The sequence below is a fragment of the Cupriavidus sp. OV096 genome, from assembly GCF_900115455.1.
In the GTDB taxonomy this organism is placed as follows: Bacteria; Pseudomonadota; Gammaproteobacteria; order Burkholderiales; family Burkholderiaceae; genus Cupriavidus.
This window is the reverse complement of record NZ_FOWM01000002.1, coordinates 114,929-230,271: the sequence shown is the minus strand read 5'-3', so window position 1 is coordinate 230,271 and position 115,343 is coordinate 114,929. Positions and strand designations below refer to the sequence as shown.

The 115,343-nt window shown below is 65.3% G+C and carries 99 protein-coding genes and 1 pseudogene (2 of these 100 running past the window's edge); 36 read left to right on the top strand and 64 right to left on the bottom strand.

What is annotated here, in order from left to right; translation table 11 throughout:
• The 4 genes in view from BM115_RS04985 to BM115_RS04970 are tightly spaced (at most 50 nt apart) and all read left to right on the top strand, a layout consistent with a single transcriptional unit that may run on beyond the window.
• On the top strand, positions 1 to 765 hold the 3' portion of the coding sequence (locus BM115_RS04985) for an ABC transporter ATP-binding protein (protein ID WP_092291271.1). It extends 78 nt beyond the left edge of the window; 765 of the gene's 843 nt are visible here — the last part of the coding sequence; its start codon lies beyond the left edge, outside the window; the stop codon is at positions 763 to 765.
• Positions 765 to 1,706, top strand: a complete 942-nt coding sequence (locus BM115_RS04980; protein ID WP_177219855.1) for an MlaD family protein — start codon at positions 765 to 767, stop codon at positions 1,704 to 1,706. Before BM115_RS04985 ends, BM115_RS04980 begins: the two co-directional genes overlap by 1 nt.
• A 50-nt stretch (positions 1,707 to 1,756) precedes the next feature.
• Complete coding sequence (locus BM115_RS04975; protein WP_092292083.1) at positions 1,757 to 2,458, top strand: ABC-type transport auxiliary lipoprotein family protein; 702 nt, start codon at positions 1,757 to 1,759, stop codon at positions 2,456 to 2,458.
• A gap of 21 nt (positions 2,459 to 2,479) precedes the next feature.
• The gene (locus tag BM115_RS04970; RefSeq protein ID WP_092291267.1) at positions 2,480 to 3,790 is read left to right on the top strand and encodes a VanZ family protein; all 1,311 of its coding nucleotides are present in this window, start codon (positions 2,480 to 2,482) and stop codon (positions 3,788 to 3,790) included.
• A gap of 16 nt (positions 3,791 to 3,806) precedes the next feature.
• Here the strand turns inward: BM115_RS04970 and pcp are convergent, their stop codons facing one another.
• The 9 genes from pcp to BM115_RS04925 form a co-directional block, all read right to left on the bottom strand.
• Positions 3,807 to 4,469, bottom strand: a complete 663-nt coding sequence (gene pcp / locus BM115_RS04965; RefSeq protein WP_092291265.1) for a pyroglutamyl-peptidase I — start codon at positions 4,467 to 4,469, stop codon at positions 3,807 to 3,809.
• An 18-nt stretch (positions 4,470 to 4,487) separates the two neighbouring features.
• Positions 4,488 to 5,438, bottom strand: a complete 951-nt coding sequence (locus BM115_RS04960) for a DUF979 domain-containing protein (protein WP_092291263.1) — start codon at positions 5,436 to 5,438, stop codon at positions 4,488 to 4,490.
• A gap of 3 nt (positions 5,439 to 5,441) precedes the next feature.
• Entirely contained in the window at positions 5,442 to 6,182 is a 741-nt protein-coding gene (locus BM115_RS04955) for a DUF969 domain-containing protein (protein WP_092291261.1), read from the bottom strand.
• Between the two features lie 66 nt (positions 6,183 to 6,248).
• Positions 6,249 to 6,989 carry a 5-oxoprolinase subunit PxpA gene (gene pxpA, locus BM115_RS04950; protein ID WP_092291258.1) on the bottom strand — a complete coding sequence of 247 codons (741 nt, stop codon included), beginning with the start codon at positions 6,987 to 6,989 and terminating at the stop codon, positions 6,249 to 6,251.
• Positions 6,990 to 7,023: 34 nt separating this feature from the next.
• On the bottom strand, positions 7,024 to 8,043 hold the full coding sequence (locus BM115_RS04945; protein ID WP_092291256.1) for a 5-oxoprolinase subunit C family protein: 1,020 nt from the start codon (positions 8,041 to 8,043) through the stop codon (positions 7,024 to 7,026).
• Positions 8,040 to 8,690 (bottom strand): 5-oxoprolinase subunit PxpB, encoded by a 651-nt coding sequence (gene pxpB, locus BM115_RS04940; protein ID WP_092291254.1) that lies wholly within the window; start codon positions 8,688 to 8,690, stop codon positions 8,040 to 8,042. The genes BM115_RS04945 and pxpB overlap by 4 nt, the downstream gene beginning before the upstream one ends.
• 337 nt (positions 8,691 to 9,027) lie before the next feature.
• On the bottom strand, positions 9,028 to 10,020 hold the full coding sequence (gene lipA / locus BM115_RS04935) for a lipoyl synthase (RefSeq protein WP_092291252.1): 993 nt from the start codon (positions 10,018 to 10,020) through the stop codon (positions 9,028 to 9,030).
• An 82-nt stretch (positions 10,021 to 10,102) separates the two neighbouring features.
• Positions 10,103 to 10,861 carry a lipoyl(octanoyl) transferase LipB gene (gene lipB, locus BM115_RS04930; protein ID WP_092291250.1) on the bottom strand — a complete coding sequence of 253 codons (759 nt, stop codon included), beginning with the start codon at positions 10,859 to 10,861 and terminating at the stop codon, positions 10,103 to 10,105.
• 118 nt (positions 10,862 to 10,979) lie between these two features.
• The gene (locus tag BM115_RS04925; protein ID WP_092291248.1) at positions 10,980 to 11,348 is read right to left on the bottom strand and encodes a DUF2917 domain-containing protein; all 369 of its coding nucleotides are present in this window, start codon (positions 11,346 to 11,348) and stop codon (positions 10,980 to 10,982) included.
• A 195-nt stretch (positions 11,349 to 11,543) separates the two neighbouring features.
• On the opposite strand from BM115_RS04925, the gene BM115_RS04920 reads away from it, so the two are divergent.
• On the top strand, positions 11,544 to 12,503 hold the full coding sequence (locus BM115_RS04920; RefSeq protein WP_092291246.1) for a transcriptional regulator GcvA: 960 nt from the start codon (positions 11,544 to 11,546) through the stop codon (positions 12,501 to 12,503).
• Positions 12,504 to 12,512: 9 nt separating this feature from the next.
• Here the strand turns inward: BM115_RS04920 and BM115_RS04915 are convergent, their stop codons facing one another.
• From BM115_RS04915 to BM115_RS04885, 7 genes are all read right to left on the bottom strand, one after another.
• Positions 12,513 to 13,556 carry a tyrosine recombinase XerC gene (locus tag BM115_RS04915; protein WP_092291244.1) on the bottom strand — a complete coding sequence of 348 codons (1,044 nt, stop codon included), beginning with the start codon at positions 13,554 to 13,556 and terminating at the stop codon, positions 12,513 to 12,515.
• Between the two features lies 1 nt (position 13,557).
• Positions 13,558 to 14,229: a DUF484 family protein gene (locus tag BM115_RS04910; RefSeq protein ID WP_092291242.1), complete on the bottom strand. Its 672-nt coding sequence runs from the start codon at positions 14,227 to 14,229 to the stop codon at positions 13,558 to 13,560.
• 49 nt (positions 14,230 to 14,278) lie between these two features.
• Positions 14,279 to 15,421, bottom strand: coding sequence for a rod shape-determining protein RodA (gene rodA, locus BM115_RS04905; protein WP_092291240.1), 1,143 nt, complete (start codon positions 15,419 to 15,421; stop codon positions 14,279 to 14,281).
• A 14-nt stretch (positions 15,422 to 15,435) separates the two neighbouring features.
• Positions 15,436 to 17,811, bottom strand: coding sequence for a penicillin-binding protein 2 (mrdA, locus tag BM115_RS04900; protein WP_092291238.1), 2,376 nt, complete (start codon positions 17,809 to 17,811; stop codon positions 15,436 to 15,438).
• Positions 17,812 to 17,896: 85 nt separating this feature from the next.
• Positions 17,897 to 18,409, bottom strand: coding sequence for a rod shape-determining protein MreD (gene mreD, locus BM115_RS04895; RefSeq protein ID WP_092291236.1), 513 nt, complete (start codon positions 18,407 to 18,409; stop codon positions 17,897 to 17,899).
• Entirely contained in the window at positions 18,406 to 19,377 is a 972-nt protein-coding gene (mreC, locus tag BM115_RS04890) for a rod shape-determining protein MreC (RefSeq protein WP_092291234.1), read from the bottom strand. Before mreC ends, mreD begins: the two co-directional genes overlap by 4 nt.
• Positions 19,378 to 19,504: 127 nt before the next feature.
• Positions 19,505 to 20,548, bottom strand: a complete 1,044-nt coding sequence (locus tag BM115_RS04885; protein WP_011296266.1) for a rod shape-determining protein — start codon at positions 20,546 to 20,548, stop codon at positions 19,505 to 19,507.
• A gap of 767 nt (positions 20,549 to 21,315) precedes the next feature.
• Between BM115_RS04885 and gatC the strand changes: the two genes are divergently transcribed.
• The 5 genes from gatC to gatB all read left to right on the top strand — a co-directional run bounded on the left by gatC (position 21,316) and on the right by gatB (position 26,253).
• The gene (gene gatC, locus BM115_RS04880; RefSeq protein ID WP_092291232.1) at positions 21,316 to 21,615 is read left to right on the top strand and encodes an Asp-tRNA(Asn)/Glu-tRNA(Gln) amidotransferase subunit GatC; all 300 of its coding nucleotides are present in this window, start codon (positions 21,316 to 21,318) and stop codon (positions 21,613 to 21,615) included.
• A 66-nt stretch (positions 21,616 to 21,681) separates the two neighbouring features.
• Positions 21,682 to 23,181 carry an Asp-tRNA(Asn)/Glu-tRNA(Gln) amidotransferase subunit GatA gene (gatA, locus tag BM115_RS04875; RefSeq protein WP_092291230.1) on the top strand — a complete coding sequence of 500 codons (1,500 nt, stop codon included), beginning with the start codon at positions 21,682 to 21,684 and terminating at the stop codon, positions 23,179 to 23,181.
• Positions 23,181 to 23,645: a hypothetical protein gene (locus tag BM115_RS04870; RefSeq protein WP_092291228.1), complete on the top strand. Its 465-nt coding sequence runs from the start codon at positions 23,181 to 23,183 to the stop codon at positions 23,643 to 23,645. Before gatA ends, BM115_RS04870 begins: the two co-directional genes overlap by 1 nt.
• A gap of 64 nt (positions 23,646 to 23,709) precedes the next feature.
• On the top strand, positions 23,710 to 24,738 hold the full coding sequence (locus BM115_RS04865) for a dienelactone hydrolase family protein (RefSeq protein ID WP_177219854.1): 1,029 nt from the start codon (positions 23,710 to 23,712) through the stop codon (positions 24,736 to 24,738).
• 60 nt (positions 24,739 to 24,798) lie between these two features.
• Positions 24,799 to 26,253 (top strand): Asp-tRNA(Asn)/Glu-tRNA(Gln) amidotransferase subunit GatB, encoded by a 1,455-nt coding sequence (gene gatB, locus BM115_RS04860; protein ID WP_092291224.1) that lies wholly within the window; start codon positions 24,799 to 24,801, stop codon positions 26,251 to 26,253.
• 98 nt (positions 26,254 to 26,351) lie between these two features.
• Here gatB and BM115_RS04855 read toward each other — a convergent pair whose 3' ends face one another.
• From BM115_RS04855 to BM115_RS04785, 16 genes are all read right to left on the bottom strand, one after another.
• A complete protein-coding gene (locus tag BM115_RS04855) occupies positions 26,352 to 27,473 on the bottom strand; it encodes a hypothetical protein (RefSeq protein ID WP_092291222.1) in 1,122 nt (373 codons plus the stop codon).
• Between the two features lie 123 nt (positions 27,474 to 27,596).
• Positions 27,597 to 28,490, bottom strand: coding sequence for a hypothetical protein (locus BM115_RS04850; RefSeq protein WP_092291220.1), 894 nt, complete (start codon positions 28,488 to 28,490; stop codon positions 27,597 to 27,599).
• 145 nt (positions 28,491 to 28,635) lie between these two features.
• Positions 28,636 to 29,511, bottom strand: a complete 876-nt coding sequence (locus BM115_RS27255) for a hypothetical protein (RefSeq protein WP_092291218.1) — start codon at positions 29,509 to 29,511, stop codon at positions 28,636 to 28,638.
• A gap of 103 nt (positions 29,512 to 29,614) precedes the next feature.
• Positions 29,615 to 30,481: a hypothetical protein gene (locus tag BM115_RS04840; RefSeq protein ID WP_092291216.1), complete on the bottom strand. Its 867-nt coding sequence runs from the start codon at positions 30,479 to 30,481 to the stop codon at positions 29,615 to 29,617.
• 134 nt (positions 30,482 to 30,615) lie between these two features.
• Positions 30,616 to 31,566: a transglutaminase family protein gene (locus tag BM115_RS04835; RefSeq protein ID WP_092291214.1), complete on the bottom strand. Its 951-nt coding sequence runs from the start codon at positions 31,564 to 31,566 to the stop codon at positions 30,616 to 30,618.
• Positions 31,563 to 34,199 (bottom strand): circularly permuted type 2 ATP-grasp protein, encoded by a 2,637-nt coding sequence (locus tag BM115_RS04830; RefSeq protein WP_092291212.1) that lies wholly within the window; start codon positions 34,197 to 34,199, stop codon positions 31,563 to 31,565. The genes BM115_RS04835 and BM115_RS04830 overlap by 4 nt, the downstream gene beginning before the upstream one ends.
• 30 nt (positions 34,200 to 34,229) lie before the next feature.
• Complete coding sequence (locus BM115_RS04825) at positions 34,230 to 37,769, bottom strand: transglutaminase family protein (RefSeq protein WP_092291210.1); 3,540 nt, start codon at positions 37,767 to 37,769, stop codon at positions 34,230 to 34,232.
• Between the two features lie 152 nt (positions 37,770 to 37,921).
• Positions 37,922 to 38,611, bottom strand: a complete 690-nt coding sequence (locus BM115_RS04820; RefSeq protein ID WP_369823465.1) for a tetratricopeptide repeat protein — start codon at positions 38,609 to 38,611, stop codon at positions 37,922 to 37,924.
• Positions 38,612 to 38,791: 180 nt separating this feature from the next.
• Entirely contained in the window at positions 38,792 to 39,487 is a 696-nt protein-coding gene (kdpE, locus tag BM115_RS04815) for a two-component system response regulator KdpE (protein WP_092291206.1), read from the bottom strand.
• A 5-nt stretch (positions 39,488 to 39,492) separates the two neighbouring features.
• A complete protein-coding gene (locus tag BM115_RS04810; protein WP_092291204.1) occupies positions 39,493 to 42,378 on the bottom strand; it encodes a sensor histidine kinase in 2,886 nt (961 codons plus the stop codon).
• A gap of 67 nt (positions 42,379 to 42,445) precedes the next feature.
• The gene (gene kdpC, locus BM115_RS04805; protein ID WP_255370703.1) at positions 42,446 to 43,081 is read right to left on the bottom strand and encodes a potassium-transporting ATPase subunit KdpC; all 636 of its coding nucleotides are present in this window, start codon (positions 43,079 to 43,081) and stop codon (positions 42,446 to 42,448) included.
• A gap of 25 nt (positions 43,082 to 43,106) precedes the next feature.
• Positions 43,107 to 45,287, bottom strand: a complete 2,181-nt coding sequence (gene kdpB, locus BM115_RS04800) for a potassium-transporting ATPase subunit KdpB (RefSeq protein ID WP_092291202.1) — start codon at positions 45,285 to 45,287, stop codon at positions 43,107 to 43,109.
• A 14-nt stretch (positions 45,288 to 45,301) separates the two neighbouring features.
• Entirely contained in the window at positions 45,302 to 47,128 is a 1,827-nt protein-coding gene (kdpA, locus tag BM115_RS04795) for a potassium-transporting ATPase subunit KdpA (protein WP_177219862.1), read from the bottom strand.
• Positions 47,129 to 47,139: 11 nt separating this feature from the next.
• Positions 47,140 to 47,229 carry a K(+)-transporting ATPase subunit F gene (gene kdpF / locus BM115_RS04790; RefSeq protein WP_092291198.1) on the bottom strand — a complete coding sequence of 30 codons (90 nt, stop codon included), beginning with the start codon at positions 47,227 to 47,229 and terminating at the stop codon, positions 47,140 to 47,142.
• Entirely contained in the window at positions 47,229 to 47,357 is a 129-nt protein-coding gene (locus BM115_RS27440; RefSeq protein ID WP_255370702.1) for a hypothetical protein, read from the bottom strand. The genes kdpF and BM115_RS27440 overlap by 1 nt, the downstream gene beginning before the upstream one ends.
• 178 nt (positions 47,358 to 47,535) lie before the next feature.
• Positions 47,536 to 48,507 (bottom strand): magnesium and cobalt transport protein CorA, encoded by a 972-nt coding sequence (locus BM115_RS04785; protein WP_092291196.1) that lies wholly within the window; start codon positions 48,505 to 48,507, stop codon positions 47,536 to 47,538.
• Positions 48,508 to 48,704: 197 nt separating this feature from the next.
• On the opposite strand from BM115_RS04785, the gene minC reads away from it, so the two are divergent.
• From minC to BM115_RS04765, 4 genes are all read left to right on the top strand, one after another.
• Positions 48,705 to 49,523: a septum site-determining protein MinC gene (gene minC / locus BM115_RS04780; protein WP_092291194.1), complete on the top strand. Its 819-nt coding sequence runs from the start codon at positions 48,705 to 48,707 to the stop codon at positions 49,521 to 49,523.
• A gap of 72 nt (positions 49,524 to 49,595) precedes the next feature.
• Positions 49,596 to 50,411 carry a septum site-determining protein MinD gene (minD, locus tag BM115_RS04775; RefSeq protein ID WP_092291192.1) on the top strand — a complete coding sequence of 272 codons (816 nt, stop codon included), beginning with the start codon at positions 49,596 to 49,598 and terminating at the stop codon, positions 50,409 to 50,411.
• A gap of 15 nt (positions 50,412 to 50,426) precedes the next feature.
• A complete protein-coding gene (minE, locus tag BM115_RS04770; protein ID WP_011296252.1) occupies positions 50,427 to 50,681 on the top strand; it encodes a cell division topological specificity factor MinE in 255 nt (84 codons plus the stop codon).
• Positions 50,682 to 51,130: 449 nt separating this feature from the next.
• The gene (locus tag BM115_RS04765; RefSeq protein WP_092291190.1) at positions 51,131 to 52,234 is read left to right on the top strand and encodes a porin; all 1,104 of its coding nucleotides are present in this window, start codon (positions 51,131 to 51,133) and stop codon (positions 52,232 to 52,234) included.
• Between the two features lie 80 nt (positions 52,235 to 52,314).
• Here the strand turns inward: BM115_RS04765 and BM115_RS04760 are convergent, their stop codons facing one another.
• Positions 52,315 to 53,118, bottom strand: coding sequence for a response regulator transcription factor (locus BM115_RS04760; RefSeq protein ID WP_092291188.1), 804 nt, complete (start codon positions 53,116 to 53,118; stop codon positions 52,315 to 52,317).
• Positions 53,119 to 53,294: 176 nt separating this feature from the next.
• On the opposite strand from BM115_RS04760, the gene BM115_RS04755 reads away from it, so the two are divergent.
• Complete coding sequence (locus BM115_RS04755; RefSeq protein ID WP_092291186.1) at positions 53,295 to 54,026, top strand: response regulator transcription factor; 732 nt, start codon at positions 53,295 to 53,297, stop codon at positions 54,024 to 54,026.
• Between the two features lie 21 nt (positions 54,027 to 54,047).
• On the opposite strand, the gene BM115_RS04750 is transcribed toward BM115_RS04755, so the two are convergent.
• Positions 54,048 to 55,040 (bottom strand): Bug family tripartite tricarboxylate transporter substrate binding protein, encoded by a 993-nt coding sequence (locus BM115_RS04750; protein WP_092291184.1) that lies wholly within the window; start codon positions 55,038 to 55,040, stop codon positions 54,048 to 54,050.
• A 117-nt stretch (positions 55,041 to 55,157) separates the two neighbouring features.
• Positions 55,158 to 55,421 (bottom strand): hypothetical protein, encoded by a 264-nt coding sequence (locus BM115_RS04745; RefSeq protein ID WP_177219853.1) that lies wholly within the window; start codon positions 55,419 to 55,421, stop codon positions 55,158 to 55,160.
• A 262-nt stretch (positions 55,422 to 55,683) separates the two neighbouring features.
• Between BM115_RS04745 and BM115_RS04740 the strand changes: the two genes are divergently transcribed.
• Positions 55,684 to 56,991 (top strand): M20/M25/M40 family metallo-hydrolase, encoded by a 1,308-nt coding sequence (locus tag BM115_RS04740; RefSeq protein WP_092291180.1) that lies wholly within the window; start codon positions 55,684 to 55,686, stop codon positions 56,989 to 56,991.
• Between the two features lie 94 nt (positions 56,992 to 57,085).
• Here BM115_RS04740 and BM115_RS04735 read toward each other — a convergent pair whose 3' ends face one another.
• Entirely contained in the window at positions 57,086 to 58,315 is a 1,230-nt protein-coding gene (locus tag BM115_RS04735) for an MFS transporter (RefSeq protein ID WP_092291178.1), read from the bottom strand.
• Between the two features lie 189 nt (positions 58,316 to 58,504).
• Between BM115_RS04735 and BM115_RS04730 the strand changes: the two genes are divergently transcribed.
• Positions 58,505 to 59,323, top strand: a complete 819-nt coding sequence (locus BM115_RS04730; protein ID WP_092292079.1) for an AraC family transcriptional regulator — start codon at positions 58,505 to 58,507, stop codon at positions 59,321 to 59,323.
• A 46-nt stretch (positions 59,324 to 59,369) separates the two neighbouring features.
• Here BM115_RS04730 and BM115_RS04725 read toward each other — a convergent pair whose 3' ends face one another.
• The 8 genes from BM115_RS04725 to BM115_RS04690 form a co-directional block, all read right to left on the bottom strand.
• A complete protein-coding gene (locus tag BM115_RS04725) occupies positions 59,370 to 60,629 on the bottom strand; it encodes a M20 aminoacylase family protein (RefSeq protein WP_092291176.1) in 1,260 nt (419 codons plus the stop codon).
• 227 nt (positions 60,630 to 60,856) lie between these two features.
• Positions 60,857 to 61,705, bottom strand: coding sequence for a fumarylacetoacetate hydrolase family protein (locus tag BM115_RS04720; protein WP_092291174.1), 849 nt, complete (start codon positions 61,703 to 61,705; stop codon positions 60,857 to 60,859).
• 147 nt (positions 61,706 to 61,852) lie between these two features.
• Positions 61,853 to 62,632 carry an oxygen-binding di-iron domain-containing protein gene (locus tag BM115_RS04715; protein ID WP_092291172.1) on the bottom strand — a complete coding sequence of 260 codons (780 nt, stop codon included), beginning with the start codon at positions 62,630 to 62,632 and terminating at the stop codon, positions 61,853 to 61,855.
• 97 nt (positions 62,633 to 62,729) lie between these two features.
• Complete coding sequence (locus tag BM115_RS04710; protein WP_369823464.1) at positions 62,730 to 63,395, bottom strand: glutathione peroxidase; 666 nt, start codon at positions 63,393 to 63,395, stop codon at positions 62,730 to 62,732.
• Between the two features lie 131 nt (positions 63,396 to 63,526).
• Positions 63,527 to 65,017, bottom strand: a complete 1,491-nt coding sequence (locus BM115_RS04705) for an MDR family MFS transporter (protein ID WP_255370724.1) — start codon at positions 65,015 to 65,017, stop codon at positions 63,527 to 63,529.
• 251 nt (positions 65,018 to 65,268) lie between these two features.
• Positions 65,269 to 65,709 (bottom strand): CBS domain-containing protein, encoded by a 441-nt coding sequence (locus BM115_RS04700; protein WP_092291168.1) that lies wholly within the window; start codon positions 65,707 to 65,709, stop codon positions 65,269 to 65,271.
• Positions 65,710 to 65,911: 202 nt separating this feature from the next.
• On the bottom strand, positions 65,912 to 67,342 hold the full coding sequence (dbpA, locus tag BM115_RS04695; protein ID WP_092291166.1) for an ATP-dependent RNA helicase DbpA: 1,431 nt from the start codon (positions 67,340 to 67,342) through the stop codon (positions 65,912 to 65,914).
• A 53-nt stretch (positions 67,343 to 67,395) separates the two neighbouring features.
• Entirely contained in the window at positions 67,396 to 68,271 is an 876-nt protein-coding gene (locus BM115_RS04690) for a DUF72 domain-containing protein (RefSeq protein WP_092291164.1), read from the bottom strand.
• Between the two features lie 182 nt (positions 68,272 to 68,453).
• Here BM115_RS04690 and BM115_RS04685 point away from each other — a divergent pair, with 182 nt between their 5' ends.
• The 3 genes from BM115_RS04685 to BM115_RS04675 are packed head-to-tail and all read left to right on the top strand — an operon-like array spanning position 68,454 to position 71,147.
• On the top strand, positions 68,454 to 68,894 hold the full coding sequence (locus BM115_RS04685) for a DUF3375 family protein (protein WP_092291162.1): 441 nt from the start codon (positions 68,454 to 68,456) through the stop codon (positions 68,892 to 68,894).
• Entirely contained in the window at positions 68,891 to 69,505 is a 615-nt protein-coding gene (locus BM115_RS04680) for a DUF4194 domain-containing protein (protein ID WP_092291160.1), read from the top strand. The genes BM115_RS04685 and BM115_RS04680 overlap by 4 nt, the downstream gene beginning before the upstream one ends.
• A 10-nt stretch (positions 69,506 to 69,515) precedes the next feature.
• Positions 69,516 to 71,147, top strand: a complete 1,632-nt coding sequence (locus tag BM115_RS04675; RefSeq protein WP_092291158.1) for an ATP-binding protein — start codon at positions 69,516 to 69,518, stop codon at positions 71,145 to 71,147.
• A 14-nt stretch (positions 71,148 to 71,161) separates the two neighbouring features.
• Here the strand turns inward: BM115_RS04675 and BM115_RS04670 are convergent, their stop codons facing one another.
• From BM115_RS04670 to BM115_RS04650, 6 genes are all read right to left on the bottom strand, one after another.
• The gene (locus tag BM115_RS04670; protein WP_092291156.1) at positions 71,162 to 71,494 is read right to left on the bottom strand and encodes a nucleotide pyrophosphohydrolase; all 333 of its coding nucleotides are present in this window, start codon (positions 71,492 to 71,494) and stop codon (positions 71,162 to 71,164) included.
• A gap of 337 nt (positions 71,495 to 71,831) precedes the next feature.
• Complete coding sequence (locus tag BM115_RS04665) at positions 71,832 to 72,302, bottom strand: DUF2924 domain-containing protein (protein WP_092291154.1); 471 nt, start codon at positions 72,300 to 72,302, stop codon at positions 71,832 to 71,834.
• Positions 72,303 to 72,482: 180 nt separating this feature from the next.
• Complete coding sequence (locus tag BM115_RS27035; RefSeq protein ID WP_143093856.1) at positions 72,483 to 73,517, bottom strand: hypothetical protein; 1,035 nt, start codon at positions 73,515 to 73,517, stop codon at positions 72,483 to 72,485.
• Between the two features lie 638 nt (positions 73,518 to 74,155).
• On the bottom strand, positions 74,156 to 76,855 hold the full coding sequence (locus tag BM115_RS04660; protein WP_255370701.1) for a DEAD/DEAH box helicase family protein: 2,700 nt from the start codon (positions 76,853 to 76,855) through the stop codon (positions 74,156 to 74,158).
• 97 nt (positions 76,856 to 76,952) lie between these two features.
• Positions 76,953 to 78,851, bottom strand: coding sequence for a phospholipase D-like domain-containing protein (locus BM115_RS04655; RefSeq protein WP_092291150.1), 1,899 nt, complete (start codon positions 78,849 to 78,851; stop codon positions 76,953 to 76,955).
• Between the two features lie 35 nt (positions 78,852 to 78,886).
• Positions 78,887 to 80,272 (bottom strand): hypothetical protein, encoded by a 1,386-nt coding sequence (locus BM115_RS04650; protein ID WP_092291148.1) that lies wholly within the window; start codon positions 80,270 to 80,272, stop codon positions 78,887 to 78,889.
• A 1,202-nt stretch (positions 80,273 to 81,474) separates the two neighbouring features.
• Here BM115_RS04650 and BM115_RS04640 point away from each other — a divergent pair.
• Positions 81,475 to 82,602 carry a hypothetical protein gene (locus BM115_RS04640; RefSeq protein ID WP_092291146.1) on the top strand — a complete coding sequence of 376 codons (1,128 nt, stop codon included), beginning with the start codon at positions 81,475 to 81,477 and terminating at the stop codon, positions 82,600 to 82,602.
• Between the two features lie 80 nt (positions 82,603 to 82,682).
• Here the strand turns inward: BM115_RS04640 and BM115_RS04635 are convergent, their stop codons facing one another.
• Positions 82,683 to 83,156, bottom strand: a complete 474-nt coding sequence (locus BM115_RS04635) for a hypothetical protein (RefSeq protein WP_255370700.1) — start codon at positions 83,154 to 83,156, stop codon at positions 82,683 to 82,685.
• Positions 83,157 to 83,558: 402 nt separating this feature from the next.
• Between BM115_RS04635 and BM115_RS04630 the strand changes: the two genes are divergently transcribed.
• Positions 83,559 to 84,236, top strand: coding sequence for a DUF4145 domain-containing protein (locus BM115_RS04630; protein ID WP_092291144.1), 678 nt, complete (start codon positions 83,559 to 83,561; stop codon positions 84,234 to 84,236).
• A 151-nt stretch (positions 84,237 to 84,387) separates the two neighbouring features.
• Complete coding sequence (locus BM115_RS04625; RefSeq protein WP_092291143.1) at positions 84,388 to 85,359, top strand: restriction endonuclease; 972 nt, start codon at positions 84,388 to 84,390, stop codon at positions 85,357 to 85,359.
• Between the two features lie 237 nt (positions 85,360 to 85,596).
• Here the strand turns inward: BM115_RS04625 and BM115_RS04620 are convergent, their stop codons facing one another.
• From BM115_RS04620 to BM115_RS04595, 7 genes and pseudogenes are all read right to left on the bottom strand, one after another.
• Positions 85,597 to 86,538 carry a hypothetical protein gene (locus BM115_RS04620; protein WP_143093855.1) on the bottom strand — a complete coding sequence of 314 codons (942 nt, stop codon included), beginning with the start codon at positions 86,536 to 86,538 and terminating at the stop codon, positions 85,597 to 85,599.
• A 412-nt stretch (positions 86,539 to 86,950) separates the two neighbouring features.
• Positions 86,951 to 87,973, bottom strand: coding sequence for a helix-turn-helix domain-containing protein (locus BM115_RS04615; RefSeq protein WP_255370699.1), 1,023 nt, complete (start codon positions 87,971 to 87,973; stop codon positions 86,951 to 86,953).
• Positions 87,974 to 88,069: 96 nt separating this feature from the next.
• Positions 88,070 to 88,375: pseudogene (locus tag BM115_RS27580) on the bottom strand (TniQ family protein); the annotation flags it as partial.
• Positions 88,376 to 88,428: 53 nt separating this feature from the next.
• Positions 88,429 to 89,427 carry a TniQ family protein gene (locus BM115_RS27575; protein WP_092291137.1) on the bottom strand — a complete coding sequence of 333 codons (999 nt, stop codon included), beginning with the start codon at positions 89,425 to 89,427 and terminating at the stop codon, positions 88,429 to 88,431.
• A 67-nt stretch (positions 89,428 to 89,494) separates the two neighbouring features.
• The gene (locus BM115_RS04605; RefSeq protein WP_092291135.1) at positions 89,495 to 90,427 is read right to left on the bottom strand and encodes a TniB family NTP-binding protein; all 933 of its coding nucleotides are present in this window, start codon (positions 90,425 to 90,427) and stop codon (positions 89,495 to 89,497) included.
• Positions 90,424 to 92,388 carry a DDE-type integrase/transposase/recombinase gene (locus BM115_RS04600; RefSeq protein ID WP_255370698.1) on the bottom strand — a complete coding sequence of 655 codons (1,965 nt, stop codon included), beginning with the start codon at positions 92,386 to 92,388 and terminating at the stop codon, positions 90,424 to 90,426. The genes BM115_RS04605 and BM115_RS04600 overlap by 4 nt, the downstream gene beginning before the upstream one ends.
• The gene (locus BM115_RS04595; protein ID WP_255370697.1) at positions 92,369 to 92,857 is read right to left on the bottom strand and encodes a transposase; all 489 of its coding nucleotides are present in this window, start codon (positions 92,855 to 92,857) and stop codon (positions 92,369 to 92,371) included. The genes BM115_RS04600 and BM115_RS04595 overlap by 20 nt, the downstream gene beginning before the upstream one ends.
• Between BM115_RS04595 and BM115_RS04590 the strand changes: the two genes are divergently transcribed.
• From BM115_RS04590 to BM115_RS04580, 3 genes are read left to right on the top strand one after another with little or no spacing between them, the layout of a single operon-like run.
• Positions 92,771 to 93,079, top strand: a complete 309-nt coding sequence (locus tag BM115_RS04590; protein WP_143093854.1) for a restriction endonuclease subunit S — start codon at positions 92,771 to 92,773, stop codon at positions 93,077 to 93,079. The two genes, BM115_RS04595 and BM115_RS04590, sit on opposite strands and share 87 nt — an antisense overlap.
• Positions 93,076 to 94,176 carry an AAA family ATPase gene (locus BM115_RS04585; protein ID WP_092291129.1) on the top strand — a complete coding sequence of 367 codons (1,101 nt, stop codon included), beginning with the start codon at positions 93,076 to 93,078 and terminating at the stop codon, positions 94,174 to 94,176. Before BM115_RS04590 ends, BM115_RS04585 begins: the two co-directional genes overlap by 4 nt.
• The gene (locus tag BM115_RS04580) at positions 94,173 to 95,786 is read left to right on the top strand and encodes a type I restriction-modification system subunit M (protein ID WP_092291128.1); all 1,614 of its coding nucleotides are present in this window, start codon (positions 94,173 to 94,175) and stop codon (positions 95,784 to 95,786) included. Before BM115_RS04585 ends, BM115_RS04580 begins: the two co-directional genes overlap by 4 nt.
• Before the next feature lie 529 nt (positions 95,787 to 96,315).
• Here the strand turns inward: BM115_RS04580 and gyrB are convergent.
• The 3 genes from gyrB to dnaA form a co-directional block, all read right to left on the bottom strand.
• On the bottom strand, positions 96,316 to 98,841 hold the full coding sequence (gyrB, locus tag BM115_RS04575) for a DNA topoisomerase (ATP-hydrolyzing) subunit B (RefSeq protein WP_092291126.1): 2,526 nt from the start codon (positions 98,839 to 98,841) through the stop codon (positions 96,316 to 96,318).
• A gap of 211 nt (positions 98,842 to 99,052) precedes the next feature.
• A complete protein-coding gene (dnaN, locus tag BM115_RS04570) occupies positions 99,053 to 100,168 on the bottom strand; it encodes a DNA polymerase III subunit beta (RefSeq protein ID WP_092291124.1) in 1,116 nt (371 codons plus the stop codon).
• 367 nt (positions 100,169 to 100,535) lie between these two features.
• A complete protein-coding gene (gene dnaA, locus BM115_RS04565; RefSeq protein WP_092291122.1) occupies positions 100,536 to 102,296 on the bottom strand; it encodes a chromosomal replication initiator protein DnaA in 1,761 nt (586 codons plus the stop codon).
• A gap of 815 nt (positions 102,297 to 103,111) precedes the next feature.
• Between dnaA and rpmH the strand changes: the two genes are divergently transcribed.
• The 10 genes from rpmH (at position 103,112) to BM115_RS04515 (ending at position 111,182) form a co-directional block, all read left to right on the top strand.
• A complete protein-coding gene (gene rpmH, locus BM115_RS04560; RefSeq protein ID WP_008650850.1) occupies positions 103,112 to 103,246 on the top strand; it encodes a 50S ribosomal protein L34 in 135 nt (44 codons plus the stop codon).
• Positions 103,247 to 103,389: 143 nt separating this feature from the next.
• Positions 103,390 to 103,827, top strand: coding sequence for a ribonuclease P protein component (gene rnpA / locus BM115_RS04555; RefSeq protein WP_092292073.1), 438 nt, complete (start codon positions 103,390 to 103,392; stop codon positions 103,825 to 103,827).
• Between the two features lie 8 nt (positions 103,828 to 103,835).
• Positions 103,836 to 104,135, top strand: coding sequence for a membrane protein insertion efficiency factor YidD (gene yidD / locus BM115_RS04550; protein ID WP_092291108.1), 300 nt, complete (start codon positions 103,836 to 103,838; stop codon positions 104,133 to 104,135).
• Positions 104,136 to 104,157: 22 nt separating this feature from the next.
• Positions 104,158 to 105,840, top strand: coding sequence for a membrane protein insertase YidC (gene yidC, locus BM115_RS04545; RefSeq protein WP_092291106.1), 1,683 nt, complete (start codon positions 104,158 to 104,160; stop codon positions 105,838 to 105,840).
• 122 nt (positions 105,841 to 105,962) lie between these two features.
• On the top strand, positions 105,963 to 106,733 hold the full coding sequence (tam, locus tag BM115_RS04540; RefSeq protein WP_092291104.1) for a trans-aconitate 2-methyltransferase: 771 nt from the start codon (positions 105,963 to 105,965) through the stop codon (positions 106,731 to 106,733).
• Positions 106,734 to 106,849: 116 nt separating this feature from the next.
• Positions 106,850 to 107,647, top strand: coding sequence for a CHAD domain-containing protein (locus tag BM115_RS04535; protein ID WP_092291102.1), 798 nt, complete (start codon positions 106,850 to 106,852; stop codon positions 107,645 to 107,647).
• 46 nt (positions 107,648 to 107,693) lie between these two features.
• Positions 107,694 to 109,121: a tRNA uridine-5-carboxymethylaminomethyl(34) synthesis GTPase MnmE gene (gene mnmE, locus BM115_RS04530; protein WP_092291100.1), complete on the top strand. Its 1,428-nt coding sequence runs from the start codon at positions 107,694 to 107,696 to the stop codon at positions 109,119 to 109,121.
• A gap of 39 nt (positions 109,122 to 109,160) precedes the next feature.
• The gene (locus BM115_RS04525) at positions 109,161 to 109,784 is read left to right on the top strand and encodes a TetR/AcrR family transcriptional regulator (protein WP_092291098.1); all 624 of its coding nucleotides are present in this window, start codon (positions 109,161 to 109,163) and stop codon (positions 109,782 to 109,784) included.
• Positions 109,785 to 109,817: 33 nt separating this feature from the next.
• The gene (locus tag BM115_RS04520) at positions 109,818 to 110,384 is read left to right on the top strand and encodes an OB-fold putative lipoprotein (protein WP_092291096.1); all 567 of its coding nucleotides are present in this window, start codon (positions 109,818 to 109,820) and stop codon (positions 110,382 to 110,384) included.
• Between the two features lie 198 nt (positions 110,385 to 110,582).
• Positions 110,583 to 111,182, top strand: coding sequence for an Sbal_3080 family lipoprotein (locus BM115_RS04515; protein ID WP_092291094.1), 600 nt, complete (start codon positions 110,583 to 110,585; stop codon positions 111,180 to 111,182).
• Between the two features lie 58 nt (positions 111,183 to 111,240).
• On the opposite strand, the gene BM115_RS04510 is transcribed toward BM115_RS04515, so the two are convergent.
• From BM115_RS04510 to BM115_RS04500, 3 genes are all read right to left on the bottom strand, one after another.
• Positions 111,241 to 113,253 (bottom strand): methyl-accepting chemotaxis protein, encoded by a 2,013-nt coding sequence (locus BM115_RS04510; RefSeq protein ID WP_092291092.1) that lies wholly within the window; start codon positions 113,251 to 113,253, stop codon positions 111,241 to 111,243.
• 185 nt (positions 113,254 to 113,438) lie between these two features.
• Positions 113,439 to 114,413, bottom strand: coding sequence for a M14 family metallopeptidase (locus BM115_RS04505; RefSeq protein WP_092291090.1), 975 nt, complete (start codon positions 114,411 to 114,413; stop codon positions 113,439 to 113,441).
• A 14-nt stretch (positions 114,414 to 114,427) separates the two neighbouring features.
• Positions 114,428 to 115,343, bottom strand: partial view of a Bug family tripartite tricarboxylate transporter substrate binding protein gene (locus BM115_RS04500; protein ID WP_092291088.1) — the 3' portion only. Its footprint extends 65 nt past the window's final position; only the last 916 of its 981 coding nucleotides appear in the window; the start codon falls outside the window, past its right edge; its stop codon occupies positions 114,428 to 114,430.

Sequence of the window (115,343 nt, the reverse complement as noted above, 5' to 3'; positions counted from 1 at the left end):
GACAACGTCGTGCATGACCATCTCAACCTTGATGTCTATCGCGGCGAGGTGCTGTCCATCGTGGGCGGCTCCGGCACGGGCAAGACCGTGCTGCTGCGCCAGATCGTGGGGCTGGAGCGGCCCACGTCGGGGACCATCAAGGTCTTCGGCGAAAGCCCCGCCAAGCTCAAGCCGGCGCAGCTGCAGGCGCTGCGCAACCGCTGGGGGCTCCAGTTCCAGCGCGGGGCGCTGTTCTCGGCGTTGTCGGTCATCGACAACATCGCGCTGCCCATGCGCGAGCTGCGCGCGCTGCCGGACAACCTGATCTGCCAGGCCTCGCTGCTCAAGCTGCAACTGGTGGGGCTGTCCGCCAAGGACGCCGACAAGATGCCGGCCGACCTCTCCGGCGGCATGGTCAAGCGCGTGGCGCTGGCCCGCGCGCTGGCGCTGGAGCCGGAACTGGTGTTCCTCGATGAGCCCACGGCCGGCCTGGACCCGATGGCGTCCGACGACTACGTGGACCTGATCCGCGAACTGCGGCGCGAGCTGGGCCTGACCGTGGTGATGATCACCCACGACCTCGACACCCTCGTGGCACTGTCCGACCGCGTGGCCGTGCTGGCCGACCGCAAGGTGCTGGCCGCCGCCCCGATCCCCGAACTGGTGAAGGTGGACCACCCCTTCATTCGCGAATACTTCCTGGGCGACCGCGCCCAGCGCGCGTTGCAGGCCCTGCCGGCCCCGACCCGGCCCGACGCGCCGCGCCCCCCTTCCGGAGACACCTGATGGAAAACAAGTCAAACGCCTTCCTTGCCGGCGTTTTCACCATCGGACTGGCCGTGCTGGTGCTGTTCTCGCTGTTCTGGTTCAGTTCCGACCACGCGGTGCGCGTGCCGTACGACCTCATCACCCGCTCCACGGTGAACGGCCTCGGGCCGCAGGCCGATGTGAAGTATCGGGGGCTCGACGTGGGCAAGGTGGTGTCGATCAAGTTCGATCCGCAGGTGCCGGGGCAGATCATCGTGCGCATCAGCGTGAACCAGGACACGCCGATCACCCGCACGACGTACGCCACGCTGGGCTTCCAGGGCGTGACCGGGATCGCCTACGTGCAGCTCGATGACACCGCGCGCGAGGCCGGCAACGACAAGGCGTCGCCGCCGCTGCCCACCTCGGCGCGGGCGCCGGCGCGCATCGCCATGCGGCCGGGCTTCTTCGAGGAACTGGAGAAGCGTGGCGACTCGCTGCTGACGCAGACCGAGACGCTGATGTCCTCGCTCAACGAGATGTTCCAGACCACCAACCGCGACGAGCTGATGGCCGCCATCCGCTCCGTGCACAAGACGGCCGAGGATTACTCGAAGCTGTCCGCCTCGCTCCAGCCGGCCGCCGCCAAGCTGCCGCAGGCGGTGGATAACCTCAACGCCACGCTGGTCTCCACGCGGCGCCTGGCGGACGAGCTGGCCAGCCCCAACGGCACGGTCTTGCGCACGGTCAACGGCGTGGGCACCAACCTCCAGGGCGCGGCGGACTCGGTGCAGTCGGCCGCCGGCATCCTGAGCGAGGAAACCCTGCCGCAACTGAACGGTCTGGCGCGCGACGCCCGCCAGACCGCGCGCACCATCGACCGCGCCGCCGGCACCTTCAACGACCGGCCCAGCAGCGTGCTGTTCGGCGGCCCCTCGCCCACGCCGGGCCCGGGCGAAGCGGGGTTCAGCGCGCCATGATCATCGACCATCGCCCTGCCCTTCGCCCCAACTTCCACCGGGACTCCGCCATGACGCCTGTAGGACTCGTACGAATCGCCGCCCTTGCCGCACTGCTCGCACTGGGCGGATGCAGCGCGCTGTCGCCGGGGCCGTCCGCGCTGACCTATGACCTCGGGCCGATGGCCGGCACGCCGTCGCAGTCGCCCGCACCGCTGCCCAAGCTGCGCGTGGCCCAGACCGACGGCCCGGTATGGATGGACAACCAGTCGCTCTACTACCGCCTGCAATACTCGCAGGCGCAGCGGCTGCAGGCCTATGCCACGCAGCGCTGGGTCGATTCGCCACCCCGCCTGTTCGATGCGCGCCTGCGCGACGCGGTGTCCGGGCGCGGCGCGCTGACGTGGTTCGGCGATGGCTCGGTGCCGGCGCTCAAGGTGGACCTGCTCGCCTTCGAGCAGGTGTTCGACAGCGCCACCGCCAGCCGGGGCGTGGTGCGGGCGCGCGCCACCGTCTATCACAAGGGCCTGATCGGCCAGAAGACCTTCGTGGCCGAGCAGCCCGCCCCCAGCGCCGATGGCGCCGGCGGCGTCAAGGCGCTCTCCACCAGCAGCGACGCGGTGATCGCCGCCATCCTCGACTGGGCTGCCACGCTGCCGCTGGCCGCCGCCACGGCATCCGGCCCGGCCGCGCTGCCCGCCGCCAACCCGCCCGGCGCCAATGCGGTGCCGCTGCCGACGGCGCCGCCGTCACCGAATCCGCCCCGGCCGTAACGGCGGCCTGTATTCGCACGCATGACTCTGGTCGCGCCCCCGACATCTCCCCCGCCCCCGCCGCCGCAGCCACCGCAGCAGCCGCGCCAGCCGGAGCTGGACGGCTGGCTGCCGCGCCACTCGCCGCTGGCGCGCGTCGGCCTGATCTGCTTCACGCTGCTGGTGGCCTACGCCAGCCTCTATCCGTTCACGGGATGGGTCAATAACGGCATCTCGCCGCTGGCCTTCCTGACCGCGCCCAAGCCGCGCTACATCACCGAGTTCGACCTGATTACCAACGTGCTCGGCTATTGCCCGTTCGGGGCGCTGGTCGTGCTGGCGCTGCACCCGCGCATCTCGGGCGCGCGCGCCACGCTGATCGCGCTGGTGGCCGGCGCGCTGCTGTCGGCGGTCATGGAGGCGTTGCAGACCTGGCTGCCGAGCCGGATCTCGTCGAATATCGACCTGATCACCAACGCGCTCGGCGCGCTGCTGGGCGCGGCCATGGTGGCGCCGTTCACCAGCGCGCTGGTGGATCGCGGCACGCTCACGCGCCTGCGCATGGCGTGGTTCGAGCCCCATGCGAGCTTTGCGATCCTGCTGGTGCTGCTGTGGCCGTTCGCGCAGATCTTTCCGCAGGAGCACCTGTTCGGCATGGGCGGCATCGTGCGGGAATGGCTGACCGACCCCGATTCCTGGCCGATGGAGATCCTGCAGGGCTACTTCCCCGCCCTGCTCGATTGGCAGAACAACGTGGGACTGCGGCCCGACGACATGCAGGCCCAGCTGATGCTGGAAACCATGGTGACCGCGTGCAGCTGGATCGGCACGGGGCTGTTCGCCTCGCTGGCGATGCGGCGCACCGCGCCGATGCTGCGCATCCTGGCCGGGCTGCTCGCCTTCGCGTTGCTGCTCAAGGCCACCGTGGCCGAGTTGCAGTTCGCGGACGACAACACCTTCAACTGGCTGTCCGAGGGGGGCCGCTTCGCGCTGACCACGAGTTCGCTGGTGCTGGTGCTGCTGCTGCGCCTGCCACGCTGGCTGCGCGCGCTGCTGGCCATCGTGGCGCTGGCGGGGCTGGTAGTGCTGACCAACGTGCTGCCGGCGAATCCCTATGCGTGGATTTCGGAGCAAGGCTGGCGCATGGGACGTTTCGTGCACTTCAACAGCCTGGCCCAGTGGCTTGGCTGGCTGTGGCCGTTCGCGGCGTTCTTCTATGTGCTGTGGCGCGTGGAGCAGATGAGCATGCGCCGGCGGCTGCAGCGGCTAGCCCGGCGCCGTGCCACGGCGCGCGCCGTGGCGGCGGCGACGGACCGGCAGGTGGATGCCGGCCCGGGTCCGGGCCAGCCCTGATCCCAATCGAATCGATTTAGTGGAGCTGGCCGCCCTGCTCGCGGATATCCGCGTCGGTGGTCAGCGTGGTCTGCACCGCCACCCGCAGGCCGGCGATCAGCGTGTCCAGCGCCAGGCTCGGCGCGCCGGGATGCCGCGCCGCCTGTTCCGGCAGATAGGGAATGTGGATGAAGCCGCCGCGCGTGCCGGTCAGGCCGTGCCGTGCGATGCCATCCATCAGCCCGTAGAACACGTGGTTGCAGACAAAGGTGCCGGCAGTCTGCGACACCATCGCCGGCACGCCCGCCGCGCGCAGGTCGCGCACGATGGCCTTGATCGGCAGCGTGGCGAAGTAGGCGGCCGGGCCATCGGCGGCAATGGTCAGGTCGATCGGCTGCGCGCCGGCGTTGTCGGCGATGCGCGCATCGTCGACATTGATCGCCACGCGTTCGATCGACAATTCCGTGCGGCCACCAGCCTGGCCGACCGCAATCGCCACATCCGGCTTCACCGACGCCAGCAGCGCCGACATCGCCTCGATGGCCGCGCCGAACACGCACGGCAGCTGGCGGGCGACGATGATCGCATCGCCCACCTGCTGGCCGTCCAGCGCCCGCACCGCCTCCCATGACGGGTTGACCGGTTCCTTGTCGAACGGCTCGAAGCCGGTAAGTAATACGGTTCGCTGGGCGGTACGCATAGTGCGTGTCTCCATCAGTTACATCAGGAAGTACAGCAGGACGATATTGGCCGCCAGGATGGCCAGCGCCGACGGCACCTGCGCGCGGATGACCGCGTTCTTGTCGTCCAGCTCCAGCAGCGCCGCCGGGACGATGTTGAAGTTGGCCGCCATCGGCGTCATCAGCGTCCCGCAGTAGCCCGAGAACATGCCGATGGCCGCCATCACGGCCGGATTGGCGCCGAACATGCCCACCAGGATGGGCACGCCCACGCCGCCGGTCATCACCGGGAACGCGGCAAACCCGTTGCCCATGATCACCGTGAACAGCGCCATGCCCACGCAGTACACCGCCACGGCCACCAGCTTGTAGTCCATGTTGATGTAGGCGGTGGCCAGGTGCGCCACGGCCTTGCCCACGCCGGCGTCCGCGAAGACCAGGCCCAGCATCGCCAGCATCTGCGGCAGCACCAGCGCCCAGCCCAGCGACTCGATCAGCCGGCGCGACTCGCGCATGCCTTGCGTCACGGTGTCACGCGTCAGCCAGCACACCACGGCCAGCGAAACCAGGCAGCCAATGCCGAGCGACACGAACGTCACGTTCTTCGGATCGAGCAGCGGCACGCCGGCCAGCTTCACGTCCTTGAACAGCACCGTGCCGATCACGGTCACCAGCGGAATCAGCAGCGCCGGGATGAACAGCTTGTTGCCCAGGCGCTTGGCGCTGGCGCGGCGCTCCGACTCGGGCAGCGTGCCGTGCTTGCCGTGGCCCACGCCGCCGAAGCCGGCGATCAGCGCCATCAGCACGGCGGCGATGCCGACGATGGCCGGCGGGATCTTGTCGCCAATCAGGAAGATGGCCGCGTACAGCGCCCAGAACAGGCCGGTGGACAGGCGACGCGGGTGCGTCTTGTCCGTGAACGTCATCAGGGCGGTAATCGCCAGCACGAAGCCGGCCAGCCAGTAGAGATAGTCGATGGATACGATCATGGCTTACTCCCCAACCTTGCCGGATGCGGCGGACGTGGCCGGCGTCCCCGCCGGCGTCTTGCCCAGTTCGCGCTCGAGCCAGCCGTCCAGCCGCTTCAGGCGCACCGCGTGGATCAGGAACGCGCAGATCGCGGTGGGAATGCCCCAGACGGCGATGTGCAGCGGCTCCACGTCGATGTTCGACGACAGCAGGAAGGTGTGCATCAGCGCGATGGCACCGAAGGCCACGAAGATGTCCTCGCCGAAGAACAGGCCCACGTTGTCGGTGGCGGCGCAGAAGGCCAGCACGCGCTGGCGCACCGGCTCGGGCAGGTGCCCGAAGCGGTTCTCGGCCGCACCTTCGGCCATCGGGGCCAGCAGCGGACGCACCATCTGCGGATGTCCGCCCAGGCTGGTCAGCCCCACGGCGGCGGTCAGCTCGCGCACGGCGAGGTAGACGATCAGCAGGCGGCCCACCGTGGCCGAGGCGATGCGCGAGATCCACGCCTGCGCGTGCTCCCGCAGGCCGTGGCGCTCGAGCAGGCCGATCACGGCCAGCGGCAGCAGGATGATCAGCGGCAGGTTGCGCGCCTTGACGAAGGCCGTGCCGATCGCGGTGAAGATCTGCATCAGCGGCATGGAAGCGGTCAGCCCCGTGACGATGGCGGCAAGCGCCACCACCAGCATGGGATTGAACCGCAGGACAAAGCCGATGACGATGACGCCGACCCCGAGCAGGGGCCAAAGATTGACAGCCGATTCCATGGGTAACACCAGATAGAAGGTGAAGCTAACGGTGGAGCAAAGCCAGCGCCGGCGGGCGGGCGCCCGTCAGGCACCAGCCCGGATGGCGATGCCTTCCGCGCCGAGCCGTTCCCGGATGCGGCGCGCGAAGGCAAGCGCGTGGGCGCCGTCGCCGTGCAGACACACGGTTTCGGCGCGGATCGGTACCCAGGTGCCGTCGATGGCGCGCACGCGTTGGTCGCGCACCATCGACAGGGTCTGGTCCAGGGCAACTTCCTCGTCGTCGTGCAGCGCGCCCGGCGTGCCGCGCTTGACCAGCGTGCCGTCGGGGTTGTAGCCACGGTCGGCGAACACTTCTTCCTTCACCTGCAGCCCGGCGTCGCGCGCCATGGTGATCATGCGGCTGTTGGCCAGGCCGAAGAAGACGAGGTCGGGGTTGTAGTCGCGCACGGCCCGTACGATGGCGGCGCAGAGTTTTTCATCGCGCACGGCCATGTTGTAGAGCGCGCCATGCGGCTTCACGTGGGCGAGCTGGCCGCCCTGGGCGCGCACGATGGCGTCGAGCGCGCCGATCTGGTACAGGACGTCGGCGTAGACGGCTTCCGGGTCGCGCTGCATCTCGGTGCGGCCGAAGTTCTCGCGGTCCGGGAAGCTCGGGTGCGCGCCAATCGCCACGTTGTTGGCGATGGCCCACTTCACGGTCTGGAGCATGGTGGCGGCATCGCCGGCGTGCCAGCCGCAGGCCACGTTGGCGGAGCTGATCAGTGCCAGCAGGGCTTCGTCGTTGCCGCAGCCTTCGCCCAGGTCGGCGTTCAGGTCGATTTGCATGGGGGTTCTCCTTGTACGGTGGGGTCCAGCCCGGTTACGCCACGAAGCGCGTGGTGGTGCGGCGGCGCGCGGCGATCTTCATGCCATCGCCCTGCCATTGCAGCGCCTGGTCGATCTGCCGCAGATAGCGGTCCAGCTCCGCCTGCGCGGCGGCGGCCTCGTCCAGCGTGGCCTGCACGAAGCGCACGGACGCGCCGAGCGGCACCTGCGCCAGCCGCCAGAGGTCGGCGCCGATCACGACGCCAATCTTCGGATAGCCGCCCGTGGTCTGCGCATCGCTCATCAGGGCGATGGGCTGGCCGGCCGGCGGCACCTGCATCACGCCCGGCACCACGCCGTGCGAGAGCAGGTCGCCGCTGCGCTCGGCGCGACGCGCCAGCGCGGGGCCCTGCAGGCGCAGGCCCATGCGGTTGCTCTGCGGCGTGATGGTCCAGTCGGACTGCCACAGCGCGGCCTGCGCGGCGGGTTCAAAATCGGGATATTCGGGGCCGGGCAGCATGCGGATGGCCCAGGCGTCGTCGATGCGGTTCACGGGCAGCGCCCAACCGGGTGCGGCCACGCCGAGCCAGTCGCGTTCCTCGTCCAGGCCCGGACGGCCGGCGGGCAGCTTGTCGCCTTCGCGCAGCACGCGGCCCTCGAAGCCGCCATAGCCGGACTTCAGATCCGTGCTACGGGAGTTCATGACCAGCGGCACATCGATGCCGCCCGCCACGCAGAGGTAGGTGCGGGTGCCACCGCGCGGGGACGGCAGCGTCAGGGTCTCGCCGCGATGCACATCGAAGGCATGCCAGCACCAGACCGGCACGCCGTCCAGGTTGGCGCCGCACTCGGCCCCGACCAGCGCCACGCGCATATCGACATGGAAGCGCATGGCCGCGCGGCCCAGCGTGAATTCGATGCCGGCGGCGCCGGCCGCGTTGCCGAGCAGCCGGTTGCCCACCTGGAGCGCCAGACTGTCCGCCGCGCCCGAGCGGCCCACCCCGAAGCGTCGGAAGCCCACCCGGCCGAGATCCTGCACGGACGCCTGCGCGCCGGGACGAATGATTTCGATCACGCCAGATACTCCTCGACGATGAAGCGCACGGTGTCACCCGGCGCGAACAGGGACGGCGGATCGCGGTCCGCCACGAAGAGCTGGGCGTCGGTATGGCCGATCAACTGCCAGCCGCCGGGCAGCACGGCCGGATAGATGCCGGTCTGCTCGCCGCCGATGCCCACGGCACCGGCCGGCACGGCCAGGCGCGGCTCGCGGCGGCGCGGCGTGGCCAGTTCGGGGACCATCCCGCCCATATAGGCGAAGCCGGGCTGGAAGCCAAGGAAATACACCACGTACTCGCCGGCCGCATGCCGGCGCACCACTTCCTGCGGCGTCATGCCCGTGTGCGCGGCCACATCGGCCAGATCGGGGCCGAACTCGCCGCCGTAGCGCACGGGAATCTCCACCAGCTTGCCGGTGGCGTTGCGCGTCTCGCCGGAGGCCCACGCCACCTTCAGATTGCGCTCCAGCGCGGCCACGTCGGCGGTGTCGTCGAACACCAGGGTGAGATTGTTCATGCCCGGCACCACGTCCACTACGCCGCGCCAGTCGGCGGCGCGCTCGGCCATGGCCCAGATGCGGCGCTGGACATCGAGCGAAGCGGGCGGCGCCACGCTATAGAGCAGCGCCTGCTCGGCCAGGCGATGGACGGTGCAATCGGGCATGTGGGGGCAACCTGTGAGGAAGAGGTCGGATGGCGTCGGACCGAATGTGACTCAGCCGTATTTCATCGACGATTTATCGATAAATTCATCATAACGAAACATGCCAACGCCCAGCACTCGGGGTTGTCCCTAGGATGTTATGCACCGTTAGCGACAAGATGTCGCCAAGACGGGGAATAAGTGATTTTTGCTGCGCTTAATGTGAAAGGTGGTTGAAAGGCGGTGCGCAGACATTCAAGGCGCCGCTTGCCTGCCTGTCGGAACAATAGGCAATAAAAAAGGCCGGGAGCGTGTCCCGGCCTTCTTTGATCCTGCTACCTGCGTGCTTTGTTTTGCTTCAGGCAAACCCGGCCTGATGCGCCTGCTGGTCGGCGTGGTAGGAGCTGCGCACCATGGCGCCCACGGCGGCGTGGGTGAAGCCCATCTTGTAGGCCTCTTCCTCGAACATCTTGAAGGTGTCCGGATGCACGTAGCGCATCACCGGCAGGTGATGGTTCGACGGCGCCAGATACTGGCCGATGGTCAGCATGTCGATATCGTGGGCGCGCATGTCGCGCATGACTTCGAGGATTTCCTCGTCAGTCTCGCCCAGGCCCACCATCAGGCCCGACTTGGTCGGCAGGTGCGGATTGCGGCGCTTGAACTCCTGCAGCAGCTTGAGCGAGTGCGCGTAGTCGGCGCCCGGACGCGCCTGCTTGTACAGGCGCGGCACGGTTTCCATGTTGTGGTTCATCACGTCGGGCGGGGCGGCCTGAAGCACGTCCAGCGCCTTGTCCAGACGGCCGCGGAAGTCAGGCACCAGCACCTCGATGCGGGTGGCCGGCGACAGCGCGCGGGTCTGCGAGATGCAATCCACGTAATGCTGGGCGCCGCCGTCACGCAGGTCGTCGCGGTCCACGCTGGTGATCACCACGTAGTTCAGCTTCAACTGGGCGATGGTGCGCGCCAGGTTGCCCGGCTCGTTCACGTCGAGCGGATCGGGGCGGCCATGGCCCACGTCGCAGAACGGGCAGCGGCGCGTGCACTTGTCGCCCATGATCATGAACGTCGCCGTGCCCTTGCCGAAGCACTCGCCGATGTTCGGGCAGCTCGCTTCCTCGCACACCGTGACGAGGTTGTTCGCGCGCAGGATGTCCTTGATCTCGTAGAAACGCGAGTTGCCGGTTGCCGCCTTCACGCGGATCCACTCCGGCTTCTTCAGCTTCTCGGCCGGCACGATCTTGATGGGGATGCGCGCGGTCTTGTCGGCCGACTTCTGCTTGCGGGTCGGATCGTACTCGGCAGGGGATTGCGGGGCTTCGCTGGACGTGGCGATCAGGGCGTCGCTCATACTGTTCTCCGCACGCTTGGCCGCGTGCATGTTTGGCTGTGGACTTGGCTGTGAATCGGGGCCGGGTACGCCATCGCTGTGCTCAGGCGGCCTCGGCGGCGGCATTCCCGCGCACCGGGGCACGCGCTTCGCGCGCCGCCAGCACCTCGCACAGGGCCGCCGCCAGGCGTCGCGCGATTTCGGGGTAGTGGGCCGCAGTGACGGCGCCGTTCGTGGCATTCGTCGTGGCACCCAGCGTCGATGGCGTTCCTCCGGCTTCGTCTGCCCCCGGCACGGTGGCGCCCGCGCTGGCCATGTCGACTGTTTCCAGTCCGGCATAGCCGCAGGGGTTGATGCGAAGGAACGGTGAGAGGTCCATCTGCACGTTGAGGCTGACGCCGTGATAGCTGCAGCCGTTGCGGATCTTGAGGCCGAGCGCGGCAATCTTGGCGCCCTGGTGCGGTCCGTCCGACAGGTAGATGCCGGGGGCGCCGGGCTTGCGTTCGGCTGCGAGATTATACGCCGCGAGCGTGTCCAGCACCGCCTGCTCGATATCGGTCACCAGCTCGCGCACCATCAGGTGGCGACGACGCAGGTCGAGCAGCAGGTAGGCCACGACCTGGCCCGGGCCGTGATAAGTGATCTGTCCGCCACGATCGATCTTGACGACGGGGATGGCGGCGTCGGGCGAGAGCAGGTGCGCGGGGTCCCCGGCCTGGCCGAGCGTGTAGACCGGCGGGTGCTCGACCAGCCAGATCTGGTCCGGCGTGTCGGGCGTGCGGGCCTCGGTATAGGCGCGCATGGCGTCGAAACAGGGCGCGTACGGCTCCAGACCCCGTTCGATGACTTGAATGGCATGCATGCCCGAGAGTGTAACGAAAAGGGCCGGCATCCGCCGGCCCCTGGTGGGCGACCCCGGTCATGGCGGAGTCTCGCATTCGGCCTCCCGGTCCGGCCTGGGCGGCCAGACCAGCCTCAGTTCAGGAGGCCGTGACCTGATCCTGGCCCGGTGTCCATTCGGTCCCTCGAACCAAACGCCTCACGGCGCGATACACGAGGTGTGGCAGGTCCGCCACGGTCGCCGCCGGGCGGCGTGCTTCCGCAATCAGCGCCAGCCTGACCGGGCGGGTCGCGCGCGAGTCCACGCTGATCACGATCTCGTCGCCGCGCCGGAGCAACAGGCTGCCGCCACAACGGAGCCAGTAATCCTCCGAGTCGTTCTCGCGGGTCACCCACACGTCCGTGGCTTTGGCGTCTTCCACAAAAAGACGCTGGGCAGCATGGAGCGAGAGGCTGGTGACTTCGCCAGGGACGAGGGTGAACACTGTCGTTGTGAGCAATGCTTTCATGATGGCTTTCTCCGTGTGCCGGGTGCCCGCTGACTGGTCAGATGCGCCGGAACTGGCCTGGATATTGGACCGGGCCAGTTAGGGGGCGCTGACAAGCGGTTCCGGTGCATTGCATTCTAGTGATTGCCCTAGCACTATCAAAACGATATATATTCTTGTGTCTTGTTAGCCAAACTCACATAGAGAACTCGCATCATGGTCTGGAGCGGCAGCTGGAATCCCGACAATGGACAGCGCTGGAAGCGCGATTTCCCACGCCTGCCGGCGCTCTCCGCGCTGCGCGCCTTCGAGGCCGCCGCCCGCCACGAGAGCTTTTCCCGCGCGGCGGCGGAGTTGTTCGTCACCCATGGCGCCGTCAGCCACCAGGTCCGCGCGCTGGAGGAGGAACTGGGCCAGTTGCTGTTCGAGCGGCGCGGCAAGCGGGTGATGCTGACCGCCAACGGCCGGGTCTACGCCGAGCGCGTGCGCGACGCGCTGTTGCAGATCGCCGATGCCACGCGCGTGCTCCAGGCCGGCAACCGCGACAAGCGGCTGACCATCAGCACCATGCCGTCCTTCGCCGCGCGCTGGCTCACGCCGCGCATTGGCAGCTTTATCGAGCAGCATCCGGAGCTGGACGTGGAGCTGCTGTCCTCGAACTCGCTGGTCGACTTCGCCAATGAGGAAGTGGACATCGCGCTGCGCATGGGCAACGGCGACTACCCCGGCCTGTACGTGGAACGGCTGCTCGACGATGTGTTCTTTCCCGTGTGCAGCCCCGATTTCAACGGTGGCCGCCTGCCCGAACAGCCGGCGCACATGGCCGGCATGCCGCTGCTGCGCGGCGAGGGCGATCCGTGGCAACCGTGGTTCGAAGCCGCCGGGCTGGACTGGCCCGAGCCGCGCAAGGGCCTGCTGCTGCAGGATTCCTCGCTGCTGCTGCAGGCCGCCGCCGAGGGCCAGGGCATCGCGCTGATCCGCTCCTCGCTGGCCTACAACGACCTGCTCTCCGGCCGCGTGGTGCGGCTGTTCGACGTGAGCATCGTCTGCCCGTGGCTGCTGTACTTCGTCAGCACGCAGGCCAGCCTGGAATTGCCGAAGGTGCAGGCGTTCCGCCAGTGGCTGCTGCCCGAGATGGAGCGCTTTCGCAACATTTTGTCGCAGTGGTCTGACTAGGCCAGCGCCCTACTTCTCGTCTTTGTCCGAAGGTTTCGCAGGTGCCGGCGTGGCAGTCTTTGCACGCCCCGCGCGCGGGTGGGCCTGGTCGTAGACCTTGGCCAGATGCTGGAAGTCGAGCGAGGTGTAGACCTGCGTCGTGGCGATGCTGGCGTGGCCGAGCATCTCCTGCACCGCGCGCAGGTCGCCTGACGATTGGAGCATATGCGTGGCGAATGAGTGGCGCAGCATGTGCGGATGCACGTGGGTCGGCACGCCGGCCGACATCGCCTGCTTGCGGATGCGCGACTGCACGGTGGCCCCGGACAGCCGCTTGCCGCGCGTGCCGAGGAACAGCGCGTGGGCGTCCTCGGGCGCTGCGCCGGGGCGCAGCAGCGTGTCGCGCACGGCCAGCCACGCCCGCAGCGCCTCCATCGCCTTGCTGCCGACCGGCACCGAGCGCCGGCGCGAGCCCTTGCCGATCACGGTGACCTCGGCGCCCGCCAGGTCGATCCAGCCGATCGAGCGGTACGCGCCATCCTCGGTGTAGCGCAGGTCGAGCTGCACCAGCTCCGACAGCCGCAGCCCGCTCGAATAGAACAGTTCGAAGACCGCCTGGTCGCGCCGCGCCTCGGCCGAGTCGCCGGGGCGATGGGCGACCAGCGCCACCGCGTGCTCCACCGACAGCGCCTTGGGCAGCGGCTGGCCGCGCTTGGGCGCGCGCACCCCATCGACAGGATTCACCGCCACGCCATGGCCATGGCGCGCCGCCCACAGGTAGAAGCCGCGCCAGGCGGAAAGCGTGCGGGCGATGGTCCGCGCGGACAGGCCGCCGCCGTGCATGCGCGCGGCGAAGGACCGGATGTGATGGGTTTCGAGCGCCAGCAGCGCCACGCCCGGCGCGTGGCGCGCGGCGTGGGTCTGGAGCACGGAGAGGTCGTGGCCGTAGCTGGCCAGCGTGTGTTCGGCCAGCTTGCGGCCGGTGGCCAGCCAGTCGAGGTAGCGCACCACCAGCGGATCGGGCACCGGCTTGGGGTCCGGTGCCTCGCTATCCGATGGCGGGCGGCGGGACATGTCAGTCGCGCAGGCGGTTCAGCGCGGCGCCGGCGACTTCGCCGATCTGGCCCAGGTAGGCCGTGCCCATGCCTTCGTGGAAGCGGCGCGCATCGGGCGAGCCCAGCACCAGCAGGCCGAAGGTGGCGCCCAGCGCGTCTTCGTCCGGGCGGGTCGGCACGCGCAGCGCCACCATCGCCAGCGAGGCGATGTCGTCACGCTCGAGCAGCGCGGCGGCCTCGAAGCCGCTGTTCGGGCCGCAGTACGGCGCGCGCAGCCCTTCGGCGAACAGGCGCAGGTCGTCGCTGGCGCCCTGCGCCACTTCGATGTGCGTAAAGGCTTCGCCGACGTTCCACACGCGCAGCGCCACGGCCGGCACGTCGAACACCTGCTGCAGGCCGTCCTGCACCGTGTACGGCAGCGCGTGCGAGTCGGCCTCGGCCAGCAGGCGGAGCTGCCAGGCGTGCATGCGCTGCTGGGTGCGGTCGTTGTCGTGCCCGTGGCGGACCAGGTCGGCCAGCTTCAGCTCCAGCCCCTTGTTCTTCTCGCGCAGGATTTCCATCTGGCGCTCCTGCAGCGACACGGCGCGATGGCTATGCGGGCTGGTCAGCTGCACCGCGGCCAGCAGTTCGGCGTGTTCCTCGAAGAACTGCGGATTGCTCTGCAGCCAGGCGGCGACATCTTGGGCGTTCATAAGCTTCTACCGGAGTATTTTTCGGATGGCAGTGTAGCAAACGGCACTGCTAGGTCTGGATCAGCCGCTTCTGGCGCGAAATGCTCATCAGGATGCCGATCCCCATGCCCAGCGTCACCAGCGCCGTCCCGCCATAACTGAGCAGCGGCAGCGGCACGCCCACCACGGGCAGGATCCCGCTCACCATGCCCATGTTCACGAAAGCGTAGGTGAAGAAGATCAGCGTGATGGAACCCGCCAGCAGCCGCGAGAACAGCGTCGGCGCATTGGCGGCAATATACAGCCCGCGGAAGATCAGCATCAGGTACAGCACCAGCAGCACCGCGTTGCCGATCAGGCCGAATTCCTCCGAGAACACCGCGAAGATGAAGTCGGTGTGCTTCTCGGGGATGAATTCCAGGTGGGTCTGGGTGCCCTTGAGCCAGCCCTTGCCGGTCACGCCGCCCGAACCGATGGCGATAATCGACTGGATGGTGTGGAAGCCCTTGCCGAGCGGGTCGGTGGTGGGGTCCAGCAGCGTGCAGACGCGGTGCTGCTGGTAGTCGTGCAGGACCGGCCAGTTCACGCCCGGGGCGCAGATCTGGCTTTCATAGGAGATCAGCAGCGTGACCGCCACCACGCCGATGGCCAGCAGCGGCAGGATGATCTTCCAGGTCAGCCCGGCGAAATAGATCACATAGAGGCCGGCGGCCAGCACCAGCAGCGCCGTGCCAAGGTCAGGCTGCTTGGCGATCAGCCCCACCGGAATGCCGAGCATGACCAGCGCCACGACAAAGTCGAACCACTTGACCACGCCCTCGCGCTTCTGGAAGTACCACGCCAGCATCAGCGGCATCGAGATCTTCATGATCTCGGACGGCTGGATCACCATGCCCACGTTGAGCCAGCGCCGCGCGCCCTTGCGGATCAGGCCGAACATCGCCACGGCAATCAGCAGCGCCACGCCCACTGTATATAGGGGGACGGCGACCCGCATCAGCAGCTGGGTCGGCATGTAGGCGATCACCATCATCACTGCGTACGAGAGCAGGATGTTGCGCAGCTGGTCTTCCACGCGGCCCGGCATGTCGATGGCGGCCGAGTACAGCGCCACGATACCGGTGGCGAACAGCAGGAAGACGATCAGGGCCAGCGGCTTGTCGAAGCCCGTGAGGGCCGTCCGGATCACGGACACGACGCGGCGTTTATCCATGGTGCCCGTCTCCTTTACTCTGAAGCATTGTTACGGGGGGCGGGTGCCGTCGTGCTGACCGGCCGGACGCGTGGCTTGGCCGGCGCAGGCGCCGAGGCGGGTGCGGGGCGCGCGGCGGGTGCCGGGACCGGCACCGGAGCCGGCGCGGCCGGCTTGCTGTGGCCAAGCGCCTGGAGCATCCGTTCGTCGAGCGTGGCCACGGCCGAGGCCGGCGCGATGGCGGCCGGGTCAAGCTGGGCGGCGATCGATTCCGACGCGCCGCGCGCGCCGGCGCCCGATGCCACGGTGGCGCCGGAAGCCCCCGCCAGGGCTGCACTCGCCCCCGCAGCACTGGCATCCGCGCCCGAGGCCGCGCTCACCGGCGCATTGGCCATCACCGTGGCCGTCGCCACGTTCGCCGTCAGGCCGGTGGTGAACACGCTCGGCGTGTCCACCGGCGGCTTGCCGCCCGCGCGCTCGCGCTCGGCCGGCGGCGGCGCGTTGGCCTGCAACTCCTCGGGCCACTTGCCGAGCAGGTAGTAATCCATCACCTTCCGCGCGATCGGCGCCGCCACGGCCGCGCCGAAGCCGGCGTTCTCGACGATCAGCGCCAGCGCGATCTTCGGGTTGTCCGCCGGCGCGAACGCGGTATAGAGCGAGTGGTCGCGCTTTCGCTCGTCGATGGCATGGTGGTTGTACTTCTCGCCCTTGGCCAGCGTGTAGGTCTGCGCCGTGCCGGTCTTGCCGGCCGATTCGTAGGCCGCGCCCGCGAACACGCGCGCGGCAGTGCCCGAGTGCGTCACGGCCACCATGGCCTTCTTGATCACGTCGATATCGGCCTGCTTGAGCGGAATCCGATAGCTTTCCTTGGGCACGGTCAGCGTCCGCTGGCGCGAGACCGAATCCTCCACCGCCTTCACCAGGTGGGGCTTCATCGCCGCGCCATTGTTGACGATGATCGACACCGCATTGGCCAGTTGCAGGATCGTGAAGCTGTTGTAGCCCTGCCCGATGCCCAGCGAGATGGTCTCGCCGTCATACCACTTCTGCTGCTCGGGCTTGCGGTACGCCTTGCGCTTCCACTCGGTGGACGGCAGGATGCCGCGGCTTTCGCCCTCGATGTCGATACCCGTGATCTGGCCGAACCCGAGCGGCTTCATGAAGTCGTGGATGCCGTTGACGCCCATGTCGCGCGCCAGCGCGTAGTAATAGGTGTCGCAGGACTGCACGATGGACGCCTGCATGTCCACCCAGCCGTGGCCGCCCGGCTTGTCGTCGCGGAAGGTGTGGTTGCCCAGCGTGAAGAAGCCCGGATCGTGCATGCCCCAGGCGGCCGTGCGCTTGCCGATGGTCAGCGCCGCCAGCGCCATGAACGGCTTGTAGGTGGAGCCGGGCGGATAGGTGCCGCGCAGCGGGCGGTTCAGCAGCGGCTTGTCCGGCGAGCTGTTGAGTTCGTCCCAGGTCTTCGAGTCGATGCCTTCCACGAACAGGTTCGGGTCGTAGGTCGGCTTGGAGACGAAGGCCAGGATGTCGCCCGTGGCCGGCTCGATCGCCACCAGCGCACCGCGCCGGTCGCCAAACAGCTGCTCGGCCAGTTGCTGGAGGCGGATGTCCAGCGACAGGATCAGGTTGTTGCCCGGCGTGGCCGGCGAGGTGGACAGCGTGCGGATCGGCCGCCCGCCCGCGCTCACTTCCACTTCCTCGAAGCCGGTCAGCCCGTGCAGTTCGGCCTCGTAGCTCTGCTCCAGGCCGATCTTGCCGATGTAGTTGGTGCCCTTGTAGTTGTCGGCGTCCTTGCGCGGATCGTACTTGGCGCCCTCGGCGTCGTTGGCCTCGTCCATCGCATCGATCCGCTCCTGGTCGCGCTGCGAGATGCGCCCCAGGTAGCCGATCACGTGGCTGGCCGATTCGCCGAGCGGGTACTGGCGGAACAGCCGCGCGCGCACATCCACGCCGGGAAAACGGAAGCGCTGGGCGGAGAACTTGGCCACTTCCTCGTCGGAAAGCTGGCTGCGGATCGGCAGGCTTTCGAAGCTGCGCGATTCCTCCAGCAGCCGCTTGAAGCGGCGACGGTCACGCGGCTGGATATCGACAAGTGACGAAAGCGACTCAATCGTGTTGTCGAGGGTATCGGTCAGCTTCGACGGCGTGATTTCCAGCGTGTAGGCCGAATAGTTGCGCGCCAGGATCACGCCGTTGCGGTCCATGATGATGCCGCGATTGGGCTCGATCGGCGCCACCGAGATCCGGTTGTCCTCGGCCTTGGCCGAGTACTGGTCGTGCTTGTACCACTGCAGCCACAGGAAGCGGGTGAACAGCAGCCCGAAGCAGATCACCGTAAACAGGGCGGCAGCCGCCACGCGGATGCGGAAGCGGCCGATTTCCAGTTCGACGTTGCGGATTTCGGTCATGGCGGTACTGCGGCGGCGGGTTCGGCGTGGGCGGTGGCCCGGGCGGCTCTATATAGATAGATCCGACCCGGGAAGGCTGGATCGGCTAAATCGGTCGGGTTTCGTCGACGTCGTGCGAACGCCGCTGTGGCGCCAACAGCACACTGGTGGCCAGCGGCCACAGCAGCGCCTCGATGCAGGGCGCCAGCAGCAGTTGCCAGCCCGGCAGGGGCGCGCCCATGGCCAGGCGGATCACCACCGGCACGGCGTGGACGATAAACAGCAGCGGCAGCACGTGCAGCGCCTGGGTATAAACCGAGAACCACAGCACGCGGCGATGGATCGTGATGGCGAAGTAGGCCAGCAGCGTGTAGGCCATGGCGTGCTCGCCCAGCAGGCGGGCATCGTGCACATCCATCAGCAGGCCGAGCAGGAAGGCCACGCCCATGCCGACCTTGCGCGGCTGGTGGATGTTCCAGAACACCAGCACCAGCGCCACCATGTCCGGAATCCAGAGCGTGGTGCCCCACGGCATCAGGTTGAACAGGAAGGCGACGATGAACGTCACCGCGATGAACGCGGGGTTGACCGGGCGCAGCAGATACTGGGGATTGGTCACCGTGCGGGCTCCGTGGCAGCGGGTTTATCGCCGTTTTTCTCTGCCGATTTCTCGGCACCGGCGCGGGCCGCCGCCGAACGCGCACCGCGCTCGGCCTTCTGCGGCTTGTCCTCGTCCTGCGGACGCGGTCCCAGCCCGGACTCGTAACGCACCACCAGCAACTGTCGGTGCGAGCGCACGCCAGCCACCGGCTCGCAGTACACGCGCGAGAAGGCGGTATCGGCCTTGCGTTCGATATGGGAGATCTTCGCCACCGGCAGGCCGGGCGGATAGGTCCCGTCCAGGCCGGATGTGACGAGAAGGTCGCCTTGCTGGAGATCGGCCGAGGCCGCCATGAAGCGCAGGTCGAGCTGCCCGGCACGCGAGCCGCCAAAGGCCACGCTGCGCAGCCCGTTACGCACCACCTGGACCGGAATCGCCTGATCCTTGTCGGTCAGCAGCGTCACTTCGGACTGGAGCGGCGAGACCCGCGTGATCTGGCCGATCACGCCGCGTTCGTCGATCACCGGATAGCCGGCGCGCAGGCCCTGCACGCTGCCCCGGTCGATCACGATGCGCTGGCTGTACGGGTCGCGGGCGTCATAGAGGATCTCCGCCGCCACCACCGGCGTGGCCGATTGCTGGGTCAGATTCAGCAGCTTGCGCAGCTGGTTGTTCTCGGCCTCGAGCTGGGCCTGGCGCACGGCGGCGCTGGCCTGCTCCACGGCGCTGCGGCGCAGCTCGCGGTTCTCGTTGGCCAGCGTGACGGACGACTGGGCATAGTCAAAGACGCCGCGCAGCGCATCGCGCGGCACCAGGACCGCGCGTTCCACCGGCATCAGCACGGTGGCGGCAACCTGGCGCGCGACGCGCATGGCGTCGAAGCGGGCATCGACCACGAGCAGCGTCAGCGCGATGGTCACGAAAATGACCAGCCGCGCCACGGCGGACGTGCCTTGCTTGAAGAGCGGCGGTGGGGAGTAATCCATTTACCCGTGCGCAGGCGAAGTCATCCCGCCGGGGGCGGCGGGAAGGGGCGGAAATCTCGTGGCGCACGCGCCGGCGCAGCCTGCTGGGGCCGGCATGCCGCGTGTCGCCACGTTGCGGTTCCTGTTCTTACTCGTACGAGAAGATGCTGCCGAGCTTGTCCATGCGCTCGAGCGCCATGCCGGAGCCGCGCACCACGCAGGTCAGCGGGTCTTCGGCCACCAGCACCGGCAGGCCGGTTTCCTCGGCCAGCAGGCGGTCCAGGTCGCGCAGCAGCGCGCCGCCACCGGTCAGCATCATGCCGCGCTCGGCGATGTCGGCACCCAGTTCCGGGGGCGTCTGCTCGAGGGCGATCTTCACGGCGGACACGATCTGGTTCAGCGGATCGGTCAGGGCTTCGAGGATTTCGTTCGACGAGACCGTGAATGCACGCGGAATGCCTTCGGACAGGTTGCGGCCCTTGACTTCCATCTCGCGCACTTCGGACCCCGGGAATGCCGAGCCGATTTCCTTCTTGATGGCTTCGGCGGTCTGTTCGCCGATCAGCATGCCGTAGTTGCGGCGGATGTAGTTGACGATGGCTTCGTCGAACTTGTCACCGCCCACGCGCACCGAACCCTTGTAGACCATGCCGCCCAGCGAGATGATGCCCACCTCGGTGGTACCGCCGCCGATGTCCACCACCATCGAGCCCGACGGCTCCGACACCGGCAGCCCGGCGCCGATCGCGGCCGACATCGGCTCCTCGATCAGGTACACCTGGCTGGCGCCGGCGCCCAGCGCCGATTCGCGGATGGCACGGCGTTCCACCTGGGTGGAGCCGCACGGCACGCAGATGATGATCCGGGGGCTCGGGCGCAGCAGCTTCGAGTCATGGACCATCTTGATGAACTGCTTGAGCATCTGTTCGGTCACGGTGAAGTCGGCGATCACGCCGTCCTTCATCGGGCGGATGGCCTCGATATTGCCCGGCACCTTGCCCAGCATCTGCTTGGCTTCCTTGCCGACCGCCTGGATCGTCTTCTTGGCGTTGGGGCCGCCTTCCTGACGGATGGCCACGACCGACGGCTCGTCCAGGACGATGCCCTTGTCGCGCATATAGATCAGGGTGTTGGCGGTGCCCAGGTCGATGGCCAGGTCGTTGGAGAAATAGCTGCGGAGAAATCCGAACATCAGGAATCCTGTCTTTTGTTGGTTCGCGAGTATGCGAAACGGCCGGCGCCGTCTTCGGCCCGGCCAGGTATACGTTTGCAAGGGTGATGGTTCACGGTTCCCCCGGTGCGCTGCGGCCCGTACCGGCAAGCCGGTACGCCCCGGTGCCGACGGCGAGGGGCGCATGCCCGCCCGGTCATCGGCGATCCGCAACCGGCGCAACCTGCACGCCGGACCTACGGGAACCTTTGATTAGACTCTGCGCGAAAGTTCGCCGCCAGATGCGCCGGACAGGTCGGAAAATCGCCTGACGATGGCAGAAGCCTAATCGGAGGAACCTGATTGTGAAGTGTGAAACTGCGATGAAAACCAGCCGTTAATCGCGGACTCGCCGCCGGGCCGTGCCTTTATCGTTCGCCAATCGTTTCCTGCTCTGTTGCAGTCCTGCGACGCTCGCGCGCCGCATGCCCCGGGCGGCTGCCCTGCCCGGCACTCATGGTACGTGCCAGCAGTGGCGACGGCATCACCGGCGCAGCCGCCGGCGTGACCCGTGACCTGCCTGGAACCCGCCATTTGGCGCGCCATGTGAAGTCCGCGTTGCGGGAGGCCTGCAGCGCGTAATGATACCTTATAATCCACGCTGTTTCGGGGCGTCAGCGCCCGGAAAAACTTGTAACGAAACGATCCCGGGGGCGCCCCCGGACCCCGCTCCGGGCGTCCTGCCCGCCACCCGACCGCAACATCCCCAGTCCGATGGACTGAACCCGGCGCCCGCGCCGCATCACGCCATGGCTCTCGCACTCTCCGACGTCAAGCGCATCGCGCACCTGGCCCGCATCGAAACCAGCGATGCCGAGGCCGCGCAGACGCTCGCCCAACTGAACAACTTCTTCTCGCTGGTGGAGCAGATGCAGGCGGTGGACACCACCGGCATCGAGCCGCTGGCGCACCCGCTCTCCGCCGTGCGCGACATCGCCCAGCGCCTGCGCGAGGATGCCGTGACCGAGACCGACCGCCGCGAAGACTACCAGCGCCCGGCCCCGGCCACCGAACGCGGCCTCTACCTGGTGCCGAAGGTCATCGAGTGACGCCCGGGCCCACCCGCCCGGCCCGCCGCCGCCGCCCCTGACCGCCACCGCAGACACCAGACCGACATGTCCTTTTCCGCTGATTCCGTGACTTCCCTGCGCCAGATCGCCGATGCCCTGGCGGCGCGCACCGTCTCCGCCGAGGAACTCGCACGCGACTACCTCGCCCGCATCGAGGCCGCGCGCGACCTGAACGCCTTCGTCGACGTCAACGCCGACCTCACCCTGGACCAGGCCCGTGCCGCCGATGCGCGCCGCGCCCAGGGCCAGGCCACGCCGCTGACCGGCGTGCCCATCGCCCACAAGGACGTCTTCGTGACGCGCGGCTGGGCCTCCACGGCCGGCTCGAAGATGCTGGCCGGCTACCAGAGCCCGTTCGACGCCACCGTGGTGGAGCGCCTCGCCGCCGCCGGCATGGTCACGCTGGGCAAGACCAACATGGACGAATTCGCGATGGGTTCGTCGAACGAGAACTCGTATTTCGGCATCGTGCGCAACCCGTGGGACAAGCAGCGCGTGCCGGGCGGCTCCTCGGGCGGTTCCGCCGCCGCGGTGGCCGCAGGGCTGGCCCCGGCCGCCACCGGCACCGACACCGGCGGCTCGATCCGCCAGCCGGCGTCGTTCTCGGGCATCACTGGCATCAAGCCGACCTACGGCCGCGTCTCGCGCTACGGCATGATCGCGTTCGCTTCGTCGCTCGACCAGGGCGGCCCGATGGCGCGCTCGGCCGAGGACTGCGCGCTGCTGCTCAACGCCATGGCCGGTTTCGATCCGAAGGATTCCACCAGCCTCACGCCCGCCCAGGGCGGCGTGGACGAGGACTTCACGCGCCATCTGGGCCAGCCGCGCGCCGGCGCCAGCGCCGACCAACCGCTGGCCGGCCTGCGCATCGGCCTGCCGCGCGAGTACTTTGGCGCGGGCCTGTCCGCCGACGTGGAAGCCGCCGTGCGCGGCGCGCTGGCCGAGTACGAGAAGCTCGGCGCGACGCTGGTCGACGTGACCCTGCCCAAGACCGAGCTGTCGATCCCGGTGTACTACGTGATTGCACCGGCCGAGGCGTCGAGCAACCTGTCGCGCTTCGACGGCGTGCGCTACGGCCACCGCGCGGCCGAGTACAGCGACCTGCTCGACATGTACAAGAAGTCCCGCGCCGAAGGCTTCGGCGCCGAGGTCAAGCGCCGCATCATGGTGGGCACCTACGTGCTGTCGCACGGTTATTACGACGCCTATTACCTGCAGGCGCAGAAGATCCGCCGCATCATCGCCGACGATTTCCAGCGCGCCTTCAGCCAGTGCGACGTGATCATGGGCCCGGTGGCGCCCACGGTGGCCTGGAAGCTCGGCGAGAAGACCGCCGACCCGGTGCAGATGTACCTGGCCGACATCTTCACGCTCTCCACCAGCCTCGCCGGCCTGCCCGGCATGAGCGTGCCGTGCGGCACCGGTCAGGACAATATGCCCGTCGGCCTGCAGCTCATCGGCAACTATTTCGACGAAGCGCGCCTGCTGCAGGTGGCCCATGCGTTCCAGCAAGCCACCGACTGGCACCTGCGCCGCCCGGCCTGATGACGATGCACGACAAGCGCCTGCTACGCCTCTTTGCCGCGATGGCCCTCGCCGTGGTGCTGGCCGGCTGCTCGCTGCCGTTCGGCGGGCGCTCCACGCCCATCGCCGCGCGGGACATCGACCTGAACGGCGACTGCCGCCGCACCGAGGAAGACGGTTTCCGCGAGGACGCCCAGCTACGCGTGGTGGACAACGCCGTGCAGCAGTTGCAGTGGAAGCTGTGGGTCGGCAAGCGCGGCTCGTGCAGCTTCAATCTGGCCGACTTCCGACAGGTGCGCAAAACGCCACATATCGAGCTGCGCGCCAACGATGGCAGCGCCTGCAAGCTGATGGTCTGGCAGGACCCGCGCCGCGTGACGCTGGCGCACGCAAGCTGCCAGTCGCACTGCACGCCCGGCATCTATGAAGAAGCGTGGCCGGTGATGTTCGAGCCGGACTCGGGCGCCTGCGCCCGCACGCGATAACGTAACTATCATGCCGCCACGCCGCCCACGCTCATCCTTCGCCGCCGGGGTTCTGCCCGGCGTTATGCCTCGGGCGCGGCGCTGGCTGCGCGCGGGTTTTGCGATGATGACGGTGGCGGCGGTGCCGGCCTGGAGCACGGTCTCGGCGCCGCAAGCGCCGATTTCGGCCTCCAGTGCGCCTGCTGTGGCGGCTTCTGTGGCGGCCTCGGCAGCCACCTCCACGTCGGCCGCCCCGGCGCCCATCGTCCAGCGCGTACGGCTGGCGGGCGATGCCGGCATGCCGACGCTCCCCGCCTACTGGTTCCTGCCCCGCGACAGCGGCCAGCCAAGGTCGCAGCCGCTGCCGGTGGTCGTGGCGCTGCACGGCTGCGGTGGGCTTGAAGACACGCATCGCGTGGCACGGCGCACCGGCTCCATCGACGAAATCCTCGACCCGGCCGGCGCCCTGCAGGCCCGCTACCGCGAGTACGCCCACTGGCTGACCGAGCGCGGCTACGCCGTGCTGATGCCGGACAGCTTCGGCCCGCGCGGCCGCATCACCAGCGGCTGCGGCGACACGCCGGACGCGCGCGGCATCGACGACAAGACGCGCCGCGCCGACGCCCTGGCCGCGCTGCGCTGGGTGGCCCGCCAGCCCGGCGTCGACCCGCGCCGCATCGTGCTGCTGGGCTGGTCGAACGGCGCGCAGGCGGTGCTGGCCGCCATCGACGCCAGCCGCCCGTGGCCGGCCGGCACGCCTGCCGTGGAGCGCGCCGTGGCCTTCTACCCGGCCTGCAAGCGCGTGGTGCGGCAGCACAATTTCAAGCTGCGCGCGCCGGTGCTGATGATGATTGGCGGCGCGGACGACTGGACCCCGGCCACGCGCTGCGCGATGCTCCAGAACGCGGTGCTGGCCCGCCAGCCCGATGCGCGCTTCCGGCTGGAGATCTACCCGGGCGCCTATCATGGCTTCGACGGCACCAGCGAGCTGCACGGCCGGCGCGACGCCTCCCGGCGCACCCCGGGCGGCGATACCGCCAGCGGCGGCGACGCCCTGGCGCGTGTGGCCGCGCTCGCCCAACTCGATTCGTGGCTGTTGAACCCCGCGCCCTGAAAAACGCCGGGTCCGGCCTGATATAGAACAGAACAGAAGACTTAAACCAGGAATACCGCCATGCAATGGGAAGTGGTGATCGGCCTGGAGACGCATACGCAGCTCTCCACCGCCTCGAAGATTTTTTCCGGCACCTCCACCGCGTTCGGGGCCGAACCCAACACGCAGGCCTCGCCCGTGGATCTGGCGCTGCCGGGCGTGCTGCCCGTGCTGAACAAGGGCGCCGTCGAGCGCGCCATCGAGTTCGGGCTGTCCATCGGCGCCCATATCGCGCCGCGCAGCATCTTCGCGCGCAAGAACTACTTCTACCCTGACCTGCCGAAGGGTTACCAGATCAGCCAGTACGAGATCCCGGTCGTCCAGGGCGGCACCATCACGATCCAGGTGGAAGGACGGCAGGGCGTCTACGAGAAGACCGTGAACCTGACCCGCGCCCACCTTGAGGAGGATGCGGGCAAGTCGCTGCACGAGGACTTCGCCAACATGACCGGCATCGACCTGAACCGCGCCGGCACGCCGCTGCTGGAGATCGTGACGGAGCCAGACATGCGCAGCTCGGCCGAGGCCGTGGCCTATGCCAAGGCATTGCACTCGCTCGTGGTGTGGCTCGGCATCTGCGACGGCAACATGCAGGAAGGCAGCTTCCGGTGCGACGCCAACGTCTCGGTGCGCCCAGTCGGCCAGAAGGAATTCGGCACCCGCCGCGAAATCAAGAACCTGAACTCGTTCCGCTTCCTGCAGCAGGCGATCGACTACGAAGTGCAGTGGCAGATCAACGAGATCGAGGACGGCCGCAAGATCGTCCAGGCCACCGTGCTGTTCGACCCGGACACCGGCGAGACGCGCGCGATGCGCACCAAGGAAGACGCGCACGACTACCGCTACTTCCCCGATCCGGACCTGATGCCGCTCGAGATCGACAGCGAGTGGGTCGAGCGCGTGCGCGCCGGCCTGCCCGAGCTGCCGGCGGCGATGCAGGCGCGCTTCGTCTCGCAATACGGCCTCTCGGCCTACGATGCGAGCACGCTCACGGCCACCAAGTCCCTCGCCGCGTACTTCGAGGCTGTGGTGACCGAAGCCGGCGTGGCCAGCGCCAAGCCGGCGGCCAACTGGCTGATGGGCGACGTGGCGTCGCAACTGAACCGCGAAGGCATGGCCATCGACGACGCCCCGGTGCGCCCGGCGCAACTGGCCAGGCTGCTGGCGCGCATCGCCGACGGCACGGTGTCCAACAACACAGCCAAGAAGGACGTCTTCCCGGCGATGTGGGCCGGCGAGTCCGGCGGCGACGCCGACGCGATCATCGCCGCCAAGGGTCTCAAGCAGATGTCCGATACCGGCGAACTCGAGAAGATCATCGACGACGTGCTGGCCGCCAACGCCAAGTCGGTCGAAGAGTTCCGCGCCGGCAAGGAAAAGGCCTTCAACGCACTGGTCGGCCAGGCCATGAAGGCCACCAAGGGCAAGGCCAACCCGGCCCAGGTCAACGAACTGCTCAAGAAGAAGCTCGGCTGACCCGCCCTCGGCGCCATCCGAGCCATCTGGCGAAAAAAGCCGGCCCGCGCAAGCGGCCGGCTTTTTTGTTGGACGCCCCTAAGCACCCCTAAGCACCCCTAAGCGCCCCGCAGCGCCCGCTCCAGCGCCACGATGCGCGCCTCGAGGTCGTGCAGGCGGCCCTCGCGCGAGGCGAGGGCTTCCCGCATCTGGGCGATGGGCGCGCTCAGTTGCCCCACGGTGGCCGCGTCGGTCGGCGCGGTGCCCGGCGCGACGTTGATGATCTGGCGCTGCAGGGTGTCGGTGCCGACCGAGACCGTCAGGTCGCGGTCGCAGTACGAGGCCGTGCCGAGCGCCACGCCGTGCGCTGCCGCCGCGCGGCTGCCGTGCCCGAGCGCCACCGCGAACTCGGTGCTGGCGACGGCGTCGGTGCCCACGGCGACCGCGCCGGTATTGGTGGCCTGCGCCATCGGCCCCACGGCGATGGCCGTCGCGCCGGAGGCTTCCGATCGCTGGCCCAGCGCCACGCTTTTGTGACCGGATGCCACCGCGGCCATCCCCACCGCCGTGGTGCCGCCCACCTGGAAGCTGTCCGCGCCGGACGCCACGGCATTGCCGCCGATGGCGACGCTCCACGCGTAGGCGGCCTGCGCTTTTTCGCCGATCGCGACCGAGCGGCTGCCATAGGCATAGGTATCGCAGCCCAGTGCGACCGAGCCGGCGTCCACGGGGTCCCGCGCGGCGACATCGGCACGGGCATTCAGGCCAATGGCCACGCCGGGCCCCGACTCGCTGACCGTCGCCCCTTGGCCCAGCACGACACTGCCGACCCCGGTGGCGACGGTATCCGCGCCGATGGCGATGGCGTTGCTGCCGGGTGCCGAGGCGGCCGTCCCGCTGGCGTTCACCTGCACATACTTGAGGCCGGTCTTGCCCGAGGCGAGGTCATCCACCGTCTGCGACAGCGCGGCGATGTCCTGCGCATTGCCAGCGACGTCGGCCTCCGTGTCGGCCAGCTGGCTGCCCGTGATGGCGTCGCTGCTGCCGGGGCTCACATCGCCGGGCCGGAGCCCCGTGACCAATGTCGATGGCAGCGTAGCGCGGCTCTTGCTCTTGTCGTCATAGGCCAGGTAGGGCGCACCGCCGCCACCGCCACCGCCACCGCCACCGCCACCGCCACGATTGCCGTTGGCGGACGATGGATGGTTCCCTGCTTCGGGCTCAGTCTGAGGAATTGCCATGAAGGGCTCCTGGAATGGGGTTGATCAGAACCACGGCAAGGGCGCATACACGGCCCGTGCCGTCGCCATGGTCGCTACCCGATCTCCAGAAGTACATGGATCCAAAGGCCGCCCGCCCCCCGACTACGAACGCCCCGCCGCCCGCTCCAGCGCCGCGATGCGCGCTTCGAGCTGGCGCAGCGTTGCGATGCGGGCCTCGAGGTTGCCCAGGCGCCGGGCCACTTTCGGGTTGACCTGCAGGGCCGCGTCCTTGAGTTGCGCGACGGTCACGGCGTCGTCGTCCTGCTCGCCCGGTAACACATGGGTGATGTAGCGGCCATTGTCCGCCGTGCCGACGGACACCGCGTATTCGCGGTCGCAGACGGAAGACGCGCCGAGCGCCACGCTGCCGTAGGCGCTCACCTCCGCATACTCGCCGATGGCGGTGGCGTGATGGTTGTTGGCGATGGCGCCGCGCCCGATGCCGATGGTGCCGTAGCCGTACACGTTCGCGCTGGCTCCGATCGCCACGGCCGCCTGGCTTTGGGCGCTGGCGGCGGAGCCGACGGACACGCTCTGGTCGCCCCCCGCGAAGGCATCGGCGCCCACCGCCACGGCGGCGGAGGCGGCGGTGGCCTGGGCATCGCCGCCGATGGCGATGTTGTCCGTGTAGCCCGCATTGGCGTTGCCGCCGATCGCCACGGCCTTGTCGCCCCATGCCGTGGCGTCGCTGCCCAGTACCACCACGCCGTCGCCGGGCGAGTCCGCCCCGACCTGCGCCTGGGAGCCGATGACCACGCCCCGGCCCGCGGCGCCGAACACGGCGCCCTCGCCCACCACAACGCTCCCCGAGCCCGCCGCCACGGCGGAGGGTCCGATGGCCACGGCTTCCTGGCCACTGGCCTCGCTATCGGGACCCTTGCTGTTGGCGTGGAAGTACTTGGCGTTCTTGTCGTTCTTTCCGACTGCGCTCAGTGCCTGGAACTGTTCCCGGGTCAGGTACTGATTGCTTGCGATATCCGTCTGGGCGTTGCTCATCGAAGGTCTCCTGAAGTTGACGTTGGCCAGCGAGGCCATGTTTTCACGCCGTACTTCGGAAAACCATGGATCGGACAAACCCAGCCTAATCCATCGGCACCACGCTCACCTCCACCTCCACCTCCACCGTGTGCTCGCTCCCGTACTACCTGTGGCGCACCGCACGCTCCAGCACCGCGAGGCGCGCCTCGAGTTCAACCAGCTGCTGGTTTGCCTTGAAGAGCTGGCTGCCTGCCACCGCATCCGTGCTCTGCAGGCTCTGCTCAGCGGGTCGCAACCCCGCAACTTTTACCGATTGCAGCGTAAGCCGGGTCTTGCTCCTGTCGTCGTAGAGCACCAGCGCGCTCTCCACTTCCCCGCGCGCATTCACGGACAGGCCCGCCTCCTTTAACTGGCCGACCGTGGCGGCATCATCATCCTCCTGCCCCGCCGCAACACGTGCGATGAAGCGACGGGTGCTGTCATTGCCGACAGATACTGTCTGCGCGCGATCGGTCGTGGAAGCGCAACCCAGCACCACACTCTGGGCGCCATTCACGGTCGCCTTCGCGCCGATGGCCACTGCTGAATCACTGTCAACGAGGGCCAGATCGCCGATAGCAATCCCCTTGTTACCACTGGCGCTCACCGTCGCCAGACACCCGGCCGCAACCGCTCCATAAGCGTTGGTATAGGCGTAATAGCCGATGGCAGTGGTGCATATGGCATATCCCTGGGCATACGCACCCACATACACCGAGCCCGGATAGTCCGCGCCGATTGTTCCCGCCGCGTGGCCGACAGCGACGCATTCCTCGGAATCCACCTCGGCGTGACTGGCAATCGCCACCGACTCTATGCCATTGGCCTGACTGTCCGGACCGGTGCTGTTGACTGCAAAATACGTAATACCGTCGTCTTGCAGCGCAATGGCGTCAACCCGTTCCCGTAGCGCATGGAACTGTTGCAGGGTGACATACTGGCCCGGGCGGTCCCTGTCCGAGGCGTTGGCCCTAGCCTGGACATCAGTCTGATTGCTCATTGCGTTCTCCATCAGCTGCCGCGACGGACAGCGCCCCATCCTGAGTAAGATTGCCGTGTGACCGCACCATGTGCTCAAGCCACCCGGGGCCATTCCTGCACGACTACCTGTCGCGCACCGCACGCTCCAGCGCCGCGAGGCGCGCCTCGAGTTCGACCAGCCGCTGATTTGCCTTGAAGAGCTGGCTGCCCGTTACCGCTTCTGTGCTCTGCGCGCTCAGTTCAGCGGGACGCAATCCCGACACTCTTACCAACGGCAGCGTCAGCCTCGTCTTGTTCCTGTCGTCGTACAGCACCAGCGCACGCTCCACTTCGCCGCGCGCATTCACGGGCAGGCCAGCCTCCTTCAACTGGCCGATTGTGGCGACATCATCATCCTCCTGCCCCGCCGCAACACGGGCGATGAAGCGGAGCGCGCTGTCATTGCCTACGGACACCGTCTGCGCGCGATCGGTCGTGGAACCAGCGCCTATCGCCACACTCTGCTCGCCGCTCGCAGTGGCACTCGCGCCGATGGCCAATGCTGAATCACCGGCAACGATGGCTGTGTTGCCGATACTGATCCCCTTGTTAGCAACGGGGTCCACTATCGCGGCAGACCCGATCGCAACCGCTCCATAAGCCTGAGCGAGCGTGTCAAAGCCTATGGAGGTGCTGCACGTTTCGCTGGCTGAGGAATACGCCCCCACACACACCGAGCCCTGGCCAGATCCGGTAGCCAGGTAGCCGACTGCAACAGATTCTTCGGAATTTGCGGAGGCACCGCTGGCAATCGCCACCGACTCGCTGCCATTGGCCTGACTATCCGCGCCGATGCTGTTGACTGTGAAATACATAATGCCGTCGTCTGTCAGCGCAATGGCGTCAACCCGTTTCCGTAGCGCATTGAATTGTTGCTGGGTGACATACTCACCCTGCAAGGCCCTCCCCGGAAGATTTCGCCTTGCTTCGATCGCGGTGCGATGGGTCATTGCAGTTCTCCGAAAGGTGCCATTGGTGGACGGCGCGCATCATGGCGCCACAACGTCCAGGACGCCACCATGTTCCGCGGTCCCTCTCCTGAAGTACATGGATCCCCGGATAGATGATGCGCGGGCGCCGCCGATCACTCCACCGGCACCACGCTCACCTCCACCTCCACCGTGTGCTCGCCCCCGCCCACGATGACGCCGTGCAGCAGGGGCACGTCGCTGTAGTCGCGCGCGATGGCCAGGGTGACGTGGCGGGTGTCGGCCAGCATGGCGTTGGTCGGGTCGAGATCGACCCAGCCGTTCCCGGGGCACCAGACGCCGGCCCAGGCGTGCGAGGCATCGGCGCCCAGCAGGCGCGGCTCGCCCGGCGGCGGGTCGGTGCGGAGATAGCCGCTGACATAGCGCCCGGGCAGCCCGAGCGAGCGCAGGCAGCCGATCATCACCTGGGCGAAGTCCTGGCACACGCCGCTGCGCAGCGCGAAGGCCTCCAGCGCGGGCGTGTGGACCTCGGTGATCTCGGCGTGATACTCGAAATCGGCGTGGATGCGGTGCATCAGGTCGATGGCGCCAGCCACCACGCTCACCCCGGGCGTAAAGCTGCGCCGGGCGTAGTCGCGCAGGTCCGCGTGCAGCGCCACATTGGGCGAGGCGAAGACGAACTCGGCCTCGGGATCGAACGGCTGGCCGGCGCGGTAGCGCAGCCGTTGCGCGGCCTTCTCCCACGGCGGGCTGCGGGCCGGGTCGAGCGTGGCCCAGCGCGGCGTCAGCGTGACCGTGCTGGCCGTGGTCAGCCGCATGGTCTCGTGCGGCACGTCGAGCATGAAATGAAGCACGTTGTTGCCGAAGGCATCGGTGCGCACGTGATGGTGCGAGGGCTGCGGATCGATGTCGGTGCAGTGCGCGCTCACGGCCTGCCACGGGTAGGACGGCGGCGTGACCACGGCGCGCTGCTGCGCGTGCTCCACGGGCCAGGCGTATTGGTAGGTGGTGACGTGGTGCACGCTCAGGGTGGACGGGGCGTCGGCCTCCGGCGTCGGCGCCGGGGTGGCCGGCGTCTTGGCGGCGGGCACGGGATGCACGCTCATGGCAGGTCCGTTTCCGGCGCCACGCCGGCATGGCTGAAGTACCGGCCGCCGATTTCATCGGACAGCTTGGCCATGCGCGCGCCGAGCTGGTCGCACAGCGCGGCCAGCGTGGCATGGCGGCCCTCGTCATCGGTGGCGCACAGCACCGTGCGCGACGGCAGCGCGCTGGCCGGCGGCAGCAGTTCCGCCAGCGGTACGCGGGCCTGGCCCGTGGCGCCGGTCGGCAACTGCACCAGCTTCTCGCGCAGGCGGTCCAGCACGCCGTAGAGGCCGCGCGGGTTGGTGGCGTCCAGCACGAGCAGGTCCACCAGCGCCGGCACGTCGGTCCGGCCCGGGAACAGCGAGCGGTAGGTCAGCGTGCTGTCGAACAGGTGCAGCAGCAGGTCGAAGCCACTGCGCGAGCGCAGCGCGCCACTGCGCTCGGCCACCTCCAGGAACAGCGCCAGCGTGGAGACGCGCTCGATATGACGGCCGATGAACACCAGCCGCCACGCTTCGTCGCGCGACATGCGGTCGCCCTGCGCGCCGCTGATCGCCCCGAGCTGCATCGACAGTTGCTCCAGCGCGACCAGCACCCGGGAGCGGTCGTACGAGCCCTCGCCGCTGGCCGAGCCGGCCGGGCACGCGGCGGCGGCCATCGCGTCATGGAAGTCGTTGCGGGCGGCCAGGATGGTGCGCCAGTGGTCGTTCGAGAGCCGGTTGCGGATCTCGTTGGCGGCGCGGGCGTGACTGGCCAGCGTCTGCACCACGCCGGCGCTCCCGCTGGCATCGGCCAGCGCGGACACCAGGCGGCGCTCGAACACCCGCAGCGACGCCTGCGGCGACGGCGTCTGGGCCGGCACCAGGCCGAACCACTGCGCCAATTGGCTGATCATGTTCAGCGTGCCGTCGTCGGTTTCATCGTTCGATTCGATCGATCCGAGGATCTGCCGGCACAGGCGCACGGTGTTCTCGGCGCGCTCCGCGTAGCGGCCGGCCCAGTACAGGTTCTCGGCGGCGCGGCTGGAGACGGCCAGCGGGCGCGAGGCGGGCGCCCCCGCCAGCCCGCTGCGCGCGGCCAGTGGCACGGCGCCCGAGGTCTGGCTGGAGAGCACCCAGGTGTCGGCGCTGGTGCCGCCCAGCTGCATCGACACCGCCTCCAGCCGGGGCGGCGCCAGTCGCATGAATCCGCCCGGCATGACCTGCCAGCCGCCGTTGCCATCGGCGATGGCGAACACGCGCAGCATGGACGCCCGCGAGCCAATCCGCCCGCCACCGCGCCCGTCCGGCTCCCAGCACGGCGTGTGCGAAAGCGGCAGCGGCGCCTGCAGCGTGTAGCGGTCCGGCGTCTCGGCGATGCGCGCGCGCCAGTCTTCCAGCGGCTGCAGCCCGCGCTCCATGCCCAGGCGCGGCTCGCCCGGCACGCGCGGATAGGTCGGCATGACGAAGGCCTCGGTCAGCGTCGACATGGCCTCGTCCTGCGCGGCGGCCTCGCCGCACCACCAGCTCGACACCGCAGGCAGGATCAGCGTCTCCCCGAGCAACGCGCGGGCGATGCCCGGCAGGAAGCCGTGGATCGCCGGCGACTCCAGGAAACCCGCGCCCGGCACGTTCGACACCATCACGTTGCCCGCCCGCATCGCCTCCAGCAGCCCCGGCACGCCGATGGTGGAGTCGCTGCGCAGCTCCAGCGGGTCGCAGAACACGTCGTCCAGCCGGCGCAGGATCACGTCCACGCGCTCCAGCCCGCCGAACGTCTTCAGGTAGACCATGTCGTTGCGCACGGTCAGGTCCTTGCCTTCCACCAGCGTGATGCCGAGGTAGCGCGCCAGGAAGGTGTGCTCGAAGTAGGTCTCGTTGAACGGCCCCGGCGACAGCAGCACGATGTGCAGCCCGCCGCTCGACGGCAGCGACGTGCCTTCATCCGCCCCCGCCACCAGCGGCGCGTGGGCCAGCGTGGAGATCAGCTGGGCGAAGGCCGGCGGCAGGCGCCGCACGCGCATCTCGCGGAAGGCATCGGCGAACTGGCCCGAGATGATCAGCCGGTTCTCCAGCGCGTAGCCCATGCCCGACGGGGTTTCCGTGCGATGGGCGATGACGGTCCAGCCATCGTCGGTATGGACGAGGTCGATCGCCATGGTCTGGAGGAAGCTGCCGCCGGGCGGCTGGTAGCCCTTGAGGGGCCGCATGTAGCCGGGATGGCCGTAGACCAGCCCCGGCGGCAGCAGGCCGCGCGTGAGCAGTGTCTGGGGGCCGTAGATGTCGGCCATGATGGCGTTGGCGAGCGTGGCGCGCTGGGCTGCGCCGGCCTCGATCACGGCCCAGTCCTCCTCGGCGATCAGGAACGGCAGCAATTCGAGTTGCCACGCCCGCGCGCCGCCGCCCTGGTCGGCATAGACGTTATAGGTCACGCCGTTGTCGCGGATCTGGCGCGCCACTGCCGCCGCGCGCGCCGCCAGCGCGTCCGGGCTCAGGTTGCCCAGGTCGCCCTGCTCGCCCAGTTCCGAGAAGAAGCGCGCCCAGGGCGCGCGCAGCGTGCCGTCCGGCAGGCGCAGCTCGTCCAGATGGCCGGACGGCACGGGCAGGGCCAGCCGGCTCGCCATGGCAGCCGGGCTGTCCGATCCGTCGAGGGGAAGCGACGACTGCAAGGGCACGGGGAGGGGTCTCCGGGGGAGGGTGTCGGGCTAGATCTGCCGCAAATCGAGCGTAAGGGGAAATTCGAGGCTGCGTTCCACCGGCGGCGCCACGGACCGCCCCGGCGTATGGCCGATGGTGAAGAAACGGGCCAGCCGCCGGCTTTCGGCCTCGTAGGCGTTCACCGGGAATGTCTGGTAATTACGGCCGCCGGGGTGGGAAACATGATACTGACATCCCCCTACGCTGCGATCCATCCACGTATCCACCACGTCGAAGGTCAGCGGGGCATGGGAGCCGATGGTCGGATGCAGCGACGACGGCGGCGCCCAGGCGCGGTAGCGCACGCCTGCCACGTACTCGCCGGCGCGCCCGGTGGGCTGGAGCGGGATGGTCCGGCCGTTCACCGTCACCACATGGCGGGTCTCGTTCATGCCGAGCACGCGCACCTCCAGCCGCTCCACCGACGAATCGACATAGCGCACCGTGCCGCCCGCCGCGCCCTCCTCGCCCATCACGTGCCACGGCTCCAGCGCCGCGCGCAGTTGCAGCGAGAGCCCGGCCGCCTCGGCCTCCACCTCGCCCACGCGCGGGAAGCGGAACTCGAAGTGCGGCGCAAACCACGCGGACTCGAACACGAAGCCGGCGCTGCGCATCTCGGCCAGCACGTCCTCCAGATCCATCTGCACGAAGGTGCCGAGCATGAAGCGGTCGTGCAGCGCCGTGCCCCAGCGCGTGAGCCGCGCGGTATAGGGCGTGCGCCAGAAGCGGGCGACCATCGCCCGCAGCAGCAGTTGCTGCACCAGGCTCATGCGTGCGTGCGGCGGCATTTCGAAGGCGCGCAGCTCCAGCAGGCCGAGCCGGCCCGTGGCGCCATCGGGGGAATAGAGCTTGTCGATGCAGAACTCGGATCGATGCGTATTACCCGTCACATCAGCAAGCAGGTTGCGCAGTGCCCGGTCGATCAGCCATGGCGGGGTGTGGCCATCGCCGGCGCCTTCGTGCAGCGCCACCTGCCGACGCAGTTCCGCGAAGGCGATCTCCAGTTCGTAGAGCTGGTCGTTACGGGCCTCGTCCACGCGCGGCGCCTGGCTGGTCGGGCCGATGAACAGGCCCGAGAACAGGTAGGACAGCGCGGGATGGTTGTGCCAGTAGGCGATCAGGCTGGCCAGCACGTCAGGCCGGCGCAGGAAGGGGCTGTCCGCCGGCGTGGCACCGCCGAGCACGAAGTGGTTGCCGCCGCCGGTGCCGGTGTGGCGCCCATCGAGCATGAACTTGTCGGTGGAAAGGTGCGTCTCGTGCGCGGCCTGGTAGAGGAACTCGGTGTGATCCACCAGTTCCGCCCAGTTGCTGGCCGGATGGATGTTGACCTCGATCACGCCCGGGTCCGGGGTGACCTGGAGCAGCTTCAGGCGCGGATCGCGCGGCGGCGGGTAGCCTTCCATCACGATCTTCATGCCGAGCTCGGCCGCCGTGGCTTCCACCTCGGCCACCAGCGCGAGGTAGTCCTCGAGCACGGTCAGCGGCGGCATGAAGACATAGAGGATGCCGCGCTTGTCGCCCATCGCCTTCAACTCGACGGCCGGGCCGGCCGCGCGGCTGGGATGGCGCACTTCCACGCAGAGCGCGGTACGGATGATGTCCGCCGCCGACTCGCCAAGCGCGGGCGGGCGGGTGAAGGCCGGGGCCAGGCCCGCTGCGTCGGCCGTGGCGACCGGTGCGGGTGCTGGCTCCGCTGGTGTTGCGGGCCCGGACGGTGCCGGGGCGACGGCCTCGCCGCGCGCCTGGGCGCGCCGAACCGCCATGGCGGCCGGACCCAGCCCGGTCGGTTCGAGCGACAGCCCGCCGGCCGGCGCCGGCAACTGGCTGCGCAGCGGTGTAGTGGCCGGCAGCGGGGCGCGCGGGGCGAAGGGGTCCTGATCGAACTGCCACGGGTAGTCGGCCTCGGACACCCACGGCAGGGCGTCGAGCGGCAGCCGGTAACCCATCGGCGAATCGCCGGGCAGCAGATACATGCGGTCATCGCGCAGGAACCACGGGCCGGTAATCCATGCGGCGTCATTGCGCGACGGCGGCTCCTGCGTGGCGCGGGCCAGCGGCAGCACGTAGCCGGTGACGCGCGACAGGCCGCCTTCGAACACCCGGCGCAGGCGGGCGCGCTCCATGGCGTCTTCCAGCCGCGCCTCGTGCGGATCGACGTTGACCGGCAGGCTGCGCTCGCGCCACAGGTAGTACCAGACGTCCTCGTAGCCGGGCAGGATGAAATGCGAAGCCAGGCCGAGCCGGGCGGTCAGGGTTTCCATGAAGCGCCGGGCGTCGGCGTCGGTGTAGGCGTCCGGCTCGCGCTCATCGGCGAACAGCGCCGGGTTCTCCCAGCACGGCACGCCATCGGCACGCCAGCAAATCGACAGCGCCCAGCGCGGCAACTGCTCGCCCGGATACCACTTGCCCTGGCCGAAGTGCAGGAAGCCACCCTCGCCATATTGCGCGCGCAGCTTCTGCACCAGTTCGGTGGCCAGCCCGCGCTTGGTGGGGCCGAGCGCGTCGGTGTTCCATTCGGCGCCCTCGCGGTCGCGCGCAGCGACGAAGGTGGGCTCCCCGCCCATCGTCAGGCGCACGTCCATCTGCTCCAGCGTCCGGTCGACGGCTGCGCCGGCCGCATCGACGGCCATCCATTGCGCCTCGGTATAGGGCTTGGTCACGCGCGGGGACTCATAGATGCGCGTGATCGACATATGGTGTTCGAAGGAGACCTCGCACTCGTCCACCGCCCCGCTCACCGGCGAGGCGCCGCTGGGCTCCGGCGTGCAGGCTAGCGGGATGTGGCCCTCCCCGGCCAGCAGCCCGGAGGTGGGGTCCAGCCCGATCCAGCCGGCGCCGGGCAGGTAGACCTCGCACCAGGCATGGAGGTCGGTGAAATCGGTCTCGGCGCCTACCGGGCCATCGACGGCCTTCACGTCGGGCGTCAGCTGCAGCAGGTAACCCGATACGAAACGCGCCGCCAGCCCAAGATGGCGCAGCGTCTGCACCAATAGCCAGCCGGTGTCCCGGCACGAGCCGGAGGCGTTCTCCAGCGTGGTCTCAGGCGTCTGCACGCCCGGCTCCATGCGGATCAGGTAGCGGATGTCGTGCTGGAGGCGCTGGTTCAGGGCTACCAGGAAGTCCAGCGTGGCGGTGGGCGTCCGGTCGATGCTGGCCACGAAGGCCGCCAGGCGGGGGGTCAGCTCGCCGCGCACCAGATAGGGGGCGAGGTCGTGCCCGAGGCTGGCGTCGTAGTCGAACGGGAATGTCTCGGCCGATGGCTCCAGGAAGAAATCGAACGGGTTGTAGACAGCCATTTCCGCCACGAGGTCCACCGTGACCTTGAAGCTGGTGGTCTTTTCGGGGATGACCAGGCGGGCGAGGTAGTTGGAAAACGGGTCCTGCTGCCAGTTCACGAAGTGCTGCGCGGGCTCGATGCGCAGGGAATAGGACAGGATCGGGGTCCGGCAATGCGGCGCGGGGCGCAGCCGCACGACTTGCGGTGACAGATTCACCGGGCGGTCGTAGCGGTAATGCGTGACATGGTTCAGCGCAACGTGCGTAGCCACTACAACCTCCCAGGGGTGCGGTGAATCGTCAGTAATGCGTCAGTGAATCGTCCAGATGGGCATCGGCCGGATGGAATGCAGCAAGCAAGACTTGTACCGAGCCCTATCGGCAGACCGCGCCGTGGCCCCGACGAAGTGGCGCGCGCGGCGCTTCACATCGACCCGCCGCTCTTGGCGCGCAGGCCTTCCTCCAGCAGCGACCGCAGCTTGGCCAGCGCGCCGGGGTCCCCGCCTGCCGCCGCGCGGGCGTACCAGATCTTGGCCTGCTCGATGTCCTTGTCCACCACGCCGGGCTCGCCCCGCTCGTAATAGCTGCCGACGATGTACTGCGCGCCACCGTCGCCGGCTGTGGCCGCCCGGCTGTACCAGGTGAACGCCTTGCCGTAGTCGCGCGCCACGCCCCGCCCGGTGAAGTAGTTGGTGGCCAGCGCCATCTGCGCCTGCACATGCCCGCCCTGCGCCGCGCGCTCATACCAGCGATTGGCCTCCACGAGCGACTTCGGCACCAACTCGCCGCGCTCGTTCAGATCGCCCAATGTGAACTGCGCATGTGTCATCTGGTTGTCAGCCGCCTTGCGCAGCCAGACCAGCGCCTCCTGCGGCTTGGGCGACGTGCCCTCGCCACGCAACAGCATCATCGCGTAGTTGAACTGCGCCAGCCGGTTGCCCTTCTGCGCCGCCGCGGCAAACCCCTGCAGCGCGGCATCGAACTGCCCAGCCTCGTAAGCGGTCACCGCATCGCGCGTCTGCGCCTGCGCGGGCGCCGGCGGCTCGGTGGCGGCCCGCATCGGTGCGGCATGGGCCACGGACAGCACGCAGGCCAGAAATGCCATGCACGCCATGACAGCGGCTGCGGCCTGGCGAATCGGGACAAGGGAGGCAGACATGACGTGACTCCGGCGAGCAGGGGTCGGACGGAACGGGGCGCTACCAATTCAGTGTAGCGGACGACGCTTCGACCGGCTCGCCAGAATGCGAGTCGTCTTATGTACGTGGATTGGGCGGCACAGAAGACTGGGGGATCACGCCGCGAAGCGGTAGCCGACGCCGACCTCGGTCAGCAGGTGGGCTGGCTGGGCGGGGTCGGATTCAAGTTTGTGGCGCAGGTGGCCCATGTACACGCGCAGGTAGTGGCTGCTCTCGGCGTGCGACGGGCCCCAGACCTCGCGCAGCAGTTCGCGGTGGGTCATCACCTTGCCGCGGTGGGCAATCAGCACCGCCAGCAGCCGGTATTCGATGGGGGTCAGGTGCACGGGCGCCTCGGCGCGCGTGACGAGGCGGTTGGCCAGGTCCACCTGCACGTCGCCGAAGGCGATGGTCGGCGTGCCCTGCGGATTGGCGCGCGCGTGGCGGCGCAGCAGCACGCGCACGCGCGCCACCAGTTCGCCCACGCCGAAGGGCTTGGTCAGGTAGTCGTCCGCGCCCGCGTCGAGCGCGGCGATCTTGTCGGCCTCCTCGGTGCGCGCGGATAGCACCAGCACCGGCACCTGCGTCCATGTACGCATCTCGCGGATCAGCGTCATGCCGTCGCCATCGGGCAGGCCGAGATCGAGGATCACCACGTCTGGCTGGCGCGTGCCGGCATCGATCAGCCCACGCTTGAGCGTCTCCGCCTCGTGCACGGTGCAGCCCTCGGCCTGCAGCGATTCCCGCACGAAGCGCCGGATATGGGGCTCGTCCTCCACCAGCAGGACGGTCGGCGAATAGTCGAATGGCATCTCGTTCAGGGTTCCGTCCTGGCGACCTGGTTCAGGTCGCTCAGATCATTGAGGTCGTTGAGGTCATGCAGGGTTTCCGGCTCGATGTCCGGCGGATTGCCGCGCGGCAGCGCGAGCGTGAAGCGCGCGCCATGCGGCGCCGCGCCGTGCACCGGCTCCACCCAGATGCGGCCGTCGTGCGCCTGCAGGATGGCGTCGCACACCGCCAGGCCCAGCCCCACGCCTGCCGTGGCGGACTCGTGCGCGCCGCGCGTGAATTTCTCGAAGATGCGGCGCTCCTGCCCGGCCGGCACGCCGGGGCCGTCGTCCTCGACGAACACCTGCACCATCTCGCCGGCCACGGCGCCGCCGATGCGCACCGTCGTGCCCGGCGGCGTGTACTTGGCAGCGTTCTCCAGCAAGTTGCAGAGCACGCGCTCCACCAGCACGGCGTCGCACTCGACCAGCGGCAGCGCCGCCAGCCCCGACACCTGCACCGGGTGCCCCGCCAGCGCCTCGCGCATCGCCGCCAGCGCCGCGCCCACCAGTTCTTCCATCGACTGCCAGCCGCGCGTCAGCGACACGTCGTGCCGCTGCAGCCGCGCCATGTCGAGCAGATTCACCACCATCGTCCGCATGCGGTGGGCCTGGACGCGCATGGCGTCCACGGTGGCCGCCACATCGGCCGGTAGCGGCGCCCGCGCGAGCGACTCGGCCATGCCGATCAGCCCGGTCAGCGGCGTGCGCAGGTCGTGCGACACCGCTGCCAGCAGCGAACTGCGCAGCTGCTCGGATTCGATCGACACCAGCGCCTGCTGCGCCACCTCCACATAGTGCAGCCGCTCGATGGCGATGGCGATCAGCGTGGCGAACACATCGGCCTGGCGGCGCAGCGCGGGGTCGGCCAGCGCGCCCCAATCGTGCGGCTCCACGGCCAGCACGCCGCGCGTCTGCATCGGCGCCTTCAGCGGCAGGTACAGCACGGTGCTGCCCGGCAGCGTGTGGGTGCCGGTGCCGGCCGCTTCGCCATGGTCGAACACCCACTGGGCCAGCACGGTGTCGATGGCTTCGCCCTTGGTGGTCCGACCTTCTTTCGGACTTGTCTCATTTGGATCCGCCACCGGAAGCAGCCGGCCCGATGCGGAGACGAGGAAGAACGACGCGTGGGCGTCGAACGCGGCACGCAGGAAGCGTCCGCCAATCTCGACGATCTGCTGCGTGGTCAGCGCCGCCGACAGCTCGCGCGCCAGTTCGTAGAGCGTGCGGGCATCGGTCTCGCGCCGCACCGCCACGCTCGCCTGCTCGCGCAGGCCGGCAGTGAGCTGGCCGATGACCAATCCCACCGTCAGCAGCACGACGAAGGTCAGCAAATACTGCACGTCGCTGACGGCGAACGAGAGCCGGGGCGGCACGAAGAAGAAATCGAACGCCCCTACCGACAGCACCGACGCCAGCGCCGCCGGCCCCCGCCCATGGCGCAGCGCCACGCCCACCACGGCGGCCAGGAACAGCATGGCGATGTTGACGATGTCGAACCAGGGCCGGGCGAATGTGGACAACAGCGTAGCCCCGGCGCACCAGGCCACCGACCAGACATAGTCGAGGCGGCGCGTACCCGATTCGGCGACGTTTTCCTCGGACATCGCCCCTGCCGGCAGGCCCTGCGTGGCCGGCAGCGGCGCCGCGCGTGTGGTGTCGGCCGCCACGCGGATCACGTCGATTTCAGGGCAGCCGGCCGCCAGCGCATCGGCGAAGGTCTGGCGGCCGATCAACCGGTTGCCGGCGCCCAGCACCGGCGACAACGCGCGCCCCAGCAGCATGCGGCCCTGTTCGAGCCATCCGCCTTCATGCTGCCAGTCGGTGCGCGCGCGGCCCACCAGCACCTTGGTGAGATTGTGGCGGCGCACGTAGCCGGTGACCGCGCGCACCATATCGTGTCCGGCCAGCGTCTCGGTGCGGGCGCCCAGTTCCTCGGCCAGCCGCATTGCCGCGCGCACGCGGGTGCGCACCTCGGTGGACAGCGGCACCAGCCGGGGCGTGGCAATCGTCACCACGTGCCAGTCGCAGTCGAGCTGGCTGGCCAGCCGGCGCGCGCTGCGCACCACCTGCTCGGCGTCGTCGCCGGTGCCGATACAGGCCACCAGCGCCTCGCGCGTGCGCCAGACCGGTTCGATCGACTGGGCGTCGCGATAGGCGCGCACGTCGTCATCGACACGATCCGCCGTGCGCCGCAGCGCCAGCTCGCGTAGCGCGATCAGGTTGCCCTTGCGGAAGAAATTGCGCGCGGCGTGGCGGGCCTGCTCGGGCAGGTAGACCTTGCCCTCGCGCAGCCGGCGCAGCAGTTCGTCGGCGGGCAAGTCCACCAGGACGACGTCATCGGCGTCATCGAACACGGCATCGGGCACGGTCTCCCAGACCCGCACGCCCGTGATGCCGCCCACGGCCTGGTTCAGGCTCTCCAGATGCTGCACGTTGACCGTGGTCCAGACGTCGATGCCGGCGGCCAGCAGTTCGGCGATGTCCTGCCAGCGCTTGGGATGCCGGCTGCCGGCGGCGTTGGTGTGGGCCAGTTCGTCCACCAGCACCAGCGCGGGATGGCGCGCGAGCACGCCATCGAGATCGAATTCCTTGAGGATGCGGTCGCGGTAGGGCATCTCGCGCAGCGGCACGCTGTCCAGCCCGGCGACCAGCGCCTCGGTTTCGGCGCGGCCGTGGGTCTCCACGACGCCCACCACCACATCCACCCCCTGCGTGCGCAGCGCGCGGGCGGCGGTGAGCATCGCAAATGTCTTGCCCACGCCGGCCGAGGCGCCGAAGTAGACCCGCAGCTTGCCGCGCCCGGCGCGCGCGCCCTCCTCCTGCATGCGTTGCAGCAGGGCGTCGGGGTCCGGGCGGTTGTCGGCGAGGGTCATGGTAGAGGGGGCGGTGGGACGGATTCTGCCACGGGGCCGGCGGCCGTGGGCTGGCGCATCCATTCCATCAGGCGCCCCGCTTCACCCCATCCAGCGCAAGGTTCAGCTTCAGCACATTCACCCCGGGCTCGCCGAACACGCCCAGCCCCGGGCCTTCCGTGTTCGCCGAGATCAGGGCCTCCACCTGCGCCACCGACAGCCCGCGCAGACGCGCCACGCGCGCCGCCTGGTAGCGGGCCGCCGCCGGGCTGATGTGCGGATCGAGGCCGCTGCCCGAGGCCGTCACCAGATCCACCGGCACCGGCGCCTTGTTGTCGGGGTCGGCGGCCTGCAGCGCCTCGATGCGCGCCCGCGCCGCGTCCGTCAGCGCCGGGTTGCTCGGCCCGAGGTTCGAGCCCACCGACGCCGCCGCGTTGTACGGCATCGGCGCCGTGGCCGACAGGCGGCCCCAGAAGTACTTCGGCTCGGAGAACGGCTGGCCGATCAGCGCCGAGCCGACCACCTTCCCATCCTTCTCGATCAGCGAGCCGGCGGCCTCGTGCGGGAACACCGCGCGGGCGATGCCGGTCACCGCGCCGGGGTACAGCAGCCCGGTCACCACCGCCAGCCCGACGAAGATCGTCAGCGCCGGCCGAAGCAGCCCCGGCTGGCGCGGTACGTTGTTTGCGGCGGCGCCCATGGCGGCCTTGGTTTGCGTAGTCATGCGTATTTCTCCTAGACGACTCGGCTCAGACCCAGCCGAACATCGTCAGCAACAGATCGATCAGCTTGATCCCCGCGAACGGCACGATGATGCCGCCCAGCCCGTAGATCAGCAGGTTCCGGCGCAGCAGCACGGCCGCGCCGAGCGGGCGGTAGACCACGCCGCGCAGTGCCAGCGGAATCAGGGCGACGATGATCAGCGCGTTGAAGATCACCGCCGACAGGATCGCGGACGCCGGCGTGGCCAGCCCCATCACGTTCAGCAGGTTGAGCTGCGGATACGTGGTGGCGAAGGCGGCCGGAATGATCGCGAAGTACTTGGCCACGTCGTTGGCCACGCTGAACGTGGTCAGCGAGCCGCGCGTCATCAGCATCTGCTTGCCGATCTCGACGATCTCGATCAGCTTGGTCGGATTGCTGTCCAGGTCGACCATGTTGCCGGCCTCGCGCGCTGCCTGCGTGCCGCTGTTCATGGCCACGGCCACGTCGGCCTGGGCCAGCGCCGGGGCGTCGTTGGTGCCGTCGCCGGTCATGGCGACGAGGCGGCCCTCGCGCTGGTACTCGCGGATCAGCGCCAGCTTGGCTTCGGGGGTGGCTTCGGCCAGGAAGTCGTCCACGCCGGCTTCCGCCGCGATCGACGCCGCCGTGAGGCGGTTATCGCCGGTGATCATCACCGTGCGGATGCCCATCCGGCGCAGTTCGCCAAAGCGCTCGCGGATACCGGTCTTGACGATGTCCTTGAGTTCGACCACGCCGAGCACGCGCACGCTGTCCTCGGTGCCTTCGGCGATCGCCTCCGCCACTACCAGCGGCGTGCTGCCGGCGCGCGCCACATCGTCCACGGCCTGCATCACGGCATCGGGGAACTTGCCGGCGCGGTCGGCCACGTAGCGGCGTACCGCATCGGCGGCGCCCTTGCGCACGCTGCGCACCCGCGCGCCGTGGGTGACGTCCACGCCACTCATGCGGGTCTGGGCGGTGAAGGGAACGAACACGGGGGCGTCCAGGCCCTTGCCGCCCATTTCGGGGACGGTGGCGTCGGGCTGCTGGCGGGCCAGCGCCACGATGCTGCGGCCTTCCGGCGTCTCATCAGCCAGCGACGACAGCCAGGCGGCTTCGGCCAGCTGGCGCGGGGTCACGCCCGGTGCGCAGATAAAGCGCGCGGCCTGGCGGTTGCCGTGCGTGATCGTGCCGGTCTTGTCGAGCAGCAGCACGTCCACATCGCCAGCAGCTTCCACGGCCCGGCCGGACGTGGCGATCACATTCGCCTCCATCATCCGGCTCATGCCGGCCACGCCGATGGCGGACAGCAGGCCGCCAATGGTGGTCGGGATCAGGCACACCAGCAGGGCCACCAGCACCGTCACCGAGACCGGCACGCCGGCCTTGGCCACCATCACGCTATATAGAGAGAACGGTTGCAGCGTGGCCGTGGCCAGCAGCAGCACCAGCGTCAGGCCCACCAGCAGGATGGTCAGCGCCAGCTCGTTGGGGGTCTTCTGGCGCTTGGCGCCTTCCACCATGCCGATCATGCGATCGATAAAGCTCTCGCCGGGGTTGGCCGTGATGCGCACGACGATCCAGTCGGACAGCACGCGCGTGCCGCCCGTGACCGACGAGAAATCGCCGCCCGACTCGCGGATCACCGGCGCGGACTCGCCCGTGATGGCGGACTCATCGACCGAGGCCACGCCTTCGATCACGTCGCCGTCGCCGGGGATCATGTCGCCGGCCTGGACCAGCACCACATCGCCCCGACGCAGGTCCGTGGCGATGCGCGCCTCGGTGGCGCCGTCGGCCCGGATGTTGGTCCGGCCCGGGCGCAGCACGCGTGCCGTCACCGTGGTCTTCAGCCCCCGCAGCGCGGCAGCCTGCTGCTTGCTGCGGCCTTCGGCCATGGCTTCGGCGAAGTTGGCGAACAGCACCGTGAACCACAGCCAGATGGAGATGGCCAGGATGAAGCCGGCCGATTCCCCACCCTGCACGGGGCTGAACAGGGCGCGCAGGAACAGTATCGACGTGAGCACGCTGCCCGCGTAGACCACGAACATCACCGGATTGCGCAACTGGGCGCGCGGCGACAGTTTCCTGAAGGCGTCGACGATGGCCGGCTTGACCAGCTCGGGCGCGAACATGCCGCCCCGGGCCGGAACCTGACGCGGGGTACGCGCCACCGAAGTGCGCGTCACCGTAGTGTCTTGCTGCATACGATTCTCCACGATTACCGGGCCACCGCCTGAGTGGCGGCCGGGATGTGCTGCAACTGCTCGGCCACCGGGCCCAGCGCCAGCGCCGGCACATAGGTCAGCGCGCCTACCAGCAGGACCGAGCCCACCAGCAGCACCACGAACAGCGGGCCGTGCGTCGGCATGGCGCCGGCGGTAGGCGGGGTGCGGCGCTTGGCGGCCAGCGAGCCGGCCATCGCCAGTACCGGCACGATGATCCAGAAGCGGCCGAACCACATTGCCGCGGCGAGCAGCCCGTTATAGAACGGCGTGTTGGCGGAGAGGCCCGCGAACGCGCTGCCGTTGTTGTTCGCCGCCGACGAGAGGGCATAGAGGATTTCCGAGAAACCGTGCGTGCCGGGGTTGAACACCCCCGCGCGGCCGGCCTCGGTCATGACCGCGATGCCCGTACCCACGAGCACCAGCAGTGGCGTGACGAGGATCGCCACGGCGGTCATCTTCATCTCGTAGGCTTCGATCTTCTTGCCGAGGTATTCCGGCGTGCGGCCAATCATCAGCCCGGCGATGAACACCGCCAGCACCGCGTAGACCAGCATGCCGTACAGGCCCGAACCCACGCCGCCGAACACCACTTCACCCAGCTGCATCAGCAGCATCGGCACCAGCCCGCCGATGGCCGTGAACGAGTCGTGCATGCCGTTCACCGCGCCGCACGACGCCGCCGTGGTGATCGTCGCGAACAGGGAGGTCGCCGAGATGCCGAATCGCACTTCCTTGCCTTCCATGTTGCCGCCGGCCTGGAGCGCAGAGGCCACGTGGTCGATACCCAGCGATGTCAGCGCCGCGTTGACCTGCTGCTCGGACACCACGGCGGCAATCGCCATGACCACGAAGATCACGGTCATCGACGCCAGCACCGCCACGCCCTGCCGGCGGTCACGCACCATCTCGCCGAAGGCGAAGCACAGCGCCGCCGGGATCAGGAAGATGGCTAGCATTTCCACGAAATTCGTGAACGGCGTGGGGTTCTCGTAGGGGTGCGCCGAGTTGGCATTGAAGAAGCCGCCACCGTTGGTGCCGAGCATCTTGATGGCTTCCTGCGAGGCCACCGGACCCATCGCCAAGGACTGCGTGCGGGTCTTGACGGTCTCCGTCACGGGCTGGCCGGCGGTGTCGAGCACGGGCTGGCCGGCCGCATCCACCTTGGGCTGGGTGTAGGTGAGTTCCGAGACCAGCGCTGCATCCTGGTAGCGGTCGAAGTTCTGGATCACGCCCTGGCTGACCAGCAGCAGCGCGGTAATCAAGGACAGCGGCAGCAGCACATAGAGCGTGGTGCGCACCAGATCGACCCAGAAATTGCCGAGCGTGGCGGCGCCGTGGCGCGCGAAGCCGCGGATCAGCGCAAACACCACCGCAATGCCAGTGGCCGCCGAGACGAAGTTCTGCATCGTCAGCGCCAGCATCTGCGTGAGGTAGCTCATCGTCGATTCACCGGCGTAGCCCTGCCAGTTGGTATTGCTGACGAAGCTGATGGCGGTGTTGAACGAGGAGTCGGGCGAGATCGCGCCGAACGCCTGCGGGTTCAGCGGCAGCATGCCCTGCAGGCGCTGGATCGCATAGACGAAGACCACGCCGAGCACGTTGAAGACGAGGACGGCGATGGCGTACTGCTTCCAGCCCATCTCCGCGTCCGCGCGCACGCCGGCCAGACGGTAGAGCGCGCGCTCAAGAGGGCGGCCCCAGGCGGTCAGGCGATAGTCGCCCTCCTCCAGCGCGCGGCGCATGTAGCGGCCGAGGAACGGCGCCATCGCGAACAGGATCGCGAGGTACAGGACCAGCAGCCCGATGAATTGTGTGGACAACGGCGTGGACATCAGAATTTCTCCGGCCGGAACAGGGCAAAAAGCAGGTAGAGGAAGATCGCGGCGGCCAGGGCCCCGCTCAGGATGTCGGTCCAGTCCATCAGCGCCCCCGCTCGTCGTCCGTCTGCCGCGCAGACGGCGGGTTGGCGCCCAGCGCGGCGCACAGTGCCAGCAGCGCGCCGGTCAGCGCGCCGAAGGCCAGCAACACGAGGAAATAGATCCCGTCCATACAAACCCCAAATAGGAAAAACGTGAAGGATTCACGTTGACTTCACGTTCTGGAGATTAGGGACGGCGGGGTAAAAACGGGGTAGAGAGGGGGAGGGGTGGTGTAAAGAAGATATAAAAACGGCGCCAACGCCAGGCGTGGCGCCGTTTTCCAGCCATGGCGGCTGAGCCGGACTGGGCTAGATCCAGCCCGCCCGGTGCAACTTGCGCCAGAGCCAGGTGCAGGCCGTGGCGGTCACGCCGATGACCACCGGATAGGCGTAATGGAGCTTCAGCTCTGGCATAAAGCTGAAATTCATGCCGTAGAGGCTGAAGATCACGGTCGGCACGGCGAGGATGGCGCCCCAGCCGGCCAGCCGCTTGACCACCTCGTTCTGGCCCACCGTGACCAGCGCCAGGTTGACCTGGACCGCCGTGGTCAGCATCTCGCGCACCACGTCCAGCGTGCGGACGATGCGGCTGGCGTGGTCCTCGATGTCGCGGAAATAGGCGCGCAGCTCCTTCGGCACCAGTTCCTCGTGCAGCCGGATCAGCTGGCTGCAGATGTCCTCCACCGGATAGACCGCGTTGCGCAGCCGCAGCACCTGGTGCTTGACCTGGTACAGCCGTTCGATGGCGGCACGATCGAATTCATCGCGGAAAATGTCCTGCTCTAGCGTCTCGAAGTTGTCCTCGAGCCGGTTGACGATGGGCAGGTAGTGGTCCACCACGAAGTCCATCAGCGCATAGAGCACATAGCCGGGGCCGTTGGCCAGCCCCTGCGGGTCGCTCTCGCAGCGCTCGCGCACCGGGGCGTAGGTGGAACTGGCGCCGTGCCGCACCGAAACCACGTAGTTCGGGCCGACGAACAGGTGCGTCTCTCCAACCACCACCTCCTCCCCGACCAGTTGCGCGGTATTGAGCACCACGAAGACCGAATCGCCGTAGGTTTCCAGCTTGGGCCGCTGGTGGGCGTCCAGGGCGTCCTCCACGGCGAGGTCGTGCAGCCCGAACGCCTGCTGGACCTTGCGCAGCAACGCCAGGTCCGGTTCGTGCAGGCCCAGCCAGACAAAGGTGCCGGGCTCGGACAGTACGCCGGCGAGGGCGTCGAATTCGACCGGACCCAGCTTCTTGCCTTGACGATAGGCCGCGCAATTGACGATGGCGCCCATGGGAACTCCGTTGTCGAGATGCGCAATCGTAACAAGAGCGTCACCCTTCTGCGAGCGTAAGCGGCATCGCCCGGCACTTTAGGCGCGCGATCCGGCCGGGAAGCCCCGCATCGGGCACGTTCGGCGCCGGGTTCGAGAATTGTTACAGTTCGCCGGAGAACCGACGTTAGAATGTGGCATTTCCACGGTCACCGACTATGTCTCAGAAGAAATCGCCACGCTTCGAGCTGCGCAGTGGCAACGTCGACGCCCTCCTTCTCGCCCTCAAGACCGCCGACATCGAGGCGCTGCGGGATGATCTCCTCTCCCGCTTCGAATCGACCCCCGATTTCTTCTCCAATGACGTGGTGGCGCTGGACCTGCGCCGCCTGGAAGGCGACGACCGCCTGGCGCTGGACCGCGTGATCGACACGCTGGCCACCCTGCGGGCCCGGGCCATCGGCGTGGTGGCGCGCGACGACCAGCGCGCCTGGGCCGAAGCCTTCGGCCTGCCGCTGCTGGAGAGCCAGAGCCGCCGTGGCGGCCGGGACGAAGCGGCGCCGGCTGCCTCGCCCGCCGCCGCCAAGGACGCCCCCACGGCTGCAGAAACTCCTGAATCCCCCGCCGCCGAAGCCGCGCCAGTCAATAACACGGCCTCGGATATCGCCGAGATCATGGCCGCTGCCGCCGCCCCGCGCGCGGTGCCGACCCTGCTGATCGACAAGCCGCTGCGCTCCGGCCAGCAGATCTACGCGCAGGGCGACGTGGTCATCCTGGACCTGGTCAGCTACGGCGCCGAGGTCATCGCCGAAGGCAACATCCATATCTATGCCCCGCTGCGCGGACGCGCGCTGGCGGGTGTCAAGGGCAACCCGGACGCGCGCATCTTCTGCACGTGCCTGGAGCCCGAGCTGATTTCCATCGCCGGCATCTATCGGACCGCCGAGCAGACGCTCCCGGCCGATGTGCTCGGCAAGTCGGCCCAGGTGCGCCTGGCCGACGAAAAGTTGATTCTCGAACCGCTGCGGATGAAATAACCGCGCTAACCCATCGGTACGGCCGGCCCGCCCGGTACGAAATACCCTGCACCCATACTGGACCATAGAGCCATGGCAAAAATCATCGTTGTGACCTCCGGCAAGGGAGGCGTTGGCAAGACCACCACCAGCGCGAGCTTCGCCGCCGGCCTGGCCCTGCGGGGCCACAAGACGGCCGTGATCGACTTCGACGTCGGCCTGCGCAACCTCGACCTGATCATGGGTTGCGAGCGCCGCGTGGTGTATGACCTGATCAACGTGGTCCAGGGCGAAGCCAACCTGAACCAGGCGCTGATCAAGGACAAGAAGTGCGAGAACCTGTTCATCCTGCCGGCGTCGCAGACGCGGGACAAGGACGCGCTGACCCGCGACGGCGTGGAAAAGGTCATCAACGGCCTGGTGGGCATGGGCTTCGAGTTCATCGTCTGCGACTCCCCGGCGGGCATCGAGTCCGGTGCGCTGATGGCGATGTACTTCGCCGACGAGGCGCTCGTCGTGACCAACCCGGAAGTCTCGTCCGTGCGCGACTCGGACCGCATCCTCGGCATCCTGGCCTCGAAGACCAAGCGTGCCAGCGAGGGCGGCGAGCCGATCAAGGAGCACCTGCTGATCACGCGCTACAACCCGAAGCGCGTGCATGGCGGCGAAATGCTGTCGCTGACCGACATCCAGGAAATCCTGCGCATCAAGCTGATTGGCGTGGTACCGGAATCGGAAGCCGTGCTGCACGCGTCCAACCAGGGCACGCCCGCCATCCACCTGGAAGGCAGCGATGTGGCCGACGCCTATGGCGACGTGGTGGACCGCTTCCTGGGCAAGGACAAGCCGATGCGTTTCACCGACTACCAGAAGCCGGGCCTGCTCTCGCGCATCTTCGGTAACAAGTAAGGAGGACTCATCCCTATGTCGATCCTGTCCTTCCTGCTGGGGGAGAAGAAGAAGTCAGCGTCGGTCGCCAAAGAGCGGCTGCAGATCATCCTCGCCCATGAGCGCACCGGCCATTCCGCGCCGGCCGATTACCTGCCGGCCCTCCAGCGCGAGCTGGTGGCCGTGATTTCCAAGTACGTGAAGATCAGCGACCAGGACCTGCGCGTCAGCCTGGAGCGCCAGGACAACCTCGAAGTGCTCGAGGTGAAAATCGAAATCCCGCAAAACTGATTGCCCTTCGGCATTTTCGGTATTCGTTTTTCGGTTTTCGAATTAATTCGAGTTTCTCGGTCCTGAACGGCGCGCGGATACCTTCCGTGCGCCGTTATCCCATTAACTAAGGGATAACCCGCCCCTCGCAAGGAGGGGTTTTTGCATTGCAGCAACCATCCACGTGGTGGCTGCAATCGCGCCTGCACAGCCGCCCCACCGCTCGCCTCCCACGTCCATGCACTGCCATGGCGCACGCTGCAATGCACCATTATCACGAGGGTGTGACATTGTGTAGCGACAAACCAACGGAATTGCACCAAATGTCTCTCTAGAGTGCCGGTTCACGCTGCTTTTATGTCCGAAAGTTCCGTGTTTTGTTAAATTTTCGCGGCGTTTACTGCAAACGTAAACCTTTGTGCCGGCCGTGATCCGGTTACGGCACAACCACAAGACAGAAAAGGAGCACCATGAAGAAATCGCTACTCACCCTCGCCATTGGCAGCCTGCTGGCCGGCAGCGCCTACGCACAGACGTCGGTGACGCTGTACGGTATCGTTGACCAGAGCATTCGCTTCCAGACCAACGCCGACGCCGGCAACCACAGCCAGACGCAGCTGACCAACGGCGCGATCACCAACAGCCGTTGGGGCATCAAGGGCAGCGAAGCACTGGGCAACAACCTGAAGGCCATCTTCCAGCTGGAAAACGGCTTCGATCCGGATACGGGTCGTTCCAACCAGGTCAGCACCGCCAACCCGAGTGGCCGTATGTTCGGTCGTCAGGCCTACGTGGGCCTGGCCGGTGACTTCGGCGCAGTCAAGCTGGGCCGCCAGTACACCGAAGGGTTTAATTTGTTCGGCGACTTCGACCCGCTGACCATCGGTAACTACGACAACAACGCCTGGCCGTTCTTCCTGACCCAGATCCGTACCGACAACGTGGTGAGCTACTCGGGCGCGTTCGCGGGCCTGAACGTGGGCGCCAGCTACGGCTTCGGTGAGACCGCCGGCAGCATGACGCGCAACCAGTACTGGGGCACCCGTGCCTCGTACGACATCGGGCCGTTCGGCATCGGCGCCGTGTACCAGGAATTCCGCAACGCCAGCAGCGAGCGCCAGCAGATGTGGGGCCTGGCTGGTAAGTACACCATCGGCGCAGCCAAGCTGTTCCTCGGTTACGTCGGCGGCCGTGACGCCACCGGTACGATCGACAATGGCTTCCTGAACCGCTCGGCCGCCACGACCACGGTTGCCGCCCAGAACGCCATCGCCGCCGGCGCCGCCAACACGCCGCGCAAGGACATGATCGGCTACGTCGGCATGACCTACCAGGTCAGCCCGGCCCTGGCCGTGACCGGCGTGTTCTACGGCGACCACGTGAAGGACAAGAACGGCGTGGAAAGCAGCGGCAACCGCTACACCGGCGTGCTGCTGGCCGAGTACTCGCTGTCCAAGCGTACCCAGGTGTACGGCACCGTCGACTACAACAAGGTCACGGGCGCTGTGCAGGCCGAAATGCCTGGCAAGAACAACCAGACGGGCGTGGCCGCAGGTATCCGCCACATCTTCTGATTGTTGGTCTGACCGCATCGCAGAAAGGCACCTTCGGGTGCCTTTTTGTTTTTCAGGGCGGCGGGTCGTTCCTGCCGTCATCAGCGATTGGGGCCCAGCACCGGCTGGCGGCCCGTTCCACGGCGCCTGCGGGAGCCGCCGGCCGGCGCGGCGTCGGGCTTGGGTGCAGGCCCCGCCGACCCCTCGTCGCCGAGCAACTCCAGCCGATAGCCATGCGTGTACAGCGGGACGATGCGCACGCCGTTGTCGGGCCAGAGGCCCAGCTTGTTGCGCACGCGGGAGATGTGGGTGTCGATGGTGCGGGACATCGGCGGGATGTCGCGCCCCCAGACCGCCACCACCATGTGTTCGCGCGGCACCACCCGGCCGGCGTTGCGGAACAGCAGTAGCGCGAGGTCGAATTCCTTGGGCGTCAGCGCCACCTTCTGGCCGTGGCATGTCGAGGCCCGGGTGGCCAGGTGGAAGGCGAAGCAGCCCCAGGCCATGCTGCCGTCGCGCGACTGCCGCAGGTCCGGGTACGCGCGGCGCAGCAGCGCCTCGATCCGCGCGGCCAGTTCCTGCGGGCGGATCGGCTTGACCATGTAGTCGTCCGCGCCCGCTGCCAGCGTCGCCACGATGTCCCGCTCGTTGTCCAGCCCGGTCAGGAACATCACCGGCACGCGGGCGTCCAGATGGGCGCGCACCCACGCCAGCACCTCGCGGCCGCTGACCTGCGGCGCGTGCCAGTCCAGCAGCAGCAGGTCGAACGTGACCTTGCGCAGCGTCAGCAGCATGCGCCGGCCGTCGTCGAACGTCACGCACTCGTGCCCGGCGGCGGTCACGATCTCCCGAATCCGCGCGGCGTGGCCGGCGTCTGGCTCCAGCGAAGCTATCCTCAATCCCATCGTCGTTGCGCGCCCCCGAGGCGCATCCGTTGTCTGCCATCCGAGCATTAGAGGCCGGGACGCGTCGCAACCCTATAAGACGATGCTCATTTTTAGTCGGCAACAAATGTTTACTTCGTGCCGGCCGGCGCGCGGCCTACCATGGCCGCATTGAAACAAGCCGAGGGAGGCCCATCGTGAAGATCGCCGCGCTGGCGGACAACCCGTCCCGCGCCGGAATGCTCAGGCACGCGCTGCATCGGGGCGGGCATGTCGTGCGCTGCTTCGGGTGTGGAAAGTCGATGACGGACGCGGTGCGGGATGCCCGCTACGACGTGCTGCTGCTGGACCGCGCCAGTTCCATCGCCGCCGCGACGGCCGCGTGCGACGTGCTGAAATGGGTGCGCGACACGCTCGGACAAGGCGTGCCGGTGATGATGCTGGGCCGGGGCGACGACGACGCACAGGTGGCGGCCTGCCTGGCGGCGGGCGCCGATGCCTACGTGGGCGAGGCGGGGCGCGGGGCCGAGTTGCTGGCGCGCGTGGAGGCGCTGGCGCGGCGCGCGGCAGTACCGGGAATGCTGGCCGGCACCGTGGCGCCGGCGGGCTTCGGCGACATGCCCGAGCAACTCGTGAGCGGCGTCTATCGCTTCGTCACGGCCGAGCGGCAGGCCTGGGTGGCCGGTGTGCCCGTGGCGCTGGCGCCAAAGGAGTTTGCGCTGGCCCTGCTGCTGTTCCGCAACCTGGGCACGCTGGTGCTGCGCGAGGCGATGATCCGGCACGTCTGGCCGGACGGCGGGGTGCACACACACGCGCGCACCGTGGACAGCCACCTCTCGCGCGTGCGGACCAAGCTGGCGCTATGGCCCCGCAACGGCGTGATGCTGCGGGCGATCCACCGGCTGGGCAGCCGGCTGGATCTGGTCTAGCCGATGGTGGACGACGGGGGCTCAGTCGGCCTTGATGCCGGCTTCCTTGACGATGCGCGCGTTGTCTTCCGATTCCGCGCGAATAGCGGCGGCGAACTGCGCGGCGGTGCCGCCGGTGGGCACCTCGCCGCCCTTGAGCAGGCGCTCGCGCACTTCCGGCTCGCCCAGCGCCTTGTTCAGTTCGGCGTTGAGGCGGTTGACGATGGCCGGCGGGGTCTTGCCCGGGGCGAAGATGCCGAACGTCGACGTCAGGTTGGCCTTGGGATAGCCGAGTTCGGCGAAGGTCGGCACGCCGGGCAGGCTCTCCAGGCGCTTGGGCGCGCCCACGGCCAGCGCGCGCAGGCGGCCCGCCTGCATATGCTGGCTCAGCATGGGGCTGGCGTTGGTGCTCATCACCTCGAACTGCGCGCCCAGCGCGTCGTTCATCTGCTGGCCCGCGCCCTTGTAGGGGATCAGCGTGATGTCGGCCTTGGACTTCGCCTTGACCTGCTCGAGCATCACGTGCCCGACCGTGCCCAGGCCCGAAGTGGCCCAGCGGACCGAACCCGGCTTGGCCTTGGCCTGCGCGACGAGGTCCGGGAAGGCCTTGCCGGCGAAGCCCGAGGTGGCCACCACGAGCACCGGCGAGTACATGACGCTCATGACCGGCGCCACGTCGTGCTCGGGGTCGTAGTTGACGCGGCCCACGTGCGGGTTCAGCGTCAGCGGGCTGGTGGAGGCGAAGCCGATGGTGTAGCCGTCCGGCGCGGCCTTGGCCACGGCGTCGATGCCGATGCTGCCGCCAGCGCCGGCCTTGTTCTCCACCACCACGGAGGTGCCCATCTGTACGGACAGCTTCTCGCCCAGCGCGCGGGCCACGGCGTCGCTGATGCCCCCGGTCGGGTAGGCCACGATCACGCGGATCGGGCGGCTCGGGTAGGCGTCGGCCGCGTGGGCGGAGGAAACGAAGGACGGGGCCGCAAGCGTGGCGACAGACAAGGCCGCCAGCAGCGGCTTGGAAATGGCAGGAAACATGGTGGAAACGGGGCGGGAGGGTTGCTGATGGATAGGCGCTATCTTAGCCGAAGGGCCCTGGCGGCCGAACCGCCCGCTTGCCGTTCCGGCCTTGCCAGCCCTCCCGGCGAGGCCGTTTCAGCGCACGAGCGGGTGTTCCGGCACCCACGAGACGAAGAGTTCGTTGGCGCGGTCGTACAGCCGCCACGCCGTGCCGCACTCGCGGCAGGTGAAGGACAGCATGCTGAACGGCACCCCGGCCGCGCTGGCACTGACATGGGGCGCCGTGTTGCGCAGAGCCAGGCAGGCGTGCGGCTCGCGCCGGCGCGGGTCCTCGGCCAAGGCCAGGCAGTGGGCGCAGGCGGGGCGGGTGGGTACCGGCAGGGGCGGGGCGGCTGGCATGGCGGGATGACCGGAATGACCGGGGAGCGGGGGCACGGCGGACTTCATGCCCGCCATGATGCCGCAAAACGCTGGCGTTGGCCCCATCTGGCGGTGATTGGTCCGTGGCCGGGCCATGGGCAGGCCATGTCGCGCCATGTCTGCTGCGTGCGCGCGACAGGCTGGCGTTTTCACGCGGCATCGCGTCTGGCGCACTTTACGTGGCGGCGCCATGCGCTCAAGATTTCCGATCCCACATCCCCATAACAAGGAGCCTGACCGCATGCCATCCGTTCGTCGCCCCCGCTTCCCTGCCCTGCGCGCCCTGCCGTTCGCGCTGGCACTGGCCTCCGCCTGCGCCGCCACGGCCCACGCCGCCCCGGTGGAGCCGGCCTACCAGCTCGCCCAGCAGGAGAAGCCCGCGCTGATCGCCACGCTCAAGGATCTGGTGTCGATCGAGTCCGGCAGCAAGGATATCGAGGGTCTGGACCGCATCGCCGCGCTGATCCGGGACCGGCTGGCCGCGCTCGGCGGCGACGCCAAGCTGGTCGAGCCCACCGAGGTCTACCGGATGGAAGACACGCCGGAGAAGGTCGGCAAGATGGTCGTGGCCCAGTTCAAGGGCACCGGGCGCCGCAACATCATGCTGATCGCCCACATGGACACCGTGTACCTGCGCGGCATGCTCGCGCAGCAGCCGTTCCGCGTGGACGGCGACCGCGCCTACGGGCTGGGCATTGCCGACGACAAGAATGGCGTGGCCGTGATCCTCCACACGGTGGCCATCCTGCAAAAGATGAAGTTCAAGGACTACGGCACGCTGACGGTGCTGATCAACGGCGACGAGGAAATCAGCTCGCCGGGCGCCCGCGCCATGATGACCAAGCTCGGGGCGCAGCAGGACGCCGTATTCTCGTGCGAGGCCACGCGCGTCACGGGCGACCGCCTGTCGCTGGCGACGAGCGGCATCGGTGCGATTTCGCTGAAAGTCGAGGGCAAGGCGTCGCACGCGGGCAGCGCGCCGGAGCTGGGCCGCAACGCGCTGTACGAGCTGTCGCACCAGATCCTGCAAATGCGCGACCTGTCCAACCCGGACACCGGGCTCAAGGTCAACTGGACGATCTCGAACGCGGGCACCAACCGCAACGTGGTTCCGGCCGTCGCCACGGCGCAGGCCGATGTGCGCGTGCTGCGCACCGCCGACTACGATGGCCTGGAGCGCACGCTGCAGGAGCGCGTGAAGCAGAAGCTGATTCCGGACACCAAGGTCGAGGTCAAGTTCGAGCGTCGTCGCCCGCCGCTCGAGGTCACCCAGGCGGCGCGCACGCTGGCAGCCCATGCGCAGGGCATTTATTCGGAAATCGGCGAGAAGCTGATGGTCTATGACACTGCCGAAGGCGGCGGCACCGACGCGGCGTTCGCGGCGGCGGGCACCAAGGCACCGGTGATCGAGCGCTTCGGGCTGCGCGGCTTTGGCGCGCATTCGAACGATGCCGAGTACGTAGACCTGAACTCGGTCACGCCGCGCCTGTACCTGCTGACGCGGATGATCATGGATGTGTCCCAGGATAAGGCTGGGGCCGCGAAGTAGGCGTTCTACGAGGGGTGGCGGGCAGGTTCATGCGCCGGCCCTCTCCCCCAGCCCCTCTCCCGCAAGCGGGCGAGGGGAGCAATCCAACGGCGGGCTAGGCCGCCGCGGTCTTCTTCCGTCCGCCAAGGTCCGGCAGGAACACCGCCAGCAGGCCGAGCAGCGGCAAATAGGCGCAGACGTCGTACACGGTCTTGATGCCGTGCGTGTCGGCCAGGGTGCCGAGCACGGCGGCGCCGATGCCGCCCATGCCGAACGCGAAGCCGAAGAACAGGCCGGACACCATGCCGACCTTGCCCGGAATCAGCTCCTGGGCGAACACGAGGATGGCCGAGAACGCCGAGGCCAGGATGAAGCCGATCACGAACGACAGCACGCCGGTCCAGAACAGGTTGGCGTGCGGCAGCATCAGCGTGAACGGCGCCACGCCGAGGATCGACGCCCAGATCACGCGCTTGCGGCCGATGCGGTCGCCAATCGGGCCGCCGAGGATGGTGCCGGCCGCCACCGCGAACAGGAACAGGAACAGGTAGATCTGCGAAGACTGGCGGGTCAGCCCGAACTTCTCCATGAGATAGAACGTGTAATACGTGTTCAGGCTCGCCATGTAGAAGTACTTCGAGAAGATCAGCAGCAGCAGCACCGCGATGGCGCGGACCACGGTGCGGGTCGGCAGCGGCTTGGCCGCCGTGCCGGCGCCCTTCTTCTTGGCTGCGCGCTCGGCCAGGTGGCGGCCGTACCAGCCGCCGATCTGCCACAGCACGGCAATCGCCAGCAGCGCGGCCAGCGAGAACCACGCCACGCTGCCTTGCTGGTGCACGATCCACGCCGCCAGCAGCGGCCCCATGGCGCTACCGCCGTTGCCGCCCACCTGGAAGATCGACTGGGCCAGCCCGTGCTGGCCGCCCGAGGCCATGCGCGCCACGCGCGACGACTCCGGATGGAAGATCGACGAGCCGGTACCCACCAGCGCCGCCGCCACCAGCAGCACGCCATAGGTCGGCGCCACGGACAGCAGCAGCAGCCCGCACAGCGTAAAGCCCATGCCGATGGCCAGCGAATGTGGCTTCGGATGCTTATCTGTGTACAGGCCAACGATCGGCTGCAGCAGCGACGCGGTGATCTGATAGGTCAGCGTCAGCAGGCCGATCTGGGTGAAGCTCAGGTTGAAGCCGCCCTTGAGCATCGGATAGATGGCCAGGATCAGCGACTGAATCATGTCGTTGAGGAAGTGCGCGAAGCTGATCGCGTACAACACGCGGAAGCGCGTGCCTTCCTCGCGGTGCGCGGCCTCGGCGGCGGGGGCGGGATTGACGGTTGTGCTCATGGGGCGGGGCGCATTGGCCGATCTGGTTAAAAGTGTGACGATCGCATCCTAAATGGCAAATTTCCGCCTGTCCTGCGAGAATGGGGCCGGAACTTTGGAGAAAAGGACATGCCGCCCACCCCCCGTCCTCGGAAAGCGACGCCGCCGCCAGTCGAGTGGATCGACCGCACCACGCCGGGCGCCCGGCGCCTGCCGCCCGATGCCCCGCACGACCCCGATGCCGACGCCCGGGCCGACACCTACGCGGCCTCGCCAGCCTACATCCGCTACGACCGCAGCCCGATGCCGGTAACGGCCATGGCCGCCGACTACGCCCCGGGCCACGTCACCAAGCCGCACCAGCATCCCCACGCGCAGTTGATCCACGCGATGCACGGCGTGATGGTGGTCTCCACGGCGGACGGGCAGTGGATCGTGCCGCCCACGCGCGGCATGTGGATGCCCGGCGGCACGGTGCACTGGATCCGCATGGTCGGCCGCGTGCAGATGCGCACCGCCTATATCCGCCCGGACGCCGCGCCGGACCTCCCCACCCGCTGCACCGTGCTCGGCGTCACCGCGCTGCTGCGCGAGCTGATCCTGGCCGCCATCGACATCCCCCTGCCCTATGCACCGGACTCGCGCGACGGTCGGCTGATGCGGCTGCTGCTCGATGAGGTGCTGCTGGTGCCGACCCTGCCGCTGCACCTGCCGCGCCCGAGCGATGTCGGCCTGCGGCAGATCTGCGACGCCATCGTCGAAAGCCCGGACACCGACCTGACCCTGGCCGACTGGGGAAACTCGCTGGGGGTGGATCCGAAGACGATCCAGCGACGGTTCGCGCGCGAGACCGGCATGACCTTCGGCCAGTGGCGCCAGCAGGCGCGGCTGCTGGCCGCGCTGGAGCGCCTGGCGGCGGGGGCGAAGGTGGTGGATGTGGCGCTCGACATGGGCTATGGCAGCCCGAGCGCCTTTGCGACGATGTTCCGGCGGCAGTTCGGCGTGCCGCCCAGCGCCTTCTTCCGATAACTGCCCGATGAGCCCGGTCGGGGCTCAGGCCCCGATCGGGTCCCGCTCAGGCCCCATCCAGGTAACGCTCGGCCAGCCGGGTCCAGTACGCCGCGCCCACGGTCAGATTCTGGTCATTGAAGTCGTAGCCGGCGTTGTGCAGCAGCGGCTGGTTGGCGCCGTTGCCCATCCGCACGAAGCAGCCCGGGCGCTGTTGCAGGAAGTACGCGAAGTCCTCGCTGCCGGCGATCCGGTGGAAATTCGGCACGGCACGCTCCGGCCCCACCAGTTCCTCGGCCACCTGGCGCGCGAACTCGGTTTCGGCCTCGCTGTTCACCAGCACCGGGTAGCCGCGCACGTAGTCGATATCGACCGTAGCGCCGTAACCCTCGGCGTGCGATGTAGCCAGCTGGCGGATGCGCGCCTCCATCGACGCCCGCACCTCGGGGTTGAACGACCGCACGCTGATTTCCATGCGTGCGCTGTCCGGAATCACGTTCGGGGCGTGGCCGGCGTGCAGCGTGCCGATGGTCACCACGGCGGTCTCGTTCGGATCCACATTGCGCGATACCACCGATTGCAGCGCCATCACCAGGCTGCCGGCCACCAGGATCGGGTCGATCGACTGGTGCGGGCGCGCCGCGTGGCCACCCTTGCCGCGGATCGTGATCGCTACCGTGTCGCAGGCCGCCATGAACGGGCCGGAACGGAACATGAAGGTGCCAGCTTCCACGCCCGGATGGTTGTGCAGGCCGAAGATCGCATCGCAGGGAAACCGCTCGAACAGGCCATCGGCCAGCATCCGCTCCGCCCCGCCGCCCGCGCCGATTTCCTCGGCCGGCTGGAAGATCAGGTGGATGGTGCCGTTGAAGCGGCGGGTCCGCGCAAGCTGGCGGGCGGCGCCCAGCAGCATGGTGGTGTGGCCGTCGTGGCCGCACGCGTGCATCTTGCCCTCATGCACGCTGGCATAGGGCAAACCCGAGCGCTCGTGAATCGGCAGCGCGTCCATATCGGCGCGAATGCCGACACTCCGCTTGCCCGTGCCGGCGCGCAGCGTGCCGACCACCCCGGTGCCGCCCACGCCGCGCGTGACCTGATAGCCCCACCCCTCCAGGCGGGACGCCACCAGTTCGGCGGTGCGGATCTCGTTGAAGGCCAGTTCGGGATGCTGGTGGATGCTGCGCCGGATGTCCTGCAGCTCGTCGTGGCAATCGAGCGTGTCGTGCAGCGTGCAGTAGGAGCGCGTGGGGGATTCGGTGGAGCCGTTCGCGAGCTTGACCGCGACGGTCTTCAATATCGATTCTATTTCGGGGGCATGTTCAGACATGGCATTGCTCTTTTGGCTTGCATGTATGAACAGTATTTCACGCAGGGTCGAAGGGTAAAACCCAGAATGCGGATTTCGTGCGTATGCGCCCTAAACCGTGCCAAAACTGTTGCCCTTAGGGGACGCTTTGTGTGGAACTGCGACCCTTTGTATGAAGACGTTTCAGCGGGGAACCCGAAAGTCCCCCTTTTTCTGGCAACGATGTCGGACATGGGCCGACGCCCGACTCAGCGCTCGCCGTATGGCACGACCTGCTGGGTCTGCTCGCCGAGGCCGGCGATACCGAGGCGCATGGTGTCGCCCGCGCGCAGGTAGCGCGGCGGCTTGAACCCCATGCCCACACCCGGCGGCGTGCCCGTGGCGATCAGGTCGCCGGGCAGCAGGGTCATGAAGCGGCTGACATAGCTGACCACGGTGGCGACGTCGAAAACCATGGTCGCGGTGCTGCCTTTCTGCATGCGCTGGCCGTTCACGTCCAACCACATCGCCAGGTTCTGGGGTTCGGGCACCTCGTCGCGCGTGACCAGCCAGGGGCCGACCGGGCAGAAGGTGTCGCAGCCCTTGCCCTTGTCCCAGGTGCCGCCCCGCTCGATCTGGAACTCGCGCTCGGACACATCGTTGACCACGCAGTAGCCCGCCACGTGCTCAAGCGCCTGGGCCTTCGAGACATTGCGCGCGGTGGTGCCGATGACCACGCCCAGCTCCACCTCCCAGTCGGACTTCTCCGAACCGAACGGCAGCATCACGGCATCGTTGGGGCCGTTCAGCGAGGAATTGGCCTTCAGGAAGACGATCGGCTCGGCCGGCAGCGGCATGCCGGCTTCGGCGGCATGGTCAGCGTAGTTCAGGCCGATGGCGATGATCTTGCCGATGCCGGTCCAGGGCACGCCGTGGCGGGCGCCCTCCACCAGCGGCAGCGTGGCGGGGTCGATCGCGGCCAGCCGGGCCAGCGCGGCCGGCGCCAGTTCGTCCGGGCCGATGTTGCCGATAACGGCAGACAGGTCGCGCACGCGGCCATCACGATCCACGACGCCCGGGCGCTCTGCACCGGGCTGTCCTACGCGTACTAGTTTCATGGTGATTTCCTTGGTTTCTGGGCTGGCCGTGGGAAGCGAGACGGCAAGGAAACCGAGGATAGCCGGAATCTGGCCGGCTTGTCCTGTGCAGCAGCGGAGACATCCCCGGTGGAGAAGTACCGCCAGGGTCACCACCATGCGCTACGTTTACGCCCCGGCCGGCACGCGATAGTGGGAGCTGTCGAGCAGGTCGAGCCCGCATTCGAGCTGCCCCACCCAGTCGATAAAGCGCTTCACCATCGCCCGGCCCCGGAACGACGGCCCGTGCTGCGGCACGATCCATTCGATATCCATGGTCCGCGCCATCTCGGCCCAGAGCCGGCACGCGCGGTTGCCGCTCATATAGCGGCGATGGAACGGCAGCATGCGCGGGAGATGGGCGTCGAAGTCCTCGACCACCGCGCCGGCCTCGGCGGCCGTGGTCATGGCCGCGCCCAGATCGCCCGAGAACAGGATCTTGCTGATGGGATCGTAGAAGTGGAAATTGCCCTCCGAATGGAGGAAGTGGGCGGGGACGGCGATCAGGTTGCTCGCGCCGAGCGGCACGACCATGCCGGCATCCGGAATGCCGACCACGCGGCCGGCCATCTTTCCGGCCTGGCAGATATGGGGCAGGAAGCGCGCCCATACCTGCGAGATCAACACCTTGCTGTCCGATGCCGTCAGCCAGCGGCCCACCGACGCCACGATGTCCGGATCGGCATGGGAGGCCAGCACGTAGTCGAGCCGCTTGGGCGGAAAGTGGCGGCTGATCGCCATATACAGCTCGCCGTAGGTCAGCGCACCGCCGGGATCGATCAACGCCCCGTGACCGTGGTTGACCACCAGGAACTGGTTCGACTGCACGACGTCCCCGTCGCCATCGTCCACCAGGTCGGTGAACACCATGCAGACATGCTCGCTCGATTCATATAGCGCGATAGCCATCGCGGCCCCCCTTTCGCTCGTTTTTGTTTTGAATCGGCGAAAGTACCAGCGGGGGCGGTTCGACCTTTGACGGGGATCAAAGGTCGGTCATGCGGTCTTAGCGCGTGCTGAGCAGCTTCTCGATATTGGCCACGAGTTGCTTGTCGTCCGGCTTGACCATGCTGTTGTAGCTGCCGACGACCTGCCCCTTGCGGTCGATCAGGTATTTATAGAAGTTCCACTTCGGCGCGGTGCCGGTTTCCTTGGCCAGCAGCTCGTACATCGGGTTGACATCGCTGCCGCGCACGTGGGACTTGCCCAGCATCGGGAACTTGACGCCGTAGGTGTTGTAGCAGAAGTCGGAAATTTCCTTCGAGGAGCCGGGCTCCTGCGAGAAATCGTTCGACGGGAAGCCCAGCACGACCAGGCCGCGCTCCCGGTACTTGGCGTAGAGCGCCTCGAGGCCCTCGTACTGCGGCGTGAACCCGCAGTAGCTGGCCGTGTTGACCACCAGCACGACCTTGCCGGCGTACTGGCACAGGTTCTGGGGCGACTCGTCCTGCAGGCGCGGGAACTTGAAGTTGAGCGTCGCCGGGCAACTGCCGGCCTGACCGGCTGAAGCGGCGGCTGTGGGGGTCGACTTCTCGGCGGCGTGGGCTGCGCGCGGCAGCAGGCTGGCCGTGGCGGCGGCCATCGCGGACACCGCCAGGGCGGCGAGCAGCGCGCGGCGCTGGAGCGTCAGGGTGGCCGTGCGCGGGTGGCGCATCCGGGTCGGGGGGACCATGCGGGTCATGACGGGCGACTCCATATTGGGGCGTGAAAGGTAGCCTCCGCAGTCTACGCCTTCGTCGGGTTCACTGCACTCCGCACTGCAGGATCGATGATGGACGATGGCGGCCGCCATCCGTCCGGGGGTCAGTCCATCACCGCCGTCGCGGCGTGGTCGGTCACGCTGGTACGCAGTTCCAGGTCCGGCATGCGCCGCACGATCAGTAACGCCACCACCGCCGCCACCGCGCCCGCCGCGAAAATCAGCTGGAAGCCCGACTCCACGCCGGCGGACAGCACCTGCCGCACGGCCGGCGACAGATGCGCCATCGCCTCGCTACCGTGGCGCAGCGCGCCAAGGTCCAGCGCCTGGGTCATGCCGGCGCGGCCCATCGCCTCGCGGAACTCCAGCGCCAGCAGCGTGCCGGCCAGCGCGCCGCCAATCGCGCTGCCGAGCGAGCGCACCACCAGCAGCGCGCCGGTGCCGGCGCCCATGTCGCGGCGCTCGAGCGCGTTCTGTACCGAAATCAGCGTGCCGACCATCGCCATGCCCAGCCCCACGCCGCCCACCGTCATGGCGAGCAGGACGGCAGCCGTGGGCACGTCCGGGGTAGCGCCAGCCAGCGCGCTCAGGCCGATGGCGGCCAACACGAAGCCGGCGCTGAGAATGCCCCGCATGCGTCCCATGCGCGGCGCCAGCCAGGCCACCACGAGGTTGCCGGCCACGGTGGACAGCAGGAACGGCACCACGAGCAGGCCGGACATCGCGGCATCGGCATTGCGCGCCAGCTGGAAATGCAGCGGCAGCGCGAAGATGCACAGGAAGATATTGAGCGCGGCCAGCGCCGAGGCGCCCACGCCCATCACATAGGCGCGGTTGCGGAACAGACGCGGCGGCAGCATCGGGTCCGCCGCGCGGCGTTCCTGCCAGGTCAGCAGCGCCAGCGCCCCGGCCGTGATGGCCAGCAGCGCGCCGGTTTCCGGGGAAATCCAGTCGAAGGCATCGCCGGCCCAGCTCATGGCGAGCAGGAAGGCGACGATGGCCACCGCGAGCAGCAGCGCGCCCAGCCAGTCCACGCGCGGCCGGCCGCCGCGCGGGCGCAGGTTGGCCAGGCCCCGGTAGCACATCGCCATGGCCAGCGCGCCGAGCGGCACGTTGATCCAGAACAGCCAGCGCCAGGACAGATGGTCAGACACCCAGCCGCCCACCAGCGGCCCGGCGATGGAGGCCATCGCCCAGACCATCGCCAGATAGCCCTGGTAGCGCCCGCGCTGGCGCGGCGCCACTACGTCCGCAATGGCCGCCTGCGCTAGCGACATCAGCCCGCCGCCGCCCACGCCCTGCAGCGCCCGGAACAGGATCAGCTGCGTCAGCGACTGCGCCAGCGCGCACGCCACGGAGGCGAGGATGAACAGCGTGATGGCCACCATCAGCAGGCGCCGCCGCCCGAAGCTATCGGACAGCTTGCCGTACAGCGGCGTGGTGACGGTGGAGACGATCAGGTAGGCAGTGACGATCCACGACAGATGCCCAAATCCGTTGAGATCATTCGCAATGGCGGGCACGGCGGGGATGACCACGGTCTGGTCCAGCGCCGCGAGCAGGATACATAACACGATGCCGCCGATCACCCGCATGATGGCGCGGTGATCGTGGACGATGGGCGGATGTTCGGGAACGGAGGCGGTAGCCTCCACGGCGGATTGCGGCGAGGTGGGCGACGACATGTGGCTACGGCGGGATGGAGGCTGCGGGCACCATCCCTTGCGTGGAGACGGCCTAATTCAGTATCCGCATAATTATATGCGGAAGCCATCGTTGACGTAGCAATGAATTTTGGCGAGAAGTGGCCACGGCGCCACATGGCGCGTCCGTGGCCTGATGGCCGCTAGCGCGCGCCGCCGGTGATGTAGTGTTCGAGTTGCTCGATCACGAAACGCTGTTCGCTGATGATGTTGTTCACGAGGTCGCCGATCGACAGCATGCCGAGCAGTTCGTCCCCTTCCATCACGGGCAGGTGGCGCAGGCGGTGCCGCGTCATCAGGCTCATGCAATCGTCCGTGGTCTGGTCCGCCCGCACATAGATCACCGCTGAGGTCATGATCTCCCGCACTAGCGTTTCGCGCGACGTACGTTGCATCAGAATCACTTTTCGGGCGTAATCGCGTTCGCTGAGGATGCCCTGGATCTTGCCGTGCTCCATCACCAGCAACGCGCCGATGCCTTTCTCCGCCATCAGTTGCAGCGCGGCGTAGACCGTCGCTGAAGGAGGAATGCTGAAGATCGCCTGATTTGGCTTCGCTTCCAGAACCTGCCGTGCGGTTTTCATAGACCGACTCCTTATTGCTGTCTGGGGAAATCGCTGCACCGGCCCGCCGCGCTGTCTTGCCCCCGCATACGCCGCCGGCCGCTCATTCAGATTAGCAAAGGATAGTCGGCGCTTACAGGGTGACTTTCACGAATCTTTGTAAGCAAGCCGACGTGCCTTATTGTTTCTTCTTGCGCACAATTCCCAGCAGCGAAGTCGCGCGTTACTCGGTCAGCATCCGCACCCGCACCTTGCGGCCCTTGACCTTGCCATCGTTGAGCCGTTTGACCGCTTCCTTGCCGATGGCACGATCCACGGCGATGTACGTGGACATCTCCATCACGTTGATCTTCCCGATCTGTTCCTTGGTGAAGCCGGCCTCGCCGGTCAGCGCGCCGAGGATGTCGCCCGCGCGGATCTTTTCCTTGCGGCCGCCGAGCATTTGCAGCGTGACCATCGGCGGCAGCAGGCGCTCCTTGCTCTTCGGCACCAGCTCGGTCAGCGCGTGCCATTCGAATTCGCCGCCCTGATGCTGTTCCAGGTTCCCCACGCGCCCCATTTCATCCATGCTGACCAGGCTGAACGCCCAGCCTTCGGCATCCGCGCGGCCCGTGCGGCCGATGCGGTGCACATGCACCTCGGGGTCGGGCGTGACATCGACGTTGATCACGGCTTCCAACTGGGCGATGTCGAGACCGCGGGCTGCCACGTCCGTGGCCACCAGGACCGAGCAGCTCCGGTTCGCAAACTGCACCAGCACCTGATCGCGGTCACGCTGTTCCAGGTCGCCATGCAGCGCCAGGGCCTCGAAGCCCTGCGCGCGCAGCAATTCGACGAGATCGCGGCAACGCGCCTTGGTATTGCAGAAGGCAAGCGTGCTGGCAGGCCGGAAGTGATCGAGCAGGCGGCCCACAGCTTGCAGGCGGTCGCCATCCTCCACCTCGTAAAAACGTTGACGAATCTTGCTGGCGCCGTGCGTCTCGGCCAGCTTGATCTCGCGCGGCTTGTTCAGGAACTGCTGGCTCAGCTTGACGATGCCGGGCGGGTAGGTGGCCGAGAACAGCAGTGTCTGGCGGTCCTTCGGGCAATGGTTGGCGACGAACGCGATGTCATCGAAGAAGCCCATGTCGAGCATGCGGTCCGCTTCGTCCAGCACCAGCGTATTGATACCGCGCAGGTCCAGGCTGCCGCGCTCGATGTGATCGAGAATGCGCCCCGGGGTGCCCACAACGATATGCGCGCCATGGATAAGGCTGTCGACCTGTGGCCGCATAGGCGACCCGCCGCACAGCGTCAGCACCTTGATGTTCTCTTCCGCACGCGCCAGGCGGCGGATTTCCTGCGTGACCTGATCGGCCAGCTCGCGCGTGGGACAGAGCACGAGCGCCTGCACGTCGAAGCGGCGTGCGTCGAGCCGATGCAGCACCGCAAGCCCGAAGGCGGCGGTCTTGCCGCTACCAGTCTTGGCCTGCGCGATCAGATCCTGCCCGGCCAGCGCCAGCGGCAGGCTGGCGGCCTGGATCGGCGTCATGGTGTCGTAGCCGAGCTGCGCCAGCGTGGCGAGCATAGCGGGCGACAGCGCCAGATCAGAGAACGGCGCGCCTGCCGAAGTCGTGGCGGGGGCGGTGGAGTTGGGGGTTGGGCTCGAAGTCATGCCGGATTATAGCGGCGGGGGTGCGGCGGGGGTGGCTCGGAAACCGGCTTCAGTCACGCAGCCTTGCGCGCGGCGGGCTTCTTCACCGGCACGTCCTCGGTCGGCGCCCATCCCAGCCGCTCGAGCAGGGCCTGCGCCGCCGCCGGCGCGTGCTCCTTCGCCCCGTTGATGAAGAACAGGAACAACGCCTTGGGCTTCTGACGGGCGCCGGCCTGCTCATCCACGCGCGGCAGGTCGTCCGGCACGCTACCGCCGGCCCACGCGGTGGCGCGCGCGGCCCAGGCGTCGAGATCTTTCGGCGCATAGCCGGTCTTGAGCTTGGCCTGCGCGTTCATCAGCCGCGCATAGGCAAAGTCCGCGGTCGGGTCCGCGAACGACGGAAACTTTGGCGAATCTGTGTACACCGTGGCCGCCTTGAACTTGCGCGCGAGTTTCAGGTAGTCGTCGCACATAAAGCTCTCGTGCCGCACCTCAAGCACGTGCCGCAGCTTCACGCCTTCGACAGCATCCGGGAGCAAGGTCAGGAATGCCTCGAAGTCATCGGCCACGAACTGCTTGGTTGGCGCGAATTGCCAGACGATGGGACCGAGTTTCTTGCCCAGCTCGGCAATGCCGCTGTCGATGAAGCGGGCGATGGAGTCGCCCGACTCGGCCAGGATGCGCCGGTTGGTGGCGAAGCGCGACGCCTTCACCGAGAACACGAAGCCATCCGGGGTCGCATCGCGCCAATTGGCGAATGACGTTCGCTTTTGTGTCCCGTGATAGGTGCTGTTGATCTCGATGGCGGTCAGGTGACGGCTTGCGTACTCGAGTTCGCGCGCCTGCGCGAGCCCGGACGGGTAGAAGTTGTCGCGCCATGGCGCAAAACTCCATCCGCCGATGCCGATGTGGATGTTACCTACCGTCTTGCCTTGCTTGCGCACTGCCATGACCACCTCCGCCAATCACGCAAAATGCGATGCATACCAGTCTAGCGCGCAGCGGCGTGTCCGGCCAACGCCACGTTTTCGTCGCATGACGATTCATGGCGGGAATGTTGCTTCCTGAATGTGGCGACCGAAGGCACACTACAACCGATTCCAGCCGCCTCACCTAACCCGGAGGGCCCGCCTTGCGCATCGACCCCGACACGCTCCCGGCCATTCTGCAAAGCATCGAGGCACGGGCCCTGGCACTGCGCGACACCCCGCCAGCCGGCTTGTTTTCGTCGATCGACGAGACGGCGGCTCACATCGACCTGCCCATGGAGCGGGTGCTGTATCAGCCGCCGCCGGCTGCGGCCCTGAGTCAGAGCCTTCTCAAACGACGGGTCGAAGCTGCGCTACGCAGCCAGCCGCAAGTCTCGCTGCAAGCCCTCTGCGGGGACCACCCACTCGAACACGGCCTCGCGGAGTTGCTGACTTATCTGCAACTGACTGGCGATACCTTCCATTGCGTCGTCGATGAGGCGGCGACCGAGACCGTCACCTGGCACGCGCGCGGCATGGGCGGCGAGCCGCTGACACGCGGCGCACAAATGCCACGCGTCGTCTTTGTGAGACATGGATCATGAGCGCGCACCGTCCCCACGCCCTGTCGCCCCTTGTGGTCCCGCTGCTCAAAGGGGTGCTGTGCCGCGAAGACTCACCCAGCGCTTGGCAGGCACTCGTGTCACAGCAGGCAGCCGTGCGCGACTATGTGGCCGTGCTGGGCCTCGCCCTGGTCGTCGACGAGGACGATGGATTCGCATTTCTACGAGTGCTATCAGCGCCAGCGGCAGATGCCACGGCGCCCTCTTTGATCGCCAGACGCCCCCTGTCCTACGCGGTCAGCCTCACGCTGGCGTTGCTGCGCAAGGCGCTCGCCGAATTCGACGCTGCCGGTCTCGATGGCCCACTGATCCTGACGCGCGAAGACATCGCTGAATTGCTACGCACGTTCCTGCCTTCGGGCAGCAATGAAGCCAAGCTTATCGACATGGTCGACTCGCATGTGGGCAAGATCGTCGAACTCGGCTTCCTGCGGCGCGCGGGCCAAACGGAAACACCTTCGTACGAAGTCCGCCGGGTGTTGAAAGCATTTATCGACACCCAATGGCTGGCCGATTTCGACGCGCGGCTGGCCACCTATCAGACACAACTGCGCGGCACCTCCACCGAGCGCACGCGAGGCGTCGATGGATAGGCCACCCACCATGGCACCGGAGACGGTGGCCCCGGATATCGAGGCCACCACACTGGATGCAGGATTCCGCCTGATGCGGCTCGAGGTCTCGAACTGGGGGCCGTTCCGGCAAGGTGTGACGTCGATGTGTCCCGACGGCCGCCATGCCGTGCTGACTGGCAACCTCGGGCCAGGCACGAGCGCCCTGGTCGAGGCCTTAAGAATGCTCCTACTCCCGGCCCCGAACCCCGCCATCATGCCGCATGCGACGGATCGGCCCGCCATGCTGCTTGGCGTCTTCCACAATGCCGCGTTCGACAGAACGGTCACCCTCGCCCAGATATTCCCTAGCGCGGCGGATCAGCCCCTGCCCGCACGGCTGTTCGTCGCCGCGCCGCATGAATTGAGCATCGGCGGCGATCTTTCTCACTTCGACGGCGACCTCGTCGCCCTCCGCAAATCGCTGCGCACGGTCGGCGCCGAATCCTTCGACACCTTCGCGCGGTATCACGCATGGTTCCGTCGCTGCTTCACCATCGGCGATCCGCTACCCGTCGAAGCCCTGCGCGCCTGCCGCGACGCGCTGGACGGCTACTTTGCCAGCCTCAAGCTCGCGCTGCTGGAGGTGCGGCTCGGACAACTGGCCGACGACTGGGCGCGACACGACCGCCGCGTGCTGGATGAAGTGGAGCGCCACGCCGCGCTGCGCGCCCAGGCGCTGCACCTGCGGCATAGCATTTCCGCGAGTGGCGGCGAGCGGATCGCGCAACTCGACATCGATATCGAGCAACTCGAACGGGTACGCGACATCCGCCGGCAACGCGCAACGCTGTACGCCACGCTGATTGCCTCCGTCAACGAAGCGCCTGCCGCCACCGAGGCGGACTTCCTCGCCCAACGCGAGCGGCTGGCGGCGCGCCGGGCCCATGCGCCGTCCGCAGCGCTCTCGCAACTCTCCGCTTTTTCAGACTTCCACGAAATCGACTGGCACATGCCGGCGCGGGACGCCGCGCGGCTCGGCGAGGAAAAGCAACGACTCCAGAATGCCTCGGACATCCTCCAGCAACTGGCTGATGGGCTGGAGGAGTTACGAGGGACAATCCGGTCATGCGAGCAATCGCTCGATGCCTGCCGCGACGCCCGCACGGCGGCGCAGACGGCGATGGCCATCGCAGAAACGGAGCGCCAGCAGGCGGAAGACCTACTGGCCGCGTCCGAAGCCGCCATGCAGTCGGCCAGCCTCGACATGCTCGACGCGCTGCGCGCCGAGGCGTTCGGGCAACACGCGCCCACCGTGGAATCATGCGACCCCTGCCGCGAGAGCATGCGCCGCTGGCTCCAGGCCCGCATCGACGCCGACGCACGCGACTGGGCACTTCTGGACGAACAACTACGCGACGCGCCATCCGCGCTGGCCACCGCAGAGGCGGCTCGGCCCTACCGCTTCCACCTCGCCGTGCTGGATGAATCATTCTGGCGGGGCGACGACGACACCACGCGCAACTGGCTACAACGGCTAGGCGCCGCCAACGTGCAATGCCTGATCGTCACCCCGATGGAGAAGATTCCTATTGTTGAGCCGATGGTGTCCAGCGTGGCGTTTGTGCGGTATGAGGGAGACGCTGCAGCGCGGGTCTGGCGGGTAGGGATAGAGAATCGGTAGGTGGCGGTATCCCGCTACGCTTCCCCCGCCGGTGGGGGATATTTCACCGCATTCATTTCCATTTTCGCCCTCACCGCGGCATCCAGATCCACCCCCAACGCCGTCACAAGCTGCGTGAGGTAAATCGTAATATCCGCCAGTTCCTGCTCCACATGCGCCCGCTCCGCGGTCGCCATGACGTTGCGGGATTCCTCTTCCGTCTGCCACTGGAAGATTTCCACGAGTTCGGACACCTCGACGCTCAGCGCCATGGCGAGATTCTTGGGGCTGTGATACTTGCCCCAGCCGCGCTGCTCGCCAAAGGCGGCGGCGGCGAGTTGGAGATTCTTGATGTCGATGAGAGGCATGGACAGTCTCACTTCAATGAAAAAGGGTTACGGCCTGGCAAGCCGTAACCCCATTTGATGACTAGCGTTTTTATGATCTCGCTAGGATCGGCGCACCACCTGTAGGCGCGCAAAAAAGATGAGTCATTGTACCTTTTGAATCAATCGCTTACTCAACTACTCTGTGCTCTCCTAAGAGTTCGCGCTCAGAATAAATGATAATTTCCTACCCTGGCCACAGAATAGTTGAACTGTCCTCGGTGCGGCGCCGTCGGCGCTAGAGCTCTTCGCACTACCGCGGTCGCGAGGACGCGCCACTTCTCGGCTGGTTCCTCTTTCATCGACCCTCCCTTGAGAATTACATATGGCCCACAGGCGGCCGAAGCGCGTCGATAAACTGTGCCCGGCCGTCCTTCTTGAACATCCAGAACTTCCAGCCATTAGTCGATGCGGCTTTGTCGGTGGCACCGCAGTCCTTCTTGGCAGCAAACGCAGACGGGGACACCTCATATGTCTTTCCCTTGTACTCGATGCCACTCTTGGTCACCTTCGCAGTCAGCTTCTTGCCGTCGTAGTTCGCGAATAGCTCCAACCCGATTGGCAGCTCGAACCCACGCTGAGTCTTGAAAGACTTCGGCTCTTGTTGAACTGGCATGGCCAAGACGACGTGCTTCGGCTGGTTCGGGTACGCCGTGTCGTGTTCATTGAGAACCCGGGTCAGGATGCCTTCGAGCCCTTCAATTGCGGGCATTTCGGACTTGGCCTGGATACGCAGGAGCAGCGCCTTTGAGAGGCTAACGCTAACAGCGTCGCTTACGTTGTTCGCCATTGCAATCTCCACAGTTACTTTGAAGTAAAGTATAAAGTAACTGTGGAGTGAGGGCAAGAATCTTCTTTGGCAGAACAAACCGAGGCCGCTCTGGCGCGCATCCGACTCAGCCGCGTCGGCCAGACTCGTCGCATCCGCCCCCTAGGAGCAAGCCGATCAAATGGCTCGCTAGAGGACCGTTCATATCCTCACGAATTCTGCGCCGAATCCATCGCCGCCCTCGACCACATGCACCCCGCGGCTGCTATCGGCGTCCACCACGCCTTGGGGTTCAAATGTCGGAAGTTCTGCGCCGGCTTCCCCGCCCAGGAACTTAGCAACTACCAGTTCCAGCGCTTCTGGCCTGCAATATGGGCGCATCGCCCATTGGGATTGGCCAAAATTTACTACTGCTCGTGTCGGCCCGACAAATACAGAAGCGCCGGATACATCTGCCCGTCCGAGGACATCGCCGGGGTTTTCAAAGCCGCGTTGACTAACCCTTCCCAATACGCTTGTCTTCATCAGCGCAGCGGCCATTGCCGGAAGACCGAGCAGAAAGCATGCGGAAACGAAGTTGCCACGCTGTGCTGACGCGATCGCGGTCGGCGAGGCTCTTGCCGCCGCCCATTGGCCATGTGCTACGACTAATTCTGCTCGCGCTGCGGATGCGCTGCCTGTGAGTTGCTCAAGCTGCGCACCGATGACCCGACCTTCGTTTGCCGTCCCGCCAAAGACCATTGGCTGTGCTCGGTGAGGATAGATTTGTGCTCGCCAGCCGGTTTTCACACGTGAGTCCACAGGCTGATCAAGCGATCCCTTCCCTTTGGCATCTAGCAGGCAAACGCTGTTTGAGGATGCAAAAACAAAATCCGGGTGTTTCCCTGATGGAAATCCCGATACGCAATCCTCCCAATGGCCAGCCCACTTGTATCCCAAATCCATCATTTCAAGGTAGCTGAGCGCCGCACCAACCGTTCCAGTGATGCCGGTCCTAATAAAGTCCTTTGCCAACGGAAAGTTCTTGTGCATAGCGAGTTCACTAGATCCTCGACACAATTGTAAGAAAGCGAGTGCTGACTGCGCTTGTCCAATTCCTGCGAGCAGCCCATGCAATCCCAGTTTTTCTCCGGTGATAGACGTCCGGGCCGCGGCATACATGAACGCAAGTGGGTTGACGGTCAAGTCCGGTCCGTACGGTGAAACAACTTCATTCCAGCTGGCTTTAACGCCCATCTTGTCGAACTCATAACTCCGCGCTCGCTGAAATTTGGCCCTCCCGAAATACCACATCGTTCCACTCTCTACGGTTAGTTATTTTTGCGGAAATACCGCAGTTGGTCGGTGCTGCGCGTGACCGCACTCTCCACCCGCTTGTGTCCTGAGCACCTCGTTGAGAAGGGCTATGGTCGGATTGGGTGGAAATTGACTCCGCTGCCGGTGTGCGATCGGCATGGCACCTATCTGCTCGATCGGTGTCTTTGCTCTCCGACTCGAGCCCTCAGTCTACGAAGATCTCGATACTGCGAGTGCGAGTGCGAGTGCGGCATGAATTTGCGCTCAGTCGTCACTCGTCGGGCGAGTTGCAGCCGCCAGACAGCTCATCCTTTATGACGCTTATCCAAACGTCGGCCCGCTCCTCCCAAGGCGGGGTGAACTCATCGCAGCCCTTTTTCTATCGATCAAGGAGCGCGTACAACTGCTGTACTCATGCGTCCGCCTCCATGATTGAAAAGGCCTGCTTCAGCTGAAGCATCCCTCGCTTCTCGGCACCCGCGTTCTTGTGCTCGAAACTCATTCTTCTCTGCGAGCGTTGGCCTCCCGATCGAAGCGCGCTTCTGCTTATTTGGCACGCTGTTCGCTGCGACCATTGTCTAGTTGGTACCGGGATACGCCCGCCCCGGAACGTCCGCATCATTGAATCGCGCCGGGTATGGATCCTCCAGTGCTGATTCGGCGAGTGGCTGCCGTAGAAACTCATGCCAGCCGGGACGGGTCATGCGCATCTCCTTGTCGAAACTGCCCTGCGCGCAACGATCCATCTTCTCTTCGACCGCATGCTTCCGCTCGATAAACGAGCCGACCTGGTCCTCATCGAAGCTGTTCTTGAGGTAGGGATAGTTGATATCGAGTGTTACCGTTCCCGGCTCGCCTTCCTTAAGTAGGTTGGCAACTTTGCCGAATAGCCGGTCAATCCGCCCAACCCGCTGTTCGTTGTCCCCGGGCGTCCACGCAATACCGTAATGATGCAGCTTTCGGCACTGCAGGTGGAGGTTTACGCCTTCCTGGAACACCGACGTCGCCACCAGCGTGTTGGGATAGAACGGGCTATTGAAGCCGAGAATGAGATGCTGACGGTGGCTGGAATCCCCACTCGCGTACCAAGCGGGATTGGAAAGCGTCGTAAGCGTTCGCCAACCCCTCTTCCAGTCGTCTGCCGCATGGTCGATGATCTTGTCGCAAAGTTGTTCGAATGTGTCCAGTGCAGCGCCGAAGTACTTTAGCGTTAATGAGCCCTCAATGAATGGGCGCACGTAGCCCACGAATTCTCGGTAGCGCCCCTGGACATTTGCGTGTGATGAGCCATACCTTGGATCGCGCTGGAATCGCGTATGCCAGCCGTAGAGCTCCACGACGACTGGGCTTGCGAACAGGAAACCTGCCTTGATGTAGTTGGCGAAATTCTCTGCGATGGCGGGACGATTCTTGGCCCAGCTCCTGAGCGTCGCCTGCTGCTGCTTCTTTAACTTCTGGAATACCAGCGACCACAGCGTCTCGATCAGTCCGTCTTTATAGTCGCACACGGAGGCGTCGTGCGGCCGAATGGTGTCGATATCTTCCTCGCTCAGCAACTTGTGGTTCAACACGCGGCACGCTTGCGCAGCCTTCGTGTAGTCAGCTCGCAGTTTTTCGCCCTGACGAAATTCGTAGTACGAACTGTATGGCGCGTCGACGTAATCGGCGGCTGGTTCCATGAACATCGCATGGATACTGGTGGTCTTTCGCAGGTTGAGACTAAAGCGGGAACAGTCAGTCGGCGATGGGGCGGGCACACCGTCCTTCGCCTTTTTGGTTACGAACAGGTCGGAGATCTTAGAACCGAGATAGGAATTCTGTTCTGGCACTCCAACGCCAGCTTCGCTAACGTCTTCGCCGGCGTCACCATCCTCCCCGTCCTCTGGCACCGAGTCCGCCTTTCTGAGGGTCTGCATGAGTTCGTTGAAGCCCTCGCGCGACCAGCGCTGGCCCTCCCAGCGCTTAACGCGCGGATCATCCATCGCTAGATCCCACGCAGCACAAATGTGCTGCGCAAGCATTCGATCGTAGTGTTCGTTGATACGTTTGGTCAGTTCACGGACGGACGGGATGCGCCTTACGAAGACTAGATGCTTGTCCTCGTGCAGCGGGCGCTCGGTCGGCATCGGAAATAGCCGCTCCGGTACGCATTGCGAAACGAGCCGACCGTACTTCGGATGATCAGGGGCGCGGGAGAAGATACCGCGGTAATCCCGGCTCATCTCGCGCAACAGCTGCGTGTCGTCAGCCGAGCTAAAGTCCTTCGCCCGCTCATCGCTGGCCTGCTCGTTATCATCGTTTGGCTCGGGCGGCGCAGGATCCTCCGATCCTGCGGACTCGAAGCCCTCAAGAAATCCATAGAGTACGCGACGCTTCTCCTCCAGGACCCCGAGATCATGAACCAATCTGCGCTGATATAGCGCGAAGAACATCTCAGCCTCCGGACGCCCGACGAAGTCGCAGGGCGTGGCAGTTTCACGGCGGTATTGGTGCTTGGTGTAGCTGACGCCATTGCCAGCCATGATCCGGAAGCGGCGCAAGGCGTATTGGCCCATCAGCTCCTCGGCTGATAGCTTGCGCGCCTCGTCTTCGCCGATGAAATAGCTGAGGACGTTCGCGACGTCCCCAAGGTGCGTATGGCTCGGGGTCGCGGTGAGCAGCAGAGCGCGCTGCCCGATCTGGCTTTCCTGTCCGCCAAAAAACTTACTCGCCGCGGCCACGCGCTGCGATCCACCATCCCGGTTGCGAAAGTAATGCGCCTCATCAAGGATGATAAGGTCGAACCCTTGATCCCCAAGAGCACGCAAGATCTGCCGGTGTACTTCCTGCGCCGCCCTACTCGCAGTGGCCACCTTATTCTGCTTCTCGTCGGCACGTTCCGTGAGACCACTGAGCGAATGAATGGTCGTCAGATAGAGCTTTCCGCCGGAATCTTGGGCCGAGCCCGCTCCGATCGCCGCCGCCAGTTCTCGAAGTCGGGTGAAGGCCTCGACTTGCGGCACTGGCTTTCTGTCCGCAGAAGCACTCACTCGTTCGTCTGCATGTCGGTAGTGGAAGCGCGTGAATGCAATGAACTCGCGCTGCCAGTGCGCGCAGATGTCGCGGTTTGGCGCCATGACAAGCACCTTCGCGGACGGCTTCATCCTCCACAGCAGCGCCGCGACACCAAGCGCTTGGAAGGTCTTGCCCATACCGACTTCGTCGGCAAGCAGCGCCACTTTGTACTTCGAAAGCAGGTTCCACAGGTGTGCAACACCTTCTGTTTGCCGTGAAGCCATGCTTGGGGGGGCGCCAGGCACGTATTGCCACTGGGAATCATGCGCATCGAAGTTGATCCACTCCGATACTTGAACCGGTCGCAACCCACCCCATCGATTAGACATAGTTACACTGATCCTTTACAAGCTCGGAGTATCGCGGCTGCACATCCACTGGCATTACTTGCGGCCCCAAGTCAAGTTCGTCCCAGCGCTTCTTGGGCACGGCCGTATAAACAGGTTCGCGCTCTTTCATGCCACGGATGAGCGAGGCGCGCCGCTTGCGCGCGACTTCGCACAGCAAGTTCACTTCGCTCACGAGGAACCAGTTGAAGATTTCTCCGCCGGGCCGTTGTAGTTCCGCTCGGGTCTTGCCAACGAGCTCCAATAGGCATCCCGGCCAGGAAAATACCTGCCGCTCCAACTCCTCCAGCCTCTCGATTTTCAGAAGCTTTTGCCGGTATGCGCGCGTGGACTGGAACAGTCTGAAGTAGCTGATACCACCTCTGGCCGGGTTCTGACCGCTCAACGGCATGTCCTCGCCCGTAGTGGCGGTGAAGGTATCGTCCGGAAACACGTCAGTATCGAGGGGTATGCGGAATGGCAGTTCAGGGAGGGTCTGCGGGTCGTCGCCCTGCACGAAGGCCTCGAGTAGATCCTGTAGTGTGTCGAACGACTGCGCGCGACGCATGTTCGCGTTCAGCTCGCTAACCAGTCCTCGCTGAGTTTCCTTGTCAGCGTGAATTACCTTGAACACCCGGTCGCGGAGCAGCACACTGTCATCCACGCTGATCTCACCCGGCTGCATCGGCGCACGTTGCGCGTTCCAGACCAACGGCACCGGGCCTGCGACGCCGGGGAGAAGAACCGAATAGCCATCGCCTTTATCATCGCTTAGCCATTTTCCGCAGAAGGTATAGGCCCGAGTACGCCAGTCGAAGCTGACATGCAGGTCGAATGGCGGCAGCGAATTCACGAGAAGAGCTTCCTCTTCGAGCTGCGCTTCCGAGGCGCAATCGGCTTCGCCGAGATTAAGCTTGCGCCCACATGCCTCGCTCCAGTCGTGACGGTCGTTGATGATGAAGCCTGCCTCGACGTTATTGTCTCGGCTCCAGTTACCTTGGTCGTCACGCAAGCTATTGGATCCGGGACCCGTGAAGTTCCAGGAACCGATTGCGAGGTTGCCGGCAACCTTCCACAACTTGGCGTGGCACAGTTCAGTGCTCGGGTGTCGCCCCGCAGGGCAATCGTAGAAGGTGAGCCGCCCCTCTTCCTTCATGCGAGACACCTCATCGTTCCATTCTGTGCGCAGATACTTTCCCTCGATGCGGTCTGCCACCAGATGTATATTCAGGCCGTTCACATCCGCCGCCACCTCCAACTTGCCGATGAAACTAGCGAGGTCTCGCGGCAGGTATGGCGACCAGACCGCGAGATCAGCATCACGCACGCCTGCAAACAGTTGTTCAGGAAAGGCCTCATCCTGATAGCTGTGAACAAAGCGCCAATTCTCCTGCTTCCTGCTGAACTTGCGCCGATCCTCAAGCTCGCAAGGGATATCAGCCGCGAGGCATAGCTCCTCAAAAAATTGGCGAACCTGGCGGTAGTTCGCGTAGGTGGTGATCTCAAAGAACTGGAACACCTCAAGATTGCGGCCCCACCCGGAAAGGGTCAGGTTGGCGCTACCGGCACCGATAATCCGCTTGCCCTCACGGTCTTCCAGGTAAATGACTTTCGCGTGGAACAGGCTCTGCTCCGAGAACCAGCCCGACAGCCGCTGGGGCCGAATACCGTGCACCGGAATGCATGTTCGCTTGATGCGATTAGTCTCGAGGAAGCGCGGGTCGCAGAACACACGAAAGTCGACATCTTCTTTCGTAAGTTCCTGTTGCAGCTGCTCATATTCGAGCCGGTTGCGCGGCGTGTTCGCACCAAGCATGGTAGGTAAGACGTAGGTTTCGACGAACTCGATGTCTGTGTTGAAACTGGTGAACCACGCACGGCGCAGTGTTCCCATGCGGCCTACCTGCCTCTGCAACTCGGAGAGAAGCTTCACGCGCCCCCCCCCTGGAGACCCATTACCAGGCTCTTGAATTGCGGCAGATAGTAGTTGTTGTACCAGGCGCCCGGCGGCCAGTCCGTCGGCTTGGGGCGCGGCATCGTACGCGCATTCATCTTGATCTTGCCGTCGTGCGCAATCGAGAGCCACGCCGGCTGGCCGCGAGATTGCATGACGCGTCCGTGGTAATTGGCCAATCCTCGGATCTGCTGTTCGATGTCGTTGGCGTTCGCCACCTGTTGCAGATGCACAAGCCGGCGAGCGGCTTCGCTACCCTTTATCGCACGGAGGTTGGCGTAGCCGGTTAACTGCTGCGCAAGGCTCGGAAGCCGATCTGCGTTTCGATCGAATTGCTCCCAGCGCTCCGCGACAGCCCCGATCGAGTGCGTACGGTCCGCAGCCATCAGCGTGAAGAGGAGGGTGCAATCGGACAGGAAAGGTTCGATGCGTGCGATTTGCTCGAGCTTAGCCTTCTCTTCCTGCGGAAAATCTTGCTTCAAGGCCAGTTCAAGTACTTCCTGCGAACTGGCTCTGTGCCCGCCATCTTTTGAAAGCACTTTGTACAGCTCACCGGCTGCACCGCTATCGAGGCGGGTCTGCTGGAGCCAGAACTCTCTCGCATAGCTGCCTACCGTTCGAGGCGACGCAAACGCACGTGCATAGGCCTTGGTAAGTTTCTCTGGCACCTTTTCTTTGAACTGCAACTTGCCGCCATGCCGCAAGCTGGTAACGCACTCTTTGAGAAACGGGTAGACATGTCCCTCGAGTTTGCCCAGCAGGCTATTCTTGTCGTCGATGATAAAAGCCTTCGCTTCAGCCCAATGCTGCAGTAACGCGGGCTTGTTGTACTGGTAGTTGGTATCGAAGAAACCGATTTCCATGAGCGGCGTCTTGTAGCGGCCACTCACACCGAGGCCGAGCTGGCGCACCAGTATCTGGCCAGCAGGCTCATGCGTGAATATGATCGCCGGGTCACCCTCCGTCTTTTCCCAGCTGCGGCGCGCTTTGGAAATGCCAAGGATCCCAGCAGACTCAACGTCTTGCATCTTTTCGTTCTGGAGAACGGAATAGACAAACAGGTTCTCCAAGAAGATTAGACAAGCCTGCTTGAACTGCAGCATCTCCTTGCTCGGATACCTCTGTCGCAGGGAGGCGCTTAGCACCACCGTATCGTCATCTACTAGCTTCCGGATCAAGAAATGATGAAACAGGTTCAGCGTGTAGTTCCTAACATCGTTCGAGATCGAATTGACGCGGTTGTTGAATACCTGCCGACCGAAGGCCGACCAGATGATAAGCGTGCCGACCGGGTCGATATAGGAATCGGACGACAGGCTCTCATCGTACTCCGTGAGATACCTATCAAAGAAGAGCGCCATGCTGGGTGTGAAGTTCGAACAGACCCGCGCCAAAGGTCGTTGGCGAGGTCATCGTGCAATAGGTGCCATGGGTGGAATGCGAGCTTCCGCACGCCCGTTAGCCGCCCCTATTATTCTACTCGGCTGCGTATGCGGAATCTTGACCCCTCCGACGTAAGGGTATGCATATTTTTTGTGGTGGCTCGGCGAGCCGTCGAAGTGGCAGCGCCACGCCTGAAGATTCATCTTCGAACGTAATGTCCATCGCTATAACTGCGTAGCGGATCCGCTCTCAGCTTTTGTCGAACAATATACGATGACGGTGAGTGGACGTGCTGGATATGCGCGATCATCGATTACTAGCAGTGGCTGTCCGGCTGAGACCCGGCAGCATCAGCTATTCGTCGAGTTCGTCCGTCATCCTCGAATTGAAGTCCGCGTTGACTATTAGGGCCGAGCGGTAGCGAGGTTTCGTGAACACGAAATAACAGGATCGAAGCATTCCGGCAGACGCCATCGTTAGCAGAGACTGAAATTCATTGGGGGATAGGTCGATAGCGCCCTGTAGAACTGGCTTGACAGCAGTGAACGCGCCAATCGATGGCACCTCTGCCTGACCCACGACGGGATTCGTATTGACGTAGGCCATGATCGAAAACTGCGAGATTCCTGATACTAGCTCTGTGAATCCCCCTCGATGTGCATAGTAAGCATGGTCACCCGTACTGGCGGCAATGATCGAGGTCTGTCAGCGCGAATACTCAGGCCGGCGCGAATCAGCCTTATGTTGCCCGAACGCTGTAGCAATTCGTCGTTCCTTCTTTTCCTACCTGGCCGTGACATGGGCAGTCTCCAATGACGAGGGCGTGATACGGTCGGTCATCCTTGGAGTCCGGCCAGAGGGTGGTGCCACCACAGAAGCAAGTCTCAGTACGCCAAGGCCATGATGCCTGGTGAGTTTCGAATCGATTCGCGACCTCGTGTTGCTTGCGCATTGTCCTTACTGTGACACTGGGGTCACGACAGCCCGAATAGGCTCGGCGACGTGTAGACGGAGCAGGGTATCAAGCCTAGAATACGCGTCGGGTGCCCACCCTACTTGCACACGAGTAAAAGCAGGCATTATTTCCGTCATTGCAAACCTATCTTTGAGCCTCGCCGTCGGGGACTTAAACGTGTGCGCCTGACCCGAATTCGACGTGGCGTTTGAGGAAAGGTTTACCATGACGATCAAGGAACTCGCGTACATCGCGCAGCATCATCTCCAGGCCCACACCGGCACGCAATTCAAACGTGCCCACATCTATGAGTTGCTGGCCGCAGCCTTCGGCTTCAACTCCTACGCAGCACTCTGTGCAGAAGCCGTTTTCACCGAGCAGTCGCTGTCAAGTCGACGTGCAGCAGATTTTGGCGAGCACATCCGGGACCGTTGCCTAGAGATCGGTTACCAGTTGGATACGGCTAAAATGGTCGCCGGCGTGCTACCGGCATTGATGACCGAGCACAAATTCGGGCTTGTCAGGATTCCAGATCTGATCGCCTATCTGCGGGCTGAGTCAGGGTACGGTTCGTGGCCTGATGAAGATGAGCAAGGGAATCGGAACGAGGTTAGGTGGTGGACTTCTTCTGACGAATTGGTCTCACCCCTCATGCTCGATGGGCTCAATGCAGCCGCGAGCAGAGGCCATGCCGCCGCTCACTATGCATTGGCTCTCATCCACGCTCCAGCGGGAGACGACTTCGACGCCCCAGGAGTCGGTAGTGATTACTGGTACATGCAGGCCCAAAACGGACGTGTTCTGACAGGCGTGGAACAGGAGTGGGCCGACGCTCATGCGACTCGTTTGGCACAGGATGAAAGTTTCTCTCTGCACCTGCGCGAGGCCGCGAGGCTGGGACACCGAGAGGCACTGTTGGAACTTGCCGATCGTTTTGACGAACCAGCATTCTTTGAGCAGGCGACTGATTCAGTGAACGCCAATCCTTCTTGGGTTGCGGACATCGCCGAGCGCATGGGGCGGCCAGAGGATGCAAAGAAGTGGTTGACGGAGGCCGCAAAGCGGGGGGACACGGAAGCCATGTTACAGCTGATCGAGGACTACGACCGCGAAAACCTACAACAATGCTGGACATGGGTGTACCTCGCAGAGCTGCTTGGCGCCGATTTGACCAAGGATGAGTACGTCGCCATCCACGAGGACGGATCACGCTATGACGACGACGTTGGCGGCCCAATGTTTGTGGATGGCCGCGACGGCGTGAAACTCGAGCCGATGAGCGAAGCTCAAGATGCCGCTGCTCGACGCGTCGCACATGAAATCTTCGAGGGTGTTCGGCTGTTGACGAAGTAACTGGAATTTCAGGCATCAAGCGGGAATGCGCGACCGAGAGCTGTACTCTTGCCGCCGTCGGTCGCAACCCGAAAGTACGCTCAACTGCCACACTTGTTATATTGGGGCAGGTCGAACTGACCACGGAGGCGCGGCGCAAGTCGCGCCCGCCACTGCCCCACGACTAGATCTGCTAAGTCATGCAGGTTGCCGCCACTTGTTTTCGTAATGGCGTTGAGGGCGGAGAGCAGGTTATCCGCCAAGTCTCGTTCGGGCCCCATTCCAACGGAGCGGACGAGATTGATTGTGTCTTTCTGTTGCTTTGGCGCACCCCCGAGCCAATCCTTCTGCCACTCGAAGCGGTGCTTGTAAAAATTTGCCGCTCCATTTGCGATCGCGACGTAGCTCAGGCCCGACTTCGAATCGGGTTTTGCCTCCAATGACATCACTGCGTCTTTGCTTATCTTCTGTCCGTTCAGCTCGTAGATGCGCTTCACGATCGAGACCGTCTCGGTGGTAGCCGCCTGCACAAGCACAAACATGGCTCCAAGCAGTATGCCAACTTCGTCGTACATTAGCTCCGACGGGTGATCCCAGTATCTTCGCCCCGGGTCGCCCATGTCCCTGAGGCGATCAGACCAAGCACCGAGTGCTTGTTCAGTTAACTGCGCGTGAGATCGGATTACGCTAGACAGAGGAAACTGGTCGAGCTCCTCTTCTAACTCCTGTACCAATCCTAAAGTCTGCGTTTGCGCGTTCAAGATGCCCTCCCATGTGGACTGCCATCGTACTGCAGCAGACTCAGGTACGCCCAGCTGCGCCTCACCGTGTCCGACATCCGGCGCCATCTAGGCTCGCAGACGCGGGCTCCCGGGTTGCGCCGGCAACTGTCCGCCATCCGCCGGAAACCCTGAGCGGCCCGGCCGCTTTCCCACTTCGTTAAAATCCCTATTGAACGCTAAGAAATCGGAGAATCTGTGGACGCGACGATGGCAGAGAAGAGAAAGGTCTTTTGCAACGTCTGCTCTCATGAGACCAACCACGCGGTACTGCATGCGGTTTCGCAGCATTGGCATGAAGGTGGCGAAGACTATGGCTACGGTTATGAGGAGCACTGCAGCTATCTGATGCTGCAATGCTTAGGGTGTGAGAGCGTCAAGTTGCGAGAGGACTGGAACGCCTCCCACCATCGCGACGTAGTTACGAATTACTACCCTCCGCCGACCTTTCGCAAAGAGCCGAAATGGATGATGGCATGGTGGATGTCCTCCGGACGCGCCGACCCTCCACCTGCGATGCTCATTTGCAAAGAAATATATAAGGCATTGCAAAATGACCAGCCACACTTGGCAGCTATGGGTGTACGGGCAGTGCTCGAACAGGTAATGATCGACAAGATCGGAGGAGATAAGAATAGCTTCGCCAAAAATCTGGCCGCCCTCTGTGATGACGGACACGTGTCGCGGCTTCAAAAGGAACGGTTGCAAACCGTACTAGACGCGGGATCTGCAACTATTCATAGGGGGCACACGCCGTCGAAGGAGGATCTCGTCACGCTGGTAGACATCATGGAGCATGTCATCGAATCCCTTTACATCCACGATGATCAAGTCAGACAGACATCGGCACGAGTACCTCCGCGCTCTGCTCGGTGACACGGCGCCCCGCCCAGAGCCAGCCTGGGCGGCCTGCTGCCGGCGACTGAAATTGTCGGAATTGGGGCGCAACCAAATGGAAGAGTGGCGTCAGACTGCCTTTGAGGCATGGCAACATATCAGCCATCCCACCAATTAACGGAACGAGCCTGTGCCACGAGATCTAGAAAAACAATCTGCACGCGGAGGGAGAGATTTCGAGCTTCTTGTCAAACGTATTAAGGAGCATCAATCCCCGGATGCTCGAATCAGTTCGCCGGAATTTGTTGATGATGTGGACACTGGGCAGCCGCGCGAAGTGGATATTGGCGTTCGCGTGCCGCGAAACGGCGATGAACGTTTCATTGCCATTGAATGTCGCGATCGCACCGCGCAGCAGTCTGTCGAGTGGATTGAGCAGCTAATCAGCAAGAAGGAAAGCATCGGCGCCGACGCACTAATTGCGATCACCAGTTCCCGCTTTTCGAAGCCAGCGCGTATCAAGGCGCTCAAGCATGGCATCATTCTCGCGGAGATGTCCCAGCGGTTGCCAGAAGAACTGAGCGAACTAGCGAAGTCATTCTTTATCAAGCTGGAGTACCTGGCACCAGAAATTCTGAGCATTGACCTTCAGCTTCCCAGCTTTCTTATCGAGGACCTTGACGCGTACCGGTACATACATAAGTCCTTCCCGCGCGATCTATCGCTCCAGGAATTGGCTCAGGTTTGGACCACGCCGAGCCTTGTGCGCGCGATCCCAAAGTTCGTCGAAGACTGGCACAAGTCAAAGTTCTGCCAAGTTGAGCTGGCCGAGATTGACGCCATGGTCATAGCCACGGGCATAACGTATCCAATTCAGGGCGCCAAGCTCACCTACAAACTGGCACATGGCGAGCTCGCACTCCCGTTGAGGGCCGTACAAGAGTTGTCGATGCTGGACGGTAAGTCGGACATCGACGCAAAGGCATTTGCGTTTGGGGCTGGCACCGGCACGCACAGCGAAGTCATTGTCGATTTACCGACGGGAAATCTTCGCTGGGATGTATTAGGCAAGGCGCTGCTTGACGAAGGCAAAGTCCTGATCGGCGTAAGCCTGTGGGCAGATGGGCCTGTGAGCATCACTACAATGAGGCTGGACCTTTAGCCGCGCCGGAACGGTCAGTGCATTCGGAATGCCGATGGCCGTGGGGGCTTGAGAGTTAGCACCCCATCGTCGAACCGCATCTCAATTGCTGGGCCATCCGTCCGATCGGAAGAGCGATTTTTTTGCTCCACTCGTTACACAATCTTCATCCGGCCACCCGCTCTGGGCTCCACAAGACCGGCAAGGAGGTAGTCTCGGCTTGGACAGAGTATTCCGTCGATAATTGCGCAGGGTGGCTCAAACTTCCGGAGGATGGCTTGTAGCTGCGAGCGACTTGTCCAGCGCCTCTTTGAACAATCCCCGAATCGCCTCTCGTTGGTACATCGATAGTCCCGTCGCCATGTATCCGTCTTCCTCCAGCATTTGCCAAAGCTCCAAGGCGGACGTGATTCCAAAGTTATCTCGCTCGGGGTCAATTCCAACGAGAAAGGCGGCAGGTCTTAGCGCCATGTCCTCCGGATATAGAGTTCCCCTCCGACTGGGCGTGTTGTCGACGTTGCGTCCGCCCAGGAGGACTTCACCGTATGCAACCTGCTTGATTTCCTTCGCCGGCGAGTAGGTACCTCGAATACGGACCCCATGCTTCCAGGCAATCGCAACGCAAGCGGTCAAATAGCCGCGTGACTTCCAGTAGTCGTATAGCCAATTGTTGAGCAGATGGTGCCGGTGTATGGCTTTGTCACCGATCCACCCGACCACTTCACTCAGAACAATTAGTGCATCACCCTCTTGCTCTTCCGGCGCTATCAATACACCGTCGAGATTACCGTCTGGATTGCTTGCCTTCAGCGCCTCGAGAAAGGGCGCGACAGATGCGGGATGCTTATAGAAATCGTGACAGGGATAGACCTCCGATTCTGCGCCTTCTAGCCATTCACGGCGTATGCCGAAGAGCTTGGAAGCTGCCTCAAGCATCGGTTCATCCAATTTGTCCAGGAGGGATATCTCATCCCGTACATCCTTCAAGGTCAGCCCGTGATCGAAGAATCGAGGTATCTGATTGCGATGTACGCCGTGACTTTCGAAAACACGGATGAAGCGCCCGGCTACGGTTTCTGCGGGGCGAGATCTCGTTTTACGAAGCCAAGCAACAAATTTCCCTATCGTCTCGATGAGCTTAACTGTACTGAGGGCTTCACCAATCATGTTCTTAGAGCAGACGAAAATCGGTGCTGGCATTGTAACCAAACCTGCCCTGCCATATATCCTCATCGATATCACGTCTCGGCCACAGCGGCAGAGAGAACGCCTGGAGTCCGCTGCCAAACATACTGCCGGCAAGACGTTCGCGCAGAGTCGGGCCCAGCGATAGGCTGAATTCCGCATGCCTTCAGCCGCTGGGCCACCTGTTTCGGGCTCGTTCTCGCCAGGGCTGCCAACTCAGTACCCAGAATATATTGCTCCTGGAACTCACTCAGTGCACGGACATCTACCCATTGGGCAACACGCCGACCGGCGCTGTCAGTAGTGGCTGGCAAGAGCCTAGCTCGCACCAGCGCATAGGCGACCTCCGGTTTCACGCCAAGCTGCACAGCTACCTCGCTGACGGAAAGCTTCGATGTTCCAACTTTTTCCGCAACAGGTCGCCATTTCACGAAGTCGTCCTTACTGAGGCGCCATTTCCCCATTTCTTGCTTGGAACTGGAGGCACCCAGACGGACAACTCCCCAGTCTGGATCGCACCAATTAGCGACACAAAGCCCTCAGCACTCGCGATGCTGCATTTCGCAAGCTGCGTCACTGAGACAGAGTTTTTCGGCTCAGTTGCCATTTGGCTCCCAGAATGAGCACATCGGTCCAAGGATATCGGATCAATCCACCATCGTTGCCCCGCCTTGGGAGTACCGCCGAGCACAGTCAGCAGCCCAGCCTCAAGAAGCTGCCGCACGCGCTTGCGACTGATTCCGAGATGTGCCGCAGTTTGCTCGGCGGTCATCATCTGTTGCACTCGACCGGCGTGGTTGCGCACCGTCGCAAGGTTCACGATTCGAGCACGTCTACCGCTTTTGTGTGTTTGCTCACGCGTCGGTATCTCTCGCCACTTTGCCATACGCTTGAGCAGCGCTGGCTCTACACCACTTTTCTTGGCTGCTTCGCATACGGGTACCCAAGTGTGGTTTCGAACAAGTTGTAGCCCGATGTTTCTATTGCGACATGCTAGCGGTGCCTCCCAATGATCGCGGATGTATGACTCGAAGGCCGTCCGTACAAAGTCAAAGCGTGGATCTTTGAGATGGTGATAGATATCCCAATAAATCTGCCCCATGGCTTCGCGAATCTTCCAGCTGGAAGCGTTGCGTCGCTGCTCGCGTATTTCACCGAGCATGTCCTCGAACCCATACGGCCAATTCATCAGCGCCTTGCCGGCTCCCTCTGCAATGGGTATTGCAACCGTCAATGCGCCGGCATCCTTCAACTTGAGGGGCTTGTTGGTGTTGACGATGCTCCCGCGAACGCCAACTCTCAGAGCGAGTTCGTGGAATTCGGACAACGTCAAGTCATCGGTAATGTGGTCACTACGCTCACCTGACCGAGCAACCCGAAGGGTGAGTTGCTGCGCGATCCACAGCGCTTCCCGACCAGCCGGCAGGACGGTGGCTGAGTCAGCGTCCACAAGCGACTTACCGCAGACGTCACACCGGAAGCATCGCATTGCCTCAATGTTAAGCGTGGTGCCACAGCTGCAGCAACGCTCTTGAAGCCATATGCTGTGGCGAGGACAGCAGGTCGCAAGCATCAAACACCAACTCGCTCGCCAGTATCCGGCCTCAATCACGCAGTGGGGACAAAACTTGCGGTTCCGATGACTCCAGACCCTCGCTGGGCGGGTGCTCGGATGCAGGAGTTCGTCGAATTGGTTATCCCAAATCAACGGATGCTCTACTTCGCGATCCCAGGTCCTCATACCAGTCTGGGAGGTCGATCGGAACGCTTTTACAAGCTCGGTCACGGTAAGCGCGTTGGAGTTCGCGCACCTAGCGAGGAAGCCGAGCAAGTCTTCGTCTTCGAGAGGCATTGGGACTACAGGAAGATCCAGCATGCTCGGCCTCGCTCAAGAGCGCTCACAGTCTATGAGCGCTGAAGAGTCAGCCATCGATACACCAATGGCGGTAGATACCGCTCTGCCCTAGCTCGGAACAACGGGAACTGGTCATCCGATTTAGCCCGTGACCCGTAGACGGTAGCGTTAGCAATACGATAGGCCGATTCGAAACCACCGCGCCAGTTTGAAAGAATGTGGGCCGCGTTCTCAAACACAGCGGTAACCCGGTCCAAGCGATACACCGCTTGACTAAGGTGAAGGCTAAGGCCTCTAGGCCCACGAGCAAGGTTTCCAAGGCATATCATCAAGTCGAGAAAATCGCCGAAATGCGCGTCTTCGGGCCATGTACTCAATATCGGGAACACACTATCCAACTGTTCATCCGGTTCCTGTCGAAATCGTCGCCGAATCTCCTTGGCAAGTTTGCATGCAGCAGAGCTTGCAGTAAGGACGGGGGCGTTGCGAAGGTCGGCCCCACATACACATGTGAAGTAGCTGTGGCGAAACATGTTCAGAGACCTCCTCGGACTGCAAGCACAGCGGTCAACCAGGTAGATACCGTGGTCGGCACAGACGGCATACGGAGCAAGGCTCCATTCCAGTGGGCCGTAACCGCGCTCGGAGACACACGTCGGGCAAAAACGACTGGCGCACCGAACAATGTGGCGTTCACGCAGGAGTTGGTGCCCCAGGATGTGAAGGTCCCCATCAACTGCTGTGGGTAGCATCGCCGCCAACGAGGCAGGTTCAATACTGAGTAACGGACTAAGGTGCTTATAGCAATAGCGCGACGGTCTCTGACAATGCGCACCAAGCGCCTGGAGCGCGACTCTAGCAGAGCCCAACGCGTTGTACTCAGCCACCCTGAACATGAGGCTCTCAAAGCTCTCGTAGGGATAGGGAGAGACTTGAACGGGTGGGGCTACACATGGTGTCGACCACTGACGAACGTCGCGCCGCCCCCATAGTGTTGCTTCAGGCTGCGGAACCTGAGGTGCCCCCTTCTCTCTGATCAGGCAGAACATAAGATGAATTGCTCCACATTGGATATATGCAAATGCAGCGCAGCGCCTACACCGGGCCGCCCGGAGGCTAGCGAAAAGTTTTATCGAAGCCCTCGAAGGGCTCGTGAATTCCGATCAGAGGGGTGAAAGTAAACTTTTCGTCAAACGGATTCCTATTCGGCGGTACGTCTGCCCAAACCTCGTCGCGAAACGCACGCGCGAGAACTGCGCGATCGATACCTCTTGCCTGGCCGCTCAGAACTGTCCATACAGCGCGATCCAGACTTTTAATCAGGTAGTCCATTAGACCAAAGCTAGCGTGATAAAGACGGTGCAACATATCGCCCTCTGTGAGGTCAACGGTTGGGACGGGCAATATCCCCCCGATGCTGCCTACCAAGGAAGCAAATCGACGTTGGCCCTCACTCGTTGCCCAACTGAATCGCTCAAGTTCGACGATGGCGGAGAACCTTCTTCGCAACTGCTCGTTAGTCCAAAGCAGTTGGAGGGCACGCCTCAGCGCGACAAGAACGACGGTGATTTCTGAGCTATTCATTAAATTCTTTAGCCAGTCGGCAGCGTCGTAGGTGCTGCTTCGTTTGTAGTCGACCAGGTGCTGCGCCTCGTCGAGAACTAAAACTTCTGTATGCAAATTCCGAAAAAGTTTAGCGGCGCGGGCCATCTTCAGCTCTGCAGGGTGCCTCTGTGCTGTTGCCAGAGGATCGCCAAGGCCAATCAATATCGACGTTGCGAGGGATTTCTGCGTCGGCGACGCCGGAATCTCAACGTGCACCGCTCGACATGATTGTCCGGGGACACACACCTGCGGAAATGCCGTGTTTAAGTACTCCCTAACAGTTGTGGTTTTGCCGGCCCCGCTCGGCCCCAACACCATAAGCCCTCGACTGCTTCGCGAGCGAAGGACATCTTGATGCACCTCACTCAGTCGATCGAAAGCCCTAGATACTTGAGACGTCTTGATGAACTGATGGCGGAGAGAAAATTCATTCGATGCATTCATGATTGATCTCCTGAAATGCCGGGAAGGGTTCGAGGCCGGATTTCGAGCGTCGGCGGCGGTGACTCGAGGTCGAAAAGGGTCTGAGCAGCAGGCGGTGACTCGTTTGCGGCCGGCCTGAACTGGCGTTGATTCCCCTCTTTGTCGAGCTCCATCTGTGCGGCGTAGCGTCGTTTGCGCAGTTTGTTGGACCTCTTCGCCACCTCAACATCTGCCATGATCTGCCGAAAGGCCTCAAAGACTGCATCAGGGTTGCTGGAATTGCCGCTGAGTTCCCGGGCCCGCTGCCGGGCTGCGCTATAGATGTCTCGGCTCATCCCAACCATCCTCGAATCCTTGTTGGGCACCTGCAGAAAGAGATTGCGGCCGGGATCGCGAACCCATACATGACCCAACTCATCACGAAAGCGAACGTCAACTCGCGCTTCTTTCCCTAAACGCAAACGCAGTTCGGAAAGCTCGGCAGAGTGGTACTGCTGTCGATCGACCTCGACTCCATAGTGATGAAGGCGTACGTCTGCCCGATGAGAAAGAACGCACTCAAGCTCATCCAGATCTAGGGGCAAAAGTGGGGGACGCTCGACCTCACCTTGCACCCAGGCCTTGGCTGGCGTGAGACCACCCAAACCGCGATGAGGCTTCTGGAGATAACGATCGACTATCCACTTCATGACCGCTGACTCGAGATCAGTGAGAGTGAGGCAAGCCAATTTCTCTGACGGGTAATCACCGCGCTCTCGCGTGTTGGAGAAGGTAGTTCCCGGCAAACGGTGAATCAGATCCTCCGCCATGGTGCGAAAGAATCGCTCAACCGCGCCCTTCATCTCTGGACCTCGCGAACGTGGAAACAGAACCTCGATACCGAGTTCGTTGAACGCTAAGATCAGCCCATTCGCATGAAACTCGGCGGCGTTGTCAGGAACGATATAGCGAGGTAGCCCACGAGCACGCCACTCATTGACGACCATTGGATAGTTGGCGAGCCATGCATGTTTTGGGCGAATAGCTCGCTCGATGGTTCTGAGAACACTCTCAGTGTTCGGCGCGGACAAGTGAATGAAGAAGGCCATGACCATACGGCTATGGCGATCGAGTATGACCGTGATGTACGGACGACCGATGACCTCGCCACTTTTCGGGTCGACGATAAGCACGTCCAGAAGCGTGTGATCGATCTCCCAGCGCTCTAGGATTTTGTCGACCGTCAATTGGCCCGTTGCGTTGCGGTGCTTCCTGTCCGCCGCATGTTTTCCGAGTCGCGCGCAGTCGACCTGATATGGATCCAGTCGAGCGATATAGCGCCTAAGCGTCATTTCAGACGGTAGCCTCAACTGCTGAGATGGCAAACGTCCTCTATTCACGCCATCCACGCGCGAGCGGAGATCCTCATAGACTTGCCTGATTGTCGGCCGCTCGGGCTTGAGGTATGACTCCTCGAGGCATATCTGGAGCAGATCTTCTAGATCGCCTTGGATGACTGCGGCGCGGCCCTTCTTGCAGTGCTGAGGAACGAGCTGAACGACACACATTGTGCGATAACGACGTGCCCAGCGACGCACTGTTTGCGGAGAGGGCGGCTGCTTGGTATCGTGGATCACCGCATGGATTGCCATTAAGCGCTTGTGAAGCTCGTGGTCGTTGGGCAACCTTGAACCAACTGGCTGGAAGAGCGCCTCAAGGTAGGACCGTCGGCGCAGCGCCTCATCTGAGTGCGCTTTGGGAAAACAGGTCAGATCTGGCGGCGCGTTCCTGATCAGGGGAATGGTGTCGATGTAAGGCTGCGCCGGATCAAGCACCAGTTCCCGCTGCTCATACAGTCGATAGAACTCGGCTTCAGTGAACACGACCGGCTCGCCAAAGTCATCCTTGAACGCGAGCCGCCTGTCCATCAGCCGATTTGCAAGCACCAATCGCCTACCATTATGGAGAACACTCAGTCGCGCCCTAAGCGAAAAGGTCTGCATGACGATGCCCTCCTTCAAGATAGATAGCAGCGTCCGGAACGATTGGCTGATCGAGATCAACTCCCACGATGCCCAGCCCCAGCAGACGCCAAGCATCACAAAGGCCAACCAACGAAGTGAATTCCGACATCGTCTGGGGAGACTCGCTCCTGAGCTTGTGGCGAAAGCGCTCGAGCTCGACGCTGGTGAGGGGCGCTCGGCGTTGGTACATCACTTCCAGCACGTTTGAGGCGCGAGGCTCCGTATCCAACTGCTTGTCTGTGACTACACGGAACCGTCGACCAGATTGAGCAAAGTGGACTGCCGCAGCTGCCAGACGTCGCGCCACCCGCTCTGATTTGAGTCGGATGTCAGGTTTCACTTCGAACCACCCCTCCGTACCGTGCTTCAACCGCAAGGCGGCGTGAACCCTGTTTTTTTCTATTTTCTGCTGAAGCTGCCGGGAACACTCCAAGTTCTTACCGCGCATTCGAGAGGCTTGACCGAGGACAGATTGCGCCTGTACTACGACGATTTCGCCAAGGTGCAGGTGCGATGCCCATCGCCCCCCGAGCAGAAAAAAATAGCGGATTGCTTGTCTTCTATCGACAATTCCATCGCCGTCCAAATAAGGCAAATCGATGTGCTCAGAACTCATAAGAGTGGCTTGATGCAGCAGCTTTTCTCAGTCGGCGCTGAGGTGCAGGAATGAAGCCGAGCCAAGCCTTCGCCGACCTGCCTGCGCTAGCCACGCAACTGCGGCAGGTGTTGGAAGACAAGAAAACCATCCTGCTCTATGCCTACAATGGCACCGGCAAGACGCGGCTATCGATGGTATTCAAAGACATCGGCAAGCAGGGCGATGCTCGCGACACGCTCTACTTCAACGCCTTCACCGAAGACCTTTTTCACTGGGACAATGACCTGGACGGCGACAGCGACCGCCGGCTCACGCTCAACGCGGCATCGCGCTTTTTCGTCGGCCTAGCCGAGCTGGAGATGGACAACCGCATCCGCCCATTGCTGCAGCGCTATACGGATTTCGATTTCCGCATCGATACGCAGGGATGGGTGGTGCGCTTCTGGCGCACAATGAACGGGCAAGTCATCGACAACATCAAGGTGTCGCGTGGCGAGGAGAACATTTTCGTCTGGTGCTTCTTCCTTGCCATCGTCCAGTTGGCGCTGGATGGCGCGGAGGCTTACCAGTGGGTGAAATACATCTACATTGACGACCCGATTTCGTCGCTGGATGAGCACAATGCGATTGCCGTGGCTAACCACTTGGCGCAACTGCTCAAGCGGCCCGAAAGCAAGCTCAAGACTGTGATCTCGACGCACCACACTTTGTTCTTCAATGTGTTGTGCAACGAGTTGGGCAAGGCCCGCAAGTATTTCGTCAACAAAAATTCAACGGGTAGTGGCTACGTGTTGCGTGAGGAAATTGGCGACACGCCGTTCTTTCACCATGTCGCAGCACTGGCAGAGCTGTACCAGGCTGCGCAGGAGGACCGGCTTTTCACCCATCACTTCAACATGCTGCGCACCATTTTGGAGAAGACAGCGAGCTTTCACGGCCACAAGAACTTCTCGGCCTGCATCAAGCAAGAAGACGATGACCCGGATGGCATCTTGTATACGCGCCTGATCAACATCCTGAGCCACGGCAACTATTCACTGTTCGAGCCCCAGCAGATGCTGGACGAGAACAAGGCTTACTTCAGGAAGATCCTGCACGATTTCCTGAATCGCTATCCCTTCAATCCAGATTTATTTCCTCAAGCCGTTGAGGAAGCAGACACCCAATGACTGACCTCGAAAAACAAAAGCTCGGCAAGATCCTCTGGGCCATTGCAGACCAATTGCGCGGCGCAATGAATGCGGACGATTTCCGCGACTACATGCTGGCTTTCTTGTTTCTGCGCTACCTGTCCGACAATTACGAGGCTGCCGCCAAGAAGGAGTTGGGACGGGACTACCCGCGGCAGCTCGACAGCTCGGTATCCACTCCTTTGCAATGCTGGTACGAGAGTAACGTGGACGACGTGCCGGAGTTTGAGAAGCAAATGCGCCGCAAGGTGCACTACGTGATCGAGCCGCAATTCCTTTGGGGCAACATTGCCGAGATGGCACGAACACAAGATGTGGAGCTCCTAAAAACCTTGCAGAAGGGCTTCAGTTACATCGAGACCGAATCCTTCGCTAGCACGTTCCGAGGGCTGTTCTCGGAGATCAACCTGGCTTCCGACAAGCTCGGCAAAACCTATGCGGAGCGCAACACCCGCCTATGCAAGATCATCAAAGAAATTGCTGACGGACTAAGGCAGTTTTCCACCGATAGCGATACGTTGGGTGATGCCTATGAATACCTGATTGGTCAGTTTGCGGCTGGCTCGGGCAAGAAGGCGGGCGAGTTCTACACGCCTCAGCGCATTTCGGACATCTTGTCGGCCATCGTGACGCTCGATAGCCAGGAGCCCGCTACAGGTAAGCGCTCCCATCTCGACAGTGTGATGGATCTGGCCTGCGGCTCAGGTTCCCTGCTATTGAACGTGCGCCACCGCATGAAGGACGCAAAGGGCACGATCGGAAAGATTTACGGCCAGGAAAAGAACATCACCACCTATAACCTGGCGCGCATGAATATGCTGCTGCATGGAGTAAAGGATTCGGAGTTTGACATTTTCCATGGCGACACCCTGCTCAACGAGTGGGACATGTTGCGTGAGACCAATCCGGCCAAGATGCCGAAGTTTGACGCGGTGGTGGCCAACCCGCCCTTCAGCTACCGTTGGGAGCCCACCGTAACACTAGGCGAGGACGTCCGGTTCAAGAATTACGGCCTGGCGCCTAAGTCTGCTGCCGACTTTGCCTTCCTGCTGCACGGCTTCCATTTCCTGAAGCAAGACGGGGTGATGGCCATCATCCTGCCGCATGGTGTGCTATTCCGTGGTGGTGTGGAGGCGCGCATCCGCACCAAGCTACTCAAGGACGGCCACATCGACACGGTGATCGGCCTACCGGCCAACCTGTTCTTTTCCACGGGCATCCCGGTATGCATCTTGGTGCTGAAAAAGTGCAAGAAGCCGGATGATGTACTGTTCATCAACGCAGCCGAGTACTTCGAGAAGGGGAAGCGGCAGAACCAGATCCTGTCTGAGCACATCGACAAGATCATCGACACTTATCAGTTTCGCAAGGAGGCTGCACACTATTCGCGGCGCGTGGGCATGAAAGAAATCGAGAAGAACGATTTCAATCTGAACATCTCACGATACGTCAGCACGGCGGAAGCCGAGGAGGAAATCGACCTCGCGGCGGTGCATGCTGAACTTGTTTCACTCGATAAGAAGATCAAGAAGGCCACCAAGCAGCACAACGAATTCCTCAAAGAGCTGGGGTTGCCGCTGCTGTCATGATGAGCGATGTGGATGACCTACGGGCTCGAGTACTAAGCCATCAAGGACAAATGCCACTACAACCCCATGCTCGGTGACGATACGTTATTCAGGTCGCACCTCAGTTCGGCGGAAGAGTTTACGGCACCAACCGCGAGCCGTTGAAAAGGTGTCGCATGCCACTGTTGCAAGCACGCTGGCATGCCTCTGAGCTTTAGTTCTTCGGGGGTAGCTTGGATTTCGGTGCTCGGGACGCTTGTGTACTCCTGGAGGCTTCCGAAGTTTTGAACTGCTGAACGGAAGTACCTCCGGCCTAAATCGCCTCGGATATATGAAACGCCAACCGTAACACCACAAGAAAAAAGCCCTTGAACTTCACGCGAAGCTTCAAGGGCTTACAGCCTTTGGTGGCGAATCAGGGATTGAGACCACGGCCCCGCGGTGCACGTAGTCCAGCTAATTCCCGTTTCCTACACTACAGCAACCCACCAGCCCAGATCGCTTCACTTATTTGTGAAGAACATCAACTTTTCTGAGATCCTACACCACCTCAAACATCAATATTCCGCGCCACCAGCGCATTCGACTCAATGAAATGACGACGCGGTTCCACTTCGTCGCCCATCAGCGTGGTGAAGATCTGGTCGGCTGCGATGGCGTCTTCGATCTGCACGCGCAGGAGGCGGCGCTGGGTCACGTCCAGCGTGGTTTCGAACAGCTGCTCGGGGTTCATCTCGCCCAGGCCCTTGTAGCGCTGGCGGGACACGCCGCGCTCTGCTTCGGAGAGCAGCCATTGCATGGCCTGGTGGAAGTCGGACACCGTCTGATCGCGCAGGCGTTCGCCTTCGCCGCGCTTGACCTTGGTGCCTTCCGGGATCAGGCCCTGGAAGGTCGTGGCGGCGCGGGCGAGTGCGGCGTAGTCGGCGCCATGGACGAAGTCCGCGTCCAGGTGCGACAGGCGCACGTTGCCGTGGTGCCGGCGCGCGATCATCAGGCGGTGCTTGTCGGTTTTCTCGTCGAATTGCGCATACACGTCAGCGGTGCCGTCGTCGTTCACGGCGGCGCCCAGCAGCGTCTTGGCGTGCATCTCGGCCAGCTTGGCCTTCAGCGCCACGGCCGAGGCTTCCGCCGCTGCCGCGTTGTCGAGATCCAGCACCACGCCGTCGGCGATGGCGCGCAGCGCGTCCGGGTCGACGATGCGGGACAGGCGGCCGATGACGCCTTCGGCCAGCTGGTACTGGCGCGCCAGCTCGGTCAGGGCGTCGCCCATGATCTCGCTGCCGTCCGGGCGCGTCAGGGACGCCTTCTCCATCGCCAGCTTCAGCAGGTAGGCGTTGAGTTCGTTGTCGTCCTTGATGTACCGCTCTTCCTTGCCGTGCTTGATCTTGTACAGCGGCGGCTGGGCGATGTACACATAGCCGCGCTCGATGATGTCCGGCATCTGGCGATAGAAGAACGTCAACAGCAGCGTGCGGATGTGCGAGCCGTCCACGTCCGCATCGGTCATGATGATGATGCGGTGGTAGCGCAGCTTCTCGAGGTTGTAGTCGTCCTTGCCGATGCCGGTGCCCAGCGCCGTGATCAGCGTCAGCACTTCCTGGCTGGACAGCATCTTGTCGAAGCGCGCGCGTTCCACGTTCAGGATCTTGCCCTTCAGCGGCAGGATTGCCTGGAACTTGCGGTCGCGGCCCTGCTTGGCCGAGCCGCCTGCGGAGTCGCCCTCCACCAGGAACAGTTCGGACAGCGCCGGGTCGCGCTCCTGGCAGTCGGCCAGCTTGCCCGGCAGGCCCATGCCGTCGAAAGCGCCCTTGCGGCGCGTCATTTCGCGGGCCTTGCGGGCCGCCTCGCGCGCACGAGCGGCATCCACGATCTTGCCGCAGATGATCTTGGCGTCGTTCGGCGTTTCCAGCAGGAAGTCGGTCAGCGCCTTGCTTACCAGTTCCTCCACCGGCAGACGCACTTCGGACGACACCAGCTTGTCCTTGGTCTGCGAGCTGAACTTCGGCTCGGGCACCTTCACGGACAGCACGCAGGACAGGCCCTCGCGCATGTCGTCGCCGGACGTCTCGATCTTGGCCTTCTTGGCGATCTCGTTTTCTTCGATGTACTTGTTGATGACCCGCGTCATTGCCGCGCGCAGGCCGGTCAGGTGGGTCCCCCCGTCGCGCTGCGGAATATTATTCGTGAAGCACAAAACCTGCTCGTTGTAGCCATCGTTCCATTGCATGGCCACTTCCACCGTGATGCCTTCCTTCTCGACATTCGCGTAGAAAATGGTCGGATGCAGCACGGTCTTGGCGCGATTGATGTACTCGACGAAGCCCTTCACGCCGCCCGAGTAGGCAAAATCCTCTTCCTTGCCCGTGCGCTGGTCGGTCAGGCGGATGTGCACGCCGTTGTTCAGGAACGAGAGTTCGCGGATGCGCTTGGACAGCACCTCGTAGTGAAACTCCACGTTGGTGAAGATTTCCTCGTCGGCCAGGAAGTGCACTTCGGTGCCGCGCTTGTCGGTCGCACCGATGACCTTCATCGGCGAGACTTCCACGGGGTTGCCATCCGGACCGTTCACGGTCTCGATCACGCGGTTCTGCACCTCGCCCTTGGCGAACTCGATCAGGTTGACCTGGCCGTCGCGGCGCACGGTCAAACGCAGCCACTTGGACAGCGCGTTCACGCAGGACACGCCCACGCCGTGCAGGCCGCCAGACACCTTGTAGCTGTTCTGGTTGAACTTGCCGCCCGCGTGCAACTCGGTCATGGCGATTTCCGCCGCGCTGCGCTTCGGCTCGTGCTTGTCGTCGAACTTCACCGCCGGCGGAATGCCGCGGCCGTTGTCGACGATGGAGATCGAGTTGTCGCTGTGGATCGTGACCTGGATCTCGGTGCAATAACCAGCCAGCGCCTCATCGATGGAGTTATCCAGGACCTCGAACACGAGGTGGTGCAGGCCAGTACCGTCGGAGGTGTCGCCGATATACATGCCCGGGCGCTTGCGTACCGCCTCCAGGCCTTCCAGGATCTGGATCGAAGAGGCTCCGTAAGAGTTTTCCTGCTGCGGATTTTGCTGGTCGGTCATGTTTTCCTACTCACGATACTCACGGCAAATGCGGAATCCGGTCCCGACGCCGGGCTGGCGCGGGGTCTGGGGTCCGCAATGGCGGGTTACTTAAAAACGGCAAAAGGGGCGGATCGTTGGGATCCTGCCCCTGCTGCGGTGTGTGCCCGGTTGTCTACTGGACAGTCCACGGCCATCCCCGCGTGGGCGGGCATGACCGGAGTCCCGGTCATCAGATCCGCATCGGCATGACGACGTACTTGAAGTTGTCGTCTTCCGGTACGGTAATCAGGGCGCTCGAATTGGAGTCCCCCAGGCTGACCTGCACCTGTTCGCTCTTCAGGTTGGCCAGCACGTCGAGCAGGTAGGTCACGTTGAAGCCGATATCGAGCGCGTCGCCCGAGTAATCGAGTTCGAGTTCTTCCTGCGCCTCTTCCTGATCGGCGTTGGTCGAGCTGATCTTCAGCATGTGCGTATCGAGGATACAGCGCACGCCCTTGAACTTGTCCGTGGTCAGGATGGCGGTACGTTGCAGCGCCTGCTGCAGCTTCACGCGGTCGATCGCGAACGCATTCTTGTAGCCCTTGGGGATCACGCGCTGGAAGTCCGGGAACTTGCCTTCCACCAGCTTGCTGATCAGTTCGATGTTGGCGAACGTGAACTTGACCTGGTTGGCCGCCAGCTGCACCTGCACGGGATCGTCGTTATCTTCGAGCAGCCGCTGCAGTTCCAGGATGGTCTTGCGCGGGATGATCACTTCCTGGCGCGCGCCGCCGCCGGTGGCCTCGGTCTCGAGTTCCACGCCGCAGTACGCCAGGCGGTGCCCGTCGGTGGCCACGGCCATCACCTTCTTGCCGTCCACGACGAGCAGCATGCCATTCAGGTAATAGCGGATGTCCTGCTGCGCCATGGCGAAGTGGACCATCGCCAGCAGATGCTTGAACGTCTTCTGCGGCAGGCTCACGCTCGCGTTGAACTCCGCAGCCTCGGCCACGGTCGGGAATTCCTCGGCGGCCAGCGTCTGGAGCGCGAAGCGGCTCTTGCCCGATTGCACCGTCATCCGCTTGTCGTTCAGCGACAGCGCCACGTCACCGTCAGGCATCGCGCGCAGGATGTCCAGCAGCTTGCGCGCCGCCACGGTGGTGGCCACGCTGTCGCTGCCAACGCCGCATTCGGCGTGGGTGGTGATCTGGATCTCGATGTCCGTCGAGAGGAAGGAAACATTCGAGCCGGACTTGCGAATCAGCAGGTTGGCCAGGATCGGGAGGGTGTGGCGGCGCTCCACGATGCCGCTCACGATTTGCAGCGGACGCAGCAGATTGTCTCGCGAGGTTTTGACCAATTGCATTGAATTTATCCTTCGTCGTTTGTCGTCAGCGACCGCAGGTTGCGCGCAACCCCAAATTCACTTAGGAATCAAGGAGTTAATTGTGCATTGTACCAAGGATAAGCCGCTGCGGTGAAGCGGGCCGGCTCCGGCGCGGAGGACGGCTGTGCCTAAAAAGCCACGATCCGTCATTTCTTCCCGCCAAGCCGCCCCGACTCACCGCAAAGCCTTATCTGAGGCCGATTTCCCGCGATCCAAGCGTTTCGTTCAGTCGCCCGTTTGCCGCCGGGCGCGCACCCTGTAGTATGCCAGCCCGGCAAGGCCAACCTTTAAAATCATAAAACGGTGCCAGGCGGCGCAGGATTCACCTGCGTCACCGGCTCAGGCATCACCCCTTGAGCGTCTGTTCCAGCACGTGCAGCTCGTGGTTCAGCTGCGCGTCCTTGCTCCGCTCGTCGGCGATCTTGCGCACGGCGTGCAGCACCGTGGTGTGGTCGCGTCCGCCAAACAGCTCGCCGATCTCCGGCAGGCTCTTCTGCGTCAGCTCCTTGGCCAGGTACATGGCGATCTGGCGCGGCCGGGCGATATTGGCGGGCCGCTTCTTCGAATACATGTCCGCGACCTTGATGTTGTAGAAGTCGGCACAGGTCTTCTGGATGTTCTCCACCGAGATCTGGCGGTTCTGCACGGTTAGCAGGTCCTTCAGCGCCTCACGCGTGACATCGATCGTGATGTCCTTGCCGTGGAAGTTGCTGAACGCCAGGATCTTGCGCAGCGCGCCTTCCAGCTCGCGCACGTTGGAACGCAGGTGCTTGGCGACGAAGAACGCCACCTCTTCGGGCACGCTCACGTTCTCGGCGGCGGCCTTCTTCATCAGGATGGCCACGCGCATCTCGAGCTCGGGCGGCTCGATGGCCACGGTCAGCCCCGAGTCGAAGCGCGAGATCAGCCGGTCGTCGATGCCGGTGATTTCCTTCGGATACGTGTCGCTGGTGATAATCACCTGTGCGCGATTCGCGATCAGCGCCTCGAACGCGTAGAAGAATTCTTCCTGCGTACGGTTCTTGCCGGAGAAGAACTGGATATCGTCGATCAGCAGCAGGTCCAGCGAGTGGTAGTACCGCTTGAACTCGTCGAACGCCTTGCGCTGGTACGCCTTCACCACATCGGACACATACTGCTCCGCGTGGATGTAGCGGATCCGCGCGCGCGGGTTCTCCATCAGCATGAAATTGCCGATGGCATGGATCAAGTGGGTCTTGCCCAGGCCCACGCCGCCATAGAGATAGAGCGGGTTGTACGACTTGCCCGGGTTGTTGGCCACCTGGATCGCGGCGGCGCGCGCCAGCTGGTTGGCCTTGCCGGTGACGAAGTTGTCGAACGTCAGGATCGGGTTCAGGCGCGAGCGCTCATGCACCGTGTCGCTAGGCTGGGCGCCGCCCATCGGCTGCGGCTGGCCCGGGTGGGACTGGTGCTGCGGGTGTTGTTGGTGCTGCGGGTGCTGCTGCACATGCTGCGGATGCTGGGGCTGCACGCGGTACGAACGCGCGCTGGCCTCCGACGGGTCCATCTGGGCCACGTCGATATCACCGATATCCGCGCCATGGCCGCCGGCATTGCCTTGCAGCGGATGACCGGTGTGCGGCGCCTGCGGCATCTGCGGCCGCGCCGGGTAGTTGCCCTGGGGATTCAGGGCAGCCATGCCGGGATAGCCGCTCGGCGCGCCCGGGTTCGGATAGTCGGGATAACCGGTTCCCTGCGGCGCATGAGAAGCGCCGTGTTGTCCACTCGGATAGCCGTTGCCGGGTGCGCCCATCGGCGTACCCATTGCAGCGTGCGCGCCGGCGTTGTCACCCATCTGTGCCGTGGCCTGCTGGGTATAGGCGGCCGCGCGCCCCGAGGCGGCAGGGTCAAGGACAAAGTGAACGCTAACCTGCGCTTCCCAATATTCGCAGGCGAGGGCCGTGATGCGGCCCGAGAATTGGCTCTTGACCCAGTCGAGCTTGAAGCGGTTAGGCGCGGCAATCCGCAGCGCATGCGCCTCCTCGTCGAAGGCGACGGGCGCCAACGGCTTGATCCAGGTCTTGAACTGTTGCGGCGTCAGTTCGCGCTCGAGTTGCGCGGCTGCCGCCTGCCAGAAATCTTGCATGTGTTCTTGTTTGGTGATCGCGCCAGGCCGCAGCGCGTCACGAGTATCGGGGTGCCCGCCAATCATCCGGCTTCCCGCCACGCGGCCCCTCGGGGGCCAGCGCGACGCGGCAATGCCACCCCATCGGCGTGCGGCAAGCATCGCCCGATCAAGCGGTATACCAAGGCAGGAAGTCCGGGTTGTGCGTGCGCCACGCGGCCCGTGTAGTGTTTGGACCGGGATTGTACCCCCCGCCTCAAGTTATCCACAAAGGATAACCCTGTGGACAAGTTGTGAAAATTCAGTGGATTGCTGTGCACAACCTATAAGGAAGAACGGCCCGGAGAGGGGCCTGGGCAGCTGATAATCCATCGGAAACAACGAGTTGGACATCTTGGCTACCGCATATAGGTGACCCCGGATACCCACAAGGTTACCCACCGGCCATTGTGGACAATGGCGCACCGACGCATGCGCCTGCCATTGTGGCGGCGTCGGCGGCACTGGCCATCGGTTGCCTTGACAGTTCGCGCGAATATCGGTTAAATGGCGGGTTCTGCGATGCGGCAGGGGATCACGTATGCGCATCGCCGGGTCTGGCCCGTACCGCCACGTGTAAACATGTGCGGCATCAGGCAAGCGGCCTGATCCCCCGTCAGCGCCTCGGCCTTCAGCCAGGCCAGCGGCGGCCGGCAGCAAGACAGAACCAGAATCGTCGGCAGACCGCAGCAAACCCGATCGGAATTGCGGCGGCCCCATGCGAACCATACGCGGCGGCCAAGGCGCCCCGGCATTGGCCGGCGCCCGGAAAGCCCGGATCAACCAGAGAGTGCAACATGAAACGTACCTACCAACCTTCCGTTACCCGCCGCAAGCGTACCCATGGTTTCCGCGTGCGCATGAAGACCCGCGGCGGCCGTGCCGTCATCAACGCTCGTCGCGCCAAGGGCCGCAAGCGCCTGGCCATCTGAGCGCCGGGCGACCGGCCCGGACGGTCGAGCGCCGCGATGGCCTGCCATCGCACCGCGCACTGACCGTCCCCGCCACCGCCTCGCACTCAGGTCAGCCAGGGGCAGCCGCCGCAAGCCCAGCGATCCCGCTAGCTTTGCACAGCGTGTCTACCCATGCCTTTCCCAAAGCCGCGAGGCTCACAAAGACGGATGAATTTTCATCCGTTTTTGCTTTGCGGCCACGGCGTCGCAGCGCACACTTCGTGCTGTACGTGCGAGCCAACGGCCAGGCGCAGGCGCGGCTGGGCATCGTCGTCGGCAAGAAGTTCGCGCCGCGCGCCGCCGAGCGCAACCTCGTGAAGCGCATGGCGCGGGAACTGTTCCGGGGCCAGCAAGCCAAACTCGCGGGCCGCGACATCCTGTTGCGGCTGCAGGCCAAGTTTCCGCGCGCGGACTTCGCCAGCCGGACGGCCGTCCGGCGGGCGTGCCTTGCGGAAATCGCCGGCCTGCTCGAGGTGGCGGCCAGACCCTTGCCCACCGCCCCGCCCGCCGTCGATGCGGCCGGCCCGGCGGCGCCTGCCACGCCCAACGCGCCTGCCTGATATCCACCATGAAGCGAATCCTGCTTGCCCTGCTGCGCATCTACAAGATCGCATTGAGTCCGTACCTGGGCTCGCGGTGCCGCTTCCTGCCTACCTGCTCCGAGTACGCCCGTGACGCCATCGTGCTGCACGGACCGGCCCGGGGCAGCTGGATGGCCGCGTGCAGGCTCTGCCGCTGCCATCCTTTCACGCAGGGCGGGTATGATCCCGTGCCCGACCCCACGAAACACGGGAATGCCGCCGCGGCGACTCCTGCCTCCGCCGCGCCAGGCCGCCCGCCTGTCACGGTCCGGCTCCCGAGACCCTGATTTCCTCCGACCATAGCGAGACATGGATATCAAACGCACCATCCTGTGGGTCATCTTCTCGATGGCCCTCGTGCTGCTCTACGACAACTGGCAGCGCGCCAACGGCCACGCGTCGATGTTCTTCCCGAGCGCCAACACGCAGCAGCAGGCCGCCCCGTCCGGCGGCGCGAGCGGCGCTGCGGCGCAGGGCGACGTGCCCAAGGCGAACGCATCGGCCACCGCGGGTGCTTCGGCGCCGGGCGCAGTGCCTGGCGCCCCGCAGGCCGCTGCCCAGCCCACGGGCGAGAAGGTGGTGGTCACCACCGACGACCTGCGTGCCGAGATCGACACGGCCGGCGGCATCCTGTCCCGCCTGGAGATGCTCAAGCACCACGAGAAGGACGGCAAGCCGGTCGTGCTGTTCGAACGTGACGCCAGCCGCACCTACATGGCGCGCTCCGGCCTGATCGGCGGCGACCTGCCCAACCACACCACGGTGTTCTCGGTTGCGCCGGGTCCGCGTACGCTGGATGGCAAGGACAAGCTCGAAGTGGTGCTGACTGCCGAGAAGAGCGGCGTGAAGTTCGTGAAGACTTACATCTTCCACAAGGGCAGCTACGTGGTGGATGCGCGCTTCGACGTGACCAACGCCGGCACGGCGCCGATCTCGCCGACGCTGTACCTGGAACTGGCGCGCGACGGCAGCAAGGTCGAGCAGTCGCAGTTCTACAGCACCTTCACCGGCCCGGCCATCTACACCGATGCCGACAAGTATCACAAGCTGAGCTTCGAAGACATCGCCAAGGGCAAGGCCACCGTGCCGGCTGCCACCACCAGCGGCTGGGTGGCGATGGTGCAGCATTACTTCGCCTCCGCCTGGATTCCGCAGGCTGGCAAGCAGCACAGCTTCTACGCCGAGCAGATCGATCCGAACCTGTACCGCGTGGGCATCCAGCAGCCGCTGGGCCAGATCGCGCCGGGCGCCTCGGTGACCACCGATGCCCGCCTGTTCGCCGGTCCGCAGGAAGAGCGCATGCTCGAGCAGATCACGCCGGGCCTGGAGCTGGTGAAGGACTACGGCTGGCTGACCATTCTCGCCAAGCCGCTGTTCTGGCTGCTCGAGAAGCTGCATGGCGTGCTGGCCAACTGGGGCTGGTCGATCATCGCGCTGACGGTGCTGATCAAGCTGGTGTTCTTCCCGCTGTCCGCAGCGAGCTACAAGTCCATGGGCAAGATGAAGGACCTGCAGCCGCGCATGACCGCCATCCGCGAACGCCACAAGGGCGATCCGCAGAAGATGAACCAGGAGATGATGGGGCTGTACAAGACCGAGAAGGTCAATCCGCTGGGCGGCTGCCTGCCCATCGTGATCCAGATCCCGGTGTTCATCGCGCTGTACTGGGTGCTGCTCTCGTCCGTGGAAATGCGCGGCGCGCCGTGGCTGGGCTGGATCCACGACCTGTCGGTGCCGGATCCGTTCTACATCCTGCCGGTGGTGATGGCCGTGTCGATGTTCGTGCAGACCAAGCTGAACCCGACCCCGCCGGACCCCGTGCAGGCGAAGGTCATGATGATCATGCCGCTGGTGTTCTCGTTCATGTTCTTCTTCTTCCCGGCCGGCCTGGTGCTGTACTGGGTCGTGAACAACATCCTGTCGATCGCCCAGCAATGGCAGATCAACCGGATGCTCGGCAAGGGCAAGGCGGCGGCGGTGGCCAAGGGCTGATCGCGCTGACATTCGCCTGAGACGAATCTGAAAGTAAGCCCGGCCTCGCGCCGGGCTTCTTTTTTGGTGCGCCGGCGGCGTATGCTTGTGCCCTGATCCAGCCACGATGAAGAGGACGCGAGATGACATGGTCGGCCAGCCAGTACGTACAGTTCGAGGATGAGCGCACGCGCCCGGTGCGCGACCTCGTGCAGGCGATTCCCACCCGCGAGGCGCGGCGCGTGGTCGACATCGGCTGCGGGCCCGGCAACTCGACCGAGGTGCTCGCGGCGCGCTATGCCGACGCCCAGGTCACCGGCCTGGACAGCGATGCCGACATGGTGACGGCCGCCCGCAAGCGCCTGCCGAATATCGACTTCGCCCTCGCCGACGCCGCCACGTGGACCGACGCCGGCCCCTATGACGTGATCCTGGCCAACGCGGTGTTCCAGTGGGTACCCGATCACGCCGCGCTGTTCCCGTCGCTGGTGAGCAAGCTCGCGCCGGGCGGCAGCCTGGCCGTGCAGATGCCGGACAACCTCGACGAACCGCCGCACCTGCTGATGCGCGAGACGGCCATGAACGGGCCGTGGTCGCCCAAACTCACGGCGGCGGCGCAGGCGCGCACGCCGCTGGCGTCCGAGCGCTGGTACTACGAACTGCTCAAGCCGCATTGCTCGCGCGTGGATGTCTGGCGCACCATCTACCAGCATCCCCTCAAGGGCGGCCCCGCCGCCGTGGTGGAGTGGTTCAAGGGCAGCGGCCTGCGGCCATTCCTGGCGCCGCTGGACGCCGCCGAGCAGGCCGACTACCTGCGCCAGTACGAAGCCGCGCTGGCCAAGGTCTTCCCGGCGATGGCCGACGGCACGGTGCTGCTGCCGTTCCCGCGCGTGTTCATCGTCGCCACGCGCTAGCGGCAACTCCTTGGGCGCCCTTGTGCGGCGCAGCGGTCACAGCATCTCCGGCGACGCGTGCGCTATCGCCTACACTGCAGTGACACAGTCATTGTCGTGGAGGTCAGAGGTTGCCGATGCCTACCGCCCCCGCCCTGCACCGGAACATGCGTCCGGCCCAAGCCTTCGTGGACCTGGCCACGCAGGGCCTCAGCGCCGTGGAGGACGGGCTGGAACTGGTCTTGCACCGCGATCAGGCAGAGGACGTCCACGCGCTGCGCGTGGCCTTGCGACACCTGCGCGCCGTGGCCTGGGCCTTCGGCCCGGTACAGCCCGCGCGCGTCAAGGCCCGCTGGAAGCGGGCGCTGCGCGACGTGGCGAACGCCGCCAGCGACGTACGCGACTGGGACGTGTTCGTCATCGAGACGCTGTCCCCGGCGCTGGCCGACCATCCCGGCGATGCCGTGCTGGTGGCGCTGATCGAGACCGCGCAGGCACGCCGGTCGGCCGCGCGGGAAGGCATGGTTACACGATTGTCACGATATCGGCAGGCGCCTTTGCCTACACTGCACCGAGACCTGCTGCACCTTGCCGGGCGCAAGTCACGCGGCAAGCTGGGCGCGTTCGCCCGCAAGCGCATCCGCAAGGCACGCGATCGGGTACGTGACCTCACCCGCACCGCGCGCGACGGCCGGACCGAGCACGTGCACAAGCTCCGCATCGGCAACAAGCGGCTGCGCTATGCGATCGAAGCGCTGTCCGATGTCCTGCCGAAGCGCTATCGCAAAGGACTGCGCAAGCAACTCGTGGCAAGGCAGGGGGAGCTCGGCGCCGTGATCGACGCCTCGGTGGCACGTCGGTTGATGGCGGAATGCCTCGGTGTATCGACGACCGAATCCATGGCCGAATCGACAGCCAAACCCACCCCGCCCTAACCGCCGGCATGCGCCGCACCCATCCCGTTCTGCGACAATAGTGCCCATGACTGCTCCCCAGCTTCCTATCGCCGCCATCGCTACCGCACCGGGCCGTGGCGGCATCGGCGTCGTGCGCGTCTCCGGCCCCGATGTGGGCACCGTGATGCGCGCGGTCTGCGGCCAGACGCTCAAGCCGCGCCATGCCACTTACCTGCCCTTCCTCGATGCGCGCGGCTGCGTGATCGACCACGGCCTCGCGCTGTACTTCCCCGCCCCCAACTCGTACACCGGCGAAGAGGTGCTCGAACTGCAGGGCCACGGCGGACCGGTGGTCATGCAGATGCTGCTGTCGCGCTGCCTGGAGTCCGGGCGCGAGATTGGCCTGCGCGTGGCCGAGCCCGGCGAGTTCACGCGGCGCGCCTTCCTGAACGACAAGCTCGACCTCGCCCAGGCCGAAGCGGTGGCCGACCTCATCGAAGCCAGCACCGAGGCCGCGGCGCGTTCCGCCGCGCGCTCGATGGAAGGCGAATTCTCGAAGGCCATCCACGCGCTGGTCGAGAAGGTCATCCATCTGCGCATGCTGGTGGAGGCCACGCTGGACTTCCCCGAGGAAGAGATCGATTTCCTCGAAGCCTCCGACGCGCGCGGCCAGCTGGCCCGCATCCGCAGCGACCTCGCCGGCGTGCTGAAGCAGGCGCGCCAAGGCGCGCTGCTGCGCGAGGGGCTGTCGGTGGTGCTCGCCGGGCAGCCGAACGTGGGCAAGTCGTCGCTGCTTAACGCCCTGGCGGGCGCCGAACTGGCCATCGTCACGCCGATTGCCGGCACCACGCGCGACCGCGTGCGCGAGACGATCCAGATCGACGGCATTCCGCTCCACATCATCGACACCGCCGGGCTGCGCGAGGACGCCGCCGACGAGGTCGAGCGCATCGGCATCGAGCGCACATGGGAGGCCATCGGCCGCGCTGACATCGTGCTGCATCTGGTGGATGCCCCCGACTACATCGAGCATGGCCTGTCCGAGATCGACGACCACATCGACGACCAGCTCAGCGGCCGCCTGCCGCCGGGCGCGCCGATCGTGCGCGTGGTGAACAAGATCGACATGGCGCCCGCCGCCGGCGAGATGATGTTCGGCGGCAACCGCCCGCACGTGGTGGCGGCCAACGGGCCGAACCCGACCGAGATCTGGATCTCGGCGAGCACCGGCGCGGGCATCGACCTCATGCGCCGCGAACTGCTGCGTCTGATCGGCTGGCAGTCCGGCAACGAGGGCACCTTCCTCGCGCGCGAGCGCCATCTCACCGCGCTGCGCAACGCCCAGTCCCACCTCGACGTGGCCACCGAACGCGCGCAGCAACAGGCCCAGGCGCTCGACCTGTTCGCCGAGGAACTGCGGCTGGCGCAGGACCACCTCAACAGCATCACCGGCGAGTTCACGAGCGACGACCTGCTGGGAACCATCTTCACGCGGTTTTGTATTGGGAAGTAGGGCCTGCCCGGGCCGCACATCCCTGAACCGGAGTTACACATGCCCCGCGTCTCCAAGGCGGAAGCCGAACGGCACCGCGTCACTATCGAACAGGTCTCCTCGCGGCTGTTTCGCGAGCAGGGGTTTCATGGCATCAGCGTGGCGGACCTCATGGGGGCGGCTGGGCTGACGCATGGCGGGTTCTATGGCCATTTTGCGTCGAAGGATGCGCTGGCGGCCATCGCCTGCACGCGGGCGTTCGAGGAATCGGGCGCGCGCTGGCGCAAGCGGGTGGAGGAATCTCCGGACAAGGCCACCGCCCTCGCCGGGCTGATCGAGAACTACCTGTCCGTGCGCAACCGCAACGCCGCCGGCACCGGCTGCGCAGCGGCGGCGCTGGCCAATGACGTCGCCCGCGAGGGCGAGGAGAAACCGGTGCGTGCGGCCTTTGTCGACGGTATCCGCGATCTGCTCGAGATCCTCGAGGGCGTGCAGCCGGGCGACGACCCGGCGGCACGGCGCGCGGCGGCCATCGCGCAGATGTCCACGATGGTCGGCGCGCTCGTGCTGTCGCGCGCCACGCTGGGCACCGGGTTGTCCAACGAGGTGCTGGCGGCGGCCAAGGCGCAGTTGCTGGCGCAGGTTGGCGACGCCGATGGGGTCTCGGGCGGCCCAACCGGGTAAACTGCCGCTTTTCCTCCTCAGCCCCCCTCCAAGATGTCCCGTCTCCGGCAAACCCTTCTCATCATCGTCTTCGTGGCGATCATCGGCATCCTGTGGTTTGTCGGCAATGACACTGGCGAGATCGTGCCGACCGGGCCCGCTCCCGCCGAGACGGCCGAGGTGGTGCCGGCCAGCGTGCCGCGCGGCATTCCGCACGACGGCACGCTCGATCCGATCAGCATCGACGAGAACCGTCCCGCCGACCGGCTGCCCGAGTACGCGGCGGCGGCCCTGCTCAACGACTATCGCGACAACACCGGGGCGGCCGACGACCGCTATCGGGGCAAATACTTCATCGTGGAAGGCGTGGCCAGCGGCATTCGCCGTGAAGGGACGGAGGTGTTTCTGGAGATCCGCACCGATGCGCCGGGCCAGGTGGTCCGCGCCGTGCTGCTGCCGGAACAGATCTGCGGACCGGCCGGGCGCCGATGCGAGGTGGAGGCACGCGCCACGATGGTCCGGCGCGGCCAGAAGGTGGCCGTGGAGTGCACCGGCGCCGGGCTGGCCGAGGGTGGCACGCCGCTGCTGAACGAGTGCCTGGTACGTGGCGGCGCCAACTAAGTCCCCAACGAAGAAGCGCCTCCCGGGCCGCCTGGCCGCCTGACAGCACGGCTGGGCCGATTTTCCCCCTCTGTTCCCCGCATTGACCGCCGCGCCGCACGCCTACAGTACGCAGGCATGCTGCCGGCACTGCGCCCCTCGCTTGTTGTTGTGAGCCCGGGCGGCCGGCACCCTCGCCGACGCGATCCAGGACACACCATGAAGAGAGCAACCCTTGCCGCTGCGCTGGCCCTGCTGGCCACCGGCTGTTCCACCTACCAGGCGGTCACCCCGGTCGACCGGCCGGTCACGTACGACCCCATCGCCGGCTACCAGTCCGGTGCCTATGGCGGCCCGGCCGAATTCCGTGTCGATGGCAACCAGGTGATTGGCGCCGATGGCGCGCTGTTCTGCGTGGTCACCAACCAGGTGAACGGCAATGCCTATGTGGAAGACTTCGCGGCCTCGCTGCGCGCGCGCAACTTCGAGGTGAAGATGCTGCCGCCGTATTCGTCGATCGCCTCGTGCCCGATGACGGCCACCTACACGGCCCAGCGCCAGACCTACGTGACGCCATTCCTGACCTCGGCGGACATCACCATCTACCGCAACGGCGAGCGCGTGGGCAAGGCCCTGTTCAACGCCAACCGCAGCGCGGGCGGCGTGAACCTGAGCCACCTGATCCCGCCGGCGTCCAAGATCGAGGAACTGGTCGACCAGCTCTTCCCGGGCCTGAAGCCCAAGCCGCAGCCGGCCCAGGCAGCGCCCGCCCCGGCACCGGCGCCCGAGGCAGCCCCGGCGCCGGCACCCGCCGCCTGACCGTCCCCGGTCAGGCCTGCAGTCAGGCCAGCAGTCAGGCCAACCAGCAGCCCAGCCATCAGGCCAGCCGGAACACCTCCACCGCCTGGCGCAGCTCCTGCGCCTGGTGATGCAGGCTCTCGGCGGCGGCGGCGGCCTCTTCCACCAGCGCGGCGTTCTGCTGCGTGGTGGTATCCATCTCCGCCACCGCGCCGCTGACCTGCGCCAGCCCCTGCGCCTGCTCGCGGGAGGCCACGCTGATGTCGCTCATCAGCGCCGCCATGCCTTCCACGCGCCGCACCATGTCGTCGATGGCGGAACCGGCCTGCTGCACGGCCTCGTTGCCAGACTTCAGGTCCGTCACGGTCCGCTCGATCAGCCCCTTGATTTCGCCCGCCGCGTTGGCGCTGCGCTGTGCCAGGCTGCGCACCTCGCCGGCCACGACCGCAAAGCCGCGCCCGTGCTCGCCCGCCCGGGCCGCTTCCACGGCGGCGTTCAGCGCCAGGATGTTGGTCTGGAAGGCAATGCCGTCGATCATGCCGATGATGTCCACCACCTGCTGCGCGTTGCGATGGATCTCGGCCATCGTATCCACCACCTTGCCCACCGTCATTCCGCCCGCGCGGGCGGCCTCGGCGGCGCTGGCCACAGCGGCGTTGGCGTCGTGGGCGTTGTCGGCGTTCTGCTTCACGGTGGCGGAAAGCTGTTCGATGCTGGCCACGGTGCGCTCCAGGCTGCCCGCCTGCGAGGCCGTGCGCGACGACAGGTCCGCGTTGCCGCTGGCGATCTGGCTCGTGCTGCCGGCGATGGCCGCCACGCTGCCGCGCACCTTGTCCACGATGCCGGTCAGCCCCTGCCCCACGCCGTCGATGGCGCGCATCAGCTCGCCGATCTCGTCATTGCGCGGGCTGTCCAGCCGGGCAGTCAGGTCGCCCTCGGCCAGCCGGGAGGCCGCGCCGGCCGCGTGCGTCAGCGGCTGACTGACCATGCGACGCAGCAGCCACCAGAACGCGGCGGACACCGCCAGCGCCACCAGCAGGCCGGCGGCCAGGAAGCGGTTGCGGCTCGCCACCAGTTCGCCACGCAGCGAATCCATCGGCACCGTGCCGGCGATCACCCACTGCCACTCGGGGTAGGTGGCGAACGCGGTCAGGCGTTCGGCGGTGGCGCCATTGCCGTCATTGCCCATGGCCACCGTGTGCACCATCGAGCCCTCCTTGGCGGCGATCATGTCGCGCACCCAGGTCTTGCCATCGGCGTCCTTGGCGTCGATGCGCACCGAGCCCTCGCCGCCGGCCCGGTCGACCAGCACCTTGCCCTGGTCCGCGCCCGGCCGGGCGTCGATCACCATGAAGTGGCCATCGCTGCCGATGGCTTTGCGGCGGATGCGGTTCTTCAGCATCGCCAGCTCGGCCTCGACGTTCACGCCCACGTACAGCGCGCCGACGATCTTGCCGCCAGCGTCGCGCACCGGCTCGTACTTGCTCATATAGGGCTTGCCGAACAGCCACGTCAGCGCGCGGTAGGACTTGCCCGCCGCCACGGCCGTGTAGGCGGCGCCGGCGCGGTCCAGCAGCGTGCCGATGGCGCGCTGGCCGTCCTGCTTCTTGAGCGAGGTGGTCACGCGGATGTAGTCGTCGCCGGTGCGCGCGAACACCGTCGCCACCACGCCACCGGTGGTGGCGAGGAAGCGGTCGGGCACGTCGAAGCTGTTATTGAGCACGAGGTCGCCGCTGCGGAACGTCGGTGTGGCCTTGCCGGCCACTTCCACGGTCTGCGCCGGGTCCACGCTGTACGGGCCGGGCAATACGGCCGCGAAGCTCAGCATGAAGCGATCGGCTTCCTGGAGGATGGTGTCGTCGAGCTGGCCGACCAGTTCGCTGAGGGTCTGGCTTTCGGCGTAGATGGCCTCGCGGGCCTGGTCCTCGAGCTGATGCATGCTGCTCAGGGACAACGCCAGCGCGTAGGCGCCGAATGCGATGATCTGGACGACCAGCACCACCAGCGCGATGCGGGTGCCGATGCTCCAGCTACCGGCGAGCGCGCGCGCGCGGCCGGCCGACGCGGGTCGGGAGAGTGAGAGAGAAGTCAAAAGGGGCGCTCCGTGGCAATTCCACGCACCTTAATGGCGCGCGGGCAACGCCCGCTCTGACGGCAGGTCGTCACAGCGTCAATAACGGATGGCGCGCCCCCCGGCTTGAATGGATCGAACGCTTACTCTAATAGGTCACATCAGGATGCAATGTCGATTGCAACCGGTTGCATGGATGTGTTCGATCAAACGTCCAGCCGACCAAGTCGTACAACCGTCACACCCGGCCGAAGCTGGCGCAGCGACGGCATCACCAGCACGCAGTGGTCGTACGGCGTGGTCACCGGCTCGCCATCGCGCCAGCCGATCACGGTGCCCGCCTGGTCGAAGGTTTCCAGCCCCGTGTACGGGCCGGCGAAGCGGAAGTCCATGCTCGCCGCCACCACGGGCTCGGTCACGCGTACCACGCGCTGCGCCGCCGGGAGCGGGCGCAGCCAGCCGGCCGGCAAATCCGCTTCTTCGACGATGCCCGCCTGCAGCAGGAAGCGCGCCGTGCAGTCGCGCGCCACGTCCACGGCGGCGGTCTCCCAGTGCTGGCCGCACTCCACCAGCAGCGCGTTGCGCGCGCTGGCCGGGTCGCCGAAGCCGGCGTAGTCGCGCATGCGGCGGCCCTCGGGGTGGCCTTCGTCGACGATGATGTCCGCCGGGGCGCCGAGCGCCTTCGACAGCGCGATGCCCTTGTCGAGCGGCCCGGAGACGATCAGCGGCCGGCTTTTCTCGTGCATCGAGTGCAGGTCGAGCAGCAGGTCCACGGTATCGATCACGGGGCGCATGGCGCGGGCGCGTCGCAGTTCGCTGGAATCGCGCGTGGTGTCGTCGAGCACGGCGGCGGTCCAGACGCGGTTGAAGTCCTGGTCGACGAAGCGCGAGGCATCGGGCCGGGCGGCGTCGAAGGTGGCGTAGGCGTCCACATTGGCGAACGCCAGCGTCAGGCGCCCCCGGCGCGGACGCAGGCCGTGGTCGAGCAGGCCGGCCACGGCGATGGCGCCGCAGACCTCGTTGCCGTGTGTCAGCGCGTTGACCATCACATGCGGGCCCGGCAGGCCGGAATCGAACGTGTGGACGTAGGCGATGCCGGTGTTGCCGGCGGCGTAGGGGCGGATATCGGGAAAGCTGACCTCCACCGGATAGGCGGCGAAGGCGGGAGGCGTCTGCGTCATGGAAAGAATCCTATTTACTCGCGGATATCGGCGGTCTGCACGATGGTCCGATAGCGGGCCGTCTCGCGCTTGATAAAGGTGCCGAACTGGGCCGGATTGGCCGGCGCCACCTCCACGCCGGCTTCGGCCAGCTTCTTGCGGACGTCCGGCAGGGCCAGCACGGCCTGCATCTCGGTGTTCAGGCGGTCGATCACCGGGCGCGGCGTGGCGGCAGGCGCCATCAGGCCGAACCAGACGCCCATGTCCACGCCCTTGAGCGACGGCGTCTCGGCCAGCGCCGGCACGTTCGGCGCCACGCTGGCGCGCTTGCCCTCGGTCACGCCATAGGCGCGCACGCGGCCCGCCTGGATATGCGGCAGCGCCGAGGACAGCACCATCACGGCGAGGTCGATCTGGCCGCCCAGCAGGTCCGTGGCCATCGCGGAGGCGCCCTTGTACGGCACGTGCGTGATGTTGACCTTGCCCTGCTGCTTGATCAGCTCGCCCGCCAGGTTCAGCGGCGTGCCCACGCCCGACGACGCGTAAGACAGCTTGCCCGGCTGCGACCTGGCCAGCGCCATCAGCTCGCCCGCGTCCTTGGCCGGCAGTTGCAGCTTGCCGACCAGCACCATCGGCTGCGTGCCGACGAAGGTGATCGGCGCCAGATCCTTCTCGCCGTCATAGCGCACGGCCTGGTTGGTCAGGCGGGCGATGGAGACCTCGCTGCCCGAGCCCAGCAGCAGCGTGTAGCCATCCGCCTCCGCCTTGACCACCTTCGACGCGCCGATCGTGCCACCGGCGCCGCCGAGGTTCTCGATCACCACGCTCTGGCCGAGCCGCTTGCCCAGCTCCGGCGCCACGGTGCGGGCGACCAGATCGACGCTGCCCCCGGCGGTGTAGCCCACCACCAGCGTGATGGGCTTGGTGGGATAGCCACCCGCCGCCTGGGCG

Bases quoted from the DNA above. Each gene is read 5' to 3' on its own strand.
- BM115_RS04980 (WP_177219855.1), top strand. From the start codon at position 765: ATGGAAAACAAGTCAAACGCCTTCCTTGCCGGCGTTTTCACCATCGGA.
- BM115_RS04975 (WP_092292083.1), top strand. From the start codon at position 1,757: ATGACGCCTGTAGGACTCGTACGAATCGCCGCCCTTGCCGCACTGCTC.
- BM115_RS04970 (WP_092291267.1), top strand. From the start codon at position 2,480: ATGACTCTGGTCGCGCCCCCGACATCTCCCCCGCCCCCGCCGCCGCAG.
- pcp (WP_092291265.1), bottom strand. From the start codon at position 4,469: ATGCGTACCGCCCAGCGAACCGTATTACTTACCGGCTTCGAGCCGTTC.
- BM115_RS04960 (WP_092291263.1), bottom strand. From the start codon at position 5,438: ATGATCGTATCCATCGACTATCTCTACTGGCTGGCCGGCTTCGTGCTG.
- BM115_RS04955 (WP_092291261.1), bottom strand. From the start codon at position 6,182: ATGGAATCGGCTGTCAATCTTTGGCCCCTGCTCGGGGTCGGCGTCATC.
- pxpA (WP_092291258.1), bottom strand. From the start codon at position 6,989: ATGCAAATCGACCTGAACGCCGACCTGGGCGAAGGCTGCGGCAACGAC.
- pxpB (WP_092291254.1), bottom strand. From the start codon at position 8,690: ATGCCCGATTGCACCGTCCATCGCCTGGCCGAGCAGGCGCTGCTCTAT.
- lipA (WP_092291252.1), bottom strand. From the start codon at position 10,020: ATGAGCGACGCCCTGATCGCCACGTCCAGCGAAGCCCCGCAATCCCCT.
- lipB (WP_092291250.1), bottom strand. From the start codon at position 10,861: ATGCATGCCATTCAAGTCATCGAACGGGGTCTGGAGCCGTACGCGCCC.
- BM115_RS04925 (WP_092291248.1), bottom strand. From the start codon at position 11,348: ATGAAAGCATTGCTCACAACGACAGTGTTCACCCTCGTCCCTGGCGAA.
- BM115_RS04920 (WP_092291246.1), top strand. From the start codon at position 11,544: ATGGTCTGGAGCGGCAGCTGGAATCCCGACAATGGACAGCGCTGGAAG.
- BM115_RS04915 (WP_092291244.1), bottom strand. From the start codon at position 13,556: ATGTCCCGCCGCCCGCCATCGGATAGCGAGGCACCGGACCCCAAGCCG.
- BM115_RS04910 (WP_092291242.1), bottom strand. From the start codon at position 14,229: ATGAACGCCCAAGATGTCGCCGCCTGGCTGCAGAGCAATCCGCAGTTC.
- rodA (WP_092291240.1), bottom strand. From the start codon at position 15,421: ATGGATAAACGCCGCGTCGTGTCCGTGATCCGGACGGCCCTCACGGGC.
- mrdA (WP_092291238.1), bottom strand. From the start codon at position 17,811: ATGACCGAAATCCGCAACGTCGAACTGGAAATCGGCCGCTTCCGCATC.
- mreC (WP_092291234.1), bottom strand. From the start codon at position 19,377: ATGGATTACTCCCCACCGCCGCTCTTCAAGCAAGGCACGTCCGCCGTG.
- BM115_RS04885 (WP_011296266.1), bottom strand. From the start codon at position 20,548: ATGTTCGGATTTCTCCGCAGCTATTTCTCCAACGACCTGGCCATCGAC.
- gatC (WP_092291232.1), top strand. From the start codon at position 21,316: ATGGCTCTCGCACTCTCCGACGTCAAGCGCATCGCGCACCTGGCCCGC.
- gatA (WP_092291230.1), top strand. From the start codon at position 21,682: ATGTCCTTTTCCGCTGATTCCGTGACTTCCCTGCGCCAGATCGCCGAT.
- BM115_RS04870 (WP_092291228.1), top strand. From the start codon at position 23,181: ATGACGATGCACGACAAGCGCCTGCTACGCCTCTTTGCCGCGATGGCC.
- BM115_RS04865 (WP_177219854.1), top strand. From the start codon at position 23,710: ATGCCTCGGGCGCGGCGCTGGCTGCGCGCGGGTTTTGCGATGATGACG.
- gatB (WP_092291224.1), top strand. From the start codon at position 24,799: ATGCAATGGGAAGTGGTGATCGGCCTGGAGACGCATACGCAGCTCTCC.
- BM115_RS04855 (WP_092291222.1), bottom strand. From the start codon at position 27,473: ATGGCAATTCCTCAGACTGAGCCCGAAGCAGGGAACCATCCATCGTCC.
- BM115_RS04850 (WP_092291220.1), bottom strand. From the start codon at position 28,490: ATGAGCAACGCCCAGACGGATATCGCAAGCAATCAGTACCTGACCCGG.
- BM115_RS27255 (WP_092291218.1), bottom strand. From the start codon at position 29,511: ATGAGCAATCAGACTGATGTCCAGGCTAGGGCCAACGCCTCGGACAGG.
- BM115_RS04840 (WP_092291216.1), bottom strand. From the start codon at position 30,481: ATGACCCATCGCACCGCGATCGAAGCAAGGCGAAATCTTCCGGGGAGG.
- BM115_RS04835 (WP_092291214.1), bottom strand. From the start codon at position 31,566: ATGAGCGTGCATCCCGTGCCCGCCGCCAAGACGCCGGCCACCCCGGCG.
- BM115_RS04820 (WP_369823465.1), bottom strand. From the start codon at position 38,611: ATGGCGTGCATGGCATTTCTGGCCTGCGTGCTGTCCGTGGCCCATGCC.
- kdpE (WP_092291206.1), bottom strand. From the start codon at position 39,487: ATGCCATTCGACTATTCGCCGACCGTCCTGCTGGTGGAGGACGAGCCC.
- BM115_RS04810 (WP_092291204.1), bottom strand. From the start codon at position 42,378: ATGACCCTCGCCGACAACCGCCCGGACCCCGACGCCCTGCTGCAACGC.
- kdpC (WP_255370703.1), bottom strand. From the start codon at position 43,081: ATGACTACGCAAACCAAGGCCGCCATGGGCGCCGCCGCAAACAACGTA.
- kdpB (WP_092291202.1), bottom strand. From the start codon at position 45,287: ATGCAGCAAGACACTACGGTGACGCGCACTTCGGTGGCGCGTACCCCG.
- kdpF (WP_092291198.1), bottom strand. From the start codon at position 47,229: ATGGACTGGACCGACATCCTGAGCGGGGCCCTGGCCGCCGCGATCTTC.
- BM115_RS27440 (WP_255370702.1), bottom strand. From the start codon at position 47,357: ATGGACGGGATCTATTTCCTCGTGTTGCTGGCCTTCGGCGCGCTGACC.
- BM115_RS04785 (WP_092291196.1), bottom strand. From the start codon at position 48,507: ATGGGCGCCATCGTCAATTGCGCGGCCTATCGTCAAGGCAAGAAGCTG.
- minC (WP_092291194.1), top strand. From the start codon at position 48,705: ATGTCTCAGAAGAAATCGCCACGCTTCGAGCTGCGCAGTGGCAACGTC.
- minD (WP_092291192.1), top strand. From the start codon at position 49,596: ATGGCAAAAATCATCGTTGTGACCTCCGGCAAGGGAGGCGTTGGCAAG.
- minE (WP_011296252.1), top strand. From the start codon at position 50,427: ATGTCGATCCTGTCCTTCCTGCTGGGGGAGAAGAAGAAGTCAGCGTCG.
- BM115_RS04765 (WP_092291190.1), top strand. From the start codon at position 51,131: ATGAAGAAATCGCTACTCACCCTCGCCATTGGCAGCCTGCTGGCCGGC.
- BM115_RS04760 (WP_092291188.1), bottom strand. From the start codon at position 53,118: ATGGGATTGAGGATAGCTTCGCTGGAGCCAGACGCCGGCCACGCCGCG.
- BM115_RS04750 (WP_092291184.1), bottom strand. From the start codon at position 55,040: ATGTTTCCTGCCATTTCCAAGCCGCTGCTGGCGGCCTTGTCTGTCGCC.
- BM115_RS04745 (WP_177219853.1), bottom strand. From the start codon at position 55,421: ATGCCAGCCGCCCCGCCCCTGCCGGTACCCACCCGCCCCGCCTGCGCC.
- BM115_RS04740 (WP_092291180.1), top strand. From the start codon at position 55,684: ATGCCATCCGTTCGTCGCCCCCGCTTCCCTGCCCTGCGCGCCCTGCCG.
- BM115_RS04735 (WP_092291178.1), bottom strand. From the start codon at position 58,315: ATGAGCACAACCGTCAATCCCGCCCCCGCCGCCGAGGCCGCGCACCGC.
- BM115_RS04725 (WP_092291176.1), bottom strand. From the start codon at position 60,629: ATGTCTGAACATGCCCCCGAAATAGAATCGATATTGAAGACCGTCGCG.
- BM115_RS04720 (WP_092291174.1), bottom strand. From the start codon at position 61,705: ATGAAACTAGTACGCGTAGGACAGCCCGGTGCAGAGCGCCCGGGCGTC.
- BM115_RS04715 (WP_092291172.1), bottom strand. From the start codon at position 62,632: ATGGCTATCGCGCTATATGAATCGAGCGAGCATGTCTGCATGGTGTTC.
- BM115_RS04710 (WP_369823464.1), bottom strand. From the start codon at position 63,395: ATGGTCCCCCCGACCCGGATGCGCCACCCGCGCACGGCCACCCTGACG.
- BM115_RS04705 (WP_255370724.1), bottom strand. From the start codon at position 65,017: ATGCGGGTGATCGGCGGCATCGTGTTATGTATCCTGCTCGCGGCGCTG.
- BM115_RS04700 (WP_092291168.1), bottom strand. From the start codon at position 65,709: ATGAAAACCGCACGGCAGGTTCTGGAAGCGAAGCCAAATCAGGCGATC.
- dbpA (WP_092291166.1), bottom strand. From the start codon at position 67,342: ATGACTTCGAGCCCAACCCCCAACTCCACCGCCCCCGCCACGACTTCG.
- BM115_RS04690 (WP_092291164.1), bottom strand. From the start codon at position 68,271: ATGGCAGTGCGCAAGCAAGGCAAGACGGTAGGTAACATCCACATCGGC.
- BM115_RS04680 (WP_092291160.1), top strand. From the start codon at position 68,891: ATGAGCGCGCACCGTCCCCACGCCCTGTCGCCCCTTGTGGTCCCGCTG.
- BM115_RS04675 (WP_092291158.1), top strand. From the start codon at position 69,516: ATGGCACCGGAGACGGTGGCCCCGGATATCGAGGCCACCACACTGGAT.
- BM115_RS04670 (WP_092291156.1), bottom strand. From the start codon at position 71,494: ATGCCTCTCATCGACATCAAGAATCTCCAACTCGCCGCCGCCGCCTTT.
- BM115_RS04665 (WP_092291154.1), bottom strand. From the start codon at position 72,302: ATGGCGAACAACGTAAGCGACGCTGTTAGCGTTAGCCTCTCAAAGGCG.
- BM115_RS27035 (WP_143093856.1), bottom strand. From the start codon at position 73,517: ATGGGCGTTAAAGCCAGCTGGAATGAAGTTGTTTCACCGTACGGACCG.
- BM115_RS04660 (WP_255370701.1), bottom strand. From the start codon at position 76,855: ATGGCTTCACGGCAAACAGAAGGTGTTGCACACCTGTGGAACCTGCTT.
- BM115_RS04655 (WP_092291150.1), bottom strand. From the start codon at position 78,851: ATGGGAACACTGCGCCGTGCGTGGTTCACCAGTTTCAACACAGACATC.
- BM115_RS04650 (WP_092291148.1), bottom strand. From the start codon at position 80,272: ATGGCGCTCTTCTTTGATAGGTATCTCACGGAGTACGATGAGAGCCTG.
- BM115_RS04640 (WP_092291146.1), top strand. From the start codon at position 81,475: ATGACGATCAAGGAACTCGCGTACATCGCGCAGCATCATCTCCAGGCC.
- BM115_RS04635 (WP_255370700.1), bottom strand. From the start codon at position 83,156: ATGTACGACGAAGTTGGCATACTGCTTGGAGCCATGTTTGTGCTTGTG.
- BM115_RS04620 (WP_143093855.1), bottom strand. From the start codon at position 86,538: ATGCCAGCACCGATTTTCGTCTGCTCTAAGAACATGATTGGTGAAGCC.
- BM115_RS27575 (WP_092291137.1), bottom strand. From the start codon at position 89,427: ATGTTCTGCCTGATCAGAGAGAAGGGGGCACCTCAGGTTCCGCAGCCT.
- BM115_RS04605 (WP_092291135.1), bottom strand. From the start codon at position 90,427: ATGAATGCATCGAATGAATTTTCTCTCCGCCATCAGTTCATCAAGACG.
- BM115_RS04600 (WP_255370698.1), bottom strand. From the start codon at position 92,388: ATGCAGACCTTTTCGCTTAGGGCGCGACTGAGTGTTCTCCATAATGGT.
- BM115_RS04595 (WP_255370697.1), bottom strand. From the start codon at position 92,857: ATGCGCGGTAAGAACTTGGAGTGTTCCCGGCAGCTTCAGCAGAAAATA.
- BM115_RS04585 (WP_092291129.1), top strand. From the start codon at position 93,076: ATGAAGCCGAGCCAAGCCTTCGCCGACCTGCCTGCGCTAGCCACGCAA.
- BM115_RS04580 (WP_092291128.1), top strand. From the start codon at position 94,173: ATGACTGACCTCGAAAAACAAAAGCTCGGCAAGATCCTCTGGGCCATT.
- gyrB (WP_092291126.1), bottom strand. From the start codon at position 98,841: ATGACCGACCAGCAAAATCCGCAGCAGGAAAACTCTTACGGAGCCTCT.
- dnaN (WP_092291124.1), bottom strand. From the start codon at position 100,168: ATGCAATTGGTCAAAACCTCGCGAGACAATCTGCTGCGTCCGCTGCAA.
- dnaA (WP_092291122.1), bottom strand. From the start codon at position 102,296: ATGCAAGATTTCTGGCAGGCGGCAGCCGCGCAACTCGAGCGCGAACTG.
- rpmH (WP_008650850.1), top strand. From the start codon at position 103,112: ATGAAACGTACCTACCAACCTTCCGTTACCCGCCGCAAGCGTACCCAT.
- yidD (WP_092291108.1), top strand. From the start codon at position 103,836: ATGAAGCGAATCCTGCTTGCCCTGCTGCGCATCTACAAGATCGCATTG.
- yidC (WP_092291106.1), top strand. From the start codon at position 104,158: ATGGATATCAAACGCACCATCCTGTGGGTCATCTTCTCGATGGCCCTC.
- tam (WP_092291104.1), top strand. From the start codon at position 105,963: ATGACATGGTCGGCCAGCCAGTACGTACAGTTCGAGGATGAGCGCACG.
- BM115_RS04535 (WP_092291102.1), top strand. From the start codon at position 106,850: ATGCCTACCGCCCCCGCCCTGCACCGGAACATGCGTCCGGCCCAAGCC.
- mnmE (WP_092291100.1), top strand. From the start codon at position 107,694: ATGACTGCTCCCCAGCTTCCTATCGCCGCCATCGCTACCGCACCGGGC.
- BM115_RS04525 (WP_092291098.1), top strand. From the start codon at position 109,161: ATGCCCCGCGTCTCCAAGGCGGAAGCCGAACGGCACCGCGTCACTATC.
- BM115_RS04520 (WP_092291096.1), top strand. From the start codon at position 109,818: ATGTCCCGTCTCCGGCAAACCCTTCTCATCATCGTCTTCGTGGCGATC.
- BM115_RS04515 (WP_092291094.1), top strand. From the start codon at position 110,583: ATGAAGAGAGCAACCCTTGCCGCTGCGCTGGCCCTGCTGGCCACCGGC.
- BM115_RS04505 (WP_092291090.1), bottom strand. From the start codon at position 114,413: ATGACGCAGACGCCTCCCGCCTTCGCCGCCTATCCGGTGGAGGTCAGC.